This is a genomic window from Verrucomicrobiia bacterium, assembly GCA_019634625.1.
Classification (GTDB): Bacteria; Verrucomicrobiota; Verrucomicrobiia; order Limisphaerales; family CAIMTB01; genus CAIMTB01.
Map to the genome: position 1 here is coordinate 57,672 of JAHCBA010000013.1, position 92,980 is coordinate 150,651.

47 protein-coding genes and 2 pseudogenes (1 of these 49 running past the window's edge) are annotated in these 92,980 nt (G+C 66.5%); 28 read left to right on the forward strand and 21 right to left on the reverse strand.

Annotated features, from left to right (window positions below):
- The 12 genes and pseudogenes from KF833_10035 to KF833_10090 form a co-directional block, all read right to left on the reverse strand.
- Positions 1-464, reverse strand: partial view of a SpoIIE family protein phosphatase gene (locus tag KF833_10035; protein ID MBX3745636.1) — the beginning only. The gene continues 1,363 nt to the left of window position 1, outside the view; 464 of the gene's 1,827 nt are visible here — the first part of the coding sequence; it begins with the start codon at positions 462-464; the stop codon falls past the left edge of the window.
- Between the two features lie 4 nt (positions 465-468).
- Positions 469-774, reverse strand: coding sequence for an STAS domain-containing protein (locus tag KF833_10040; GenBank protein ID MBX3745637.1), 306 nt, complete (start codon positions 772-774; stop codon positions 469-471).
- The gene (locus tag KF833_10045) at positions 771-1,079 is read right to left on the reverse strand and encodes an STAS domain-containing protein (GenBank protein MBX3745638.1); all 309 of its coding nucleotides are present in this window, start codon (positions 1,077-1,079) and stop codon (positions 771-773) included. Before KF833_10045 ends, KF833_10040 begins: the two co-directional genes overlap by 4 nt.
- Positions 1,076-2,359 (reverse strand): sugar transferase, encoded by a 1,284-nt coding sequence (locus tag KF833_10050; GenBank protein ID MBX3745639.1) that lies wholly within the window; start codon positions 2,357-2,359, stop codon positions 1,076-1,078. The genes KF833_10045 and KF833_10050 overlap by 4 nt, the downstream gene beginning before the upstream one ends.
- Before the next feature lie 2 nt (positions 2,360-2,361).
- Positions 2,362-3,114, reverse strand: a complete 753-nt coding sequence (locus tag KF833_10055) for a sugar transferase (GenBank protein ID MBX3745640.1) — start codon at positions 3,112-3,114, stop codon at positions 2,362-2,364.
- A gap of 152 nt (positions 3,115-3,266) precedes the next feature.
- A complete protein-coding gene (locus tag KF833_10060; GenBank protein ID MBX3745641.1) occupies positions 3,267-3,692 on the reverse strand; it encodes an Hpt domain-containing protein in 426 nt (141 codons plus the stop codon).
- Between the two features lie 56 nt (positions 3,693-3,748).
- The gene (locus KF833_10065; GenBank protein MBX3745642.1) at positions 3,749-3,940 is read right to left on the reverse strand and encodes a DUF1080 domain-containing protein; all 192 of its coding nucleotides are present in this window, start codon (positions 3,938-3,940) and stop codon (positions 3,749-3,751) included.
- 63 nt (positions 3,941-4,003) lie between these two features.
- Positions 4,004-5,478: pseudogene (locus KF833_10070) on the reverse strand (fumarate hydratase).
- Between the two features lie 113 nt (positions 5,479-5,591).
- A complete protein-coding gene (gatB, locus tag KF833_10075) occupies positions 5,592-7,016 on the reverse strand; it encodes an Asp-tRNA(Asn)/Glu-tRNA(Gln) amidotransferase subunit GatB (GenBank protein ID MBX3745643.1) in 1,425 nt (474 codons plus the stop codon).
- Positions 7,017-7,247: 231 nt separating this feature from the next.
- Entirely contained in the window at positions 7,248-10,895 is a 3,648-nt protein-coding gene (locus KF833_10080) for a UvrD-helicase domain-containing protein (protein ID MBX3745644.1), read from the reverse strand.
- Between the two features lie 97 nt (positions 10,896-10,992).
- Positions 10,993-14,424 (reverse strand): PD-(D/E)XK nuclease family protein, encoded by a 3,432-nt coding sequence (locus KF833_10085; protein MBX3745645.1) that lies wholly within the window; start codon positions 14,422-14,424, stop codon positions 10,993-10,995.
- Positions 14,425-14,848: 424 nt separating this feature from the next.
- Positions 14,849-15,442 (reverse strand): transposase, encoded by a 594-nt coding sequence (locus KF833_10090; GenBank protein ID MBX3745646.1) that lies wholly within the window; start codon positions 15,440-15,442, stop codon positions 14,849-14,851.
- A gap of 870 nt (positions 15,443-16,312) precedes the next feature.
- Here KF833_10090 and KF833_10095 point away from each other — a divergent pair.
- The 9 genes from KF833_10095 to KF833_10135 all read left to right on the forward strand — a co-directional run bounded on the left by KF833_10095 (position 16,313) and on the right by KF833_10135 (position 49,900).
- Positions 16,313-17,071 carry a sigma-70 family RNA polymerase sigma factor gene (locus KF833_10095; protein ID MBX3745647.1) on the forward strand — a complete coding sequence of 253 codons (759 nt, stop codon included), beginning with the start codon at positions 16,313-16,315 and terminating at the stop codon, positions 17,069-17,071.
- 30 nt (positions 17,072-17,101) lie between these two features.
- Positions 17,102-20,686: a protein kinase gene (locus KF833_10100; GenBank protein MBX3745648.1), complete on the forward strand. Its 3,585-nt coding sequence runs from the start codon at positions 17,102-17,104 to the stop codon at positions 20,684-20,686.
- Between the two features lie 170 nt (positions 20,687-20,856).
- On the forward strand, positions 20,857-21,891 hold the full coding sequence (locus tag KF833_10105; GenBank protein MBX3745649.1) for a hypothetical protein: 1,035 nt from the start codon (positions 20,857-20,859) through the stop codon (positions 21,889-21,891).
- Complete coding sequence (locus tag KF833_10110) at positions 21,888-23,837, forward strand: hypothetical protein (protein MBX3745650.1); 1,950 nt, start codon at positions 21,888-21,890, stop codon at positions 23,835-23,837. The genes KF833_10105 and KF833_10110 overlap by 4 nt, the downstream gene beginning before the upstream one ends.
- A gap of 9 nt (positions 23,838-23,846) precedes the next feature.
- Positions 23,847-32,996 (forward strand): hypothetical protein, encoded by a 9,150-nt coding sequence (locus KF833_10115; GenBank protein ID MBX3745651.1) that lies wholly within the window; start codon positions 23,847-23,849, stop codon positions 32,994-32,996.
- Positions 32,997-33,179: 183 nt separating this feature from the next.
- Positions 33,180-35,852, forward strand: a complete 2,673-nt coding sequence (locus KF833_10120) for a type I secretion C-terminal target domain-containing protein (GenBank protein MBX3745652.1) — start codon at positions 33,180-33,182, stop codon at positions 35,850-35,852.
- 5 nt (positions 35,853-35,857) lie between these two features.
- On the forward strand, positions 35,858-36,883 hold the full coding sequence (locus tag KF833_10125) for a peptidylprolyl isomerase (GenBank protein ID MBX3745653.1): 1,026 nt from the start codon (positions 35,858-35,860) through the stop codon (positions 36,881-36,883).
- Between the two features lie 61 nt (positions 36,884-36,944).
- Positions 36,945-48,596, forward strand: coding sequence for a tandem-95 repeat protein (locus tag KF833_10130; protein MBX3745654.1), 11,652 nt, complete (start codon positions 36,945-36,947; stop codon positions 48,594-48,596).
- 335 nt (positions 48,597-48,931) lie between these two features.
- Positions 48,932-49,900 (forward strand): PmoA family protein, encoded by a 969-nt coding sequence (locus tag KF833_10135; protein MBX3745655.1) that lies wholly within the window; start codon positions 48,932-48,934, stop codon positions 49,898-49,900.
- Positions 49,901-50,071: 171 nt separating this feature from the next.
- Here KF833_10135 and KF833_10140 read toward each other — a convergent pair whose 3' ends face one another.
- Both KF833_10140 and KF833_10145 read right to left on the reverse strand, forming a co-directional pair.
- Positions 50,072-51,040 carry an N-acetylglucosamine-6-phosphate deacetylase gene (locus tag KF833_10140; protein MBX3745656.1) on the reverse strand — a complete coding sequence of 323 codons (969 nt, stop codon included), beginning with the start codon at positions 51,038-51,040 and terminating at the stop codon, positions 50,072-50,074.
- Positions 51,041-51,556: 516 nt separating this feature from the next.
- Positions 51,557-52,165: a CHRD domain-containing protein gene (locus KF833_10145; GenBank protein ID MBX3745657.1), complete on the reverse strand. Its 609-nt coding sequence runs from the start codon at positions 52,163-52,165 to the stop codon at positions 51,557-51,559.
- Between the two features lie 93 nt (positions 52,166-52,258).
- Between KF833_10145 and KF833_10150 the strand changes: the two genes are divergently transcribed.
- The 5 genes from KF833_10150 (at position 52,259) to ggt (ending at position 58,791) form a co-directional block, all read left to right on the forward strand.
- Positions 52,259-52,984, forward strand: coding sequence for a TVP38/TMEM64 family protein (locus KF833_10150; protein ID MBX3745658.1), 726 nt, complete (start codon positions 52,259-52,261; stop codon positions 52,982-52,984).
- Positions 52,981-54,591: a mercuric reductase gene (locus KF833_10155; GenBank protein ID MBX3745659.1), complete on the forward strand. Its 1,611-nt coding sequence runs from the start codon at positions 52,981-52,983 to the stop codon at positions 54,589-54,591. Before KF833_10150 ends, KF833_10155 begins: the two co-directional genes overlap by 4 nt.
- Positions 54,592-54,724: 133 nt before the next feature.
- The gene (gene gap / locus KF833_10160; protein ID MBX3745660.1) at positions 54,725-55,789 is read left to right on the forward strand and encodes a type I glyceraldehyde-3-phosphate dehydrogenase; all 1,065 of its coding nucleotides are present in this window, start codon (positions 54,725-54,727) and stop codon (positions 55,787-55,789) included.
- 168 nt (positions 55,790-55,957) lie between these two features.
- Entirely contained in the window at positions 55,958-57,064 is a 1,107-nt protein-coding gene (locus tag KF833_10165) for a sugar kinase (protein ID MBX3745661.1), read from the forward strand.
- Between the two features lie 11 nt (positions 57,065-57,075).
- The gene (gene ggt / locus KF833_10170) at positions 57,076-58,791 is read left to right on the forward strand and encodes a gamma-glutamyltransferase (protein MBX3745662.1); all 1,716 of its coding nucleotides are present in this window, start codon (positions 57,076-57,078) and stop codon (positions 58,789-58,791) included.
- Between the two features lie 247 nt (positions 58,792-59,038).
- Here ggt and KF833_10175 read toward each other — a convergent pair.
- The 5 genes and pseudogenes from KF833_10175 to KF833_10195 all read right to left on the reverse strand — a co-directional run bounded on the left by KF833_10175 (position 59,039) and on the right by KF833_10195 (position 64,700).
- Positions 59,039-59,650: pseudogene (locus KF833_10175) on the reverse strand (peptidylprolyl isomerase).
- On the reverse strand, positions 59,647-60,519 hold the full coding sequence (locus KF833_10180; GenBank protein ID MBX3745663.1) for an inositol monophosphatase: 873 nt from the start codon (positions 60,517-60,519) through the stop codon (positions 59,647-59,649). Before KF833_10180 ends, KF833_10175 begins: the two are co-directional and overlap by 4 nt.
- On the reverse strand, positions 60,516-62,234 hold the full coding sequence (locus KF833_10185; protein ID MBX3745664.1) for a cation:proton antiporter: 1,719 nt from the start codon (positions 62,232-62,234) through the stop codon (positions 60,516-60,518). Before KF833_10185 ends, KF833_10180 begins: the two co-directional genes overlap by 4 nt.
- Before the next feature lie 30 nt (positions 62,235-62,264).
- Positions 62,265-63,323 carry an AAA family ATPase gene (locus KF833_10190; GenBank protein MBX3745665.1) on the reverse strand — a complete coding sequence of 353 codons (1,059 nt, stop codon included), beginning with the start codon at positions 63,321-63,323 and terminating at the stop codon, positions 62,265-62,267.
- Between the two features lie 195 nt (positions 63,324-63,518).
- On the reverse strand, positions 63,519-64,700 hold the full coding sequence (locus KF833_10195; protein ID MBX3745666.1) for an aldo/keto reductase: 1,182 nt from the start codon (positions 64,698-64,700) through the stop codon (positions 63,519-63,521).
- A gap of 180 nt (positions 64,701-64,880) precedes the next feature.
- Here KF833_10195 and KF833_10200 point away from each other — a divergent pair, with 180 nt between their 5' ends.
- The 6 genes from KF833_10200 to KF833_10225 all read left to right on the forward strand — a co-directional run bounded on the left by KF833_10200 (position 64,881) and on the right by KF833_10225 (position 74,505).
- A complete protein-coding gene (locus tag KF833_10200; protein ID MBX3745667.1) occupies positions 64,881-68,156 on the forward strand; it encodes an AsmA family protein in 3,276 nt (1,091 codons plus the stop codon).
- A 93-nt stretch (positions 68,157-68,249) separates the two neighbouring features.
- Positions 68,250-69,623 carry a dipeptidase gene (locus KF833_10205; protein ID MBX3745668.1) on the forward strand — a complete coding sequence of 458 codons (1,374 nt, stop codon included), beginning with the start codon at positions 68,250-68,252 and terminating at the stop codon, positions 69,621-69,623.
- Between the two features lie 212 nt (positions 69,624-69,835).
- Positions 69,836-70,240: a nucleotidyltransferase substrate binding protein gene (locus tag KF833_10210; GenBank protein MBX3745669.1), complete on the forward strand. Its 405-nt coding sequence runs from the start codon at positions 69,836-69,838 to the stop codon at positions 70,238-70,240.
- 4 nt (positions 70,241-70,244) lie between these two features.
- A complete protein-coding gene (locus KF833_10215) occupies positions 70,245-70,562 on the forward strand; it encodes a nucleotidyltransferase domain-containing protein (GenBank protein ID MBX3745670.1) in 318 nt (105 codons plus the stop codon).
- 480 nt (positions 70,563-71,042) lie between these two features.
- Positions 71,043-72,116: an ATP-binding protein gene (locus KF833_10220; protein ID MBX3745671.1), complete on the forward strand. Its 1,074-nt coding sequence runs from the start codon at positions 71,043-71,045 to the stop codon at positions 72,114-72,116.
- Positions 72,106-74,505 carry a S8 family peptidase gene (locus tag KF833_10225; GenBank protein MBX3745672.1) on the forward strand — a complete coding sequence of 800 codons (2,400 nt, stop codon included), beginning with the start codon at positions 72,106-72,108 and terminating at the stop codon, positions 74,503-74,505. The genes KF833_10220 and KF833_10225 overlap by 11 nt, the downstream gene beginning before the upstream one ends.
- A 1,510-nt stretch (positions 74,506-76,015) precedes the next feature.
- Here KF833_10225 and KF833_10230 read toward each other — a convergent pair.
- Positions 76,016-76,687, reverse strand: a complete 672-nt coding sequence (locus KF833_10230) for a glycoside hydrolase family 16 protein (protein ID MBX3745673.1) — start codon at positions 76,685-76,687, stop codon at positions 76,016-76,018.
- Positions 76,688-77,042: 355 nt separating this feature from the next.
- Here KF833_10230 and KF833_10235 point away from each other — a divergent pair, with 355 nt between their 5' ends.
- The 8 genes from KF833_10235 to KF833_10270 all read left to right on the forward strand — a co-directional run bounded on the left by KF833_10235 (position 77,043) and on the right by KF833_10270 (position 91,622).
- Entirely contained in the window at positions 77,043-77,681 is a 639-nt protein-coding gene (locus tag KF833_10235; GenBank protein ID MBX3745674.1) for a hypothetical protein, read from the forward strand.
- Entirely contained in the window at positions 77,656-79,470 is a 1,815-nt protein-coding gene (locus KF833_10240; GenBank protein ID MBX3745675.1) for an AAA family ATPase, read from the forward strand. Before KF833_10235 ends, KF833_10240 begins: the two co-directional genes overlap by 26 nt.
- Positions 79,471-79,483: 13 nt before the next feature.
- On the forward strand, positions 79,484-80,371 hold the full coding sequence (locus KF833_10245; protein MBX3745676.1) for a hypothetical protein: 888 nt from the start codon (positions 79,484-79,486) through the stop codon (positions 80,369-80,371).
- A gap of 367 nt (positions 80,372-80,738) precedes the next feature.
- Entirely contained in the window at positions 80,739-82,091 is a 1,353-nt protein-coding gene (locus KF833_10250; GenBank protein ID MBX3745677.1) for a hypothetical protein, read from the forward strand.
- Between the two features lie 24 nt (positions 82,092-82,115).
- The gene (locus KF833_10255; GenBank protein MBX3745678.1) at positions 82,116-84,068 is read left to right on the forward strand and encodes an AAA family ATPase; all 1,953 of its coding nucleotides are present in this window, start codon (positions 82,116-82,118) and stop codon (positions 84,066-84,068) included.
- 18 nt (positions 84,069-84,086) lie between these two features.
- A complete protein-coding gene (locus KF833_10260) occupies positions 84,087-85,766 on the forward strand; it encodes a DUF2357 domain-containing protein (GenBank protein MBX3745679.1) in 1,680 nt (559 codons plus the stop codon).
- Positions 85,763-88,183: a hypothetical protein gene (locus tag KF833_10265; GenBank protein MBX3745680.1), complete on the forward strand. Its 2,421-nt coding sequence runs from the start codon at positions 85,763-85,765 to the stop codon at positions 88,181-88,183. The genes KF833_10260 and KF833_10265 overlap by 4 nt, the downstream gene beginning before the upstream one ends.
- Positions 88,176-91,622, forward strand: coding sequence for a DUF559 domain-containing protein (locus tag KF833_10270; GenBank protein ID MBX3745681.1), 3,447 nt, complete (start codon positions 88,176-88,178; stop codon positions 91,620-91,622). Before KF833_10265 ends, KF833_10270 begins: the two co-directional genes overlap by 8 nt.
- Positions 91,623-92,088: 466 nt before the next feature.
- Here KF833_10270 and KF833_10275 read toward each other — a convergent pair.
- Positions 92,089-92,980: AAA family ATPase (locus KF833_10275; protein MBX3745682.1), on the reverse strand; the 892-nt coding region annotated here is incomplete at its 5' end.

Below are 92,980 nucleotides of genomic sequence, written 5' to 3' on the forward strand. Positions count from 1 at the left end.
TGCTGCACCGAGGGGTCCGGCGGGGCGGATTCAGGTTCCGGGGCGGCGCGTTGGCGGATGACGACGAGGCAGTTTTCCCCGGTGCCGCGCCAGTAGCGCTGGGAGTCGGAGAGGGAACGGATGAGGAACAGTCCGCGACCGCCTTCATCGAGGGGATCGGGGAGTTCGGAGGAGGGGGGCAGTTCGAAGCCGGAAGTATGATCGATGACGCGGAGTTCGACGGCGGTGGGGCTGATTTCGATGGAGACCTCGATGGGGAGGTGCCGGGCGTGGGGCGGGGCGTGTTCGACGGCGTTGTTGCCGGCCTCGGCGCAGATGAGTTCCCAGGCGTCGGCCTCCGGGGTGCTGAGTCCCTGACGTTCGAGGAAGCCGCGAACGGAGCGGGCCACCTCCCGGATGGCGGCCAGTTCGCAGTGGCAGGTCAGCCGGAGCAGATTGCCGGGAACGGAGGTGAGGGTGGACACGGGATCAGGGGGAAGGAAGGAACTCGAAGAGGGAGTCCACGCCGGTAAGGCGGAGGAGTTCGCGGACCTGGCTGGGGGTGCCGACCAGTTCCACGCGGCCGCCGCGTTCCTTGAGGCGGGCCCGGATGGCGACCAGGGCGCCGAGGCCTTCGCTGTCCATGAAGGCGGCGCGGGACATGTCCACCTCGACGCGCCGGTGCTGGGGGGCGAGCTTGGCCCGGACCAGTTCACGGAACAGTCCGGCGTTGGCGCCGCTGAGGCTGTCGAAGCCGGTCACCTGGAGGACTTCGTCACGGGTCAGTGTGTTCATGATGGGAGGGCGACGATCTCGAAGAGACGGTGCATGCGGGTGAGTTCGAGGACCTGCTGGACCTGGGGTGTCGGCTGGACCACCCGGATGCGGCCCTGACGGCCGACCATGGCCTTGTGCAGGGAGATGAGGGCTCCGAGGCCGGAACTGTCCACGAACCGGGTCTCGGAGAAATCGATGTCGATCTGCTGATGTTCGGGCCGGAGCGAGGAGCGGACCTGGTCACGGAACGGCGTGGCGTTCATGGCATTGAGTTCGCTTGGGCCGCTGATCTGGAGGACGGGATCGGGAGGGGAGGTGCTCATGAGTTGGGGGCTGAGGTGACAGGCAGGGTGTCGGACGGCTGGCGTGGGGTGCACCCGAGGGTGCGTAACAGGATTTGAAGGTCGGTTCGGAAGCTGTGCTGGACGGAGTAAAAGCTGGCGTGGGCGCGGGCTTCATCGCCGAACGGGTCCGGGCAGCCTTCGGCATCGGCGAGGGAGATCAGACCGGGCCGGACCGCCAGCCAGAGGCGTTCGAAATCGTCGTGGAGGGTCCGGGCCTGGTCGCGGGTCAGCGGGCGGTTGCCGACCCAGGCGAAATCGCCCCTGACGATGTTCCAGAGCTGCGGCCAGCGTCGGGCGAGTCCTTGAATGCCGTTGAGTTCCCGGTATTCGAGGGTCTCCATGAGGTCCGGATGATGGCTGGGGGCGCGCACGGCCTGGAGGCGGGTGAGGAAGGGCTGGCCGCGCGGCCGTCGCCACCAGGCCCAGGCCAGCCACGGCGCGGTGAGTGCCAGGGCGGCCAGGGCGAGGGCGCGGCCGGTCCACGAGGCGCGCCTGCCGTGGCTTGCCCGGTCACCGACCGAACCCATGAGGAAATCGTCGGTCACCTCGGTGCAGGACCCTGTGGTCCATTTGCAGAGGCCGCGTCCCCAGGCGAGGGACTGGCGGACTTCGGTCATGGCACCGAGGTAGGTACCGGGCCCGATGAAGCTGTCAGCGACCTCGACGCCCTCGTCGAGGTAGGCGCCCTCCTCGATGACGGTGCCGGGGCCGACGAGGCAGCGGGCGCCGATCCAGGCATGGGCACCGATCCAGCAGGGGGCTTCGAGGCGGGCGGTGGGGGCGATGCGGGCGCGGACATGGACCCAGATTCCGGGGGACCATTCGCGGGCGCCGAGCCGCTGGATGCCGCCTTGGGCCAGGAGGTCGCGCAGGGCGCCGTACCAGGCTTTGGGACCGTCCCAGCCCGGGCTGCTGCCGGGGAGGTGGTCGAGAGGGATGGCGTCGAAGGGGGCGGGCAGCCAGTGGGTATCGCCGAGGGGACGATGTTTGCGGAGCGCGTCTTCGGGGGTGAGTTCGGCGGGTTCGGGCACCACTTCCACGCGAAGTCCCCAGCGTTCGCCGCGACCGACCTCGGCGCGGATCTGTTCGGGCCGGTCGGTGGCCAGGATGCGGACGTCACGGGCGCCGCGGGAGGCGAGTTCGGTGAGCCAGACATCGAGCAGGGAGTTTCCGAGGATGGGGACAAGGGCCAGGGGACGGTCGCGTCCGAGGAACGCCAGGGCCGATCGATCCGCGGGGCAGATGACGAGGGCGCGCATGGTCAGGTGAGGCGGCCGAAGAGGATGGCCGGGATGGTTTTGGCGAGGATCCAGAGATCGCGGACGAGGGACTGGCTCTCGATGTAGCGGACATCGAGTTCGACCTGTTCTGGGAACTCGATGTGATGGCGGTGTCCGACTTCGAGGAGGCGGCCCTCGCGTTCGCCGATCTGCCAGAGGCAGGTCATGCCGGGTTTCACGAGGAGCCGGCGGCGGTCGGTCTGGGTGTAGAGGGAGACTTCGCGGGGCACCGGGGGGCGGGGGCCGACGAGGGACATGTCGCCGCGGAGGACGTTCCAGAACTGGGGGAGTTCGTCGAGGGAGGTGCGACGGAGCCAGTGGCCGATGCGGGTCACGCGGGGATCGTCGCGGATGAGGACGGTGACGCTGTCCTTGGAGCCGTGTTTGTCGAGGAGTTCCTTGAGGCGGGCTTCGGCGTCCACGACCATCGAGCGGAACTTGAGCATGCGGAACTCGCGGCCCATGAGGCCGACGCGGGTCTGGCGGAAGAACACCGGTCCGCCGTCCAGCTTGACCAGGATGGCGAGGACGGCGAGGAGGGGGGAGAAGAGGAGCAGGGCGACGACGCTGCCGGCGATATCCACCAGGCGTTTCAGGAAGAGGGTGCTGCGGACGACGGTGGTCCAGGCGAGGCGTTTCCAGCGGGCGTAGAGGCTGAGGCGGAAGCGGCCCCAGGGGCGCTGGGCCATCAGCAGGCGCTCCATCATGCGTTCACGGGTTTCGCCTTCGTTCATCGCGGTTCAAGCCTGGCTCCACGGCAGGTGTTGGCCACTGGCTCTACGCCGTATAACGGCAGGAACTCCGCGAACATGAAGGGCGCAGGCAGGATTCTCTCATGGCGCCCGAGAGGAAGGGCGGGGAGGCCGGACTGCGCACGAGGAATGCGCTAAGGGGACGCGCTACCTGCGGCGCGCCAAAGGGCTTCGAGTTCGGGCTGGATGCCCACGAATTCGGAGCGAACCCGGGCTGCGAGGGCGGGTTGTTCGTCGCGACGGAGGCTGGCGGCGCTCTCCTCGAGGGCACGCGCGGCATCCTCCAGTCCGAGGGCGCCGAAGAGGGCGGAGCTGCCTTTGAGGGAATGGGCGGCGAGGCGCAGGGCGGGCTGGTCAACTCCTGCTGCCAGGCGATCGAGTTCATCGAGTCGCTCCGGTGTGTCGATGAGGAAGGCGCCGAGGACCTCGGCGACGGCTTCGGGGCCCAGCTCGGATTCGAGGGTGGCGACGGCGGCGCGAAGGCTGGAGGCTGGCGAGGCATCCGCGCCAACGGGTTCGTGGCGATCACCATTGGAATCGGGCGCGGAGTGGGGATGCACGGTTGGGAGTCTAACGATCGCGTCGGGGCGTGGGCAGGGGAAAATGCGGGGGGGGATCAGGGAAGGAGCGGGAGGAGGTCCAAGCGGCGGAAGAAGACCTCGGAACCCTCGCATTGAAGGTGGATGCGGCCGCGGGCGGGCCAGACATTGCGGGCGGCGTTGACGGTCACGCCATTGAGATCGAACCGGAGCGTGTCGCCGCGCGCTTCGATCTCGAGGCGGCTCCAGCGATCCGGGGGACGTTCCACGTCGCGCGGGCCGCGGAAGTCGAGGAGGTCGCGCCAGCGCGGGTCCTTGTCGAAGCCGTCCGGTCAGTGGGTCTGGGCGGGCACATGCCGGGCCAGGGCTTCGGAGCTGGTTTGGAAGATTTCCTCGTGGAGGGAACGCCCGTGGGAATCGATGGTGACGACGGCGGGGAACTCGACGACATCGAGTTCCCAGATGGCCTCGGGGGAGCCGAACTTTTCGAGGAAGGAGACGCCGCGGACTTTACGGACGCATTCGGCGAGGACCTGGGCGGCGCCACCGACGGCATGGAAATAGACGCAGCCGTGTTCGCGGCAGGCGGCGAGGGTTTTGGGGCCCATGCCGCCCTTGCCGATGACCCCGCGGACGCCGTGGTCGCGGATGATCTGCCATTGGTAGGGTTCCTCGCGGGTGCTGGTGGTGGGGCCGGCGGCGACGACCTTCCAGTCGCCCGCGTCGTCACGGATGACCACCGGGCCGCAGTGGTAGAGGATGCCATCCCGCAGGCTGACCCCTTCCGGCAGGGCACCACCATCGTGGAGGTACTTGTGGACCGCGTCGCGTCCGGTGAAGACGACGCCGGAGAGGAGCACTTCGTCGCCGACCTTGAGGGAGCGGATGGTTTGTTCCGAGACGGGAGTGGTGATGGGGATCATGGGAATCAGTAGAGCCAGGAGAGGATGCCGCCGTTGGAATCGAGGGAAGCGCCCTGGCGCCGGTAGGCCCAGCACATGTAGCTGATGCTGACGAAGTAGGAGGCCGGGACGCGATTGACGGCGCAGATCTTGCAGCCAAGGAGGGTGGTGCGGCCGCCGAAGCCCATGGGGCCGATGCCGAGGTCGTTGGCGGTCTTGACGATTTCCTGCTCGAGGGCGGCGAGTTCGGGGACGGGATTGACGTCGTCGAGGCGGCGGAGGAACTGGGTTTTGGACCATTCGTAGCCGGTGGCGCGGTCGCCTCCGATGCAGACGCCGAGGATGCCGGGGCCGCAACCCTTGCCCTGGGCCTGGAGGATGGCGTCGAGGATGACGCGGCGGCAGCCGTTGAGATCGCGGTTGGCCTGGAGGGATTCCTCGGGGAGGGAGTACTGGGCGCCGACGTTTTCGCAGCCGCCGCCTTTGAGGACGAGGCGGACATCGAGGGATTCGTCGCGATGCTGATGGAAGTGGAGGGTGGGGGCACCGGGGCCGCAGTTGGTGCCGTCGTTCCTGCCGGTGAGGGCATCGACGGAGTTCTGGCGCAGGTAGCCCTTCCGGGTGGCCTGGCGGACGGCGTCGCGGGCGGTTTCGGCGAAGGCGACCTGATCGAGGCCAACCGGGGCATCGACGTAGAAGAGGACGCTGCCGGTATCCTGGCAGATGGGCTGGGACTTGTTGCGGGCGAGGGCGATGTTGCGCTCGATGATTTCCATGGCCGAGGCGGCGATGGTGCCCTTCTTCTCGATTTCGACGGAGCGGAGGATGGCCTGGTGGACGTCGTCGGGGATTTCGGCGGAGGTTCGGCGGATGATCTCGATCAGGGAGTCGAGGAGCGACTGCATGCGGGGACGCTAAGGGGCGGACCTGCGGTGTCAATGCATGGGGGAGGGGGGGCGGGATGCGAAGGGACTGAAGGGACCGATGGGACCGATGGGACTGATGGGGCCGATGGGATTCAGGGATTGAGTTTCCGTTCGAGGATGGGGCCGATGAGGGCGGGGTTGGCCTTGCCGCGGGTGAGTTTCATGACCTGGCCCTTGAGGAAATTGAGGGCGGCGGCCTTGCCCTGGCGGAAGTCGCTGGCGGGTCCGGGATGGGCGGCAATGGCCTGGTCGCAGGCGGCTTCGAGGGCGCTGGAATCGCTGACCTGGCGAAGGCCCTTGCGTTCGACGATCGTGGCGGGGGCCTCGCCGGAGGTGAACATCCCGGTGAAGACTTCCTGGGCGATCTTTGAATTGATCTCGCCGGAATCGACGAGGGCGACGAGATCGGCGATGGCGCGGGGTGGGAAGGGGACGGCTTCGAGGGGGGTGCCGGACTGGTTGAGGAGGGCGGCGAGGTTGTTGATGATCCAATTGGCGACGGCCTTGGGGTTGGCGGCACCGTCGGCGGCGCGTTCGAAAAAATCGCCGAGGGGCCGGTTGGCCTTGAAGACCTCGGCGTCGCCGGGCGGGAGGCCATGGAGCTGGATCAGGCGCTGTTTGCGGGCGAGGGGGAGTTCGACGAGGCGGGAGCGGACCTCGGCGAGCCAGGTTTCGGAGGGTTCGAGGGGGAGGAGGTCGGGGTCGGGGAGATAGCGGTAGTCGTGGGCGTGCTCCTTGGCGCGCATGGATTCGGTGACGGCGGCGACATCGTCCCAGCGGCGGGTTTCCTGGCGGAGGGATTCGCCGCGGCGGAGGGCATCGATCTGGCGTGGGATCTCGTACTCGAGGGCACGGCGGACACCCGAGAAGGTGTTCATGTTCTTGATCTCGATTTTGGCGCCGAGCTGGGAGGCTCCGCGGGGGCGGACGCTCACGTTGACGTCGCAGCGGACCATGCCTTTTTCCATGTCGCAGTCGCTGATGCCGCCCTGGACGAGGATTTCGACGAGGGCATTGAGGTAGGCCTGGGCGAGTTCCGGGCTGCGGAGGTCGGGTTCGGAAACGATTTCGAGGAGGGGGACGCCGGCGCGGTTGAAATCGACGCCGCTCTCCCGGTCGAAGTGGGTGTTCTTGGCGACATCCTCCTCGAGGTGGGCGCGGGTGATGCGGACTTTTTCGAGGCGGCCCTGATGTTCGAATTCGACGAAGCCGCGGCAGGTGGAGGGTTGGTCGTACTGGGTGATCTGGTAGTTCTTGGCGACGTCGGGATAGAAGTAGTTCTTGCGATCGAACTTGGCGCGGCGGGGGATCTCGCACTGGAGGAGGAGACCGGTGAGCACGGTGAGGCGGAGGGCCTCCTCGTTGGCGACGGGGAGGACGCCGGGGAGTCCGAGGCAGACGGGGCAGACGAGGGAGTTGGGTTCGGCGCCGAAGGCGTTGGGGCAGGCGCACCACATCTTCGAGCGGGTTTTGAGCTGCACGTGGGTTTCCAGGCCGATGACCGCTTCGTAGTCCATGTTGCGCGGGCCCGGTTTAAGCACGAATGCAGGGGAAAGGCACGGAGGAAGTCTTCCGCAATCGGCACCTGACGGTCCCGGGACATCCTTCAAGGACTCCGTTCACCGGAAGCGGCGCGACTCTCCCGCCGTTGCCGCGATCGACGGGTCGCCCTGATCCTTCCTGTCGATGCGTGGCTGGGGGGGGGAGCATTCATCCCGGGAGGCAGGCCGGGCCTGGGATGCTTTCTCTCAGGCGGGGAGGGCGGACCAGGTGTGTCGGGGGTGGAGAAAGTGGAGGACGCTGCGGGTCACGGGGCGGCGGTGAATGCGTTCGAGGGCGGTGGCGTAGAGCTGGAGCTGGTGGCGATGGTCGGCGGCGCGGGATTCGATTTCTTCGAGGGTGATGTGGTCGGTCTTGAAGTCCACGAGCCAGGTTTCCGTGGGGAGCAGGACGGCGAGATCGACGGCGCCCTGGACGACGATGAATTCGTCGGGGTCCGGCGGGGGTGTCGTCGCGAAGGCCGGGAGTTCGGAGGGGTGAAAGGCGGCGGTGAAGGGGAGTTCGCGACGGACCCGGAGGGCGTGGGTGCGGATTTCGGCGCCGAGCGGGGAACGCCAGAAGTGGGCGATGGCGGCGAGGTCGAGGTGGGGCAGGTCGGAGTCGCGCAGGATGCCGCGGGTCACGAGAGTCCGGGCGTGCTCGTGGAGGTGGGTGTCGGAGGGTTCCGGGGTGAGGTCGAGGTGCTGGAGGAAGAGGTGGTGGGCGGTGCCGATCCGGGTGGGGGAGCCGGGGGCGTCGTCGCGGGGGCGGGCGGCGGGGAAGGGGCGGTGCCGGGGCTTCACGGCCGGGGCGGCTTCGGCGTCGGGTTCGGGTCCGAGACGGCGCAGGGCGCTGGCGGAGGTCTTGGCGGGGATGAGGGAAGCCGGGTCTTTGGCCGGGGTGAGATCGAGGGACGGCATCCGGGCGGAGGCGTCGTCGGGTGGGAGGTCGGGATCTCCGGGGGAAGGGGAAGGCTCGCGGGGTTCGAGGGTGCCGGCGTGGAAGTGCCAGCGGAGCCGGGCGGTATCGGGCTCCTCACCGAAGGTGGCCTCGCCGGAGTCGATGGAGCCGTCGAGGGATCCGCCGAGCCAGAGACCGATCCATTCGGTGGCGCGAAGGGCGCGGGGGACGCCGGCGGCGGGAGGGAGGGAGGTGCGTTCGATCCAGGTGCGGCTTTCGGGTTTGCAGGCGCCGACGAGGATGAGGGTGTCGCGGGCGCGGGTGACGGCGACGTAGAGGAGGCGCAGTTCCTCGGCGAGACTGGCGGCGCGTTCCTCGCGGCGGGCGTGCCAGAGGACGAGGCTTTCGTGACGGCGCCGGGCGGGGAGGTCGACGAACTGAGGGGCGGGTCCGACGGTTCGGGAGAGGATGAGCGGGGCCTTCGAGGCGGGGAAATGGAACGGGGCGGAGAGGCCGGCGACGACGACGACGGGGAACTCGAGTCCCTTGCTTTTGTGGATGGACATCCACTGGACGGCGTCGGCCCGGCGCGGGGGCAGCGGATCGATTTCGCGTCCGGCATCGCGCTGATCGTCGAGGAAGCGGAGGAAACGGAAGAGGCCCTGACGCTGGAGGGGATCGTAGCGGCGGGCGAGATCGAGGTAACGACGGACATTGGCGACGCGGTCGGGGCCGTCGGGGAGGGTGAGGAGAAAGGCTTCGTAGCGGGTTTCGGCGAGGGCGGTTTCGAGGACGCAGGTGAGGGAACTCATGAGGGCGAGGCGCCGCCAGCGTTCGAGGGTTTGAAGGAAATCGCGGGCGGCCTGGCCGTGGGCGTTGCGCTGTTGGGCGGCGTGTTCGAGTCGTTCCCAGGCGTCGCCGTGGGCCCCGGCGAGGCGGAGTTGGACGAGTTGATCGAGGGACCAGCCGAACCAGGGGGACCGGAGGACGGCGAACAGGGGGATGTCCTGCCGGGGGTTGTCGAGCAGGCGAAGGAGGCTGGTAAGGTCGGAGGCTTCGAGGGTGTCGAGGAAGTCGCCCTGTTCGACGGACAGCGGGATGGCACGGCGGCGGAATTCGCGGAGGAAGGGGCCGGACCGTCCGGAGACCGAGCGGAGCAGGATCCCGACGTCGTTCCAGGTCATCGGACGGAAAGTGTGGGTGGTGCGATCCCAGACCTGGTGCTGGCCATCCATCAGTTCGCGGAGGCGGGCGGCGATGACGTGGGCCTGGCGTTCGAGTTCGAGGAGGTCCTCCCACGGATCGGCGCCTGAGTCATCGGCGCCGGTGTCGGCGCTGGCGGTGGCATTGGCGACTTCCCGAATGAGGTGGAGTTCGACGCGGCAATCGGGGTCGGGGGCGGCGCCCTGGGGGCCCTGGCCTTCGGGGGGGTGGAGGGAGAGGGGCGCGCGGCGATCGGGCAGGGCGAAGGCGAGACGATCGGCGGGGCCGTAGCCGACGTCGCCGAGGCGCGGTTGCATGAGGGTATCGAAGAGGGCGTTGACGAAGGCGACGATCCCGGCGCGGCTGCGAAAGTTCTCGGTGAGGGGCAGGACCTGGTGATGGGGGAGGGCGGGCCACTGGCGGAGGTGGCGTTGGAAGAGGTCTGGGGCGGCCATCCGGAAGCGGTAGATGCTCTGCTTGACGTCGCCGACCATGAAGAGGTTGGCGTGTTCGCCGTGGCGGGCGAGGGCCTGGAGGATGGCCTCCTGGGCGGGGTTGATGTCCTGGCATTCGTCCACGAAGACGTGTTCGAAGCGCTCGCGCCATTCGAGGGCGACGGGGGTGGGACGGCCTTCGGGGTCGGTGAGGAGTTCGAGGGCGAGTTGTTCGAGGTCGGCGAAGTCCACCCCGCCGAGCGCGCGCTTCGCGTCGGTGAAGGCCGTGGCGAACTGGCGGGCCAGGCGCAGCAGGGCGGACATCGGGGCCCGGGCGGCGGTCCATTCGACGTCCAGGGGATCGAGGCCGTCCGTGGGGCACCAGGTGCGGAGGAGGGCGACGTCTTCGAGGAAATCCTCCAGGCAGCCGCGGTGTTTCTTGGAGCCGCGGGCCCAGAGGGAATCGTCGGCGAAGGCGAGGAGGGCGTCGAGGCGCCGGGTCCAATCCGCGATCGTGGCGTCGTTGGGCAGGGGATCGAGGAGCGGGATCAGGGACGGGAGGAGGGTGGTGAGGTGGCGGAGCCCCTCGCCGGTTGGCGATTTGCCGGCGAAGTTCCTGTCCTGCTCGATGCCCTCGATCGTCAGGGGGATCTGGGTACGGACGGCGGGGGCCGACTCCAGCAACCAGGCGGTGAACATGGAGGGTCGGAGGGGGTTCCAGGCGTTGGGGGCGAGGGGTTCGAAGCGGTTGAGTTGGGCGTCGAGGCAGCGGGCGGCGCGGGGTTGGGCGACGAAGAAGCGGTGGGTTTCGAGGAGCAGATCGACGAGGGGATCGATGCGGGCCTGGCAGTAGTGGTCCGCCAGCGTGCGGGTGTCGGGGTCGTTGGCCAGGGCATCGAGGGCGAGGCGGCGGGCGGTCTGACGGGCGAGCGGGGTGGCGAGGGATTCGTCGAGGACGGCGACGGCGGGGTCGAGGTGAAGTTCGGCGAAGTGGGTGCGGATGAGATCGAGGCAGAAGGAGTGGAGGGTGGCGATGGGGGCGGCTTCGAGGAGGAGGAGCTGACGCTGGAGGGCTTCGGGGGCGTCGGGTTGGGTGGCGGCGTGGCGGAGGGCCTCGCGGAGACGCTGTTTCATCTCGGCGGCGGCGGCATTGGTGAAGGTGACGACGAGGAGGCGATCGATATCGACGCCGGCCTCGATCACGAGGCGGAGGCAGCGCTGGACGAGGGTGGCCGTCTTGCCGGTGCCGGCGCCGGCGGTGAGGAGGATGGCGCCACGGGCGTCGATGGCCTGGCGTTGCTGGGGGGTGGGCTGGCTCATGGGGAGAGAGGGGTGGGAAGATGGGGAACGGCCTCAGAGCAACGATCTGGAACCTCGAATCGCGGTTCGGAATTCGCCATTCGCCAGGGATACACCATCACGACCTCGGACCGGGGATTGGAGACTGGAGCGAGCGGAAGTCGCCGACGAGGGGTTCGAAGCGGCAGACGGAGCGGTAGGGACAGTGGTCGCAGGCGGATTTCTGGCGGCTGTAGCGGACCGGGAGGACGCCGACGGTTCCATCGAGGATGGCGGTGGCATGGCGTTGGAGGTGCGTCACGGTGTTGTCGAGGAGGGTTTGAAACTCCTCGGAGGGCAGGAAATGGGTTCGCTTGAACTGGTCGGATCCCGAGCCTCTGGGGGTTCCCGTGCCCGGGGAGGAATCGAAGTGGACCCTCCAGTCGGCGTTGCCGCGGCCGGCATGGGTGAGGGATTTGCGGAAGGACGCGAGGCGTTCGTCGTCGGGAGCGGTGCGGCCGGTGGCGCTGACCTTGGGGGCGAGCGGGACGTAGAAGGCGCCGCCGGCGGCGAGCGGGGCGGCGTGCGCGATGGTGGGCGGCAGGTCGGGCGAGGCGGCGGCGAAGGCAAGGTAGGCGAAGAGCTGGAGTTCGAAGCCGCGGGCCACGGCAGGCGCGGAGGGGCTGATGGCGGAGGACTTGTAGTCGAAGACCGCGACGAGGCAGGTGCCGTCGGGCGCCACGGCGACATCGAGGCGGTCGATGCTGCCCTGAAGGCGGAGGGTGCGGCTGCCGGGGAGTTCGATGGACCACGGGCCGGCCCGGCAATCCGGGGCGGAGCCGAAACGGAATTCGGCGAGGAGCGGATCGAAGGAACAGGTTTCCATCCAGCGGATCATCTGCCCGACGGCGTCGCCGAGCTGGTCGAGGCGCCGGTGGGTTTCCCAGGCGAGGGCGGGGTCGCGGGTGAAGGCGGCGAACTCGGGCGTGGCGGCGAGTTCGCGCCCGAGTTGACCGATGCGGGCGGCGGCCTCGTCGGGGCGCCAGTTCCGCCAGCGTCCCTTTTCCTCGAGGGTGGCCTGGTGGAAGCGGTGGAGGGTACGGTGAAGGAGGTTTCCGGAGCTGATGGGGTCGGTCTTGAACTCCGGACGTTCACCGAGGCGGAGCTGGCGGCGGGCGAAGTGGCGGAAGGGACATTCGGCGAAGTCCTCGAGGGCGCTGACCGAGGAGGTGAGGGTTCCGTCGGGGTGGAGGGCGACGACGGTTTCGGGGGCGAGGCGTCGTTCGGGTTCGCCGGAGGGAGGAAGGAGATGGTGGTGGAGATGGGCGACGTGGCGGGCGACCAGTTCGGCGGGGTGCCCGGGGGGAAGGTCGAGAGGGAGGGTGCGGAACCAGTCCGGGCACTCGAGCCATTCGGAGAGGGAACGGGCGTCGCCGGCGCAGGGGGTGCCTTCGAAGGCGCGGAGGCGTCCGTCGTATTCGAGGGTGGGATCGGGGTCGGGGGGTTGCTGGGGCGGCAGGCCGAGGAGGGCGAGGAGGCGTTCGGCGACGGAGGAGCGGACGGCGGGTTTGCCATCGAGGCCGCGGCGGGACCAGGTGACGCAGAGGCGTTCGGAGGGGCGGGTGCAGGCGATGTAGGCGAAGTACTGTTCGCGGGCCGCCTGTTGAAGGGGGGCCCAGCCGAGGTCGAGTCCGGCCTCGGCGAGGCGCAACCGGTCGGCGCGGTGAAGGAGGGCGGGGGCGGCCGGGGCGCCGGGGAAGACCCCCTCGTTGAGACCGAGGACGAGGGTCAGGCGGACATTGGGCTGGCGGGCCCGGTCCACGGCGCCGACGAGGACCTGGTCGAGGGCGGGAGGGATGATGCCGAGGGTGAGCCGGGACAGCCCGGCCTCGGCGATGGCGGTCCAGTCGCGCAACGGGAGTTCGGTGGTGGCGAAGGCGAGGGCGAGGTTGGAGCACCAGGACTGGATCTGTTCCCAGGCGGTGTGGTGGATGGCGCGGTAGAGGGGCGGGAGATCGGTGGCCTCGTGTTGCCAGCGATCGAGGGTTTCGGGGACTTCGAGACCGGCCCAGAGTTCCCGCAGGGCCTCGGCGAGGATGACGCCGGTCGGGGCGGGGGGGAGCGTATCGCGAAACCGGCGGAAGGCCCCGACCGGGGCTTCGAGGCAGCGGACGGCGTCCTCCGAGAGATGCGCCGCGGCGCGGTATTCGGAGGGACGGAGCCAGGCGTCGTCACGGAGTCCGTGGCGGAGGGCGGCATTTTCGAGTTGATCGACGAACCGGGGCGGATCGACGACGAGGCCGGACTTGAGGGCGGCGAGCCAGTCGTCGTGGGCCCATGCGCCGGCTGCCATGTGGAGGGCGGCGCGGGTGAGTTCGGCGACGGGATGATGGGACATCGGTTCGCGGTGATCGGCGAAAAAGGGGATGCCGTGGCGGCGGAAGGCGCGCTGGAGGACGTCCGCGTAGCCGTCCATGCGGCGGAGGATCACGCTGATGTCGCGGTAGCGGCCTCCTTCCTGGCGCACGTGCCGATGAATGAGGCGGACGGCGAGGAGGGCTTCGGCCTCGGGGTCGGCGCATTCGACGGGCAGGATGCCGGTGCGATCCTCCTCGGGTGGGCTGGGCGGGGCTTGGGGTCGGGTCCAGGCCGAGGCGAGGTGCGCGAGGATGGGGGTGTGGCGGAACCGCGGGGCCGGCGCCGGATCAGGGAGCGGGTGGAGGCGGGCGTTGAGGCCGAGCGCATCGACCTGGCGCCAGCAGCGGAGGAAGGTGGTGGCGGTGGTGGTCCAGAGGGAACCGGGAACGGGTTCCGGGATGGGTTCCCCCTGGGGCGGAGCGACGGGATGGTCGAGGCAGAAGGCGAGGGTGCCGTGGGCGCAGTGGGGCAGGACGGCGGCGAGGAGGTTCAACTCGGGGACGGTCATCTCGGCGAAGCCGTCGAGCCAGAGTCCGGCGAAGGCGGGGACGGCACTGCCGTTGCGGCGTGCCTGCACGAGGGCTTCCGCGGCATGGATGAGCAGGTGATCGGCGTCGTGGAGGTGGTGGACGGCGAGCCAGTTGCGGTAGGCCTCGATCAGCAGGGCCAGGTCATGGAGTTTGGCGGCGAGGGAGGTCTGGCCGGGTGTGGATGGCTCGGCGGGGATGGCGTCGCGGAGTCGGGCCGGGCCGGCGCCGGCGCGGTGCAGTTCGCGCAGGACCTGACTGAGCTGGGAGGCGAAGCCGGCGGTGCGGGCGCAGGTGCGGAAGGCGCGCAGATCGGCTTCCCGTTCCAGGATGAGGGCACGGAGGACCATGGTGCGGCCCTCTTCGGAAAGGGTGTCGCCGGTGGGTTGTCCGAGTTCGGCGAGGAGCCAGCGGGCGAGTCGATCGAAGGGGAGGATCAGCAGGCGGGTGAAGCCGTGGACACCGAGGCCGAGGATCTGGCGTTCGAGTTGGAAGGTGGACTGCTTGGGTGCGATGCAGAGCAGGGGCGGGCCCTCGGGATCCGCGTCGAGAGCGGCACGGATCTGTTCGAGGCAGGTGTGGGTCTTGCCGCTGCCGGCCGGGCCGATGAGGAACTCGATGTCCATGGGAGTGGGCGGACTCGGGGCGGGAAAGGCGGATCTCAGGGGCGATCGTTCAGGAGTGCCGGGTTGGACCTGCCGCGTTGCGCCGGATGTCCTGGAGGCAGTGATCTCGTGGGGGTCGAACGCCTGGTCCCAGGTCGAGGCCCGTGCATGGCAGGAAGTCTGAGGAGACCCACACGGATCGGCAAGGAATTGAGGCGCACCGACGGCGCCGCGTCGCCCGGGAGGAGGCTGGCGAGGGCGGCGAAGGTGGAAACGTAAGAAGGCAGGGTGGAGGTGAGGTTCGACTCGCCGGTCCGGATCACGGGGGAATCCAAAGCGGCGCGGAGCGCCGCACTCCAAGACTTCGCCCTATCCACTGCTACCGCCCTTGGAGCTCCTGCGACGTGCCAATCCAAAGCGGCGCGGAGCGCCGCACTCCAAAGAGTCAGAAATCGTCCAGCACCTTCACGTGATCCGTCTTGAAGGCATAGATCGTCCGCACCATCGCCGGTTCCGCCTCGCGCTCGAACCACGCGGCGCTGCACCAGCGATACTGGTTCGCCACTGCGACGAGACCGTGCTTCACGGCGTTTTGATGCACATAGTTCAGCCGCGCGAAGTAGCTCTTCTCGAAGGTCAGCCGCGTCTCCCAGAAGTTGTGCCACACCTTCCGCCCTCTCGAGTCGTCCAGCCTGTTCACCCACGCTGCGCTGTTCTGGTGCAGGTCGGCCAGAAATACCGTCAGCGACGCCGCCCCGTCCTCGGCCCCCACCGGCGAGTGCCCGACGAAGTGGTAATGATTCGGGAACACCGCCCACGCCTCGAGCCGCCAGTCGTGACGCGCCGCATACCTCAGCAGCCCGTCATGCAGTCCCTTCAAGCGCTCTTCCCCCGCAAAGAAGCGCGTCTTCCGGTAAGTCCCCGCCGTCACGATAAACGTCCCACCCTCGGCGAGCCGGTGGGAGGGAGCATGCGGCCAATTTGGAGTGCGGTGCTCCGCACCGCTTTGGGTTTCGGGCGGGAGGTTGTCCGGGTTCATGGCGGACGGCTTACCCCAGGTCACTTCTTGCGCCAATCCAAAGCGGCGCGGAGCGCCGCACTCCAAGACTTCACCCTGGCCACTGCCACTGCTCCTGCAGTACTTGCGGTGGGCCAATCCAAAGTGGCCGGTGGGAGGGAGGATGCGGCCAATTTGGAGTGCGGTGCTCCGCACCGCTTTGGGTTTCGGGCGGGAGGTTGTCCGGGTTCATGGCGAACGGCTTACCCCGGGTCACTTCTCGCGCCAATCCAAAGCGGCGCGGAGCGCCGCACTCCAAACTTCACCCTATCCATTGCTACCGCCCGTGCAGTGCTTGCGGTGGGCCAATCCAAAGTGGCCGGTGGGAGGGAGGATGCGGCCAATTTGGAGTGCGGTGCTCCGCACCGCTTTGGGTTTCGGGCGGGAGGTTGTCCGGGTTCATGGCGGACGGCTTACCCCGGGTCACTTCTTGCGCCAATCCAAAGCGGCGCGGAGCGCCGCACTCCAAGACTTCACCCTGGCCACTGCCACTGCTCCTGCAGTACTTGCGGTGGACCAATCCAAAGTGGCCGGTGGGAGGGAGGATGCGGCCAATCTGGAGTGCGGTGCTCCGCACCGCTTTGGGTTTCGGGCGGGAGATTGTCCGGGTTCATGGCGGACGGCTTACCCCAGGTCACTGCTCGCGCTAATCCAAAGCGGCGCGGAGCGCCGCACTCCAAAACTTTACCCTGGCCACTGCTGCTGCCCTTGCAGCTTCCGCGACGTTCCAATCCAAAGGATGTCCCAGCTCCCGCATGACTGGATGGCCTTGCGGCGGGGGGGGGCTGGCCGGGCCGATACCCAGAGGACAGGTGACAAGGCGTAGGCCGTTCATTAGAAGAGGCGGGACGCATGCCAGTCCGGACTTCAGCGATTCGTGGTGTTGGAGAGGAGCGGTCCGCCGCATTTCGCACAACGCTTTGGAGCGAGGTGCTGGCGGCGCGGGATGCGGTGGTTTCGCCGGTGGGGGAGCAGGCGCTGGCGACGTTGTGCAGCACGTACTGGTACCCGTTGTACGCGTATGCCCGGGGCTGCGGGTTTTCGCCGGAGGACTCGCAGGATCTGACGCAGGGTTTCTTTTCGCACTGGATGGAGGATGGGTTGCTGGGGGGGATCGACCGGGAGCGCGGGCGGTTTCGCTGGTTCCTGCTGAGGTCGTTCCAGAACGCCCTGCGCAATGAGCTGGAGCGGATGCGCGCGCTGAAGCGCGGCGGGGGGCGGCGGCTGGTGTCGTGGGATGCCCTGGAGGGGGAGCAACGGTATCAGGCGGAGCCCGTGGATCACACGAGTCCGGATGTGATGTACGACCGGCGGTGGGCGCGGGCGACGCTGGGACGGGCGCTCGACCGGCTGGGTATCGAGTTCGCTGCGGCGGGGCGCGGTGAGTTGTTCGTGGCCTTGAAGGGCTATCTGGGAGCGTCGGGGGCGGGGTCTTCGTATGGCGAGGTGGCAACCCGGCTGGGGATTTCGATGGGGGCGGTCAAGGTGACCGTGCACCGCCTGCGGCAGCGGTACCGGGACCTGGTCCGTCAGGAGGTGGCTCAGACGCTTGCCGATCCCGCCGAGGTGGAGGATGAGCTCCGGCATCTCGCAACCTTGCTCGCCCGCTAGGAGAAGGGGGGAAATGGATGGGGTGAAGCCATGGCCAATGTTCCGTCAATCGAGCCGGGCGGGCGGCCGTCCCCGGAGCCGTGCCCGGTCTGCGGCGCGGCGCGGGAGGGGTCCAGCCTGGACGGGGTCTGCGAGAGCTGCCTGGCCCGTGCCTTGATGGACGAGGAAGGTTGGGAGCAGGCGGATCATCTTAGGGCATCCGTGGGGGAACCGGAACGCGGCGGGGTGCCGTTGCGGATTGGGGAATACGATCTGGAGGAGGAAGTGGCGCACGGGGGCATGGGGGTGGTTTATCGCGCGCGGCAGCGGAACCTGGGGCGGGTGGTGGCGGTCAAGCTGTTGCTTCTGGGGCGATTTGCCGGCTCGGATCAGGTCCAGCGGTTCATGCGGGAGGCGTCGGCCGCGGCGCGGTTGTGTCATCCGAACATCGTGCGGATCCACGAGGTCGGGGAGGAGGGGGGCCAGCACTTCTACTCGATGGATTACATCGAGGGCCAGACGCTGTCCGAACTGGTGCGGGACGGTCCGGTGGCGGTGGAGCGGGCGGTGCGGCTGAGCCAGGTGCTGGCCGGGGCGGTGCAGTACGCGCATGAGCAGGGGGTTCTTCATCGGGATTTGAAGCCGTCGAACGTGCTGCTGGATGCCGGGGGGGAACCGCACATTGCGGATTTTGGGCTGGCCAAGCGGATGGGTGCGGAGGGGCAGGCCCTGACCGTGACGGGGGAGGTCATGGGGTCGCCCTGTTACGCCTCGCCCGAGCAGGCGGGAGGGCGGCATCGGGAGTTGGGTGTGGGGACGGATGTGTACGGGTTGGGGGTGATCCTGTACGAGCTGTTGACGGGGCGCCCGCCGTTTTGGGGGAGCAGCGTTGGGGAGACGCTGAGGCAGATCGGGGAGCGGGAGCCGGTGGCGCCGCGGTGGCTTCATCCGGCGGTGCCGGCGGATCTGGAGGCGATCGTGCTCAAGTGCCTGGAGAAATCCCCGGGCCGCCGTTATGCCAGCGCCCGGGCGTTTGGGGAGGATCTGGATCGGTTTGCGCGCGGTGTTCCGACGGTGGCGAGGCCGGCGGGGGCGATGGGAAGGGCGGTGCGCTGGGTGCGCCGGAGTCCCGTGGCGGCGATGGTGCTGCTGTTGCTGGGCACGATGGCCCTGGGCGGGGGTTGGTTGAGTTGGAGAACCCTTCTGGCCCAACGCGAGACCGAGGCGGTGAATGCGCGACTGGCTTCCGAGCTGCGGCGACACGAATGGCGGGCGGCGGAGGATTTCATCGCCGCGGGGCGTGTGGCGGACGGGATGTCGCGGTTCGCGTTGCTGCTGCGGGAGCGTCCGGACGATCCGGTGCTGGCCTCGCGGCTGGTGTCCTTGCTGGAGCATCGGGCGCTGGCGTGGCCTGAGGGGGAGCCGTTGCGCCATGGGGGGGCGGTGACCTGGGTGGAGTTTCATCCGGAGGGGAGCCGGGTGTTGACGGCATCGGTGGATGGGCGGGCCAGGTTGTGGAGCATTGCGGATGGGGTGGTGACCCGGACGTTCGAGGCCGGGGGGCCGTTGGAGAGCGCGGCATTTGGCCAGGGTGGCGAACGGGTGTTGACGGTGCGCGCGGGCGGGCCTGCTGCGCTGTGGGGGGTGGCGGAGGGAACGATGATTCGGGAGGAGGGTCCGTGGCCGGGCCAACCCACGCTGGCGCAGTTCGATCCGGAGGGGGGCCGGGTGGTGTGGACGTGCGGCAGCGGGCGCCTCGGGGTGGTGGTTGCGGCGGACGGGCAATCGGAGGGGGAGGTGCTGGTGGTGGGCCAACGCATCCGGGCGCTGGATGTGGGTCGGGACGCGTGGCGGGTGGCGACCGGGACCGAGGCGGGGGAAGTCGCTGTGTGGACGCGACAGGAGCGGGGCTGGGGGGTGCGGCGGGTTCATATGGGCGGGCCGATCACGGCGCTGGGCCTGTCGCCGCAGGGGGACCGGCTTCTGGCGGGGACGGGGAACGGGACGGTGGCGTTGTACGATGCGCACGATCCGGGCGAACCGTTGATGCACGAGCCGTTTCGGGAGGAGGTGGTGGGCTTGCGCTGGTCGGCGGACGGGAGGCGGGCCCTGGTGCTGCGGTTTGGGGAACCGCCCCAGCTTTGGGAGATGGAGCCGCGACGGGTGGGCGGGCGGTTTGGCGTGATGGAGACCGAGGTGGTGCTGGACGTCGGCTGGCATCCGGATGGACGGCACGCGGTGGTCGCCTACCGGGGCGGGCTGGCGCGGGTCTTCGACGTGGACCGGATGGTGCCGGTGGTGGAGCCGTTTGAACATCAGGGGCCGGTGGTCCGGGCGGTGGTGGATGGGGAAGGGATGCGCGTGGCGACGGCTTCGCAGGATGGCACGGCGCGGGTCTGGGATGTGCGGCGGCGGGACCGGATGCCGTCCTCGACGCGGTTGCCCGGCAAAGCCGGAAGGGACTTGAGGATGCGGGGAGGGGCGGGCCTGGTGGTGGCCACCGAGGGGAGGACGGTGCAGGTCTATGATGTGGTTGGAGAGGCACGGGTGGGGCCGGCGGTGCAGCTTGGGTCTCCGGTCACGGTGGCGGTCCTGTCACCGGACACCTCCCGGGTCGCTGCCGGCGGGAGAGGGGTGTGCGTGTGGGAGGTTGCCACGGGGCGGCTGCTGGCGGGTCCGATGGGAACGGAGTACGAGACGGAGGATCTGGCGTGGTCGCCCGATGGGCGGAGGTTGTGGAGCGGGGCGAGGGAAGGTGTGGTGAGGGCATGGGACATTGGGGAAGGGGGGCGGTTGGAGAGGGAGTTTCAGGTTCCGGCGCGGATCCACCACATTCAGCTCAGTGCGACCGGGTCGCGTCTCGCTCTTCTGTGCGGTGACGGGATGGTTCGTGGGTTCAGCGTTTCCGAGGCCGGGTCGGCCGGGGTGGAATTGAGGCATCTCGGCCGGGTTCGGACCGCGGAGTTCTCGCGCGACGAGCGGAGGGTGTTGACTGCGTCGGTGGATCGAACGGCGCGGATCTGGGATTTTGAAACTGGCCTGCCGCTGGATCCCGTGCTGCGCCATGAGGGCGCGGTGCTGGTGGCGCGGTTCAGTCCGGACGAAAGGGTGGTGGCGACGGGAGGGGAGGATCGCACGGTGCGGCTTTGGGATGCGGAGACAGGACGGGCGCTGGCGCCGCCGATGCGGCATCCGGACCGGGTCTGGGTGGTGGAGTTCAGCGGGGACGGACGGCGGTTGCTGACGGTGGCGGACCGGGACGAAGCCCGGATTTGGGATGTGGCGAGCGGACTGCCGCTCACCGAGCCGATGTTTCACGGGGACAGGATGCTGCGGGGTTGGTTTCTGCCCGGGGATGCGGACGTGGTGACCCTCACGCACAGGGCGATCCTGACGCGGTGGAGATTCGAGGAACCGGCGACGCCGGCGCCGGCGTGGCTGCCCGAGTTGGTGGAGGCGCTGGCCGGCCGGCGACTGCACCGGAACGGTTGGGTGGAGGAGGCCCCGGTCGAGGTGCTGCGCCGGTTGCAGGCGGGGGTCCTCAGGGGCGAGGGGCAGGAGGATTTTTTTTCCCGCTGGGTGCGGCGCTACCTGGCCCGGTACGAGGTGGGGAGGGATCTGGCGGAAAGCCGGTGAGCCCGAAACTTTTTTCGTAACCCCGGGCGACGGTTCCTGTATGGGCCGTCGTGAACACCCATGAGCCTTGTCACCGGGCGGACCGGCGCGGGCCCGACGTTGTCTCCTGGCCGCGGGCGGAGGCCTTGCGCCGGAGGCCGCCGCCGGGGCCGGGCGCCGGATCGCGGGGAATGGGATGGGGACTGGGATGGAGACTGATGTGCGGGTTGGCGGTGTGTCTGGCCTGGGGACGGGTGGAGGCTGCGGAGCCGGGCCTGCCTGTGCGGGAGCAGATCCTGGAACTGCAGGAGGGTTGGAACGCGATTTTTCTGGAGGTGGAGCCGGCGGATCCGGATCCGGGGCGGGTCTTTGGGGAATTGCCGGTGGACATTGTGGCGTCGTTTTACGCGCGGGTGGCGTCGGCGCAGTTCGTGACCGATCCCGGGGCCAACCTGTTCCGGCGGGCGGGATGGGGGGTGTGGTATGCGGACGATCGTCCGGATGCCTTTCTGGGGACGCTGCACGCCATCCACGGGCAACGGGCGTACCTGATTCATGCGACTGCGGCGTTCACGTGGAGGATCCAGGGCGAGGTTGTGGCGGAGGATGTGGTCTGGCAGTCGCGGGCGTTCAACCTGGTGGGATTTTCGGTGAGGCCCACCGGGGCGCCGACCTTCGCGGAGTTCTTCGCGGGGTCGCGGGCGCATCGGCACAACCGCATCTATCGACTGGCCCAGGGGAGCTGGCGGCGGGTGACGGATCCGGCGTCGGAAACGCTGCGATCGGGCGAGGCGTTCTGGATCTATTGTGATGGGGTCTCGACCTATCAGGGGCCCTTGCGGGTGGGCACGCGGCTGCAGCGGAGTTTGATTCTGGGCACGGGAACGGCGGCGTTGACGCTCCGCAACGAGACGCGGCATCCGGTGGCGCCGACGCTGGAGTTGATTGCCGGCGCGGACGAGGCGGTGCCGTTGTCGCTGGTGATCCAGGCGGTGGGAGACGGCGAGAACCTGGTGCGGCGGGTGGCGGCGCCGCTGCCGTCGGGGCCGTGGGTTCAGGAGTTGCCGGCCCTGGATGCGGGCCGGGCGGTGCGGGTGCCGTTCGAGGTGCGGCGCGAAGCCATGGGCGCGCGGCGGCAGACGTCGGTCCTCAAGATCTCCACGGACATGGGGACGGAGCACTGGCTTCCGGTGATCAGTGTGCGCGACGACTTGGAGGAACGATGAACCGACCCAACCGACCCCTTCGACCCATCTTTTCCGGTCCGGGACCGGGTCGTGCGTGCCGTGGAGCCGGTCGCGCGGTCCTGGTCCTGCTTGGCGGCGCTCTGATGCTGGCGCCAGGGGTGGCGTTGGGGGCGGCGGACCCGTATCGCGGGCTCTGGGTGGGGCAAGTCACGCTGGGGTATGTGAACGAGGTGCCGGTGCCGCTGGATGAGAACAACGTCCCGGTGGCTCCGGACCCGAACGTGGCCACCCCGACGTCGGACCAGGCGCATCTGCGGCTCATCCTTCACGTCAACGCCGCCGGGCAGGTTCATTTGTTGAAGGATGTGGCGGTGCTGGTGCGCGAGGGCGGGGGAGCGCGCAACGGGACGCAGCCGGTGAACCTGCAGCGGAACCCGGACGTACTGACCTACCGGGGCTCGATGCTGACGCGCGAGAGCGACCTTGCGCTGGTGACCGACGAACGGCTGTACCCGGAGTTTCCTCCGCAGCCCGCCATGCGGCTGGGATCGGCGGCGTATGACTTTGGCGACGGCTACGCGACCGAGGCGGTGCATGCCGTGATCGAGGCAACAGCGGGGTCCGTGGTCGATGCGGTGCTGGCGGGGGGCGACGAAGCGGCGGCCCGGACCGCGGGTGTGACGGCGTCGGCACCGGTGGCGGACCGGGCCGATGTGGCGGCCGCGTTCGGGCAGTTCCTGTCCACCCACCTGACCCGGAGTGCGGTGAACGTTCTTGCCGGACCGGATCCGGCGGCCTCCGCGGCGGCGGCAGCCCTCCGGGTTCATGCGGAAACGCTGCGGGACCGGTCCTTCTATGGGGATTCGCGCGGGGTGGCGATGCTGGACGCGATTGTGGCGGCGGTGGCTGCCGCGGGGGCAGACGGCGCGACGCGCACGAACAGCGCGCAGAATGTGGCGGCGAGCTTCGCGGACTTGAAGGGGGAGTACCCGCGATTTCTGGCGGGCAAGGTGTTTGGGGACATGATCGCCGGCGCGGCGCAGGCCGCGGGCACGGCGGCGGTGGCACCGGCGGCGACCGTGGCCAGCCTTCGCACGGCGATCCAGGGCAACCTGCTGGTGCGCGCGGCCCGGGACAGGGCGCTGGAACTCGACACGCTGAGTGCGTACGCGGACACGCGGGCGAGGGGGGCGGTCGAGGTGGTGTTGGCGGCCGTGGAAGCGTCTGCGGCGGGCGGACTGCCGGCGGAACCGGGGATGGCAGGCGCGATTGCGTTGGCGGCGGAGCAGGCGGGTCGGAGCGCGCTGAGTGCGGACGTGGGCCGGTACCGTTCACCCTCCGAGGCGCCGACGCTGGACTACGGCACGTTTGTGGGATCGTCGGTGTTTCGGAACAGCCCTGCGGTGGCGGCGGAAGCTGCGGCGCGGGCGGTGATCCTGAAGCGGGCGGAGGATCCGCTGCTTTCGGCGGACCTGTTGCGGCGCGTGGCTGTGGACGCGGCGACCGATGCGCTGCGCGCGTCCGGCACGGATGCCCTTGGGGCGGCGGCGCGGGCGATGCGGCGGGAGTTGCCGATGGCGGACCGTGGGAACGGCTGGGTGGGTGGCTTTGGTTCGGGCCTGGGGGATGCCCGGCTGACGCACGCCATCCAACAGGACAACCAGGCGCCGTTGGGCGCGCCGGCGCTGACCGGCACCGCCTTCCTTCCGGCGACCCATCCGACCAATCCGTTCCGTCATTTTCGTCATCCGGACCACCGGGTGGGATTCGATATCACGCGCCGGATCCGGCTCGATTTTGACGAGGGGCCGGCGGACGGCCTGGAGCGTGCCGGATTTGGAGTGGACCGGATCACGGGGGTGTACCGGGAGGAGATCTTCGGATTGCACAAGCCCCTGGGACCGGATCGCGACATTGGCCTGAAGGTGGAGGGCCGATTCGAGTTGAACCGGATTGCCCTGATCGACGCGTTGAATGCCCGTTAACCGCGCCCCATGAGCATGAGAGCCCGCGCCATCGACCGGCCAAGATCCTGCCTGCGCCGACTACTGTCCCTGACGGCCCTGACGGGGTTGATCACCTCATGGGCTCCGGGGGCCCAGGGTGCGGCGACGCCGGTGGCCTTCGATCTTTACATCTATGGGAACGCGAACGTCCCGACCATCGCGGTGGCGAATTACTCGCGGATCGCCATCCGGCGTTTCGAGCTGACCATCGGCAATTTCGACCGCAGTTGGGACTTCGCGAACAACTTCCGCGGCAGCGTGAGCGACTCCGCGGTCCGGGTGGATTCGCCGGACCGGGTGGATGGGGGACGGTGGGCCGACACGATCGACTTCACGGTGACCGGCGGGGGGCTGCCACCGGGGGGCTGGCTGTACTTCGATGCGGACGTGGATGCCGACCGGAGCAACGCGGCGCTGGATTACCGGAGGGTGCTTTTCAACAACGGCCAGGACCGGCCCAACGCCACGGCGAAGGTCACGCTGGTCAACGGCCAGAGCGCCATGATCACCCTGCCGGACGGCGCGGCGGATCTCCACCTCTACCACTTTCAGTCCGAGGCGCGACCGCGGGTGTTGGAAGTGGAATCGGTGGCGGAACTGGCCGGGGGCGACGACCGGGTAAGTCGTGTCACGGTGACCATCGATGGGGTGGTTCCGGAGATCCTGGGCCAGCCCGGGGTGCTGGCGGAGAACATCGGCGCGCGGGTGCGGATCCGGACCTTCGACGGCGAGAAGGTGGCGATCTCGGCGCCGCGGGAGGTGTACAAGAACATCTACGGCGACGACATCACCGACAGTGTGCAGAACGATCCGAAGGCCATCGAGGACGAGGCCGAGGAGCGGTTCACGGCGATCGGCCTATCGGTCAACGACGTGGCGCAGAGCGGGGACCCGACCTTTTACAGCTTCGACGTGGAGAAGGACACCTCGGTGGTGGTCAAGTGGGCTCATGAATATGCCCTGACGGTCGAGCATGACTTCGCCCGCACGGAGAGCCAGGAACGGGACGAGGTGGGCAATCCGTGGGCCGGGCCGCTGAGTTCGGCGGGGGAGGGCAACCCGCAGCCCATGGCGAAGAAGAACTGGTTCCGGCGCGGGGAAACCGTGGTGGCCCAGGTGGATGGTCAGGTGCTGGATTTCAGCCGGGCGGGCCTCGACATCCGTTATGTGCCGATCGGGTACGTCGCCGCCGGACCTCCCAACCGCACGACCAATCCCTCGGATGATCTCGCCACGCGCGCAGGCCGCCTGATCGCCGCGCAGATCCTCGATGCGGATGGCCTGACGCGAAAACTCCGGGACAGCCCGGCGGACCCGGTATCGGCGTTCCTGTGGAACGTCTTTGCGGGCCCGGCGAAGACCATCCTTGAGAACGACGCGCGCTCGGCGGAGTGGGCGGACGTGCTGGTTGCCCAGCTCGACGTTGTCCTGCGGGGCGCTTCGATCTGGGATGCGACGCGGTTTGCCGGGGTTGTGCTGCGACCGGAGACCGAGGCCTTGGTGGCTGCCGGTCCGTCGGGGGCGCTGGTGACCCGGGTGAACCGGCTGCTTCTCGAGGATGCGTATCCGGACGAGCTGGAGCGCGTGCGGGTCAGCGAACGGTTCTTCCCGTTCGCCGTGCGGCAGAGCCAGCCGCAGCGGCAGCAGGTCCCGCAGTTCGCGATGTATGGGCCCGGCCGGGTCCGGCACGTCTGGCAGATCCAGTACGGGGTGCGGGTGAACGTGGACGACCCGACCCGCGCAGCGCTGGCCCGGGTGTACCAGGTCACGGGCGGGACTGCGGTGGAGATTGGAGGAGGCGAGGGGACTTTCTGGTTCGACCCCGGCGCATCGGTGCGGGTGTTGACGGCGGCACGGGAGAACGGCGGGACGGGCCTGGCTTTGCGGGGATGGTTCAACGGGGACGGCCACTACTTCAGCACGCAAGGGGATGTGGATTCGGAGAACGGGTCGTTGACGCTCGGGGGCCCGGCAATCCGCAATGACGGCGGGGCGGTGGCGAACTGGATGCCGTCCTTCACGGATCCCACGACCAGCCGCCTCTATCGCGGGCTCGAGATTCCCCAGCTCATGCGGGCGGCGCGTGTGTTCTGGCGGTACGACCGCCAGGCCCTGACGATCCGCGCGACCATCGGGGAGTTCGTGTTTCAATCGCAGCCGGCGCTGGCCGCGCAGTTTTCGACCCAGCCGGATTTCCTCGAGTTCCGGTCGGTGACCGGGCGGAACCGCAACGTCGGGGTGGAGCAGATGACCGTCTGGGATCCGGTTGCCTCGCGGCTGTATCCGCTGGTGCCCGGGCGGTTTGTCGCCAAGTGGCGCACGGCGCCCGGCTCGCCGGACACGATGGATGTCACGGTGGACGCGGCGTATCCGGCCACTCCGCACTACCCGCATGTGGGGGGAACGCCGCCCGTGGCGCTGGATCCGGATCCGGGCGACAACTTCGTCTTCAAGGAGATCCGCTACACGGAGAACGACGCGTCGGTGGATGGGCAGAAGGGATTCACCGCGACCACCGAAGGTCGCACGGTGCTCCTGTTCGGGGAACTGCAGCGGGACGGGCGGGGCGAGCCGCGGGAGTTCCTGCGGGTGCGGGTGGTCCATACGCGGGACTGGGAATCGGTGTTGACCACAGGTTCGGCGATCATCGGTCAGAAGGTGCAGGATCCCGCGGCGGACCGCGCCAGGCTGGGGACGGGCTACGTGTACGACCCACGGGAGCGCGCGCGGTACAACCCGTTCGTCTATGACGCGAGCAAGCTGGAACGGCTGGCTGCCAGGGATGTGTACGACATGGCGGCGCTGCGATCCGACCGTGCGGAGAAGATCGTGGTGAACCCGGGCAGCCTGCCCGGGCCGATCATTCCGGTGAATTTGTTCCCGGGGGCGGCGAAGGACGAGAAGCTGGTTGTGATCTGGTACGATGACCCGGCGCAGAACGATCTCCTGCTCTGGCCGCATCGCGCGGTGGTGTACAACCCGCGATGGCCGGCGACCGCCGCCGAGGGCCTCGGGCGCATCGTGATTGCCAGCCAGTTCGGCAGCGACGGTCTGGATCCGGTGACCGGGGCGGACCAGGAGGTGGTCCCGGCCTTCGGGGATGCGCCGCGCGAGACCAGCTACAACCCGTCGCGACTCCAGCAGGTCCAGATCTACAGCCAGCCGGACCGCACGCGTCCGGGCTACAACCCGAACGAGGAACACGGCGTGGTTGCCCCTTCGCTGCGGTTCGCGAACGTCTCGCCCCGGCCCCCGGCGGTCTATGCGCTGCGGAAGAACGACCTCAACCAGTACCGCATCGCCCTGGCGGAGAGCGCCCAGGACCCGGCCACCTACACCTCGCATCCAAGGGTGCTGGTGCAGTTCTTCGACACGGCGGATCAGGAGTTCAAGATGCGGGTGTACGAGGTGGAGGCGGAGGACGCCCTGTACCGGTTCGCCAATCGCACCGTCGTGCGTCCCGCGAGACGCGGCGACCCGGTGCCGGCCTCGGTCAGCTCCCTGAACAACCAGCCGCACGTCCGCATGGAAGCGGGCGAACCGGTGATCCCGTTCTATCCGCTCGGGGAGGTCATCGGGGCCTCGCCCTGTGCCGAAACGGACGGCGCGAACCTCAAGGAACAACTCGCCTACTGGGAGGACCACCGGGGTTCGAGCTGGTCGGTGTCGGGCGGGAGCAACGCCTGGTTCACCGTGGCCTTCTTCTATCCGCTGGCCCCGGACTTCTGGTGGCCGGCCGACAAGCCGGGCGTGCTGACCCAGTCGATCCAGGGGCAGGCGGTGGTCCGGCGGGCGACCGTGCCCGAGACCGGTGACTGCGTGGCGTTCGTGCCGGACGACCTGTCGGGTCTGCTGAGCAAGACCCCGAATGCCGTCGTCGATCCGGCGAGTGCGGACGGGCTGGGCGCGCGGCCGGTCGATGTCCTCTACAAGAGCGACTGGCCGCGCAACGTGCCGGTCCTGAAGGCCGGGGAGACGTTAACTTTTGCCGGGGGCGAATTCCGGGCGGACAATCCGTTCCGGAGTGTGGACGGGCGGTTGGTGGAGACGGAGGGCCTCCCGGGCGTGGTGGCCTTCGCCTCGGCGGAGGTGGTGTACGACTCGAGCAATCCCAGGGGAACACTGGAGGGATGGCGCACCCAATGGACGGCGCGGGTGGCGCAGGTGCTGGACCGGAGATCCACGGCGCTGAGCCTGGCTGAGTTCCCGACCGTGTTGCAGCCGGCCACAGGGCGTTCCCGGGTCAAGGGCGGCCGGTACGTGTTCAACGAACTGCCGTCCTCGCTGCAGCGCCGGGTCACCTACGATCCGCTCGCGGGTCAGCTCGAGATCATCGGATTGCTGAACGACAAGGACATCGGCGACCGCACGCTCACCGCGGCGCCGCCGGCCGTCTATGTCCTCGAGCCCAACATCCTGACAACGGACGAGCGCGATGCCCTGCTGCGGTTGGATGGCGAAGGCACGGTGACGGCCTGGGACCGGGCGGTGAACGACTTGTACAAACTGTCCCGCAACCCGTCGCTGGTCGCCTCGCAACACAGCTTCTTCCTGGCGCCGCCCACGAACGACGTGACGCGCGGGGCGTGGCAGACCCGCCTCGAGCGGTTCTGGCGGCATTACTACTTCGGCGTGCTGCCGCGTCCCAACGCCTCGGAATCCGGTCTCAGCCAGCTCACCACCGCACTGGCGGCATTGCCCACCGTCACGGGGTTGCGGGCGACGGATCCGGTGCCGACCCCGATTCCGATCGGTGCGGCGGACGAAGGGTACCTGGTCGGTCTCGAACCCAGGCGCGTGTTCGATGCGGACGGCAGGCCGGTCACGGTGACGGAGGTCGAACCTCCGGGCGACCCGGACAGGCCGCCCACGGAGTTCCCGCGCTCGGTGTTCGATCCGAAGCAGCCGGTGCCGTTGCGGGCCTTCGGACCCGGGCTGGCGCTGGTACCGAACGGGGACTTCCTGCGACCGGGTCCAACACTCCGCGGACCGGGCTACGTGGCGGTGGTGGAGAACAACGATCCGTCGTTGGGGGGCTCGCCGATCACCGTGCACATCATCCAGGTGGATCCGAACGAGCGGTATCGGGGCGCGATCAAGACGGTCGAGTCCGACAACGTTTTCGATGAGAACCTGGTGCTGCGGCACACCGGGGATTTCGGGGCGAACGCCGGGGCGCTGGCATTCGAGTGGTGGTACCGGTTCGACGACGGCAGTTTGAACGTGCCGCCTCCCGACCGGCTCAGTCCGGGCACGCCGAACCCGTGGAAGCTGTTTCCGGATCCGACCGGCAATCGCGGGGTGGGCCGGTATCAGATCACCCTGGCAGGCAACCCGAACGCGCCGGAGGCGCTGCTCGCCGACAGCTTCTGGTTTGCCCGCTACCGGCACACCAACGACGTGATCGAGGGCACCAACTGGCGGCGTCCGCAGCCGGATGGTTCGCCCCAGGTGAACTTTGAATGGGCGGGTGCGGGGAACTCGGATCCGCGCAGCGGGGATTACCGGGCGCAACTGGCACAGGGCTGGATCAAGCGGGTGCTCGACGCGGTGAACCCTTACGAGGCCCGGATTCGCGACTTCGAGGGGGATCATCCGTCCACGGTGGCCAGCATGATCGCGCAGTTCGGCCAGCCGTTTGTCGGGCCGGTGGCGCTGAACCCGGCGCAAAACGTCATCGAGAATGTCGGCCTGATCGAGCTGTACGAGACCATCCTGCGTCGCGGGCGCCAGCTCAGCATCGATCTGACCCGGCCGGTATCGACCCCGGCCATTGCCAACGCGCTGCAGCTCGCCTCCACGCGAATCTCCGATTTCTACACGATCCTCGGGAACGAGGCCTATGCCGACGCCCTGGATCCCACCATCGGGTTCGGGAGCGACAGCGTGGAGTACGGGACCCTGGCGCCGGCGGTATTCACCTTCCAGAACCAGGTGTCCTCCCTGATCGAGGAGGAACTGGCATTGCTGCGGGGCATGGACGACTTCTTCGCGCGGCCCGTGTACAACCGGCTGTTCTGGAACTTCACCAAGGGCGAGGGCGAGGCGGCCTACGCGATGAACTACAACGTCTCCGATGTGAACGGGGACGGATTCATCGACGAGGACGACGCGATGCTGATGTATCCGCAGGGTCACGGCGACGCCTGGGGCCATTATCTCACCGCCCTGCGCAACCAGTACCGGCTGCTGCGCCATGACTTCTTCAACTGGGTGTCGCGCTCCGAGTTCTACAATCTTCAGGACATCGTCCTGAAGGTGGATTTTCTGGACGAACGCAAGTTTGCCCAGACCGCCGCGGCCCGGGCCAAGGCGGGGGCCGAGATTGTCAATCTGACCTACCGCAGCCGTTACGTGGAGGATCCCAGCGCGCAGTGGCAGGGCTACACCGACAGCAATGCCGAGCGCGCGTGGGGCGTTCAGGAGTGGGCGCGCCGGGCCGGGCAGGGGGCGTTCTTCGACTGGGTCACGGCCAACGCCCTGCTGCCATCGGTCCATCCGAACGAGCAGCTCGAGGGGATCCAGAAGGTGGACCGCACCACCAATCCGGACATCGCGGTGGTGTCGGCCAATCTCAACGCGGTTCAGGCGACCTTCGAACAGGCCAACTCCGGATTCAATCCGCTGGGGCTGCCGGGCACGACGGTGCCCTTCGACATCAATGCGGCCCAGATCGACGACCTGGTGTTCGGCATGACGCACTTCGAGCAGATCAACGATCGCGTCGAGATCGTCATGGAGAGCGCGACCGCCGTCTGGGACAACGCGAACCTGCCGGCGAACATGCTGCGCCAGATCGGCAACAGTGAACTCGAGATGCGCAACGCGGTGTTCCAGGAGGACCTGACCTATCGCAACGAGTTGATCCGCATTTTCGGCAAGCCCTATGAGGGGACGATCGGTCCCGGCCGGCTTTACCCCGCGGGCTACGACGGTCCCGATCTGCTGCTCTACATGTACGTCGATGTGCGGCAGATCAACGACGCCACCGTGCCCGGGCCCACGACGGATTTTGCCACGTTCACCGGCGACGAACTGACGGGCGGGGATATCTACAGGGCCTTCAGCCGGGGGCAGGGAAGCGGCAGCGCACCCCGCGGGACCCTGTCGGACATCGGGCGTCCGGACGTGGTGACCTTGCAGGGGTACCTGGGCGATTCGGTGCGGCGGCTGTTTGCGCCGACCTTCACGCCGGACAGTTCCAACCGCGGCGTCATGGCCCGGAGCGGGTTGTACGCGGTGAACTACACGGATCTCGATTCGCCCAAGGTGCCCTTGGAGAACCTGACCCAGCTCATGCCGGTGACGGCGTCCGGGTACACGTTCCAGGCTCCGAGGGAGTGGGGGGCGCGGCGGGCGGCGGGCGAGCTTCAGCTTCTGATCAACCAGATGATCCAGCAGGAGGCGCAGGTGGCCAGTGCCATCGGCGCGTGGGACGGACTGCAGGGCGAGATCGTCCGCGAGATCCGCTTCATCAATGCCAAGCTCGACATGGCGGCCAACGTCCGGCTGAAGAACGAGATCTTCACCCGTCTGAAGCTCGCGCTGCACGGGACCCTGGCGGCCTCGGCGGGCGTGAAGGCCGTGCTGGAATCGGCGGAGAACACCGTCACCAAGACTGTCTCGGGCGCGGTTCAGGCCATCCCGAAGGTCGGGCCGACCGCCGGGCTCGCGGTGTCGCCCGGGGACGTGCTGGCGCCGCTGCAGGGCGGGTTGATCACCGGGAGCGTCGCGGTGACGGAAGGCATCAGCGCGGTGCTGAAGGGACTTCAGATCGCCGAGCTGGTGCTGGGCTTCGCCTTCGACATCACCGAGAACGAACTTCAGCTCTTCGAACAGCGCGAGGCCGACGCCCTGGATGCGAAGGAAATGCTCAAGGGCCTGGAGAACCTGGTGGGAGACGAACCGATCCGGCGCATCGAAATCTTCAAGGAGATCCAGACCCTGCGCGAGTTGTCCGACCAGTACCGGGCCCTGGTCGATCAAGGGACGCGCCTGATCGACGAGCGCGCGGCATTCAACAAACGGGTCGCGGCGGCCACCCAGCGGAACCGGTATCAGGACATGACCTTCCGGGTGTCGCGGAACCACGCCTTGCAGACCTACCGGTCGATGTTCGACCTGAGCGCGCGCTATGCGTACCTGCTGGCGAAGGCGTACGATTACGAGACCAACTTCGACCCCACCCATCCGGGCAGCCCAGGCGCGGTGATCCAGGACATTGTCCGGGCCCGCAGCCTGGGCCAGCTCGACCACGCCGTCACCTGGCTCCAGACCCAGTACCGTCTGCAAAAGGGCCAGTTGGGCATCATCAACCCCATCCTGGAGACCACCGAATTGTCCCTTCGCAGGGAGCTGTACCGGATCCTGGATGAGCCGCCGGAAGACGAGGAGGAGGAGGTCGAGGATCCGGACGAGGTCTGGCGGCGGACCTTGGAACGGGCGCGGGTGCCGGATCTCTGGCAGGTGTCCGAATTCAGAAATCACTGCCGGCCGTTTGCGGCGGCCTACGACGCCCTGGGGCAGCCGGTGGCCGAACCCGGCCTGGTGCTGCGGTTCAGCTCGCAGATCCTGGCGGGCCGCAATTTCTTCGGGAATCCGTTGACCGCCGGCGACCATGCGTTCGACCCGAGCGTGTTCGCCACCCGGATCGGCGGGGTCGGGGTCGGCTTCGTCGGCTACGAGGGCGAGGATCTCACGAGCCATCTGCCGGCCACCCCGCGTGTGTACCTCATCCCGGTCGGCGCCGACGTGATGAGCGTGCCGTCGAGCGTCGATCCCAACGTCGTCCGCGTCTGGAATGTTCTGGATGCCAGCATCCCGGTGCCGTTGCCGGCGCGCACGGCGGATCTCGACCGGAGCGCGTGGATTCCGTTGCTCGACAGTCTCAACGGGCGGCTGGGCGAACCGCGCCGGTTCTCGGCGTTTCGCGTGTCCCAATTCGCCTCGGACGACGGAGGCTCCACGGAAATCCAGGACCGCCGGCTGATCGGGCGCTCGGTGTGGAACACGCAGTGGGTGCTGATCATTCCGGGTCGGGCCCTGCATGCCGACGGCGAGGTCGGGTTGGACCGGCTGATCGACAACGTCAGCGACCTCCGGCTGGCCCTTCAAACCTATGGGCACTCGGGCAACTAACACCGCGACGCGAACGAGCCACCTATGAGCACCTTTCGCCCTGGACCCGCCCGAAGCGCCGGCACGTTGGTCGAGCCGGTAGAGCATGGGGTGGGGTATCGTGAAGGACATAAGGGACACCAAGGACCAAAGGGACTCCGGGGACTCCAGGGACTCCGGGGACTCCGGGGACTCCGGGGACGGATGGCGTGGATGCTTGCGGGGGTGTTGGGGGTCATGGTGTGGGGTGCGCCGCGGAGTTGGAGTGCCCCGATCACGGAGCCGGAGACCGTGTTCTATGGGCAGGTGGTGGGGACGGGTTCGTCCCGCCCGTTTGTGCTGACGGAGGGCACGCTGCGCTGGACGGTGCGAAGGTCGGATGGCAGCCCGCTCGAATTGAGGGCCCGCTTGTGGCCTCACCAGAACGGCGCCATCTCCTACCGCCTGAACGTGCCCCACGCCGCCCTGGCGTCCGGGCTCACGGTGGAACCCGGGAACATTCCACTTCGAAGCACGCCCGAGACGCAGGTCATCACGCAGATCACGATCGACGGTATCCCGGCCCGGGTGGCGGGAGGCGGGAACGCAGGCTTCGAGACCGCCCAGATCCGCCGGGCGGCCACCCATCGGCTGGATTTGGAGGTGCCCATCGAGGCGCCTGACCGTGACGGGGACGGCCTGCCGGACTGGTGGGAAGCCCTGTACGGTGGCGATCTGCGACCGGGTGACGATCCGGATGGGGACGGCTGGACCAACCTCGAGGAGTATCGACGCGGCTCCAATCCGCTGGTGAATGATCGTCACCCGACGCTCCTCACCACCCGGCTTCGTGCGTACGCGGACGGAACGACGGGCGTGCTGCTGCGGGTTCAGGACGCGGACAGCACGCCGGGCAGTCTGGTTTATACGATCACGCGGCTCCCTGCGGGTGCCGACCTGGTGCTGCGCAATGCCCATCCGCAGCCCGCCAGCCCCGACGCGGTGCTGGGCGTCGGCGTCACCTTCACGCAGCGCGACGTGCTGGACGGCCGGTTGGTGCTCGTTCACACGGGGGGCGCCGTCGGGCCTGGATCCTTCGAGATTTCGCTGCGCGACGAGAACCCGGCACACCAGGCGGCGACGGGGACCGTGGACATCGAGTGGTATCGCCCGAACACCGAAGTTGCCGCGCGCCTGGCCACCCATGGGCCCGGCTCGATACCTGGCAGCGGCGGCCCATGGGCCGCGGGGTTGACCGAGGCCGAGACGCAGCGTGTGCAGAATTACCTGTTGAGCCGGGATCTCGGGGCCGTGATCTGGGATGCCGGCGAGGAAACCCTGGACATCGCCCTCGCCGTGCCGAGTTCCGGCATCGACGATGCACGATACCAGTCCGAATACGTGACGCGGTTTGGCCGCGAACGGCGGCAGGTGCTTCAGGGTGGGCGGGGGCGCGATGTGCTCGTGGGCGGGATGGCCGACGACATTCTGATGGGCGGACCCGGGGACGACCGGCTCACGGGGGGCGGTGGGGCGGACTTCTTCGTGATCCGCGGCGCCGATGCGGGCTCGGATACGATCACGGATTTCAATCCGGACGAAGGCGACGTGCTGGACATTGGAGGGCTCTTCCAGGGCAGCTCACGCGATCTGCGGGACTTCCTGCGGATCGAGGGCGACGCCTCCGGGACCCGGTTGCGGATCCATCGGGGCGGCAACCCGGCGGGCGCCTCCGATCATGTCGTCACACTCGCCGGCGTGAGCCGGGATGATTTGGACCTTCACGACTGGATCGAAGCGGGGACGCTGCGGGTCGGCGAGCGTGCGCTTCCGCCCCGGGTCACGGTCACGGCGAGCCAGCCGCGGGCATCGGAGAACGGCCCGACGGAGGGCGAGTTCACGCTGCTCCGCACGGGCGATGCCGCCGCGGCGTTATCGGTGAGGATCGACCTGCGCGGGTCCGCGGTGAACGGAGTCGATTACGCGTCCATCGGTTCGAGTGTCGTCTTCCCGGCGGGCCAGCGGGCGGTGCGGGTGACGGTTCTGCCGTACCAGGACAGCCACGCCGAACCCGACGAGACCGTGGCACTGGTGGTCCTGCCGGGGGACGGCTACGAGGTGGGCGGTGCGGATCACGCGCGGGTGATCATTGCGGATCTGCGGCCGGTGGTTTCGCTGGAGGCTCTCGAGCCGCTGGCGACCGTCCAGCCGCCCGGCCAGGGAACGATCCTGGTGTCGCGCACGACCGTGGTGGACCGGAGTCTGCTGGTGCGGTTGGAGATTGGGGGCACGGCGACACCGGGCAGCGATTACAACGAGGTTTCACGTTTCGTCCACCTGGTCCCGGGCCAAACCACTGCCCTGGTGCCGGTTGTGCCCGCCGCAGGGGCGTCGTTCGCCGGTGGCGCACGTTCGGTCCGGCTGACGGTCGCCGCGGATCCCGAGTACCTGCGAGGGCCCGAGGCACGGGCCGAGGTGCTGCTGGTGCAGGAGGCGACCCGGTTTGCGGCGTGGCGGGCGAGGCACTTCCCGGCGGAGAACGGAACTCTGGCAGCGTTCGGGGCGGCCGACGCCGGGAACCAGGCGATTCCGAATGCGTTGCGCTACGCCTTCGGGATGGATCCCGAGAATCCGGATCGCGCCCGGCTTCCCAAGGTCGTGGTGCGCGACGGCCATCTGACGCTCGATGTCCATAGGCGTCCGGGCACACGGGATGTGGAGTTCGTGATCGAAACCTCGGGCGATCTGGCCGGATGGAAGCCGGCGTCTGCCCTGATCGAACGGGTCTATCCGCCGGACGAAGCCGAGCGGCCGGACATTGTCTGCTATCGCCTCGTGCCTTCGATCCAGGAGGCGCCGCATCTGTTCCTGAACCTCCGAGTCGTGTTGCGCCCGTGAAAACCGTGTCCCCTGCCCCATTCCCCCGCCTGCCCGGTCTGGTCATTGTCGCGGCGCTTGCCTGGGGCGTCACCGGCTGCAACCGGTCGGAAGAGGCCGCAGCGTTGCCGGATGGCCCGCGGGTCGTTGCCGAGGTCGGTGCGCGTCAGATCACGGCCCTGGACATCGAGAACGAAGTGGCCCGGCGTACGGCGGCCCGCCGGCCGGTGCCCGACAAGGAAGCGCTGGTCCGGGAAATGGTGGAGCGGGCGGCGCTTCTGGAGCGGGCGCGATTGGGCGGACTGGACGAGGATCCGGCCATCCGGCACGAGATGGAGAACCTCCTCATCGGCCGGTTGCTGGATCGTGAACTCAATCCGCGGCGCGAGGCCGTCCAGGTGCTTCCCGACGAAGTGCGTGCGGCGTACGAGGCCGATCTCGATCGGTACACCCGTCCGGCCCAGGCGCGCCTGGCGATGTTGCATCTTGAAGTCGATTCCAAGGCCAGCGAAAGCCGGCGGGCGGAGGCGCGTTCGAGAATGGAGGAAGCCCGGGAACAGGCGTTGCTGCTTCCGCCCCCCCAACGAGCGCGTGGCGCCACGGGTTTCGGGGCCCTTTCCATCCGGTACTCGGACGACCAAATCAGCCGGCACCGGGGCGGTGACATCGGCTGGTACGAAGAAGGCCAGGCCCCGGCGCGCCTGCCGTCGGAGGTGGTCGAGACGGGTTGGCGGCTGCCCATCGGGGTGGTCAGTGAGATCCTGGAGGGTCCGTCGGGCTATTTCCTGGTGATGAAGATCGACGAGCGCGACCGGACGATCACGCCGTTCGAGAGCGTCCAGGCCAGTCTTCGGCAGACCCTTCTGGTGCGGGCCCGCAAGGAGATCGAGGAACAGTTCAAACACGAGACCGCGAGGCTGGTGTCCAGTCGCGTGGATTCCGCCGCAGTGGCGTCGGTGACGTTGCCAGCGACCGACCCGCTGGTGGCGCAGCGGCGCGAGTCGAAACCTCCCGCTTTGCCGGGTTCCCATGAATCCTCCAATGGCTACTGACCGGGGCAGTTTGAACCAGGACCGTTCGGCACCGGCCGGGCTCCGCGACCACCCTCCCGCCATGGATCCCGCACCCCTCTCCCGTCCCACGCCGCGACGCCGCGTCCTGTCGAAGCTGGCGGCCGGGGCTGCCTTCCTCGCAGCTCTGTGGGCGACAGCCTTCCAGGCCTTTGCCGCCGCCCCCACCGTCACGCTGCCCGGGGCGGTTCCGGCTTCGATCGGGGACAAGAGCACCTCGAACCCGTTCGATGGTGCCGGGGTCACGGGAGACAGCGACGTGGTGATCACCCTTTCCTTCCCCGACGGACGCGGCACATTTCCCGTCAGTCCGGACTTCACGACGGGCGTTTCCGCGGGGGTGCGGAGTTATGTGCTGACATCGCGGTCCCCCGGGGCCGCCGCGGGATTCCTGGATGGGTTGGTGTTCACCCCCGTTCAGAACCGCATTCCCATCGGCAGCACCGAGGCGACGGTCTTCACGGTGCAGGCGGTGGATACCGGGAGCCTCACGGGTTCGGGCACCGTGACGCTGACGGTGTCGCCGGTGAACGATTCGCCGACGATCCTGTTCGGCAGTCCGGGGCCGGCGGGGATCTTCGACAACCAGATCTCGCAGCCCTTTGCCAACGTCACCGTGAACGACGTGGATGCCGGGGACGCCCTGACCGCCACGATCACGTATCCCAGCGCGCATGGCATCCTCCAGGTGGGCGCTGGAAGCCCGGCCCTCACGCTTGGAGGCTCGGCCGGGAATTACACGGTCTCGTCGGCATCGGTGGCCGACATGCAGAATTTCCTTCGGCGCCTGGAATATGTGCCGACCGAGAACCGGTTGCCGGTGGCGCCTCCGGCCTTCACCACCGAGTCCACCGTGTTCTCCGTGACGGTGCGTGACATCGCCCTGGCCAGTGCCTCGGCCAGCGAGGACGTCGAGGTCGAGTCCTTCAACGATGCGCCCACGATCGGCGGCGCCCTGACCAGCCCCGTGCCGGACAACGCCCCGGCGCTGGTCTTTCAAGGCCTGACCATCCGGGATCCGGATTGGGTCCGTGTGGGGGCGACGCTGGTTCCGCAACCTGTGGACGTGGTGGTGACCTTTGGGGAGAACGTGGGGGCCGGAGCATTTCCCGACGCGGACGAGGAGGGTGTCTTCGAGGCGTCGGGTCCCGCAGTGGCCTCGCCTCCGAGCACGACCAGTGTCGAGGCGCAGGTTCGGACGCTGCTCTTCGAGCCCACGGCCAACCGGCAGCCGGTCGGGGCGACCGAGAGCGTGTCGTTGGGCGTGCAGGCCACCGACAGCCTGGGCGCGTCGGGTTCGAGCACGCTGAGCTTCGAGGTGCTGTCCATCAACGATCCACCCACCCTGGAGGTGACGCTCAACCCGCTCAGCGTCCGCGACACCGAGACCCTCCAGCCGCTGACGGTGCGGATCTCCGATCCGGACATTGGCGAAACCTTCAGCGTGGAGATCGTTCCGATCAGCGATCCGACCTTCCAGTATGCGGTGTTCGAGCCCTCCGGCGTCGGCCCCTACACCGGGACGCTGCTGGAGGTGCAGGATCAGGTGGCGGGCATCCGGTTCCGGCCCATCGTGGACCTCTCCGCCAACCAGCAGGTCACCTTCCGACTTCGCCTGGTGGACGTGCACAGTCCGCCCGCCAGTCCCCTCACGGGCGATCCGATCGAGAGTCCGAATCTGACCCTGACGATCGTGGGTGTGAACGATCCGCCCGAGATTGCGGTGCCCGGCGGCGTGGTGTTGCGGACCACCGATGATGTGACCGGCCCGCGGCTCACGCCCTTCCGGGAGGTCAACATCAGCGACCGCGACGGCGACACGCTGACGGTGTCCCTGTCGGTCGAGGGCCGGACGCCGGGCGTCTTTTACCTCTCGATCGATGGCGATCCGGAGATCAGCGGGTCGGTGCTGACCTTCAGCGGCAGTCCGGCCACGGTTTCGAGGCTGATCAAGGCCGTGACGTTTCAGGCGCAGCCGCGCCCGGATCGGCTGGTCGGGCAGCAGGACACGATCCAGTTGGTCATCACGGTCAATGACGGGGGTGGCGGACTGCGCATCGACAAGAACACCACCGTTGTGGTCACCGCGGTCAATGGCGCGCCGCGGATCGAGGGACTGCCTCTGCTGGCGGCGCAGCCGCTGCGTCTTGACCCGGCCACCGACACGGACCCGGTGCGGCCGTTCGACAGCCCGCCGTCCTCGATCGTCACGGTTCTCGACGATGACGGCGCGGCGATCCGGGTCACGGTCCGGATCGACGATCCGGCCAAGGGCCATTTCGAGAACCTGGGCGGGTTCGTCGAGCAATCCTCGCCCGCCGGCTCCTATCTCTTCGTCGGCATGCCGGACGAAGCGACCGACGCGTTGCGCGGATTGGAGTTTGTGGTGAGCGAGACCCATCTCTTTCCTCCCAACGAACCGGGGCGGACCACCTTCACGATCGAGGCCCAGGACGCGGTGCTGAACAAGACCACCCGGGTGCTTTCCATTGTGCTGGCCGAGGAGCCGCGCAACTGGCTGGTAACGACGGAGGAGGACGGCTGGGACGAAGGATCGCTCCGCTGGGTGCTGGATCAGATCGAAACGCGCAAGGTCGGCAGCGCGGTGGTGACCTTCGCCCTGCCCGAGTATCCGGCAGTCCTGCGTCTCAGCGAAGGCACGCTCGAACTTCGAAGAAACGTCACGTTGAAGGGACCCGGCGCCGACCTGCTGGCGATCAGCGGGGACATCGAGGGCGACGGCGAACCGGATGTGCAGCTCTTCCGGATCGAAGCCTCGGTCGTCATGGAAGGTCTTCAGCTCACCCATGGCGCGGCCACCAGCGGCAGTGCGGTCAGTGGCGGAGCGATCTATGTCGGACCCACCGGCAGCCTGACCCTTCGCGCGTGTGCCATCACGGATTCCGTGGCGACGCAATGGGGTGGCGGTGTTGATGTCGATGGCGGCCGGCTGCGGATGGAGGATTGCCTCGTGCGCGGCAACCGGACCGATTCGGTGCTGGGCCTGGGCGGCGGCGGGATCTCGCTGTTCACCGACCAGGAGTGCGTGATCCAGAACACCACCTTCTCCGGGAACCTCCAAGGTGCGGCCACCGGCATCGGGGGCGGGGGCTTGTACGTGGAGAACGTGACTCCGGCGACCCCCCTGACGGTGTGGGTGACCCACGCCACCTTCGCCGGGAATGACGACTTGTCCGGGCGCGGCGGCACTTCGATCCACGCGAATGTCTTCGGAACCCAGGTCACGGTGCGCAACTCGGTCTTCGCCGACGCGCGCGCGCGGAATCTCGAGGTGCAAGGCACGGCGACCCTTGTGTCCGACGGCGGCAACGTTTCGGACGACCAGACCCGGACGGTGCTGACCCAGGATGGCCAGCCCAAGGCGGTTGTCCTGTTGAACCGGACCTCGGACCGGACGGATCGAACCGGGATTCTGGTGCTGCCGTTGAACGAGCAGATGCGTCCCGTGGCCGGCTATGACCTCGCGGTTGGAAGCCCGGCCATCGGACGGGCGGTGTCACCCTTCCTTCCGACGGACCAGCGCGGAGCCTTCCGTGACAACGCGCCCGATGCCGGCGCCGTGGAGCGGGGCGCGATCCGGCGGGTGGTGCTCAACGAGATCGACTACGATCCGATCGCCCCGGCCCCGCAGTTCCTGGAGTTCTTCATCCCCCGGGATTCGGTGCGGGTGGACCTGTCGGGGTACGGTGTGCGGGTCGATGGCGTCCTGCGGTTCACCTTCCCGGCCAGTACCCGGGTGAACCCGGGGCATGGGATCGTGGTCGCCGACACGGCCTTTGCGGCGGCGGGATTTCCGGCGGCGACGCCGGTCCTGCCCCTGCCGACGGGCGAATCCCTCGAGTTGGGCCGGAGCAGCGAGATCGAGTTGGTGCAACCGGGCGGCCGGGTGATTCTGCGGGTGGGGTACGTCGCGCACTTCGTCGATCCGTATGATCCCCTGGACGACTCGAAGTTCGACAACACGGCCATCACGCTGGCCCCGCAATCCCGCGGCTTCGCCCACATTCCCCATGGCATCGTGAATCCCTCGGCGCTGGGCGGCGCGCGCGATCTGTCCGATCCGCTGCTCGATCCCCAGGCCGATCCGAATTCGCCCGGCGCCGCCATCCTGACGCCCTTCGGCAGTCCCAACGCCGAACCGCTGGCGGTCGGCGACGTGTTTGTGGTGGATGAGGACCGGGCGGTGACGCTCGACGTGCTGGCCAATGACATCGAGGACGACGGCACGGACCGGGCGGTGATTGTCCATGTGAGCACCGGTCCCTCTGGGCTGACCGGAGACTCGGCGACCGCGTTCTCGGCCCGGGGCGCGTTGGTGACCCTCGATCCGGATGCCGCGCCCCTGCGCGGCGCGCAGCTGATCTACGATCCCCAGACCAGCGCCAGCCTGAGGGCGCTCCCGGTCGGCGCGGAGGCCACGGATACCTTCCATTACACCATCCTCGACATCGGGTCCGCCGACGTGGAGGGCTACGAAGGCGTGATCGGGGATGCCCCCACAACGGTAAGGACGCCATCGCATCGGCTGGTGAACGGCGACGTCATCCTTCTCTCCGGTTCCAGCCTCGCTCCATACAACGGCGTGCACAGCGTCACGGTGGTGGATGACGACACCTTCGAGATTCCGGTCCCGTTTGCGGGGGTGCCGATCGAGTTGGGGCATTGGGAGACCGCACTGCAGCGATCGCCCACCACGCGTTCCGAGGCGCGTGTCACGGTCACTGTGCTCGGGGCCAACGACTTTCCGATGGCCGTCGCGGATCGGATCCCTTCGAGCGAGGCCACGGAGGAAACGGTGCTGCGGATCATGGCCGGGCCGTTCCTGACCGGTGTGGCCACCGTGTTCGACACCGACAGCCTGTATCCGGTGGCGCCGGTGCGGTCGAGCGTCACGCTGCTGGGCGGGAACGGCACTCCGGACCTGGATCCCGACACGGACGACGACCACACAACGCTTCGTGTGGTGGGGATTGTGGGTGCGGTTCAGTCCATCGACGGCTACGCCAGTGGCGAAGAGGGCGGGTCGGTGGAGGTCACCTCGATCGATCACGGTCTGGATGAGGGCACGGTGATTCTGATCTCGGGGTATCAGGGATACTCGGGATACAACGGGTTCCATGCGGTCACCGTGCTGGACGCCGATCGTTTCAGCATTGGCGTGCCGTATGTGGATGACGCGGCCGGCAAGGGACATTGGGCCGTGCTCGACGATGCGAACCGCCTGAGGGCGACCAGCGCCCGGGGCGCGGAGGTGCACCTGGAGATTCGGGTGGACCGCCTGGAAACCAGCGTCGTTTACAACCCGCGCACCTCGGCTGAACTCGACGCCCTGGCCGTGGGCGAGATCCTGGAAGACACCTTCTTCTACGCCGTCTCGGATCGTCACGGTGCGGTGAGCCTGGGCCTGGTGACGGTCGAGGTGTCCGGGGTCAACGATCCGCCCCAACCCGTCGCCGATCCGGCCTCGCTGGCTCAACTGGACTCCCTGACCGGCCCCGGCGCGACCCTTGCGGACACCGTCGCCGGTCTCACCATCGCGTTTCACCTGCCCCCGGATTCCGGGCTGGCCGGACGCGCCGATGCCCATGTGTATCCTGAGGACGACCCGGACACGCGGTTCCTGCTTCTGGACTTGTTCAGCACGGACGAAGAGACGGCCCTGACCATCGCCGCGGCGGATCTGCTGGAGAACGACAGCGACATCGACACCAGCGACACGCTCCGGATCCGGTCCGTGGCTGCCGTGAGCTGGCATGGTGCCACGGTCACGCTGGCGCCTGGCGGGGCCTCGTTGATCTACAACCCGGCGGGATCGAGCCGCCTGCAGGCACTCTCCCGGGGGGAACCGTTGCTCGACACCTTCCACATCGTGGTCACCGACGACCAGGTCGGGGGCGATGTCGAATCGCTGGTGGCGGTCCTGGTCATCGGCGTGAACGACACGCCGGTGGCGGTGGACGATGCGATCACCACCGACGAAGACACCGCGATTGCGATCAACCCGATCCAGTTTCCGCCCGAAGACCCCGGCCAGCACGATTCCGACGTGGATCAGGACGGATCGGCTCCCGACGATATCCTGCGCCTGGTGCCGGAGGTTCGCACCACCCCGGCGGGGGCGCTGCTCACGATCGGCACCGACACGTTCACTTACGATCCCACCGTGTCGGCGTTCCTGAACGGGCTTGCGGTGGGGCAGATCCATGTTGAGAACGTCCCGTACACCGTGATGGACGGCAGCTTCCTGTTCGCCAACGACGACCGGTTCCAGGTCGCTGCCGACGGGGCCGGGTATGCCCTCGAGGTATTGGCCAACGATCGCAATCTCACCGGGGTGGGACAGTCCGTTGTCGAGTACGCCGGCATCGCCGGGCAGGCGCCGGTTCGTGTCACCTCCCCGGGCCACGGCCTGGCGAGCGGGATGGTGGTGGGGGTGGAGGGCTATGGAGGCGACGGATTGTACAACCGCTCGCACACGGTTCAGGTCCTCGATGCCGACACCTTCACGATCCCGGTGAACTATGAGGACAACCACGCGGTGAAGGGCCATTGGACCCGGCTCCGCGTGACGGCGGTCACGGCGGGCAGCCAGGGGGGCACTCTGGCGATCGGTGCCGGGGGCGGTTCGGTGGTGTATTCGCCCGAGGTCAATTTCGTGGGCGACGAGGTGTTTGCCTACACCCTGGAGGATGGCATGGGGAACATGGACGTGGCCGTGGTGTCGGTCCGTGTGGTGGTGCGCGAACTCAACGGAGCCCTGGGGGCCAACGCCGACCGCTTCAGCGTGGCGCGGGGGCAGAGCGCCATCCTCGATGTGCTGGCCAACGATCCCGTTCTGCCGGTGCCGGCGCAGGCGCTGACCGTGACCCGGGTGGTTTCGCAACCGACGCTCCATCCCGGGGGTCTGACTCCGCGGGATGCGGTCGAGGTGGTGGACAACCGGTTGCGCTATGTCCAGACGTGGGGCGGGCCGCCCTCGGATTATCCGTACGAAGTGGCCTTCCGCTACGAGATCTCGGGGGGTGGCACCGCGCGCGCCACGGCCGAGGTCCGGGTCCGGGTGATCGACCGGCATGACACGCTGGTGGTGCGTCCGGACGCCTTCGGGGTGTTGCCGGGTTCCGTGAACAACCTGCTGGAAGTGCTGGAGAACGACAGCATCCTGCCCGGCACCGGGGACATCCTCACGGTGGCGGAGATCGTGGACCCGCCCTTGCATGGCACGGCGGAGGTTCAGGCGGATGGGGGTGCGATCCTCTACACGCCGGCCGCGGGATTCGTGGGGGAGGACGATTTCACCTATCGCGCCGTGGACAACCTGGGCGGGACCGGTCTGGGCACCGTGGTGGTGACGGTCGGACAACTCGTCACCAGCAGCGATTTCTTCACCGTGCCGTTCAACGACCCGGCCCGCGCCGATGACAACGATCCGGTGGAACTGGACGTCCTGCAAAACGACACGGTCCTGGGTGCGGCACCTGTGGTTCTGACCCTGACCGGGGTCGCTCCGATCTCGACCAGTCTTGGCACCATGAGCCTCCGGGGGGACGGCCAGCGCCTGATCTTCACGGTGAATGAGGATGTCGAGGGCGAGCAGGAGTTCCTCTACACGCTCCAGGACCAGTCCTCGCCTCCTCGCACGGCCCAGGGGCGGGTGACGGTCGTGGTTGCCAGGCAGAGTGTGCGGGCGAACCCGGATTTCTTCGCGGTGGCCGCGGGGAGCACGGAGAACCGGCTCGAGGTGCTGGGCAACGACGTGGCCATCCCGGATCGGGGCCGGGCCCTCACCCTGGTGTCGGTCGGCACGGGTTTGGAGGGGCCGGACCGCGGGGGGACGGTGCTGCTGGCCGAGGATCGGAAGAGCCTGATCTACACCCCGGCCAGCGGATTCGTGGGGCAGGAGACCTTTCTCTACACGATGACCGATTCGCGGGGCACGGACACCACCAAGGTGGTGGTGAATGTCGGAACCGGTCACCTGAGCGCGCAGCCGGACGCCTTCACGGTGTTCTTCCAGACGCCCGCGCCCAGGGAGTTCGTGCTGCGGGTCCTCGCCAACGACCGGGTGCTGCCGGATGGGGGCCAGGCGCTGACCATCACCGGCGTGGGCATCGACGATGCCAACGGCTCGAACGCGCCCACCGAGAACGGGGAGGTCCGCATTGCGCCCGACGGAACGGCGCTGATCTACGTCGCGCGCAACAGTGCCGGGCCCTTCCCTTACCTGGAGCGGTTCACGTATGAGATTTCCGATGGGACCGAACGCCGCGCCGAGGCGGTGGTCTGGGTCGAGGTGCGGGAACGCACCGGTGCCCTGGCGCTCGAAACCCACCCCGACGCCTTCAGCGTCGAGGCCGACAGCACCTCGAACCGCCTGCCGGTGCTGGCCAATGACGGCGTCAAGCCGGCCTCGGCCGCGGGGTGGTCCGTCGAGATCGTGAGTGCGCCCGCCCATCACGGACTCGTGGTGGTGGATCAGGGGACCGTCCTTTATTCGCCGGCGCCGGGGTTCATCGGGACCGACATCTTCACCTACGCGGTCTCGGACGGCGTCGGGGGCACCGGGAGCGCGACGGTCCAGGTGCGCGTGGGGGATCTGCCGATGCGCAGCGACGCGTTCGCCGCGTTGTCGGGGAGCGCGGGCAATGTGCTGGCGGTCCTGGCGAACGATGGGATCCGTCCGCTGGGCGCCCAACGGTTGCGGGTCGATTCAGCCGGACCGGCGGATCGGGGTGGGACGGTGACGGCGCGGGAGGATGCCGTCCTCTATCAGCCCGATCCCGGATATTCCGGGACCTACCCTTACGTCGAGCGGTTCTCGTATGTGGTGCTGGACGATTCGGGACTCCCGCACACGAACGTGGCGAGCGTGGAGGTGCATCAGGCGGGAACCGACCGCGACGTGGGCACGGTCGTGGTGACCGTGCTGGGGGTGAACGATCCGCCCACGCTGGAGAACGCCGGGCCCGACACCTTGAGCATCACCGACAAGCAGACCGTGACGCCCTTCGCCGGGGTGACGATCGGGGAGGTCGATGACCAGGGCAACGAACCGATCGAAGTGCGGGTGGTGCTCGATGACCCGGCGGGCGGACGACTGACCCACCTGGGCGGGTTCGCCGAAACGGTCTATGGCAACGGAGCCTACGCCTTCCAGGGAACGGCCGCGGCGGCGACTGCCGCGATTCGCGGGCTGGTGTTCGAACCGACGGAGAACTACGTGACCGTTCCGGCGACCTGGACCTTCACGTTCGACATCCTGGTGACCGATCCGCACGTGACTCTTCCCACGGCGGGATCCGTGCAGGTGCAGGTGCAGGCCATCAACGATCCGCCGGTGATTTCGGGCACGCTGACCGGACAGCCGGTGTACTACCGCGGCAGGATCAAGCCGTTTGCCAGTGTGACCATCACCGAACTGGATGATCTGACCCTGCAACCGCTCGGGGTGACCCTGAGTTTCGATGCGACCCGCGGTGCGCTGGTGAATCTCAACGGGTTCACGGCCCAGGGGTCCGGGGTGTTTGGGTTTGCGGGAACCGCGGCCCAGGCGACCGCCGCCCTGCGGGGAGTGGTGTTCGAACCCGACACCGCCAACCGGCTGGTGGTGGACCTGGTGCCTCCGCCGGGCTCCGAGGAAACATTCTTCACGCTGACCGTCGAGGACGGGTACGCGGCGCCGGTGGTCGATGCGAACACCTCGGTGATCGCGGTCCACAGCCTGATTCGCGAGGCGTTGCCGACCGGGACCAGTTCCACGGCGGCCTACGGGTTCGCCGTGGGGGCCAGCCGGCATCATGCGGCGATCGGGGCGCCTGAGGAGAGCGGTCCGGGATCCAACGCGGGAGCCGTGTATGTGCGCAGCCGAAACAGCGGCGGGGCCGGGCAGTGGGGCCAGGCGGCGCGGCTCGTTCCGACCGATCCGCTGTCGGGCGCCCAGTTCGGACGCTCCGTGGCCATGGACCGCGAGACGGTTGTGGCCGGGGCGCCGGGCGCGCGTGCGGGCACCATCACTTCCGGGGCGGTGTATGTCTTCGAACCCAGCGCACCCGGTGCCAACGACTGGCAGGCGCAGGCCGTCAAGCTGGTTCCCTCCGATCCTGTGAACACCGACACCTTCGGGTTCGCGGTGGCGATCAGCGGGGACATCATCGCGGTCGGGGCGCCGCAGCAGGATCAGTTCGGCAACAATGCGGGCGCCGTGTATCTCTTCCGCCGCACCGCGTTTCGCACCTGGTCCCAGGCGGCCAAGATCATCGGAACGGGCAGCGCCGCGGGCGACCGTTTCGGTCATTCGGTGTCGATCTCGGGCGACTATGTGGTGGCGGGCGCGCCGGAGAACGACGTGAACGGGAGCAACGCCGGCGCCGCCTACGTGTTCCGCCGGACGGGTCTCACCAGTTGGATCCAGGAGAAGCGGTTGCTGCCGCTCACGCCGGCCGGCGGCAACGGGGGTGCGTCTGCGGATCAATTCGGGTTTGCCGTGGCCATCGACGACGATCATGCGGTCGTAGGGGCGCCTTTGAACGACGAAGGCGGCAACAATCGCGGCGGCGCCTACCTCTACCGACGCGATCTGGGCGGGACCGGAAACTGGGGACAAGTCCGGAAGCTTCTCGGCCCCGACGCATTGAACAACGACGAGTTCGGGCGTTCGGTGTCCATCAGCGAGAACGTGGCCCTCATCGGCATGCCGTTCGCCGGCCAGAGCAACCAGAGCCGGTGGGGTGTGGCGTTTTCCTTCGGACGGGACAAGGACGGCCCCGGGGCCTGGGGTGTCCTGGAGAAGATCATCGCGCCCGACAACACGAACAATGACGAGTTCTCCTATGCGGTGGCCTTGAGCTGCGGCACGGCGGTGATCGGGGCGCGGCGGGACAACTCGTTCGCGAACAGCGCGGGCTCCGCCTACATCTACGATCTTCGGCAGAACAAGCCGCCCTACGTGGCGACGCCGCTGGCCGATCAGGTGGCGGTGGTCGGCCAGTTGTTCAGCTTCGTCATTCCGGCGGCGACGTTTGGCGATGCCGACGTCGATGATGAACTCGCCTTCAGCGTCGCGCCCCTGCCGGGGTGGCTGACATTCAATCCCGCCACGCGCACCCTCAGCGGCACACCGCCCGGCCCGGCATTGGGGCTGCTCGTGCTCAACGTCACCGCCACCGACTGGTGCGGGGATTCGGCGGTCACTCCGTTGACGATCGAAGTGTTCCTGACCCCGCCGCCGATGCTGCCGCCGCCGGGGGCACCGTTGAGCTACGAGGAGTGGATCGCCCGGCTCCTCATTGCGCGCATTCTGTCGGACCCGGCGCTCGAGGACACCGTCTGGGGGCGCCTGGCGAATCCGGACGGGGATCCGTTCACCAACTTCGAGGAGTACGCCTTCGGGACCCGGTTGTTTGCGGAAACCGCGCAGGATGGCCCGGGCCTGACCATTGCCCTGGCGCCTGATGGCCGGGTGGCGATCGGGTTCCGCCGGCGCAGCAATGACGGCAGCCTGACGTTCACCCTCGAATTCTCCACCGACCTCGACCTGTGGATCGACGCCGCCAGTCTGCCGAAGGAGGAGATTGTGGTCGCCATCGGGCATCACCTCGAATGGGTCACCTGCCTCCTGCCCAGCGAGGTGCTGAGCCAGAACCTGTTCTTCCGGGTGCGAATCGACAGCCTGTGATGCGGGCTTCCGTCTGGCCGCGTGATCGGGTTGTCCGCTCCCGGTGCCCCCGCGCCTCCCGGAGTCGTGGGGAGAGCAGCGATCTTCGCGCAGCGTCATCTCGGAGGACCGAGTTCCACGAGGCCGCAACGGTGTGGAGCGTTGGGTCGAGGACTCGCGGAGCTCGTCCCTCCGATGCGCTGTCTTCTCACCCATAACTCCGGGATGCACTGCCAGTGCCCGGATCCGAGGGGAGCGCTGTTGCGTCGGGGCGGGAGGGCGGGTAACGCTTCGCCATGCCTCTTGGTTTCAAGGATGGTTTATCGGCGAAGGTGGGTCGGCGCGGATTTCTGAGGATGTTGGGCTCGACGCTCGGGGTGGGAGCCGTCGGTTCGGCGCTGCCCGTGCCGGGCGCGGTGGGGACCGTGGGTGGGGGAGACGGGACCCAGGCGACCGCGGAATTGGCGTGGGCCCGGGATCAGGAGTCCCTGCGGTTGACGTACGGGCCGCGGGAGCTGCTGCGGTACCAACTGCGGAAGCCGGCCAGGGGCGGTGCCTCGGTGGAGAGCGGCGGCTATCTGCATCCCGTGACCACGCCGGCCGGAACGGTGGTGACGGAGGTCGGGCCGGCCGATCACCGGCATCATCGGGGGGTGTTTCTGGGATGGGTCGAGATGCGGGGAACGGATGCGGCCGATTTCTGGGGCTGGGGCGAACCTGCGCCCACCGCGGGGCGGCGCATCGAGAACGTCACTGTGGAGGGGTTGCCTCCGACGCTGGGCGTGGCCCGATTCCGTGCCACCAACGCGTGGAAGGCCGGGGCGCGCAGGATGGTTCTCGAGGAGGTCCGGGTGACGCTGGCGTTCCGGGAGGGGGCAACGGTCCTCGATTATGTGACTCGGCTGACGGTGGACGCGCCGGTCACGGTGGCGCGGTGGGCATTCGGCGGGTTCGCGGTCCGCACCCGCATCGACGGTGCAGTGGCGCCCATCGGACCGGAAGGGGCGGTCCGGCGGGCGAGTCCGCGCCACACCGACCCGGACTCGAACTGGCCGGATGCGCCCTGGTACGGGCTGCACTTGAAGTTCCGGGACGGGAAGGAGGCAACCGTGGCCGTGGCGGGTCGGGAGGCGAATCCGCCGACGTCCTGGCATGTCGTGCCGGGCATTGGTCTGATCAATCCCAGCGTGACGGCGAAGGGGGCCCTGCGCCTGGTGCCGGAGGAGCCACTCGTATTGCGGTACCGGATCATGGCGTTCGACGGGGCGCCGGCGGTGGCGTCATTGAAGCGGTTGGGGGAGGGTTGGTATTTCGGGACGTCTTAGCCGTAGCCATGCAACAAGGTCGGGTGCGCTGGCTTGATCTTATCGGGCAGGAGCTTCGTCGTTCGATCGTTCCGTATCTCCGTTCCGATACGCACCTCGCGATCGATGGGGAAGGTGGATTCTCACAGAGGCACCAAGCCACGGAGACGGCCGAATCCCGCCTGTGGAGCTTCAGTGGGTTGCCTTGGAGACACCGGCTTTGGGAGATGGGAACCATCCATCGAGGCCGTGGGCGAGCACGGTCGGCAGGCATCCGCCGGCGGCTTCGCCCAGCATGGTGGCGGCACGTTGGGCGAGTTGGGACGGGGTGAGGGAGGATCCGGCGAAGTTGGTGCGGCCGGGTTGTCGCACCACGCCGTCCGGGCCGACTTCAAGAAGGAGGTGGCCGAGGGTGTGCGTCCCCGGCGGGGCTCCCGCGGCGGCCATGGCGTCGGTGGTGTAGTAGATCCGTTCGGGCGGAAGGACCCGGTGGAGGATTCGGAACAGGGACGGCGAGACGTGGAGGCCATCCGGAATGAGGCCGACCCGGAGGTCCGGGGTGTCGAGGACGCGCCAGATGATGTTGTCGTGGCGGTCGAGTTGCTGCGGGCAGCCGTTGGCGAGATGGGTGAACGCGCAGGCACCGGCGGCGGCGGCGTCCCGCAGGCGGGAGGCCGGGGCATCGGTGTGGCCGAGACTGACGCGGATGCCGAGGCGGACGGCGCGTTCGATGAAGGCAAGGGCACCGGGACGTTCGGGGGCCACGGTGATGAGGAGGGGATCGGAACCGGCGGCATCCCGGGCAGCGTCGGCGTCGGACGGTGACGGGTCGCGCATGCGGGCGGGATCGTGGGCGCCGTGGAATCCGGGTTGCGCGGAGAGGAAGGGGCCTTCCAGGTGCCAGCCGGGGATGACGTCACGGAGGAAGGGGTCAGCGTCCCGCAGGGCGCGGAGGCGACGCATTCGGCGCAGCATGCGGTCCCAATCGTCGGTGATGAGAGTGAGGAGGAACTGGCTGCCGGCATCGCGGCGCCAGGCTTGGGCGGCCTGATGGAGGGCCTCCTCGGGGAGGTCATCCCGTTGAAAATCGATGGCGCCGTAACCATTGACCTGCGGGTCGAAGAAGTGCGGCGGCGGGCTGGGCGTGGTCGCGGCGGTCATGGAGGCGAAGCGTAGAGGGTGAAACCGGGCGGGGCAGCATCGAAGCCGGTTGCCGGCCCGGTCTTTGAGGGCCGGGGCCGGGCACTGGGCGCAGGGAAGCAAATCGACGCAGAATTCGTGCATATGCACGAATTTTGCGTCGGTGGCGGGAGTGGGCGTTGAGTGGGTTGGCAGGGGGGTGGCGGACGGGGGAGAGAATAAACGGAAACGGCGTGCATATGCACGGAGGTTACGTCGATTTTGGATAGCGGAAGGGAAGTTAATAAGACAGACACACCTTGCTTGACGGGTATGGATACGCTGGCGACGAAGTCATCCACCTCTACTGCGGCTGGATGGGAGATTTTGGGGGCGTCGGTCGGGAGTTTGGGGGAGTTTGGAGTCAATAATAAAGAGCCGCACATGATAAGATAAGAAGATAAGTGAGGGTCGAAGAAGCAAAGCGACGCAAACTTCGTGCCTAGGCACGAAGTTTGCGTCGATGCGAGAGGGGGCGTTTGGGAGGCGGGAAGGGGGTCAGGTGGTGGAGCGGGTGGGGCGGCGAAGGCGGCGGTATCCGGCCCAGGCGAGGGCTGCGCCGGCGAGCGCGAGGGCGTTTTCGTGGGGTTCGGGGACCACCACCAGGTTGCCGCGAATCTCACCGGGAGCGTTCAGGGTGGTGTGCACGTTGAAGTAGAGCCGGTGCTCGAGGAGGGCGGTTTCGTGCGCCTCGGTGAGGGTCACGCTGCCGATGGCGAAGCCGTCCGTCGCCGAGGGATTCCAGCCGGCGCCGAGACCGCTGTGGGTGTCATAGAGCACGCCTGCATTGGCATTGAACGGATCGTCCCCGGGCACGATGCCGTGGATATGAGCGACGGTGGCGTCGCCGGTCAGATCGGTGAACCCGTTGCCGGAACCCCATCCGATGTTGAAGGAGAGGAGCCGGGTCTCGGTGTCGTAGGTGATGCCACCGGGGAGGAGGCCGCCGGTGCCGGGGGGATCGCCGGTAACAGCGCCGGTCTCATTTCCAGGAAGCAGGCCGAAGCCGGCCTTGCCTTCGAGGAGGAATTCCAGGATTCCGGCATGGGCGACCGCGGAGGCCATGGTCATGCCGAGGACGAGAGGAAGCCTCAAGGGGGATGCCATGGAGGAGAGTCGGACCGGAAATGGATTGAATAAGCAAGCATGAATTCGAGGATTCGGGTGGTCACTGGATTTCATGAGGGCATGGTGTCGGCCATGGACGATTCGGTGAAGAGGCCCGGGCGGACGAGGGGCGCGTGGCGGAGGGGCGTCTGGGGGGGCCTGGCGCTGGTGATTGTGCTGGCGGCGGTGCTGGCGGCGGCGATGGGCGATGGGCGGGGAAGGATGGAGCAGGTGTTGCGCGGGGTGGAGGAGCTTGGGGTGTGGGGTCCGGCGATCTTTGTGGGGGTTTATGTGGTGGCGACGGTGTGCCTGGTGCCGGGATCGGTGCTGACCCTGGGGGCGGGGGCCGCGTTCGGGGTGGTGCGGGGGTGCCTTTATGTCTCGCTGGCCTCGACGCTGGGGGCGACGGCGGCCTTTCTGGTCGGGCGCTACCTGGCGCGAGACCGGGTGGCGCGGACGATGGAGGGGAGGCCGGCGTTCCGGGCCATCGACCGGGCGGTGGCGGATGAGGGCTGGCGGGTGGTGGGGTTGACCCGGCTGTCGCCGGTGTTTCCGTTCACCCTGCTGAACTATGCCTTCGGGCTGACGCGGGTCCGGTTGAAGGAGTACGTGCTGGCCTCGTGGATCGGGATGATGCCCGGGACGGTGCTGTACGTGTATCTGGGGTCGCTGGCCCGGGACGGGCTGGTGGAGCGGGAACGGACGCCGGGGGAATGGGCGCTGTACGGTGTGGGATTGGTTGCGACCCTGGTGGTGACGTGGCGGGTTACCCGGCTGGCACGACAGGCCCTGGCACAGCGGACCGGAGGTGGGGCATGAGGGCGCCGGATGGCGGAGTCGTGGGAGGGGGGAAGTTCCGGGATGGCGCGGGGGACGATCTGCACCCACGGGACTCCGGTCCGGAAGGTCTGCCGGCCCTGGCGCCCTGGGATGGGCACAATCGGCGGCTGCGGGACCGGGTGCGTCCGGCGGACTGGCGGAAGCCCGAACCGGCGGCGCGGTACAATCTGGTGGTGATCGGGGGCGGGCCGGCGGGTCTGGTGGCGGCGGCGGCGGCGGCGGGGTTGGGGGCGAAGGTGGCGCTGGTCGAGCGGCACCTGCTGGGGGGGGATTGTCTGAACTCGGGATGCGTGCCTTCGAAGGCCCTGATCCGTTCGGCGCGGGCGGTGGCGGCGGTGCGGGGGGCCGGCGAGTTCGGGGTTCGGGTGGACGGCGGCATCGCGGTGGATTTTGGGGCGGTGATGGAGCGGATGCGTCGATTGCGGGCGGACCTGGGTTCCCACGATGCGGCGGCGCGGTTTCGCGAGTTGGGGGTGGATGTGTTTTTTGGAAGTGCCCGGTTCGAGGGGATGGACCGGGTGGCGGTGGAGGGCACGACGCTGCGGTTTGCGAGGGCGGTGATTGCGACCGGTTCGAGGGCGGCGGCGCCCGCCATTCCGGGGCTGGAGGAAGTGCCGTTCCTGACCCACGAGACCTTGTTTTCGCTGACGGAACTGCCGCGTCGGCTGGGGGTGATCGGGGCGGGTCCGATCGGGTGCGAACTGGCGCAGGCCTTCGCGCGGTTCGGGTCGGACGTGACCTTGATCGAGGCGGCGTCAGGGGTCCTGCCCCGGGAGGAGCGGGAGGCGGCGGCCTGGGTGGAGCGGGCGCTGGTCCGTGACGGGGTCCGGCTTTGCTGCGGGGGCCGGGACCTGCGGGTGAGCCGGGATGGGAACGGGATCCGGTTGACGGGGGAATGCCAGGGCGGGCGGTTCGATGAGAGGGTGGACCGGTTGCTGATTGCGGCGGGGCGGGTGCCGAATCTCGAAGGGCTGGGCCTGGAGCGGGCGGGGGTGGGTTGGGATGGGCGCGGGGTGACGGTGACGGACCGGCTGCAGACGACGAATCGGCGGGTGTACGCCTGCGGGGATGTGTGTTCGCGATTTCAGTTCACGCACGCGGCGGATTTCATGGCGCGGTTGGTGATTCAGAACGCCCTGTTCGGAGGGCGGGCGAAGGTGGGTGCGTTGGGCATTCCGTGGTGCACCTATACGTCGCCGGAGCTGGCCCACGTGGGCTGGAACGCGTCCGAGGCCGGGGCGCACGGGGTGGCGGTGGATACGTTCACGCAGCCGTTGGACGGGGTGGACCGGGCGGTGCTGGACGGCGCCACGGAGGGATGGGTGCGGGTTCATGTCCGGAGGGGAACGGACCGACTGATTGGGGCGACGGTGGTGGCCGACCACGCGGGCGACCTGATCGGGGAGATCGCGCTGGCCATGAAGGGGCGGCTGGGATTGAAGACGGTGGGGGCGACGGTCCACCCGTACCCGACCCAGGCGGAGGCGATTCGCCGGACGGGGGATCTGTACAACCGGACGCGGCTGACACCGTGGGTGAAGCGGATTCTGGGGTGGTGGATGGCCTGGCGGCGGCGGGGAGGGTGAGGTTCGGCGAGGGAACGGCACGAGGCGAACGGGAAGCCCCGCAAGTGCCGGCCCCGCGGGAATTGACGGTCCACGGGGGGCGCGTAGCATGGCCGCCGTTGACGGTTCTCAATTCGAAATCGAAGGAAAAAAGATGCCAGTGAATGTCGCTATCAATGGATTCGGCCGGATCGGACGCCTCGTCTTCCGGGCGATGGTGGAACAGGGCTTGGTGGGCAGGGACGTGAACGTGGTCGCGGTGGGCGACATCGTGCCGGCAGACAACCTGGCGTACCTGGTCAAGTACGACTCCACCCAGGGCCGGTTTGCGGGGACGGTCACCTCGAAGAAGTCGGCGCCGGACAAGGCGGACGACGATGTGCTGGTGGTGGACGGCAGCGAGATCCGCGTGGTCAGCGCCCGCACCCCGGCGGAGCTGCCGTGGAAGGAGCTGGGCGTGGACATCGTGATCGAGTCCACCGGGCTGTTCACCGACGCGGCCAAGGACAATCCGAAATCCGCCTACGGACACATCGTGGCGGGCGCGAAGAAGGTGATCATTTCGGCCCCGGCGAAGAACGAGGACGTGACGGTGGTGATGGGCGTCAACCACGACAAGTACGACCCGGCGCAGCATCACGTGATTTCCAACGCCTCCTGCACCACCAACTGCCTCGCGCCGCTGGTGCATGTCCTGCTCAAGGAGGGCTTCGGGATCGAGGAAGGCCTGATGACCACCATCCATGCCTACACGGCCACCCAGAAGACCGTGGACGGACCGAGCCGCAAGGACTGGAAGGGCGGGCGGACGGCGGCGATCAACATCATCCCCTCCACCACCGGCGCGGCCAAGGCAGTCGGGTTGGTGTGCCCGGAGGTCAAGGGCAAGCTGACCGGCATGGCCTTCCGGGTTCCGACCCCGACGGTTTCCTGCGTGGACCTCACGGTGCGCACCGCCAGGGACACCAGCTACGCGGAGATCAGCGCCGCCATGAAGAAGGCGAGCGAAACCTATCTCAAGGGCGTGCTGGAGTACACCGAGGACGAAGTGGTCAGCACCGACTTCATCCATTCCAAGTCGAGTTCGATCTACGACAAGGGCTCGGGGATCGAGTTGAACAAGCGCTTTTTCAAACTGGTGAGCTGGTACGACAACGAATGGGGTTATTCGTGCCGGGTCGCCGATCTGGTGAAATACCTGCTGGGCAAAGGCCTGTAGGGCGGGGTTCAGCCCGGAAATCGTTCGGGCCGGACGCGTGCGGATGCGTCCGGCCTTTTGAGTCGGGGAAGGGGGTGTTTCAGGGTTTGGGGCCGGCCGGGACCGGAATGGGGTTTGCGGGCCGGGAACTGACAGGAGAGAGGCACTGGACAGGAAAGAGGCACTGATATGGCGGTCATCGATCTGGCGTTGCGGAGAGCGGACTCGGTCCGTTGGGACATGCTGGCGTTGGGAGAGATCATGCTGCGGCTGGACCCGGGGGATTCGCGGGTGCGGGTGGCGCGGGAGTTCAAGGTTTGGGAGGGGGGCGGGGAGTACAATGTGGCGCGGGGTCTGCGGCGATGTTTCGGGATGCGGACGGGGGTCTGCACGGCGCTGGCGGACAACGAGGTGGGGCGGCTCATCGAGGATTTCATCCTGCAGGGCGGGGTGGCGACGGACCATGTGCTGTGGCGGCCTTTCGACGGGGTGGGGCGAACGGTGCGGAACGGGTTGAATTTCACGGAGCGGGGGTTCGGGGTGCGTGGGGCGGTGGGCACGCCGGACCGGGGCCACACGGCGGCGAGCCAGTTGAAGCCGGGGGATTTCGACTGGGACACGATGTTCGGGAAGGAGGGGGTGCGCTGGCTTCACACCGGGGGGATTTTTGCGGCGCTGAGCGAGAGCGCGGCGGACCTGACGATCGAGGCGGTGCAGGCGGCGAAGCGGCACGGGGTGCGGGTGAGCTACGATTTGAACTACCGGCCGAGCCTGTGGAAGAGCATCGGGGGCCAGGCGAAGGCGCAGGAGGTCAACCGGCGGATTGCGCCGTACATCGACGTGATGATCGGGAACGAGGAGGATTTCACGGCGGCGCTGGGCTTCGAGGTGGCGGGCGCTGACGAGAACCTGCTGCACCTCGATGTCGGCGCGTTCAAGGCGATGATCGAGACGGCGGTGCGGACCTATCCGAATTTCAAGGTGGTGGGGACCACCTTGCGGGCGGCGAAGACGGCGACGGTGAACGACTGGGGCGCCATCTGCTGGGCCGGGGGTGCGTTTTATTCGTCGCGATCGTATCCGGATCTGGAGATCCACGACCGGGTGGGCGGCGGGGACAGTTTTGCCAGCGGCCTGATCTACGGGTTGATGACGACGGGCGATCCGCAGAAGGCGGTCGAGTACGGGGCGGCGCACGGGGCCCTGGCGATGACCACGCCGGGGGACACCTCGATGGCGAACCGGAAGGAGGTCGAGTCGTTGATGAAGGGCGGCGGGGCGCGGGTGCAGCGGTGAGGATGAAGAGGATGCGGCAAGGGTGGCGATGGGTGGGGCTGGCGTGGCTGGCCCTCGGACAGGCATGGGGTGAAGAGCTGGGTGCGGTGGCCACGGGGCATCCCCTGGCGACCCGGGCCGCGGTGGAAGTCTTGCAGTCCGGGGGGAATGCCATCGATGCGGCGGTGGCGGCGGCCCTGACGCTGGGGGTGGTCGATGGCCACAACTCGGGGATCGGCGGGGGATGTTTTGTGGTGGCGCATCTGGCCGGGGGACGGTTGGTGGCGCTGGACGGGCGGGAGACGGCGCCGGCCGGGGCGACGCGGGAGATGTTTGTGCGGGGCGGGGAAGTGATGCCGGAAGCGAGTCTGACCGGGGCGCTGGCGGTGGGGGTTCCGGGGCAGTTGGCGGCGCTGGAGGCGTTGTCCCGGCGTCATGGCCGGTGGCCGATGGCGCGGGGCCTGGAGCGGGCGGCGGCGCTGGCGGAGGCAGGGTTTGAAGTGACGCCGGCGTATGCCGCGCGGCTGCGTGGGGAGGCGGAGGCGTTGGGGCGGTTTCCGGAGAGCGCGGCGATTTTTCTTCGGGCGGATGGGAGTCCGTGGGAGGCGGGGGAGACCCTTCGGCAACCGGATCTGGCGGCGACCTATCGGGCCATTGCGGCGCGGGGAACGCGGTGGTTTTACCGGGGCCCGTTTGCGGAGCGGACGGAGGCCTGGATGCGGGAGAACGGGGGGGTGATGACGCGCCGCGACTTGAGGCGGTACCGGGTGCGGTGGCGGGAGCCGGTGATTACGACGTACCGGGGCTGGACGGTGGTGGGATTTCCGCCTCCGAGTTCGGGCGGGGTGCATGTCGGGCAGATCCTGCGGATTCTGGAGGGATTCGAGGTGGGCGGATGGGGGGCGGGATCGGCGGATCTGGCGCATGTGTTGGGCGAGGCGATGAAGCGGGCCTTTGCGGATCGCGCGCACTGGCTGGGGGATCCGGACTTCGTGCGGGTCCCGAGGGGGTTGGTGGACGAAGGGTACGGGGCGGAACTGTCGGGAGGGATCCGGATGGACCGGGCGATGCCGGTCGAGGGACACGGCCAGCCGGCGGGTGGGGAGGGCGATGCGTTTGGGAGACGTCACACGACGCACCTGTCGGTGGCCGATGCGGCGGGGAACTGGGTGGCGCTGACGGCGACGATCAACACGTCGTTCGGATCGAAGGGAGTGGTGCCGGGGACGGGGGTGTTGTTGAACAATCAGATGGACGACTTCTCGGTGCGGCCGGGGGCGACCAATTTCTTCGGGCTGGTGGGTGCGGAGGCCAACGCGATCGCGCCCCGCAAGCGGCCGTTGTCGAGCATGAGTCCGACGTTGCTGTTGCGGGACGGCGCACCGGTCCTGGCGGTGGGGGCGGCGGGCGGGCCGACGATCATTTCACAGACCGTGCGGGCGGTGGTGGCCGTGGTGGATTTCGGGGCGACCACGGAGGAAGCCCTGGCGGCGGCGCGGGTGCATCACCAGTGGCGTCCCGACGTGCTGGTGATGGAGAGCGGGTGGGAGGAGGCTGCGGAAGGGGATCTCGAGGCGCGCGGGCACCGGGTGCGAACGGTGCCGAGTCTTGGGGCGGCGCAGGCGGTCGGGCGACGGGACGGGCGCTGGGAGGCGGTGGCCGATCCGCGGGGGGAGGGGTTGGGGGCCGTGGCGACCGGGTTTCAGACAGGCTCTAAGGCTCGAAGCCGCCCTGGAGGACGCGGATGAAGCCTTGAGGTTCGTGGCGGAGACCGTTGGCGGTGAGGTTCGAGACGGTGGGTCCGAAGGAATTCACGAACCACTCCCGGAAGTCGGTGGAGAAGAAGACGTGTTGGGTGTGGTTGGCGGCGGGTTGGAGGAGGATGCCGAAGGTGGCCGGGGACAACTCGATGGCGCAGGCGGCCGGGCTGACGTCCGGGAGCGGGGGTGTCACCTGGGCGGGATCGAAGGCCCCGGCTGCCGGGCCCACGCGGACGATGCGGACGCTTTCGAGGATGAGGGGCTGGACGGGGCGGTCGTTGACGCCGGTGGGGACCTTGCTGAGTTCGTGGACGAGGTCCATGCCCTCGACGACTTCGCCGAAGACCGAGTGGCCGTTGTCGAGCCAGGGGGTGTTGGTGACGGTGACGAAGAACTGGGCGCCGTTGGAGTTGCGGCCGGAATTGGCCATCGAGAGGATGCCGGGCCGGGCGTGGCGGAGTTCGGGGTGGAACTCGTCGGCGAAGCGGTAGCCCGGGCCGTCGGTGCCCTGGCCGTTGCGGGAGCCGCCCTGGAGCATGAAGCCGGGGATCACGCGATGGAAGGTGAGGCCGTCATAGAAGGGGCGGCGGGCGAGGCGGGCTTCGGGGAAGTCGATCCAGTCGCGGGTGCCTTCGGCGAGGCGGACGAAGTTGGCCACGGTGCGGGGGGCGCGTTCGAATTCGAGACGGGCCCTGAAATTGCCGGCACTGGTGACGAAGTCGGCGTAGAGGCCGTCCGCGACGGGATCGGTCGCCTGGGCGCGGGGGGCGGGGAGGGCGAGGCCGAGCAGAAGGGCGGCGAGGGCGGACACGGTGGCCGGGGCGGGGCGATCAGGACGGACGATCATGGTGTGGCGGCGTTGGGGAGGCGGCGGAGCGCCCGTTGGAGCGGCGCCGGGCCGACGAGCATCGCATATCCGGACCGATCGGCCAACTCGCGACGCCAGAAGACCCCGCCGGCGCGCTGCACGAGAAGGCCGCCGGCTGCGATGTCCCAGAGCTGGACCCCGCTCTCGACGTAGCCATCGAAGCGGCCGGAGGCGACGTAGGTGAGGGAGAGGGCGGCGGCGCCCATGATGCGGATCTTGCGGACCCGGTGGACGAGGTGCTGGAAGAGCGGGAGCATCCGTTCCAGGGAGGCGCGGCTTTTGGCGAAGCCGAGGGCGACGATCGATGCGCTCAGGCGGGTGGTGGTGGCGACGCGGATGGGTCGGCCGTTGAGGCGGGCTGGGCCGCGGTCGGTGGCGGTCCAGAGTTCCCCGGTGAAGGGGTCATACACGACGCCCAGGCGGGTGGCGAACCCGTCGGCGTAGGCCGCGCCGGCCGGGGAGAAGGCGGGTGCGTTTTCGGACCGCGACTGGAGGGCGATGGAGACGCAGGCGTGGGGGACGCCGTGGGTGAAATTGACCGTGCCATCGATGGGGTCCACGACCCAGCGCCAGGGGCTGTCGGGGTTTCCCCCGGTGCCTTCCTCGCCGAGGAGGGCGGCGTCGGGGAAGGCGCGTCGCAGGATGCGGGCGATGCGTTGCTGGCACCGGACATCGAGTTCGAGCTTGATGTCGTGGCGGGTTGCGGAGTGGACCTTCTTGGGGCGGTTGAGGTGGTGTCGCATGGCGCCTCCGGCGGCGCGTGCGGCGCGGGTGGCGGCATCGAGGCAGGCGGCGAGGGGGACGGCGGCAGGCGGACGGGGCGGGGCGGGGTTGCGGTCGGGGTTCATGGAACGATTTCCTGGCGTCCGGACAGGCGGAGTTCGAGGGCGGCCATCAGGTCGGGGAGGAGCCGGTTGTCGGCGGCGTGGATGGCGGCGACGAGGTCATCGGCGTCGCGCAGGCGGGGAACGAGCACGAAGGTGGCGCCGGCCTCGCGGAGGCGGGGGACATCGACGAGGACCTCGGCATGGGCGACGAGGCAGGCGTCGGGGTTGAGGGAACGGACGAGGCGGACGAGGCGGAGGTTGTCGGTGCCGCGAAGGACGGAATTGGGGAGGGTGCAGAGGACGACGCGGGCATGCTGGAGGCCGGCCTGTTTGAGGGTGTCGCGCTGGGAGATGTCGCCCCAGACCGTATGGACACCGCGTCGGACGAGTCGGCGATGGACATCGGGATTGAAGTCCACCACGGCCAGGCGGGGCAGCCAGTCGGGATGGTTCCGGGCGATTTCCTCGAGGAGGGAACTGGCGGTGCCGTAGAAGCCGAGGAGGAACAGGTCCGGGGTCGCGGGGTCTGCGGGGCGGGATTCGGGGGCGGACTGGCGGTCGCGGAGTCCGAGGCGGCGGAGCCAGGGTTCGGTGGCGAGAAAGAGGCGGTCCGAGGCTGCGATGGCGTAGCTTCCGGCCACGGCGAGGAGGAAGAAGGCATAGACCACCGGGGCGAACATCTCGCGTTCGAGATGGCCGGCCTCGACGCCGAGGGCGACCAGCACGAGGGCGAATTCGCTGAGGGGCATCAGGTTGATGGAAGCGAGGAAGGCGACGCGATTGCCGAGGCCGAGGAGGCGGAGGGGCGGCAGGACGGTGAGGGCGCGACTGAGGACGACGAGGGCGGCGAGGACGAGGGCCCAGCCGATGCCGTGGAGGGTCGGGGGGGGGATGGTGAGGCCGAGCCCGACGAAGAACAGCGTGATGAAGAAGTCGCGGAGGCTGGTGACCTTGGCGGCGACATCGAGGTGATAGGGGAAGGTCGAGAGGGCGACGCCGGCGACGAGGGCGCCCATCTCGCGGGACAGGCCGAGGAAATGGGCCAGTGCGGCGATGACGAAGCACCAGGCGAGGGCGCCGACTGAGACCAGTTCCGGCAGGGTGGCGACGCGATGGAAGAGGGAGGGCAGGATGTAGCGGCTGACGCCGAGGGTCACCCCGATGAGGATGCCAATTTTGAGGGTGGTGGTGGCGAGGACCAGGGCCGAGGGGCTGTCGAGGGCGGGCTGGATGCCGAGGAAGACGATGACCGCGACGTCCTGGAGGACCGACACGCCGACGGTGATGCGGCCGGCGAGGGTGTCGAGTTGGGCGCGGTCGGTGAGGATCTTGACGGCGATGACGGTGCTGCTGGCGGCGGCGGCGACGGCGAGGTAGATGGCTTCGAAGTGGCCTTTGCCGAGCGGATGGTCGAGAGCGGTGAAGAAGGCGAGGACGATGGCGACGGTTCCGAGGATCTGGACGGTGGCGGTGACAAAGATGGGGCGTCCGGCGCCGATCACGCGTTTGAGGTCGATTTCGAGCCCGATGACGAAGAGGAGGAGGAGGAGGCCGATACCGGAGATCGAGTCGATGGAGGCCTCGTTGGTGACGATCCCGAACCCGGCGGGCCCGATGACGTAGCCGGCGACGAGGTAGGCCAGGAGGACGGGCTGGCGGAGCACCTGGGCGACCACGCCAAAGAGCCAGGCCGCCACGATGCAGAGGGCGATGTCGGTGAGAGGGCCGGGGTCCACCTGGGGTTGCGGGAGGGGTGGCGGGTGAACTCAGGAACGCGAGCGCGCGAGGAGGCGCCGGAGCGCGGCGGCCGGGTCATCGACCAGCGCGGCGTCCACCTCGAAGCGCCTGACGCGGGAGGAGGGCAGGCGGAACTTGAGGTCGCGGAAGACGCGTTCGCAGACGGTCATCAGGCCCCGGGCGCCGGTGCCTTCCCCGGCCGCCTGTTCGGCGAGCCTGCGGAGGCCGTCGTCGGCGAACTGCACCTGGATGCCATAGGCGGCGAAGGCCCGACGGTACTGGTGAATGAGGCTGCTTTCGCTCTTTCGCAGCACGTCGAAGAGGTGATCGGTGTCGAGGCCGTGGCAGGCGACGCGGACGGGGAGGCGCCCGACGAATTCCGGTTCGAGACCGTAGGCTACGAGGTCGGGGGTGCGGGCGCGCTGGAGCCAGCGGTCGGCGGACAGGGAATCGACCGCCTCGGACGATCCGGTGGTGGCGGCGCGGGCGCGGACGAGGCGGTCGAGTCCGGAGAAGGCGCCGCTGACGACGAAGAGGATGTGGCGGGTGTTGATGGTATCGGCGGCGGAGGAGCCGCCGCGGACGGCGGCCATGGCGCTCTGGAGCTGGCCGTTGACATCGTTGGGAGACACTAGCGGGACTTCGGCGTCCTCCATGAGCTTGAGGAGGTTGGTCTGCACGCCGCGCCCGGAGACGTCGCGTCCGGAGCCGGGCTGGCGGGTGGCCAGTTTGTCCACCTCGTCGAGGTAGATGATGCCGTGCTCGGCGTGGCGGACATTGCCGCCGGCGCGGCGGACGAGGTCGCGGACGAGGTCATCGACATCGCCGCCGACGTAGCCGGTCTCGCTGAACTTGGTGGCGTCGGCCTTGACGAACGGGACGCCGATGAGGTCGGCGGCGGAGCGGATGAGGTGGGTTTTGCCGACGCCGGTGGGGCCGAAGAGGAGGACGTTCTGCTTCTGGTAGAAGGGGGCGGGCTGGCCTTCGCGGGTGAGGCGGACGTGCTGGAAATGGTCGCAGAGGGCGACGCTGAGGACCTTCTTGGCCTCCTGCTGGCCGATGACGAAGCGGTCGAGGTGGCGGGCGATCTCGGCGGGTTTGAGATCGAAACGGACGTCCGGCGACGGGGCGGCGGAGGCGAGGACCGCGGGTTTGGGGGTGACGGGGACGGCGGTTGGGACGGCGGTGGGCGGACGGCGGCGCGGGGCGGGTCCGCGGGTGACGGGACCGAGGGCGGCGGGATGGCCGCTGGGCGGTTTGGGCATGGGCGGGTGGGGTTGCGGCTAGGACTGGCTCAGGCGTTTCTTCGGGGCTTCGAAGAGGAGGTCGTGGGCTTCCCGGAGGATGCCGGGGATGCGGTCGCGGAAGGGGCTGTCGGCGAGGGCACGGGAGAGGTCGCGGGAGGCGGCGGTCCCGGCGTGCTCGCCGGGGAACCAGTGATCGGCCTGGCCGAGGAGGTTGTAGCGCATGCGGCCCCAATCGACCAGGTCGAGGCCGCGGGCGTAGGTCCAGAGGCGGAGGATTTCGGTGAGATTGATCTCGCCGGGGACCTCGACGTATTCGGGGAGACCGGTGCGCCAGTGGAGGCGCCAGTCGCGTCCGACAACGCGGTCGATCTCGGCATGGAGACGGGCGACGATGTCGGGGAGGACCTCGTGCATGCGGTCGTAGTGGTCGAGGGCGGCGAGGTGTTCGTCGAAGTCGGACGGGCGGGCGGCGCCGAGGCTGAGGGTATGGACCTGGGGATGACTGAGGCAGTAGAGGTCATTGAACTGCATGGGCGTGAGGGGCCGGCAGAGTTCGACCAGGCCGGGGGGTGGTTCGTAGAGTTTCCCGCCCTTGTCGTTGGGGCTGATGATGAAGACGCCCATGTCGCGGCGATGGGCTTCGGGGATGGCGGGCCCGTTGAGGTCGTTGACGAAGTACCAGTGGAGATTGACGTAGTCGAAGGCGTCGGTGCGGATGGCTTCGAGGATGATGTCGGTGGTGGCGTGGGTGGAGAAGCCGACATGACGGGCGCGGCCTTCGGACTGGAGGCGGCGGGCGGCGGTGAGACAGCCATTGGGGGCGATGGACCAGTCGAGGAGCTGGCGGTTGTTGATGCCGTGGAGGGAGAGGAGCTCGACATGGTCCAGGCGGAGGTACTCCATCGACTTCTCGAAGGTCTTGATGAAGTCGTCGGGATTGGCGAAGGGGGGGATCTTGGTCTGGACGATGAGCTGTTCGCGGGGGAATTGGGCGAGCACGGGGCCGAGCTGCATTTCGCTCGAGCCGTAGCCGCGGGCCGTTTCGATGTGGTGGATGCCGACTTCGAGGGAGCGGCGGATGGTGGCTTCGAGGTTGGCCTGACCGTCGGCGGGGACTTCGGACCAGGGAATATCCTGCCACCGGTGCTGGTAGCGCATGCCGCCACAGGAGAAGACGGGCATGGACAGGTTGGTTTTACCGAAGCGCCGGTAACGCATCCGCCGCTTATGCCAGTCGGCCGGCACCGCCATCAACGCTTCTCCTTGGGATGCCCGGTCCGCGTTGACGGGGCCGGGCCGGCCGGTAGGGTGCGGGGCTGAAGGGGGGGCTTCGCGGGCCGAAGGCGGACCTGACAGGACGGCGAAGCACCCCCAGGATGTGGAATACGACAAACCGCCATGAAGAAGCTGATCATCGTTCTGGGAGTTCTGGTGCTGCTGCTGGGGGGCGCCTATTTCGTCGTCACGAGTTCGGGCTTTCTGAAGGCCGTGGTGCTGCCGCGGGTCGGCGCGGCCATCGATTCGAGGGTCGAGGCGTCGAGCATCTCCCTGCGTCCGTGGTCGTCGGTCGAGATCCGGCAGTTGACCGTGGTGCCGAACGGTGCGGACCCGCTGGTGAGCGTTGAATCGGCGCGGGTGCAGTACCGGTTGGGGGCGCTCCTGAAGGGGCAGGTGGCGCTGGATGAGATTGTGGTGACGGCGCCCACGCTGACCCTGGTAAGCCGGGCGGATGGGACCAGCAACCTCGACCCGATCTTGAAGAAGCTGGCGGAAGGCGAGAAGGCGCCGCCTGCCGCTGACGCGGCCCCGCTTCAACTGGATCTGCGCCGGCTCCAGATCGAGCGGGGGGTGCTGCGGTATCGCGGCGCCGGGGCGGACGGGTCGGAGACGGTGGCCGAGGTGACGGGGCTGACGGCCAGTGCGCGGGATCTGCGGAATGCTGGCAATGGGAGGGTGGAAGTCTCGGGCGCGGTGGGACTGGACCAGCGGGCCGGGGCAGGCAGCGGCGGGGCCTCGGGAACGGCGAGGGGCCGGTTGGAGGGCGGATTCGATGTGGGATTGACCGCTGATCTGCAGCCCGGTTCGGTGAACGGGCGGGCCGAGTTCCGGCTGGACCAGGCGGGCGGGGTGCTGGAGGAGTTTCAGGGATTCTCGGCGGTGCTGGGCACGGAATTGACGCCCACGGAGCTTCGGCGGCTGGGAGTGGAATTCGCACGGCAGGGGGCGGCGCTGGGGGCCGTCCGGGCCCAGGGTCCCCTGGATCTCGCCAAGGGCGAAGGGAACCTCCAGGTGGAGGTGGCGGGGATTGACCGGCAGGTCCTGAACCTGGCGGGGGCGGCGTATGGGCTGGACTTCACGACCACCCGGCTGGACAGCACGAACCGGATCGAGATTGCCGATGCCAACCGGCGGATCACGGTGGTCGGTTCCCTGACAGGCAGCCGGGTCTCGGTCCGGCAGGCGGACCTGACCCTGCCGCCGGTGGATTTCCGGGGGCGGTACGATGTGGCGGTGGACCTGGGGGCGGAATCGGCGGCGGTGCGGACCTTTGCGTTGAACGCGAGCCAGGCAGGACGCGAGGTGCTGCGCGGAACGTTGTCCCAGCCCATGGAAATCCGCTGGGCCGCCAACGCGGATGCGGTGCCGGATGCGGCGGTCTCGCTGGTGGTGCAGGACTTGCGTCTCGCCGACTGGAGCGCGCTGATGGGGGCCCCCTGGCAGGGGACGGTCCAGGCACAGGCGGAGCTGGGAGTCACCGGGGGCGGAAAGGATCTGGCGTTGAAGGCCAGCGCCGCGCTGGCCGGGGTGACCGGCGTGGTCGCCAGCAACGAGGTCCGGCAGCTCGGCCTGCGCGCCATGGCCGATGCACGGGTGTCCGCCTTTGCCGATCCCGCGGCGCGGAAGCTGGCCGGGAGCCTGAAGGTCGAGGAACTCACCGGAACGGCCGCGGTCGTGACCTTCGACCGGTACGGCGCGGATGCGACGTTCGACATCGGGCTGCCCGAGGGGGCGGTGACATTGAACGATGTCCAGGTGCGGTTGCGTCAGGGCGCGCAGGATGGCGGGTTGCTGACGTTGCGCGGGCGCTGGGATCTCGAGCGGGGCGCGGGGGAACTGGCCACCACGGCGTCCGGGGTGAACGAGGCGGGATTGCGACCGTTTCTGCAACCGGCCCTGGGTGAGCGACGGTTGCAGCGGGTCCAGATGTCGGCCGACGGGACCGTGCGCCTGCAGCCGGACGGCGAGTCGCTGCTGCGCGGCACGGCGGAGGTGAAGGATCTGAGGGTGACCGATCCGTCGGGGAAGGCGCCCCCGGGGCCGGTGTCGGTGGGGGCGGGGATCGAGGTGGCGGGCAAGGACGACCGCTGGGAGATCCGGCGCGGGGATCTGCGTCTGGACAGGACGGCGCGCGCGGCGAATGAGGCGCAGTTGACCGGGCACATCGATTTGTCGAACACCAATGCCGTGAGCGGGGCGTTGCGCTTGGTGTCGCAGGCGCTGGATGTCACGCCGTACTTCGATTTGTTCTTCGATGCCCCGGCGGCGACGTCGACCGCGCCGCCTCCGACCGCGCCGCCGCCTGCGGGTCCGACGGTGGAGCCGGAGCCGATGGTGCTGCCGGTCGGGCAGTTCATGGTCGATGTCGAGGTGGCGGCGCTGTACTTGCGGGAGGTGACGGCGGAGAACGTCCGGGCCGGTGTGCGGATTCGCGGGAGCGAGATCGAGATTCCGCCGTTTGAATGGCGTTTGAATGGCGCACCGGTGACCGGGGCGATGAAGGTGAACGTCGGGGTGCCGGGATATGAGTACGACGTGCGGGCCAGGGCCGGGGGGGTGCCGGTGCGGCCGCTGGCGAACTCCTTTGCGCCGCTGTTGAAGGATCGCATCGGGGGCGCGGCCCACGCGGGTCTGGAGGTCAAGGGGGCCGGCATCACCGGGGTGAACCTGCGTCAGAATCTCGCGGGCGGGATGCAGTTCGCGGTGACCAATGCGAACCTGCGGCTTCAGGACGCCGCCTCGCAGAAGGGTCTCCTGAGTCTGCTGACCCGGGTGCTGGCCAACGCCCTGAACATCCGTGAACTCCAGGACCAGCCCATCATGGATCTGGTGGCGGACGCCAAGTTCGGCGAAGGCAAAATCGCCGTGAGCGAAGGGTGGGTGCGGAGCGCGTCGTTCGAGGCGCGCATGGTGGGGGACATTCCGATAGCCGACGACCTGATGCGATCGCCGCTCAACTTCCCGGTCCGGGTGGGGTTGCGGCGTGACCTGGCCCAGCGGGCGCGCCTGGTGCCATCGGACACGCCGACCAACGCGGTCTATGTGGCGATTCCCGACATTGCCTCGGTCAAGGGAACACTGGGAGAACCGGCGCCCGAGGTGGACAAGGTCCAGGCCGCGTTGCTGGTGGCCCGTGGCGTGGGCGGGTTGGTGGGAGGCCAGGCGGCCGGGACAGTCGGGGGCGTCGCGGACCTGGTCGGGGGTGTGGCGGCGGGCGGCACCAACGTGGTGGGCAATCTGATCCAGGGCATCGGCGGGATTCTCGGGGGCGGCCGTTCCGGGGCGACGACCAATGTTGCCGGAACCAACGCGCCGGCGGCCACGAATCCGCCGCCGCGCAATCCATTGGGAGGATTGCTGCGGGGACTACTCGAGCCCGAGCGACGGGCGGACTGAGGATTGCGTATTGGCGTTCCCATCGCAGCGGCTTTGGCGCAGGCTGCCGGGGCCCCGCGGGCGGCACCCGGTGCGCCGGGCGGGGCGTCATGCATGAACGCCGTTGAACGTTACCTTGCCGAGCATCAGAGCCGCTTTGTGGAGGAGTTGTGCGAATTCCTCCGGTTTCCTTCCGTGTCCGCACAACCGCAACATGCCGGGGACATGCGGTCGTGCGCGCAGTGGCTGATCGACCACTGCCGGGGGATCGGGCTGGAGACCGAGCTGTGCGCGACGGACGGGCACCCGATCGTGGTGGCGCGGACGCCGCGGAAGGCGGGGAGCCGAAAGCCGCACTTCCTGGTGTACGGGCACTACGATGTTCAACCGCCGGAACCTCTTGAGCTGTGGACATCGCCGCCGTTCGAGCCGCGCCTCGACGGCGACGCCCTGTTTGCGAGGGGATCGAGCGACAACAAGGGGCAGCACTTCGCGCATCTGAAGGCCGTCGAGGCCTACCTGCGGACGGGCAGCGAACTGCCGTGCGACCTGACGTTTGTCATCGAAGGCGAGGAGGAGGTCGGTTCGGAGCATCTGGCGGCATTCCTGCGGGCGCGACGGAAGGAACTGGCGTGCCGGGCGATCGTCATTTCCGACACCGGCATGCCGGGTCCGAGGCATCCCGCGCTGACCTACGCCCTCCGGGGGATTGCGGCAGCCGAGGTGATTGTCCGCGGACCGGACCGGGATCTGCACTCGGGGATCTTCGGAGGGAGCGTGGACAATCCGGCGATGGTGTTGTGCCGGTTGCTGGCGGATCTGCGGGATGCCCGGGGGCGGGTGGCGATCCCGGAGTTCTATGACGACGTGGTGAAGCTGAGCGCCTACGAGCGCCGGCAGATGGCGCGGTTGCCGTTCACGGAAAAGGGCGAGGCGAAGTTCCTGGGCGTTCCCGCCCTGTCCGGGGAGCGCGGGTACACGTTCATCGAACAGCGGAGTGCGCGTCCGACGTGCGAGATCAACGGCCTGACCAGCGGTTACCAGGGGGCCGGGAGCAAGACCATCATCCCGTCGTGGGCCCGGGCCAAGCTGACCTTCCGGCTGGTGCCCAACCAGGACCCGGCCAGGATCCTGCGGCTGGTGAAGGCGCATCTGAAGCGTGTCTGCCCGCCGACGGTCCGCATCGACGTGGAGGGGGGCCATGGTGGGACCCCCTACCTGCTGGACCCGAGCGGACCCATGGCGAAGGCGGCGCTGCGGGCGTTGCAGGGGGCCTTCGGGCACGAACCGGTTCTGTTGCGGGAAGGCGGGTCGATTCCGATCGTATCGGACTTCAAGCGCATTCTTGGCGCGGACTCCCTGCTGGTCGGCCTGGCCCTCCCCAATGCGAACGCGCATTCGCCCAACGAGCAATTCAGCCTCGAGATCTTCCGTCGGGGAATGGGCATGGCGGCGCGTCTGTGGCCGGAACTGGCGGCGGCATCCTGACGCGGGTCCAGGCGCGTCACGGGTCGTGCAACCCGAAGTTGTGGGGAGAGGTTCGAAGCTTGGCATCCGAACGCGCTCCAACCGATTATGCTTGCCGCAGGGAGCTCGCGGGTTGGCGAAGGAGGGGCGGCGGATTTTCGCGTCGGCGAAGACGAACTCGCCGATGATCGCGCCGCCAGGCGTGCCAACCTGGAGAGTCTGAACGTCACGCCATGAGCAGGGAACGATTCACCGAGCGACAGGCCGATGTGCGCAAGAGCGCAAACCGGCTTGCCGAAGCCGTGGCCCAGCCTGAAAGCGAACTCATCCGCGACGCCACCATCCAGCGCTTCGAGTTCACCTTCGAGGTCGTATGGAAGACCCTCAAGCTCTACCTTGAACGACAGGGGCACGAATGCGGCGGGCCGCGTCCGACGCTCAAGAAGGCTTTCGCCGAGAATCTCATCTGCACCCCCGACGAGGCCGACCACTGGCTCCAGATGCTCGAAGAGCGCAACCTCACCAGCCACGCTTACGACGAGGCGCTCGCCCGCCAGATATACCAGCACATTGTGCGAGACTACGCTCCCTTGCTCGGCGGCATGGCGGACAAAATCCAAACGCTGAAATGGGACTGATCCCATGAAGTCCCTCGATCTCCGCGACCAGGATCTCGCCGTGCTTCGCCGCACCTTCCGCCGCTTCCCCTGCGTGCGCGAAGTACGGCTCTTCGGCTCCCGCGCCACCGGCCACGCCCGCCGTGCCTCGGATATTGATCTCGCCATCTCCGCCCCGGACGCGACCACCGACCAATGGCTGGAGCTGACGGACGCACTCGACGAAGCCCCCATCATCTATGAACTCGATGTGGTCCGCACCGAACGCCTGTACAGCCCCCGGCTCATCGAGAAGATCGCCCGCGAAGGCGTGCCCATTTACCCCGGGAACACGACCGCATGATCGGGAGCGGAGGAAAGGATGCCGCCCTTGGCCGCCTAACCGCACGCCAACTTCGCCGAGTCCGCGAAACTGGAGCATCCTCCGGCTTCGCTCCCTCCGCCGTCATCGCCCAGTTGATCTTCAACCCCAGCAGCGGTGACTGCTCCCTCGCCGATGCCGAGCGCCTGGGCGAGGATCAGGTCCCGCTCGAGCGGATCGGCCTGGCCAGGGCCGCCGATCAAACCACCCTCGGTGAGTTCCTGCGCGCCCAGACCGAGGACAGCGTCCTGCTGCCTCTCCGAAACCCCTCGCACCCCGCCAAACCTCCCTCACAGGCGTCATCCGACACCTGCGACCACCCAGACTCCCTCAACAAGCTTCAAGCTAATCGATCGCTAAGGATTCGGGGACGGTTACCTCCAACATGATCGAGATTGAATGGCGGCCGGGGTTTGCCGAGGATTGGACAAGAGCCACCTCGGTCCCGAGGAGGCGCCTGCCATGTCCGAAGGCCGGATCATTCGTCAACTGCTGAGGAGTCACGTCCATCGGGACGAGGAGGGGTTTCGTCGTGCCGCGAGGGAGTTGATTGATCGGGAGCGGACCCTGAACCACCGTCTGCTCGCGGACGATCTGGAGCGGATCCTGGTCAATGGGTCCAACGGCAACACGGGGCTCGCTGGGGGGGGGACGAAGCCGCCGACGCTGTGGGAAATCCCCAAGGATAAAGACAAGGGGTTCCCGCTCCTTGGGCTGTCCCGGCCGGAGATCCCGTGGGAGCGTCTGGTCCTCCCCCCGGCCTCGGTGCAGATGTTGGAGAACCTGGCGGACGAGAATCATCGCCGGGACCTCCTGATGGCCGGTGGACTGCTCCCGAAGCGGAAGGCGGTGTTCATGGGTCCACCCGGCTGCGGGAAGACGCTTGCGGCGTCCGCCCTGGCGACGGCTCTGGGTTGGCCGCTCGCGACGGTGCGGCTGGATACGGTGGTGTCGTCGTTTTTGGGTGAGACCGCCACCAACCTCCGGAAGATCTTCGATTTCATCGTTCAGGACCGGTTCGTGGTCCTATTCGATGAGTTCGATGCCTTGGGGAAGGAACGGGACCGCGGGCAGGAGCACGGGGAACTCCAGCGGGTCGTAACCGCCTTGCTGCAGCTGATGGACAGCTATCGCGGGGCGAGTGTGCTGATCTTCGCCACCAACCACCCGTTCATGCTCGACTCCGCTCTTTGGCGGCGGTTCGAGGCGATCGTGCCGTTCCCGTTGCCGAAGGAGCAGGACCGGGTGCTGATGCTGCGGGCCTTTTTCCGTTCTGTGGTTCATTCGGCTCCTCAACTCGCGGCGCTGGCCAAAGCGACGGACGGCGGTTCAGGTTCCGACGTGGAGTGGATCGCCACCGAGATCATGCGCCGCCTGCTCCTGGAGGGTCGAAGCAGCGTCGAAACGCGCGATGTTGAGGAGGCAATCCGGGGCTTTCGGCAGCGCATGGAAGCGGTTGCGAGTCTCATGCCGCAGATCGGCAGGAAACGCGCAAAGGGAGGACGGACCCGGCAGTCTCCACGCAATGCCTCGTGATCGTGAACATCTGGCGCTTCCCGAATGGGGCGGGCCTGCCGAGCGGAGGCGACGTCAGCCACCTCCCCGGCCGCCGAGCCGCAATCGCGGTGAGGCAGGACGACGGCTGCTGGTCGAAGCGGAAGATCTGCTGAACCGGCTTCAGCTGAAGCAGCGGACGTATCCCGAGGGATTCAACCCGGCGAACATCTTTCGCGTGGATCTTGAAGCCCAAGGGGACCTGGACGAGGTGGTCCTGGGCCGGAGCGGACTTCGGTTGTTGGCGAAGGATCCGCATCGCGCCTTGGTGGTGGTCACCGACGACCAGCTGGACGCGCTGCGGGAAAGACTCCGGAACTATGCCGGGCAGGTCCCGGGTGGCCCGGAGTATGGGGAGTTGGATGTTGTGCGGAGCATGAGCCCCTTGTCCGCTCAGGATCGGATGGGCCGCAGGTTGGTGGCGGAACCGCTCCAACCGCACCAAGAAGCCCCGTGCGACATCGAACTCTGGCACACCGGACGGCGGCCGGACTGCGAACAGTTCATCGCCACCGTGCAGGCCGTTCTGGCCCGTCATAACATCCCCTTGAGCGATCGATGGATCGGGACGTCCATCTGCGTCTGCCGGGCAAGGTTGCGCGAGGCGGCGCTTCGGGAATTGCTCGAGATGCCGGAGATCAAGGAGGTCGATCGCCCGCCAAGGCCTGCATTCCAGCAGGCCGAACTCTTCCAAGCGGACGTCTCCGGAATGGAGATCGCCCAACAGGGGGCGCCCGATCTGGTGGGCATCGTGGTGCTCGATAGCGGCTTGGCCAGTCGGCATCCGCTGATTGCGCCGGCCTTGGGCGACGCCCAGGTGTTTCCCGATGCGCTGGGCCGACGGGTGCTGGACGGCCCCAACGATGGGACCGAGAAGGGGCATGGTACCGGCGTCTGCGGCATCGCGGCGTACGGCGATGTTCTTGCGGCACTCCGAGCGCGTCGGTTTGTGCCGAGTGCCCAAGTATTTTCGGCCCGGGTGACGGATGACCATAACGAGTACGACGAGGAGATCCTGTTGGAGCACCAGCTCGAACAGGCGATCGAGTACTTCCTGTCGCACTACCCCGCCGCCCGTGTGGTCAACATCTCGTTGGGAGATCGGAACCAAGTTTACGCCGATGGCTACCAGACGCGGTTTGCCGCGGCCATCGACGACCTCGCCTACCGGTATTCGGAACGGGGCATCCTGCTGGTGGTTTCGTCCGGGAACTTCGACGTGCCTTTCACTCCAGAGATGGTGAAGCAGTACTATCCGTACTATCTCGACCAGCCGCATGCCCGCTTGATCGAACCGGCGACAGCGGCCCTGGCCTTGACCGTCGGTGGGCTGGTCCTGGGACCCGTGGCGGACCGGAATTTCGAGAAGGACGTTCAACTCCCCGTCGCCGGCGAGGCCGGATTTCCATCCCCCTTCACCCGCTTGGGCCCTGGCGTCGATGGCGCCATCAAACCCGAGTTGGTGGAGACGGCGGGCGACTGGATTCTGGAGCGGGACCGATTGACCGAATCCGGGGTGGTAACCTTGGGAAAGAACTTCGCGGGTGGCCTGCTCCTCGTATCGCGAATCGGTACCAGCTTCGCCGCGCCGAAGGTCGCCAATACCGCTGCGCAATTGATGCGGCGTTACCCCGAATACTCCTCGAACCTGATCCGCGCTTTGATCGTCCACTCGGCCGAGGTGCCTCAGAATCGGCCAAGTCTTTGGGCCGTCCCGGATCCGACAGACGAGGTCGTCATGAAGGTCTATGGCTATGGCCAACCGGACTTGGGCCGGGCCATTGCGGCCGCCCAGAACGAACCCTGGCTCCTCCATGATGGTCGCATCGAGGGCGACACGTTCCGCATCTTTCAGTTGCCCGAACTCCCGGAGGAGTTTCTTGCCCGCCCGGGCCGGCGGCGACTCAAGGTGACCTTGGCGTTCGATCCGCCGACCCGTCCGACCCGCAAGGACAGTTACCTCGGGTTCACCATGGAGTTCGCCCTCTACAGAAACGTGGATGCGGCAACACTGACGGAAGCCTATCGGAAGTGGGACCGGGACGAAAAGGAAGAGCTTGAGGACGGCGCGCCTCCTGGTCGTACGGAGCTAACCCACTGCAACCTCAAGCTGCTGCCCGGCTCGACCCTTCGGAAAAAGGGGACGGTCCAGAGCGCCTGGCTGGAGTTCTCTCGATCGAACTGGAAGTACGAGTCGGGAACGCCGTTGTTCCTCGTGGTGGTCTGCGAGCGGCGATGGGCGCCTCGCGACATTGAGGACCAGAGGTTTGCCGTCGTGATGTCCCTCTCGCACGACGATGCGGAAGTGGATCTCCACGCCCGAATTCAGCAGAGGGTGGGCTTGTTCGTGCGGCAGCGGGCGCGCGTTTGATCGGCCTGCGCCGTTTCGGCCATAGCATTGGTCTCCGTCACAGGACCGTGGGAACCGGGGAAGGGGAGTGGGGTGACTGACGGGACTCGAACCCGTCCGCCAACTTCAAAAAACCCAGCTTTTTTGGGGTGTTGTGCAAAATGACCCCCGCATGCCTACCCTGTTCCAACGCGAATTCTGTGGGCATTTGTGGGCAAAGCAATTCTGGGTAATCCGGGCACCATTCGCGGCCGTCCTCTCGGCCGACTTCCCGAACGGGGCGGCATCCGGCCGTTGATTCGTGCCGCCGCCGCCTTCGCCTTCGAGGGTCTTTCTCGGACTCCCCGTTTTCGCCGACCCAAGAGCTGTGCATGCGCATTCCGCACAAGAATGATCAATTCCTGTCGCGTAGCCCCAAATCCGTGTGGCCCATCGGGGCAATACAGAGCGCCAACGGGTTGCAGCGACCACGCAACCGTACCGCGAAGTGCGCCGTACACGAAGGCCCGTCTCCCATCAGGTAACTCGATCTCGCGACCGCGCCAGACCCGCTGGCCGTTCACATATCCCGACCAGCGCTTCTTGAATTCGCGCAGCTTGCCGAGGGCTCGGGCTGCTTCACTGATCTCCGCGCCCGTCGGATTTGGTTTGGGAGGGTCCAGCTGCGGGGGCTCGGCCAGTAAGCAGTTCGCGACGAGCTTGTTGGTGGAAACCGCCTCCGACACTGGGGTGGGTGGCTTGGGTGCACGGCCACGGCTACTTGGGATGTCGTCACGAGCAGTTCGCTTGAGGGGGCGCGTGATACGGGTGGGGCGTGGAGCCGCATTCCGCTGCCGCTGATAACGGTTATCGGCCGCAGCGAGTGTGGCAGCAGCATTGGAGTCCGGGGTCAACAGCCTGTACCGGCCGAGCTTGACCAGTCGCCCGCGCCGGACCAGGTCGTCGATCTGTCGGAACACCTCCGCCCGTCGTTCCCGGAGGTCCCGACGGTCGCCACCAAGGTCGGATTCCAGGGCTTGGATCAGCTCCCATCGGTCAACCGGTCCGGGGCCAAGGCGCATGATCTCGTCGAGCACCGGGTGGGACTCCTCAAATCGCCTTGGGCTCTGCACCGGGCTCTGGACTGCGGAGCTGGGAGGAACTGGGGACAGGATCGCGCTGACAACGAGCATGCCGCTACCTACCCAGACTCGCGGGATGTCCCTGGGGGCGAATGGGTCCCAGCCCACCACTCGGGCGGCATCCCCCAGAAGCCGAGTTCGGCTTTGGCTACCGGAGGACCGTCAAGCAGTTCAAAATGAACAGCTTGTGCGCGAGGCGTCGGCTTTCGAGGCCCGATCTTCAAGTGGTTGGTTCTAAACTTCTTGAATTCAAGTTCTCCAGGAAACCGCCGATCAAACGGAGACTGGATGGCCCCTCGTCCCGGGGCCGTCCGCCGCCCGGTGATGAAAGCCCTTCTCCTTCGCGTTGGCATCGACTCCACCGACGGTGGATGGCTGGCCCCCGTTTGCGCCGCGACGGGGGAGTTTGCCTACTGTCCCGGAACCTGGGAAACCCCGCCGGCTTTGGTGCGCCACACTTCCTTGCCGTCGATGTAGAAGACGTACTCCTCCGGCGTCCAGTGCAGTGCGTAGTCGTGGAATCCCTCCACGAGCGACGGGAAGACGGTGCTGGTGCCTGCGGATTTGTGGTCCTTGCCGTACCCGTTCCAATGCAGATTGAAGATCACCTTCCCGTCGCGCCACGGCATCTCCATGATGTCGATCTCGGTGCCGTCCCGACCCTCGTCGCCGACCTTGACGACGTCGGAGGACATCATCCAAAAGGCGGGCCAATGCCCCGGCTGCCTGGGTGCCTTGCACCGCGCCACGTAGAACCCGAAGGCGTGCTCGAACTTACCCTGGGTGTTCACGGCCCCGCTGGTGTAACGGTCGCCGTCCTTCCGGGTGCGCAGGATGAGGGTGCCCTTGCCGGAAAGGTAGGCGTCGTCCCTCACCCAGAATCCATCGCGGCGCTTCGAGTCGCCCAGCCGGTTCCATTTGGTTTCGTCCAGCGCGGTGCCCTCGAACTCGTCGTGCCAGACGAGCTTCCACTCCGTTCCGGTCGCGGCGGGAGGCAGGAAGTCCTTCGTGTTGTGGCTCTGCTCCGCGCCGGTAACCGTTATCGCAACGCCCAGGCAGAGGAGGATGTGGAACCTGCTCATGTCCAAGCATGGAGATCAGGCCGAGGACCCGCGGCAAGGCAGGCCAACTTAACGAGTGCAGGATGCACCGTCACATTTCCGGGAACGGTGACGACCCACCTTCCTGCCGGTAGCTCAGGGGGCCGAACCATCCGCCACCGGGGCTGGGAGGGACCTGCATCCGTGCATCCGCTTCCACCTGAGAAGCCGATACTTCTATGCCGAATTCGGCGTCACTCGGTCCTTGTTCAGTTGCAGCCGCTTAGGAAGAATCGCCTGTGTATACACCCGACCGCTCGTGATGCCCGCCCCATCTGCGATCCCAGAGCCGGGACAATTGGTTCGCGTCCGACACCGCCACTTCGTGGTGTTGGACGTGCAGAAGTCCACGCTGCCGCCTGACGCGTTGTCCGGGGAGGATGCTTGTCCCCAGGACCTCGTTTCGTCGTCCTCGGTCGAGGATGACGCCCTCGGTGATGAGTTGCAGGCGGTCTGCGAGCTGGAACGAGGAGCCGTAATCCACAAGCACGCTGGTCTGCCACAGACCAGCGGCTTCGACGACCCGCCCCGGCTGGACGCTTTCCTCGATGCCGCTCGCTGGGGTGCGGGCTCGTCGGCCGATGACCAGGCTCTTCAGGCTCCGTTCCCCGTCGGAATCGCAATCAAGGAGTACCGACTCGACCCGGCGGTCCGCGCCCGGCGAACGCCAAGAGTCAACATTCTGGTCGCAGACGATGTTGTCCTTGGTAGAACCATTGAAACGGTTCTCATCGCCCATGAGCTGATGCTCAGGCACCACGTCAGTAGCATCCTGATCGCTCGTCCTTCCTCGATCCCAATCCCGTGGCGCAGTCACAAGCGCCACAAATTCGAGCAGCAAGGGACCACGCTCCAACGCCAAATTCCAAACCTCCGCCGGACACGCGACCTGCTGCTGCTGCTGCTGCGGCTGCTGTCGGGGCAAGTCAACCTCACGGAAAACTGGGTTTATGCGTCTAAAAGAACTCGCAATTAAAAACTTCAGGGGATACCGGAACGAAACACGCATCCCGATTGATGCCAACGTCACCGGCATCACGGGGCGAAACGACGTTGGTAAGTCCAGCATCCTTGAAGCGCTCGACATCTTTTTTGAAGGCGGTGAAATCGCAATCGACAAAGATGATTTCCATGTGGCCGAACCCGAAGCCAGTGTTGAGATTCGCTGTGTTTTCGATAATTTGCCTGCCGAGATTCTACTCGACGAGGCCAATAGAACCACCCTTGCCGGAGAGCGTCTGCTGAACAGTGTCGGCGACTTGGAAATCCTCAAGCGTTACAAGAGAAGTTCAAAAGAGCCGGCGATCTTCATCGTCGCCAATCATCCGAGCGCAGCGAATTTCGACGACCTGCACACGTTGAAAATTGCCGACCTCAGAAAGCGCGGAGAGGAGGTTGGAGTTGTCGCCGCTGATATTGCCGATGCTCGCAAGAGTGCACTGTGGCGGGCGGCCATCTGGGCGAAATCTCCCACCCCACATTTGACGCAGCGTGAACTTGAAATCAGCAAGTTCGCGACGGACTCGAAATCGATCCAAGACAAACTCTTCAAACAACTCCCACTCTTCGCGCTGTTCAAGTCTGACCGAGAAAGCAAAGACAACGATCCGCAGGCCAAGACGCCTATGCAAGCGGCGGTCTCGCAGGCAAAAGAGGAGTTGAAGGTCGAAATTGAACGGATCGAAGAGGAGATTAAGAAGCGAGTGCTGGAACGAGCGGCGAAGACCTTGGACAAGCTCAAGGACATGGATGCGACGCTGGCGTCGCAGCTCATACCACGATTCAAGAAAGCTCCAACTTGGACCTTCGACTTCACACTCGATGGCGAGGACAACATTCCCATCAACAAGCGCGGCAGCGGTGTTCGCCGTTTGATTCTACTGAACTTCTTCCGCGCTGAGGCAGAACGGAAGGTTGCGGATAAGAATGCGCCATCGGTCATCTATGCATTTGAAGAGCCGGAGACGTCCCAACACCCATCAAACCAAGAGATGCTGGTTCGTGCTCTGGTGCAGGTGGGAAACAGGGACAACTGCCAAGTCCTGGTGACCACGCATGTCCCAGCCTTAGCTGGTTTGTTGCCTGTGTCTGGCTTGCGCCTCATCGAGAAGGAGGCGGCTGGCCGCACAGTCCATTTCGGAAGCGATGCTGTGATCGAGAACATTGCTCAGACGCTCGGTGTGCTGATTGACCCGCGAGCGAGCCGAGCGAAAGCCTTGGTTCTGGTCGAGGGTCCGTCAGATATTGTGTTTCTTCGCCACACGGCTGACCAACTCAAGGCAGCCGGCCATATTCCGGCAACACTGGAGGAGCGTGGGATTCTTCCGGTCTCAATTGGCGGCTGTGGTTTGTTGAAGCATTGGATAACAAAGCGCATCGCTGAACAATTTAACATTCCTTGGGGACTGCTTCTTGATTCTGATTTGGGAACGCCCGAGCACAGCCAGAACGTCACGCAAGTTCAAACGCTGCGGCAAGGTGGCAAGAAAGCCTACGTGACGCGCAAACGAGAGCCTGAAAATTACATCCTGTTGGAGATCGTTACACCTCACGTAACCGGAGGAGCAGCAATTGTTCTGACGGACATCTGCGACGCGAAACGCGAAATATCAATCGCCACATCGAAGGCCACGGGCGAAGTCCTTGAGTTCTATTGGACACAAATGAACGCCGAACAAATCCGGCGGGCTGAAAAATACACGGACGGCGGCGCTGAGCACTATGAGTTCACGGAAATTTTGGCTGATTTTCTCACGCTCGCATAACCAAGCCAACTCGATGTCCAGCAGAAGCGACAATTTTGGATTCGAGTTTGCTGAGCGCTTCTCACGGGAGAGCGCGAAGGTGCGCTTCTTTGAAGTGCCACTGTTCCGCGCATTGGTTAGTTCACTCTCAAGCGTATCGAATAGCGTTCAGGTTGAGGAGTTGCACGGCTCTCGGTCTCAAGTGCTGTTCTCAGCCTGCCCGCCTTGGACTCGGCGCATTGCCAGATGTGAATTGGCTGACGTCTGCATTATTTGGTTTCGACTTGGGAGACAACCTCAAGTGCGAATTACTTTCATGCAGGCGAAGAGGTCCAATCATTCTCACGCACTGTGCGAAAAGAGCCCACCTGTCCCCAAACAGGCGTTCAATGGTGACAGCACTCAATTCCACTTGCTCACCACTCGCCCGAAGATTGTCGGGCGATTCCAGACTTTTGACCCGCCTGCTCACCTGTTGAGTAATGCCGTATTGCCCTCTGTCGGGTCGTATTGTGTTTTCCACCGTGCGCCGGATGGCACGAAGCAGTTCTTTTATGCCTCCGCCGCCATACTAACGGCTGACGCGCCATCAAGCCCTGGGCGTATCACAATCGAGACGCAGTTTGGCGTGCCGGTTCAGCACCACGGCAGTTATCCCGAGCGGAAATGGGCTTGCTGCCCTATGGTTTTTGGTTCGGCTATCCATTCAGGCCAAATTGGAACGCCGCTCGAATCAGACCGCATCGCTCTCGGCTGGGTAAGTTCATTCGTGAGCCGCGCAGCTTCAACCATCGTAGGCGATGAGGGCCGCGTAAGCCGCGCGTTCCTCGGCGCATTCGACGTGCCTGGAAACAACGACCGTGCGGAAGCACCAGCCAAGAGGATTCTTCTCATTCAGACTGAACCCGAACAGTCAGACTAAACCGCCATGCCCCACGCCTACACCGATGACCAGTTTGCCGAGAAGCCCGCAACGGGATTGTTCGCGGATCTTGGCTGGGCCGTTGCATGGCCACCTCCCAACACTGGCGTTTCCTGCGAGCCTCGTGATGCCGGGTTGCCCGGGCGCGAGACCAAGGGCAAGGAGGTGTGGCGTCGTCCGTCCCACTTATTCTCCCGCTTGCAGAAGCGCCCGCTCGCGCTCGATCACAACTACCCTCGTTCATCGCACGTAGGACTTTGATGGCTGATCAATACCTCCGTTTCTGCATCTGGTCCGTCGCCGGTCTCTTGCGTGGCGACTACATGCTGGACCAATAGCTTGCTAGACCCGGGACACCAACTAAATCATGAACGCTGATTCGACCCGCAACAGATCCGCGAATGACCAGACCCCGGTCATCCAACCGTGGCTTGCCGCCGGACTGGTCGTTGCGCTCGCCGGCAACGTGCTGCTCTCTGCCGTCCTCATAGTGAAGCTAGGTCGCTTCGAGGACTCGAAACGGCAAGCCGACGAAGCAGAGGCTCGCACTGCGACACAGCGCACCGAATTGGCAAAGCTTCAGGTCGAGGTTGAGACACTCACCAAGCAGAAAGACGCGCTCGCACCGGCGGTTGCCGACTGGCAGCAGCGGCTCAAGGAAAAGGCCGCCGCAGAGGCGCTCTTGGCGACACTCGACGCCAAGCAGCGGCAGTCGGAGTCCGACATCGCCTTGGCAGGCAAGAGGCTGGACGACGCCAACCGCGCTTTGCTTGACGCCGACAAGCAGAAATCAGAACTGACCTCGACCGTTGAACTGCTGAAAGCCGAGCGTGATGCACTCACCAGATCGAACGCCGACGCCAAAGTGCTCGCTCGCCATGCCGAGGAAGCAGAGCGCCGCCTCAATGCCGCCACGAATGCCCTTGCCAATACCGACACGCGCCGCAAGCAACTGGAAACCGATGCCGCGGCCGCGCAGTCGCGGTTCGAGCAAATCCAAAAGGAAGCGGATGATTTGCGCCAGGCGCGCGAGAAGCTGACCACGGACTTGGCCGCGTTACGCCAGCAGATTCAGACGCAGAAGGACCTGCTCGCAACATTTGACCAGAAGGCGGCGGATTTGAAGGCGCTGCAAACCGCAACCGGGCAAGAGGAACAAAAGACCGCGAAGCTCCAGCAACAGTCGGCAACGGCTGAAGCCCGTGCCGCCGAGATGGAAGCTAAGTTCAGCAAAGCCGCGTCCGAACTCTCGCAGTTGACGAATCGCCTGTCACAGGCCCGCGAAGATACAGCCGACGCGGAAACCCGGCTGGAGACATCCAGAGCAGCGTCGCTACGGGCTGACGCCGACCTTGCTGCGGCCCAGAGGCGCCTTACCGAAACGCGAACGGCGCAGGACCAGCTAGCCAGCGAACAAACGAAGACAGCCGCCCAACTCGCGGCGTCAAAGAGGGACTTGGAGCAGGCGCGCAAGGATGCCGTCGACGCGGAAACACGCCGCGACGCCGCGAAGGCCGATGCGCAAAAGGCCGATGCCGACCTTGCTGCGGCACGCGCGCAGTTACAGGTGTTCGTCGTCAAGCAAGGGGAACTCACCCGTGAAGCCTCGCGTTTGGAAGCCACCATAGAGCGCCTCAAAGAAGAGAAGGAGGCGCTGGAAAGGGAAATCGGCCGCCAGGAAGCCCAGCGCCAGAAGAGCCAGTCCGAGGGTCAGAAATGATGGACCTGATTTGAAAGGAACAAGATGCCGAACGCACAATTGTTACAATGGGCGCTGTGGGGATTTTCGTTGCTGGCGGGGGTCGGAACGATTCTCGCCATGTTCAAGCTTCGCTATGCCGAGCGATTCTTGCCGCACTGGAACGAACTCAAGGAACTTGAGGCGACGCTGCCAATTCGGCGCGAAGAATTGCGGCAGGCGACCGAAGGCATAGACAAGTGCCGCGCCGAAATCGGTCAGCTTGAGGCCACGGTCGGGTTCTTGCGGATTCTGAAGGAGTGGCAGGATGCGAACCCGGAAGCACCAGCGCGCATCCAGCAGATGATGGCCGATGTCGCGCGAGGAGAATCCGAGCGATCCGCGGTTCAGCAGAAGCTTGCGCAGGAAGAGTCGAGACTTAACGAAGTCACTCAGGAAACAAGCCGGCTCAATTTGGAAAAAGCGCAACTGACGCAGGAGACCGGCACGCTCCGTGACCAACTCGCCGGATTCCACAGGCAAGAGGCCGAACTCGAAAAGGCGGTCCGCGAACTCCAAGACCAATGCAGCCAAAAAGGTGTTGAGCTTGGAAATGCACAGAAAAGGATGCAGGAGTTGCAATCCGCTCTGACAACGCTGGAACAAAAGGTTGAGCGGTTTGAGAAGGAAAAACAACAGGCCATTCGAGAACGGAAGGAGGCCGAGTCGGCACGCGATGCAGCAAGAGCAGAACTGACGGGACTTCAGAAATCCTTGGATGCCTTCAAGGCAATGGCCGAAAACCTCAACGCCCGTTTGAAGGAGGTGGATGTCGGGCACACGGACCTCACCAAGGCACTTGAGGATTTGACTCAACCCGCACTCAAGTTCGCCTTCAGTCGCGGCGCTCGAATCGAGGAGAGCACGGCGCTGCGGCGACTGGCTGACCATTTGCGCGCAAGGGGCCTGCATTTTCCGGAACGAGTTCAACTGGCTTTTCACACCAGCCTTAAAGCGGCTCACATCAATCCACTGGTCGTGCTGGCAGGCGTGAGCGGCACAGGTAAGAGCGCGCTGCCGATGGCGTATGCCGAGGCAACCGGAATGAATTTTCTCAGCCTCGCCGTGCAGCCCGGTTGGTCTGGCCCTCAAGACTTGCTTGGGTTCTACAACTATTTGGAGCGAAAATACAAAGCCACCGAACTTGCGCGCGCTCTAGCACAAATGTCGCGGTTCTCCGCGATAGACCTCCCCGGACTTAAGATTGATTCGCGCAAAGATCAAATGCTCCTCTTACTGCTGGACGAAATGAATCTTGCGCGAATCGAGTATTATTTCTCCGACTTCCTCAGCCGGTTGGAACAGCGCCGTGGTCGCAAAATAGAAGAAGAGCAACGTCGCCGTGAAGTCTCGTTGCTGGTGGACGCTGGCAGTCTTCCCGCCACGGAAGCGCCGCGATTCATCTTCCCGGACTTTAACGTCCTGTTTGTCGGCACGATGAACGAAGATGAATCGACGCAGTCGCTATCCGATAAGGTCATCGACCGCGCAAACGTTCTGCGATTTGGCGCACCCAAGGAATTGAAAGCCTCCTCCGCCCCGACCGTTGCGCCCACCGCGGACTTTCTGCCCCGCGCCACATGGGAACAATGGGTGAAGCCATTCGATGGAAACGGATTCGACAACGAGCGCACGGCGCTCACTCAACTCAATCAGATGCTTGAGTCCGTCAACCGTCCCTTCGGACATCGAGTGTATCGGGCCATCCTCGACTACCTCGCCAATTATCCTGGCGCTTCGACCGACCCGGCACGATGCCGTAATGCACTGGCCGACCAAATCGAGCAAAAGATTATCCCTAAGCTGCGCGGCCTCGACACCCAGGACGACAGGGCATCGCGCTGTCTTGATCAACTCGGCGCAACGATTTCTGGGTTGCAAGACCCTGAACTTGCGGACGCCTTCACCCGCGCTCGCGAACAGCACCTGTTTGAATGGTTCGGCGTGAAGCGCTCGTAGGTTTTCACTGCCACGTCTATGGCTCGCGTGTTGCCTTATCCTTGGTCGTTGCTCGCATCGCGCGCCAGCGGTGGAGCATCGCTCAGTCCTGAGGACTGTGAGGCGGTCGAGCCTCTCAATCCCGAATCCCTTACGTTTTTTACGCGCACGGAGGATGAATCATTGCCGACACTCGCAGGCCATCAGCATTCGAGCGCTCCATTGGCCAACCAAGTTCTATCGAACCCGAACACGGCGGCGGGACGCCGTCGCGGCGTTCTGTCAACGCCAGCCCTTCCATACGAGAAAACCGATTTGTGGCATGTCCGCTTCGGGAGCGAAGAATTCGCCATTCCTGTTCGCGGGAGCCAGCGGCGCGCCAGCGCATGGGAAGACCCGATTGATTCCAACGCAGCGGAGGTTTACTTGCGCGACACGGTTGATTTTCTTTGCGGATATTTCACCGAGGCCATTTCGCTAACACAGGACCGGGAGTTTGCTGAATTTCACGAGTTTGCGGGCCAGGTCGTTGCCCGGCTGAACTGGGCGACGATATGGAAGCGCTGGAAGAAAGTCAGCACCGGCGAAGAACCACGCATGGCCCGGGTGGTCGAGATTGCCTTCGCCCATCTTAGCGCCATTCGCAACGTCTGCGAACGACCTCGAAGAATGCTCGTTCGACAACGCGAACTCGTCTCCGTCGGGCGCGTGCAGGAACTGGACTCCATTTGCCTTCGCGACCTGATTCGCCGCCCAGGGCGAACGGTTCTGGAAAAGGCAGGTGGCCGTCAGGAAATCCTTGCGATTACCCGACGAGAAACGGTGGACACGGCGGAGAATCGCGTCATGCGGGAATTCATTCGCCTCTGCCAGCATCGCGCTCGCGCCTACGAGCGGGAGAATGGGCGTGCGCGGGAACATCCACGCGTGAGGACGGTGGTTGACCTCCGTGGCAACTGTGAGCGGCTTGAAGTTTGGTCGCCCCTTTCGGCAGTTGGCCGGCTGGTCGGTGCGCCTCGCCCCAATTACGTGCTCCAAAAGGACCGCCGCTACCACCCGCTTTGGGTTCAATACGACAAGTTGCGGCGCGAAGAGGAGGCCGTGGACAACATCTGGTCTTGGGGGCGAAAGCTGTGGGCGGAATTCGTTCGCGGCATCGTCATTTCGTTCCTTCTCAGCGACGAAGCGCGGAATACGTGCGTCTGGAGACGCGATTGCGAACTCGCCGGATACTTGAGAAGCGAACATCACGCCGGCAGTTTTGTCCCGGCGCTGTCGGTCTCAAGCCGCTGGATACGCCATGACGGTAGAGCACGGATGCTATTAGTTCACCCCGCACACGCGCATCTATGTCCGGGATTGGAGGAACTCTTGCCGCGTCTCGGCGTGGAGTTGGCCTTGGTTGTTTATCCCACAACAGGTCCATTGAAGCCGCAGTCGCTTCTCTGCATTTACTCTGTGTTGAGCCTTGGAACCGATGCCAAGCAGCGGGATCAAATGGTTAACTGTTTGCAGTCGTCCCTCGATCAAGTTGCCCACGAGGCATCGTCATTGAACGTGCGCGGCCTGTTGTTGCGAGGCGAATGGTTGCGTGACAAGAAACCAGAAAATCCTCGATACGGGCGGTTGGATTATCTGGCCGCACCAGCGGGAGGCCCGTTTTGGTTCCACGACTTCCCTGAGCTTCTCAATATCTTGCTGGAGGAATTGGCAGGATGAAATTCGTCGGACTGGACCTTGGTGGAGTAAACTCGCTCGCTTGCGTTCGAGACGTTGCGGGCACTGAAGCATTTCAAGGCAGCGCTCATCCAGAGCGTCCCTCCTGCGTGCTTCTCCCGATGGTGAGGAAGGAGAAAATACTCGCCGGTGATGATGCATTGCGAAGCGAGCGCGGTTCGGGAGGAGATTGGCCCCCGCTGGCGATGGCCGCGCCCGATGGATGGAGCCGTGCTACGCCGCCCGTGCAAAACGGCCGGGTCATGCTCGCCTCGGTGTGGCAACGGCTGAATACCGGAAGCGCATGGTCGGACCCGCAGTGGCAGCCCCCGGACGGGTTGCCCTCAATTAACAAGCCCACGCCCGCCGAATGCCTGAGCGCAGAGGCTCGTTCAGTGTTAAAGCGAACGCTTTGCGATGCGGCGGTAACACAGTTGGTGCTCGCCATCCCGAACCAATTGCCAGAAGAGTCGCAGGAATCACTGCTTGGCCGACTGCCAGCCGGAGCGCGCTTGGTCTGGCGTTCGGTCGCCGCAGCCATGTCATGGGCGGAAGCGAAGGCGGCCCGCATACCAGTCGGCAAGGACTTAGCCGTTGTGGACGCGGGACTGCATGGAGTGGAGGTCTCTGTATTCGAGTTTCGACAGCAAGAGAAAGATGGACAGGCATTCCTTGTGCCTGTCCGTCGCCTGAATCGCTTGCACTTCACGAAGACGGATACGCTGCTGTGCGATAGACCCGCTCCATTTTTTCGACTGCGCCCGGAACTTACGCTCCTGGAGGCGCACCTTGGCGAAATTTCCAACGCCGTTGGCAGGCAATCAGACTTGTTGGCGTGCGGCCCGCTGGCGGAGCCTCTGCTCACGCTGCTGAAGCGGCGGTTTGCAGATTATGACTGGCCTGCCCCCGACCCAACCGCCGTAGCGCGCGGCTCGTGTCTATTCGCTTGGCGGCTGGAGCGGGACTGGCCGACCTATCTCGACGTATTGCCATCGCTGGAATTATTCGCTCTCACGGAGGAACGAGAACCGAAGTGGCTTCCACTTATTCCAGCGGATTGCGAGGTGTCTGGAGGGCTCGATTTTCAACAAGTGCTTGCCCGGCGGATTTTCATCGAGAAAGACACCACTCGACTTGCGAGTTGGTTGCAGCGCTCGGGCGAACCCGAATTCCGAAAACTCTCGACCGACCTGCCCGTGCAGGCTGCACAAAACGCCTGGGTTGATTTGAACGTCAGCGCCCGTTCAGCAGGTGGATTCGCACGCGTGCGCATCACAGCCTCGCCGAGACAATTCGATGTGTTTGGCACTGGGCAAAGCGTGATGCTCAACTGGCAAAACATGGAGCGCGTCGCCCGCGATCCGGGAGAGAAATGGCCCAAGGGGATGGTAAAATTTGGTTGGCCAGCGTGCGGTAAACTCTACTCACATCGGCCGATTTTCGATGACTTCCTTTCTACCGCCGAACAAGAACTCACCCAGGCCCTTGAGCATCGCGCACAAAGCCACCGGATGGCGGCTCTCGGTATTCTAAAGCTGCGCGCCGCGAAAACCATCGCCCCTCAACTTGCAGGCGTAACAGGCTCGGGCGGCGACGCGGCACCCGTCAACCTGCTTGTCTGTTTTAGCACCGACGCGCCGTGTGAGTTTGTGGAGAGAGGCTATGCAGGTCGTTCGCAGATAGCGAACCCGTTGCCGAGTAACGATGAGCGAGCGCGTAAAATCGCACGGCGCCTGTGGCAACGATTAAGGGTGCTGAATGGAGATGCACGCGCGGCATCTGCGGAAATAGACGCGGTCGTTTACCTCTTGGGTCGGCTGGGTGGATACGCGCCGGACACATTTCAGAATCAGTTGGCGGGTGAGATTCACCCGGTCACGAATGTCGTGCGCCTGTTTGCGGCGGGGCGAGTGCTTCAAACGCCGGACCACGGGCGTCGTCTTTTCGCGACTGTTAAAGAAAAATGGGATTTCGGGCAGCTACTCAACAACAACTGGCTGAGAATGCTTGTTTACGTTCTCTATCAACGTCCAGATGTTCTGCGGGAAGTGCCGCGCGAACACGTCGTTGCTGCTGCGAGCCTGTGCCTCGAAGCATTCGAGCAGAAGGTGCAACAGGAAAATATCCGCGTCGTATTCATGAACAGCCTGCGCGCGTTGGCGTTGCTGCTCCGCGTCAGACGCCACGCGCAAGCGCGCGATTTCCTGGCTTCCGATACCTGTCCACAGGAGGAGGCTCGCCTAGCGAAGCGGTTCAGTCGGCTTCTTGGCCAGGCAAACTCCCTGCGTCTGCGTCCGGGGCCGAGGACGCTTGTCGAGCGTGTAACCGAATGGCTCGACTTCATAGCTTCAACGGACGAGATGCCGCCAATTGCGCCGCCAGAGGAAGATGATGAAGCAGAAGGCAAGAACGATGACTGACTCGCTGCTCAACGCTCTTGCCCTCGCTCCCTGCCCGCAAACTGCCGCCGAGTTGCGTTACGCTGTGCGCCGCAGCGGGTTGAAGGTCGAGGAGTTTGAAGTTCTTCAGGAATTGCGGCAGCTCCAAAGCCAAGGCGTCGTCCGCCTTGAAGGGACTCGCTGGCGGCTGCTCAGGATGCATGCTGGCATCGCAACGACTCCGCCTTCAAGGAAACCCTTGCCTTTTCCACCTTCAGGCAGTGGAAGAACCGAGACCCCCCCGACAAAGGCGGTTGCACCCACGGCAGTCGCACCGCCACCCGCACCGGCTGGCCGATGGGCCAAGTTCCGTGCGATGTGCCGCTACTATATGGATTGTCTCTGGCAGGACGAGGCCCCGCAGTTGCGAGCCTACGTCGAAAACGAGGACGACACCTGGATTGCCGTTCAGCAGCAAATTCCGTGGGCGCGGTTGGCCGCCGGTGGTGACTTCGCTATCTCGCTCGCCAGAGAACAAGCGCCGTTCCAGCGCAATCGCGTCAGGCGCGGGGAGGACGAATGCGTTTACCTCTGTTACCCTCTTGTATTCGTGAAGCCAAAGGATGTTTCCGGTTTCGTCGTTCCGCTTTTCGCCCAGCCCATGACAGCCGACTGGCGCGGCGGTGTGTTGCACCTTAAGCCGGACGGTCACATAGCCGTAAACGGCGCTTGGCTAGAATACCGCTTCCGGCAACGTGCCGAACGCGCAGCTTTTCTGCGCGCGATGGGTCTCTTAAATGATGCCGACGGCGAGGACGATAACGGCGAGCGCACCACACCAGAGCCAAGAGACTTTGCCCGTCTCGCACAGGACGCCGCCCATTACGTGCATGACCCGGACAGGTTCGCCGAGCACATTGAGCCTCTTGATCTAGGAAATGTTGCCGACTGGAAAAAGGCCGAACCGGGGCTTTACAACGCCGCCGTCCTGACCCTCGGCCCACGCTTGCGCTACACGCGGAGTTTGCTGCGCGACCTTCGCGACATCACCGAGAAGTTCTCCGATGAAGAACTGGATCAGACGGCGCTTGCCGCACTATTTCCAAACTACGAACCACCTGCCGAACCGGACGCCTCAACAACGGCGCCCGGCGATGCCCCCGCGCCTTCGCCATTGTTCACCGCCGACCAGCTCTTGCAGACGCGCTTGCTGCATCCGAGCCAGCGGGGAGCCGTCTTCAATTCCTTGGCCGAGCCGGTCTCCGTCGTGACGGGGCCGCCTGGCACCGGAAAGTCGGAAGTTGTCGCAGCGATGCTGCTGAATCAGTTGCTCCGAGGCCAGGCGACTTTGTTCGCCAGCAAGAACCACCAGGCATTGGAAGCGGTGTTGCCACGGCTCAACAGCGCGGTGGAAGGCGGCGACCTCATCATCCAAACTTCCAGCCGGGAACTGGCGCAGCGACAAAACTACCTCGCCAAACTGCAAAGCCTTCTTGCCCGGCCGCCTCGACCGGACGCGGCGCAGGGTGAGGAGTATCGGCGGCAGTTTGGCGCATTGTTCAGTGAACAGCACGCGGCCCTCGCCGACATCTCAACGCTTGAGCAGGCCCGCAAGGAGTATGCGGTGTTGAACGGGCAGCTTGAGGAATTGCGCAAGGCCCTTCCTCTCGCGGCCCAATCAGACGATGCGCTTGCTAGTTGGCCGAGCGAAATGACCCGTGACCGCGTGGGAACAATTGAAACGGAGTTACGTCACGCGCTCGCCCTGCCGAGAGGTCCATTTCAAAAGCTGTGCCACGCACTCCGGCGAAGCCAGGTTGAAGCCCGGCGCAAAGCGGCACGCGAGCCATTACTATCGTTGCCAAGCCCATTTGCTGACCGCGCGTTGCCCGACGCGAACGCGACAGGCGACGGTTGGAACGACTTTTTCACGACCTGGAAAGCATGGGCCGAAGCGGCGCGAGTGGTGACGCTTGTGCGAAGTTGCGAACAGCGCATCGCGCAATTGCCGCGAGCCGAAGACTGCAATCGCCGGATGACGAGCGCCCAACAGGGAATCGAAGAGCTGACTGGCCTTTGGATGCGGTGGGCCGCTGGTGGCCTGCCCAATTCCCTCGCTCCTTCTGACCGTGAATCGCTGGCAAACCTGCGCGCTGGCATTCAGAATTGGGGGGCTGACCGCTTTGGAAATGAGTTGAAGCGGCATTTTCCGCTCATCATGCGTGCATTCCCGCTTTGGTCAGTGTCGAACCTCTCCGCCCGCAGTGCGCTGCCGCTCCTGCCGGGAATGTTCGACCTGGTGATTATCGACGAGGCCAGCCAGTGCGACATCCCTTCGGTCGTGCCGTTGCTGGCCCGAAGCAAGCGCGCCGTCTTTGCCGGCGACCCGATGCAACTCAAGCATGTCAGCACGCTGGACGCCGTAGTTGAACAGACACTATTGGAGCAGCACGGCCTCACGGATGCCGAGGTCCAGCGCTTCACCTATCGTGTCAACAGCGCCTTTGACGTCGCCGACACCAGCGCAGCTGTGCCTGACACTGCCCGTGCGCGACTCGATTTGCATTTCCGCTCGCACGACCTCATCGCCGATTACTGCAATGAGGCGTTCTACGCCAAGACGCTCCACGTCGTCACCATGAGCGAGCGCCTGAACATCCCGCGCGGCATGCAGCCGGGGATTCATTGGACACACATTCTCGGCAGGCTCGAACCCGGTCAGACGGGCGTATGGTGCGCGGACGAAATCGAAGCTGTTCGCGGCGAGTTATCGCGGCTGGCGGCTGCGGATTATCGCGGAACGATTGGCGTCGTGACGCCATTTCGACAGCAAATGATTCGGCTCAAGGATGCGCTGGAAACGGGCGATACTTTGCCGCCGGACTTCATGGATCGCGTCCGCTTTCTCGCCTCCACTGCTCACGGCTTTCAAGGCGACGAGCGAGACCTGATTCTGTTCAGTCTGTGCGGTGGCCCCGACATGCCCGAAGGAGCGGCCATCTTCCTACGCGAAAACCCAAACTTGTTCAACGTCGCCGTTTCTCGCGCACGCGCCGTCTTACACGTCGTCGGCAATAGGGACTGGGCGTTGGATTGTGGTATCCCGTTTATTCAAAAGCTAGCACGTCGCACGTTGCCAGAAGCCACTGCCCACCGATCCATTACTCGTGACCCTTACCAGTCGCCTTGGGAAAGGGTTCTTGCAGAAGCTCTGACACAAGCAGGAGTGAAGGTCATCCCACAGTATCCGATTGCAGGCCGATTTCTCGATTTGGCCGTGTTGCATCCGCTCAAGGTAGATGTCGAAGTGGATGGTGAATCCGTCCACCGGACCGCAGGAGGTGGACGGAAGGACGATGACTATTGGCGGGACCTGCAACTCCAAAGTTTAGGTTGGAAAGTCTGTCGATTCTGGGTTTATGAATTACGCGAGAATCTTCCTCGTTGCGTGCATAGGATATGTGAACTGCTAAGAGGGTAATCTACTTGGTTTCCGTGCTCTCTACTTCTACAACCTCGACGTGGACACGCAGTGGGCGATGGTCCTGTGTTGCTTACTTCCCTTCACGGCGCTGTCCGAGGACGGCATCACACCGTTTAAGAACTGGGAACCGAAAGAACGGCGAGGGCCGTTCCGTGGGAGGTCCCGGGGAGGTCGTGGGAGGCTGGGAAATCTAACTTCCCCGCGTCGGGCATGGTTGAGGTGATAGACCACAGCGGGCGGGGTGTCCGGAAGGCTCCTGGGGCGTTGGCGGCGGCGGGGTGGAATCCAGGGCCGATCCTTCGAGTTTAGAGTGGGGTTGGGCCGAATCATGTCTGGGCTTGTCTGGCGGCGGGTCCCCGGCTGGCGGCGGCGGGACCTCTAAAGGGTCGCCGCCATCCAGAAAGGCAGGGGACTTTGGCGAAGTGGCGGAATTGGCGGAATTAGTACTTCGCCACTTCGCCAGCTAGCGGGTCGGGAGGCAGTACTTGCCATCCCCCGTTCGTCCGACGGCCCCGGACTGTTCGAGCCGACGCACATAGTCGAAGAAAGTCTTGCGAGGCATCCTCATGGCCTCGTCGGCGGCCATCCCCCATTCCTTGTTGGTCAGTGGTCCACCGTCGAGGAGGGCAAGCAGTAGCTCCCGGCTGTACTGTTCCTGCATCCCCGGCTTGCGTTGCTTGAGACGGCTGGGGTCCAACGCCGAATCCACCTCGAAGACCGGGTGCCGCCAACGCACGACAAAAGACGGGGCCGGGGGAAACGTCCGCAAGACCGATTGGACGGTGTAAACGCCATTCCCCTCCTCGTGGTTCTCGTGCTTTGTCATAACGAGCAGGGAATCGGGAAAGCGGGCGAACACCCCCGACCCCGAAGCGCGATCCTGAGGGTCCTTCGCGGCTGGACTCCCCTTGGCAAAATGGGCAGGCAAGATGACATGCGCTCCAGTATCCACCGCAACTCCAGCTATTTGTCCCAAAAGCGCATTGATGTCTCTGGCCGAGTTCTCGTCCGCGTCGCCAAGCAATCGGTAAACAGGGTCAACAATGACCAATGCCACGTCGGAGAGGTTCGCATTCTGGATATGTTCGCGGATTCGGTGAGCGTATACGGTTCGCCCCTTCAAATTCCAGACAAGGATGCTGTCCGGGGTGGGGTTAAGGCCCCGCTTGGCGGCTATCTCCAGCAGCCGCTTCTTGATCGCCCACTCGGGCAACTCCAGATTAACCAGGATCACCCGGCCCCGGTGGCATTGGCGTTCCATCCAGGGCGACCCGCACGCGACGCTTAAACCAAGGTCGAGGGCGAACCACGACTTACAGCTCTTGGTTTCACCACTGAAAACGGATACCTCCCCC

Bases quoted from the DNA above. Each gene is read 5' to 3' on its own strand.
- KF833_10040 (MBX3745637.1), bottom strand. From the start codon at position 774: ATGAACACACTGACCCGTGACGAAGTCCTCCAGGTGACCGGCTTCGAC.
- KF833_10045 (MBX3745638.1), bottom strand. From the start codon at position 1,079: ATGAGCACCTCCCCTCCCGATCCCGTCCTCCAGATCAGCGGCCCAAGC.
- KF833_10050 (MBX3745639.1), bottom strand. From the start codon at position 2,359: ATGCGCGCCCTCGTCATCTGCCCCGCGGATCGATCGGCCCTGGCGTTC.
- KF833_10055 (MBX3745640.1), bottom strand. From the start codon at position 3,114: ATGAACGAAGGCGAAACCCGTGAACGCATGATGGAGCGCCTGCTGATG.
- gatB (MBX3745643.1), bottom strand. From the start codon at position 7,016: ATGGACTACGAAGCGGTCATCGGCCTGGAAACCCACGTGCAGCTCAAA.
- KF833_10080 (MBX3745644.1), bottom strand. From the start codon at position 10,895: ATGAGCCAGCCCACCCCCCAGCAACGCCAGGCCATCGACGCCCGTGGC.
- KF833_10085 (MBX3745645.1), bottom strand. From the start codon at position 14,424: ATGGACATCGAGTTCCTCATCGGCCCGGCCGGCAGCGGCAAGACCCAC.
- KF833_10090 (MBX3745646.1), bottom strand. From the start codon at position 15,442: ATGAACCCGGACAACCTCCCGCCCGAAACCCAAAGCGGTGCGGAGCAC.
- KF833_10095 (MBX3745647.1), top strand. From the start codon at position 16,313: ATGCCAGTCCGGACTTCAGCGATTCGTGGTGTTGGAGAGGAGCGGTCC.
- KF833_10100 (MBX3745648.1), top strand. From the start codon at position 17,102: ATGGCCAATGTTCCGTCAATCGAGCCGGGCGGGCGGCCGTCCCCGGAG.
- KF833_10105 (MBX3745649.1), top strand. From the start codon at position 20,857: ATGGGATGGGGACTGGGATGGAGACTGATGTGCGGGTTGGCGGTGTGT.
- KF833_10110 (MBX3745650.1), top strand. From the start codon at position 21,888: ATGAACCGACCCAACCGACCCCTTCGACCCATCTTTTCCGGTCCGGGA.
- KF833_10115 (MBX3745651.1), top strand. From the start codon at position 23,847: ATGAGCATGAGAGCCCGCGCCATCGACCGGCCAAGATCCTGCCTGCGC.
- KF833_10120 (MBX3745652.1), top strand. From the start codon at position 33,180: ATGGCGTGGATGCTTGCGGGGGTGTTGGGGGTCATGGTGTGGGGTGCG.
- KF833_10130 (MBX3745654.1), top strand. From the start codon at position 36,945: ATGGATCCCGCACCCCTCTCCCGTCCCACGCCGCGACGCCGCGTCCTG.
- KF833_10135 (MBX3745655.1), top strand. From the start codon at position 48,932: ATGTTGGGCTCGACGCTCGGGGTGGGAGCCGTCGGTTCGGCGCTGCCC.
- KF833_10140 (MBX3745656.1), bottom strand. From the start codon at position 51,040: ATGACCGCCGCGACCACGCCCAGCCCGCCGCCGCACTTCTTCGACCCG.
- KF833_10145 (MBX3745657.1), bottom strand. From the start codon at position 52,165: ATGGCATCCCCCTTGAGGCTTCCTCTCGTCCTCGGCATGACCATGGCC.
- KF833_10150 (MBX3745658.1), top strand. From the start codon at position 52,259: ATGGACGATTCGGTGAAGAGGCCCGGGCGGACGAGGGGCGCGTGGCGG.
- KF833_10155 (MBX3745659.1), top strand. From the start codon at position 52,981: ATGAGGGCGCCGGATGGCGGAGTCGTGGGAGGGGGGAAGTTCCGGGAT.
- gap (MBX3745660.1), top strand. From the start codon at position 54,725: ATGCCAGTGAATGTCGCTATCAATGGATTCGGCCGGATCGGACGCCTC.
- KF833_10165 (MBX3745661.1), top strand. From the start codon at position 55,958: ATGGCGGTCATCGATCTGGCGTTGCGGAGAGCGGACTCGGTCCGTTGG.
- ggt (MBX3745662.1), top strand. From the start codon at position 57,076: ATGCGGCAAGGGTGGCGATGGGTGGGGCTGGCGTGGCTGGCCCTCGGA.
- KF833_10180 (MBX3745663.1), bottom strand. From the start codon at position 60,519: ATGAACCCCGACCGCAACCCCGCCCCGCCCCGTCCGCCTGCCGCCGTC.
- KF833_10195 (MBX3745666.1), bottom strand. From the start codon at position 64,700: ATGCGTTACCGGCGCTTCGGTAAAACCAACCTGTCCATGCCCGTCTTC.
- KF833_10200 (MBX3745667.1), top strand. From the start codon at position 64,881: ATGAAGAAGCTGATCATCGTTCTGGGAGTTCTGGTGCTGCTGCTGGGG.
- KF833_10205 (MBX3745668.1), top strand. From the start codon at position 68,250: ATGAACGCCGTTGAACGTTACCTTGCCGAGCATCAGAGCCGCTTTGTG.
- KF833_10210 (MBX3745669.1), top strand. From the start codon at position 69,836: ATGAGCAGGGAACGATTCACCGAGCGACAGGCCGATGTGCGCAAGAGC.
- KF833_10215 (MBX3745670.1), top strand. From the start codon at position 70,245: ATGAAGTCCCTCGATCTCCGCGACCAGGATCTCGCCGTGCTTCGCCGC.
- KF833_10220 (MBX3745671.1), top strand. From the start codon at position 71,043: ATGTCCGAAGGCCGGATCATTCGTCAACTGCTGAGGAGTCACGTCCAT.
- KF833_10225 (MBX3745672.1), top strand. From the start codon at position 72,106: ATGCCTCGTGATCGTGAACATCTGGCGCTTCCCGAATGGGGCGGGCCT.
- KF833_10230 (MBX3745673.1), bottom strand. From the start codon at position 76,687: ATGAGCAGGTTCCACATCCTCCTCTGCCTGGGCGTTGCGATAACGGTT.
- KF833_10240 (MBX3745675.1), top strand. From the start codon at position 77,656: ATGCGTCTAAAAGAACTCGCAATTAAAAACTTCAGGGGATACCGGAAC.
- KF833_10245 (MBX3745676.1), top strand. From the start codon at position 79,484: ATGTCCAGCAGAAGCGACAATTTTGGATTCGAGTTTGCTGAGCGCTTC.
- KF833_10250 (MBX3745677.1), top strand. From the start codon at position 80,739: ATGAACGCTGATTCGACCCGCAACAGATCCGCGAATGACCAGACCCCG.
- KF833_10255 (MBX3745678.1), top strand. From the start codon at position 82,116: ATGCCGAACGCACAATTGTTACAATGGGCGCTGTGGGGATTTTCGTTG.
- KF833_10260 (MBX3745679.1), top strand. From the start codon at position 84,087: ATGGCTCGCGTGTTGCCTTATCCTTGGTCGTTGCTCGCATCGCGCGCC.
- KF833_10265 (MBX3745680.1), top strand. From the start codon at position 85,763: ATGAAATTCGTCGGACTGGACCTTGGTGGAGTAAACTCGCTCGCTTGC.
- KF833_10270 (MBX3745681.1), top strand. From the start codon at position 88,176: ATGACTGACTCGCTGCTCAACGCTCTTGCCCTCGCTCCCTGCCCGCAA.